Annotated in this window: 95 protein-coding genes and 1 tRNA gene (2 of these 96 only partly in view); 54 read left to right on the top strand and 42 right to left on the bottom strand. The window is 58.6% G+C overall.

The genetic code is table 11. The features are described from left to right. The 3 genes in view from AC5JQH_RS10000 to AC5JQH_RS09990 are tightly spaced (at most 50 nt apart) and all read left to right on the top strand, a layout consistent with a single transcriptional unit that may run on beyond the window. On the top strand, nucleotides 1-290 hold the 3' end of the coding sequence (locus tag AC5JQH_RS10000; protein WP_491713054.1) for a GTPase/DUF3482 domain-containing protein. The gene continues 1,141 nt to the left of window position 1, outside the view; only the last 290 of its 1,431 coding nucleotides appear in the window; its start codon lies off the left edge, out of view; the stop codon is at nucleotides 288-290. A gap of 50 nt (nucleotides 291-340) precedes the next feature. Further along, nucleotides 341-736 carry an ectoine synthase gene (locus AC5JQH_RS09995; protein WP_008176749.1) on the top strand — a complete coding sequence of 132 codons (396 nt, stop codon included), beginning with the start codon at nucleotides 341-343 and terminating at the stop codon, nucleotides 734-736. A 12-nt stretch (nucleotides 737-748) separates the two neighbouring features. Beyond that, nucleotides 749-1,951 carry an MFS transporter gene (locus AC5JQH_RS09990; RefSeq protein WP_273155837.1) on the top strand — a complete coding sequence of 401 codons (1,203 nt, stop codon included), beginning with the start codon at nucleotides 749-751 and terminating at the stop codon, nucleotides 1,949-1,951. A 167-nt stretch (nucleotides 1,952-2,118) separates the two neighbouring features. Here the strand turns inward: AC5JQH_RS09990 and AC5JQH_RS09985 are convergent, their stop codons facing one another. Beyond that, on the bottom strand, nucleotides 2,119-3,294 hold the full coding sequence (locus AC5JQH_RS09985) for a type III PLP-dependent enzyme (protein WP_014578914.1): 1,176 nt from the start codon (nucleotides 3,292-3,294) through the stop codon (nucleotides 2,119-2,121). A gap of 178 nt (nucleotides 3,295-3,472) precedes the next feature. Next, nucleotides 3,473-4,291, bottom strand: a complete 819-nt coding sequence (locus AC5JQH_RS09980) for an ATP-grasp domain-containing protein (protein ID WP_459419848.1) — start codon at nucleotides 4,289-4,291, stop codon at nucleotides 3,473-3,475. Between the two features lie 141 nt (nucleotides 4,292-4,432). On the opposite strand from AC5JQH_RS09980, the gene AC5JQH_RS09975 reads away from it, so the two are divergent. Then, nucleotides 4,433-5,287 carry an eIF2B alpha/beta/delta subunit family protein gene (locus AC5JQH_RS09975; RefSeq protein WP_092032218.1) on the top strand — a complete coding sequence of 285 codons (855 nt, stop codon included), beginning with the start codon at nucleotides 4,433-4,435 and terminating at the stop codon, nucleotides 5,285-5,287. Here AC5JQH_RS09975 and hrpB read toward each other — a convergent pair. The 6 genes from hrpB to AC5JQH_RS09945 form a co-directional block, all read right to left on the bottom strand. Further along, a complete protein-coding gene (hrpB, locus tag AC5JQH_RS09970) occupies nucleotides 5,241-7,721 on the bottom strand; it encodes an ATP-dependent helicase HrpB (RefSeq protein ID WP_491713053.1) in 2,481 nt (826 codons plus the stop codon). The genes AC5JQH_RS09975 and hrpB overlap by 47 nt on opposite strands. 22 nt (nucleotides 7,722-7,743) lie before the next feature. Further along, nucleotides 7,744-8,415, bottom strand: a complete 672-nt coding sequence (locus AC5JQH_RS09965) for an SCO family protein (protein WP_008176736.1) — start codon at nucleotides 8,413-8,415, stop codon at nucleotides 7,744-7,746. A 148-nt stretch (nucleotides 8,416-8,563) separates the two neighbouring features. Beyond that, on the bottom strand, nucleotides 8,564-9,484 hold the full coding sequence (gene cyoE / locus AC5JQH_RS09960) for a heme o synthase (protein ID WP_014578909.1): 921 nt from the start codon (nucleotides 9,482-9,484) through the stop codon (nucleotides 8,564-8,566). Beyond that, nucleotides 9,481-10,542 carry a COX15/CtaA family protein gene (locus tag AC5JQH_RS09955; RefSeq protein ID WP_104270385.1) on the bottom strand — a complete coding sequence of 354 codons (1,062 nt, stop codon included), beginning with the start codon at nucleotides 10,540-10,542 and terminating at the stop codon, nucleotides 9,481-9,483. The genes cyoE and AC5JQH_RS09955 overlap by 4 nt, the downstream gene beginning before the upstream one ends. A gap of 64 nt (nucleotides 10,543-10,606) precedes the next feature. After that, nucleotides 10,607-11,245 carry a redox-active disulfide-containing membrane protein gene (locus AC5JQH_RS09950; RefSeq protein WP_053113474.1) on the bottom strand — a complete coding sequence of 213 codons (639 nt, stop codon included), beginning with the start codon at nucleotides 11,243-11,245 and terminating at the stop codon, nucleotides 10,607-10,609. Continuing rightward, nucleotides 11,238-11,975 (bottom strand): SURF1 family protein, encoded by a 738-nt coding sequence (locus AC5JQH_RS09945; RefSeq protein WP_273155843.1) that lies wholly within the window; start codon nucleotides 11,973-11,975, stop codon nucleotides 11,238-11,240. The genes AC5JQH_RS09950 and AC5JQH_RS09945 overlap by 8 nt, the downstream gene beginning before the upstream one ends. A gap of 80 nt (nucleotides 11,976-12,055) precedes the next feature. On the opposite strand from AC5JQH_RS09945, the gene AC5JQH_RS09940 reads away from it, so the two are divergent. Beyond that, on the top strand, nucleotides 12,056-12,259 hold the full coding sequence (locus AC5JQH_RS09940; RefSeq protein ID WP_008176725.1) for a twin transmembrane helix small protein: 204 nt from the start codon (nucleotides 12,056-12,058) through the stop codon (nucleotides 12,257-12,259). A 9-nt stretch (nucleotides 12,260-12,268) separates the two neighbouring features. On the opposite strand, the gene AC5JQH_RS09935 is transcribed toward AC5JQH_RS09940, so the two are convergent. From AC5JQH_RS09935 to coxB, 4 genes are read right to left on the bottom strand one after another with little or no spacing between them, the layout of a single operon-like run. Further along, complete coding sequence (locus AC5JQH_RS09935; protein ID WP_273155846.1) at nucleotides 12,269-13,156, bottom strand: cytochrome c oxidase subunit 3; 888 nt, start codon at nucleotides 13,154-13,156, stop codon at nucleotides 12,269-12,271. A gap of 16 nt (nucleotides 13,157-13,172) precedes the next feature. Beyond that, complete coding sequence (locus AC5JQH_RS09930) at nucleotides 13,173-13,775, bottom strand: cytochrome c oxidase assembly protein (RefSeq protein ID WP_008176722.1); 603 nt, start codon at nucleotides 13,773-13,775, stop codon at nucleotides 13,173-13,175. Between the two features lie 12 nt (nucleotides 13,776-13,787). Next, nucleotides 13,788-15,371 carry a cytochrome c oxidase subunit I gene (ctaD, locus tag AC5JQH_RS09925; RefSeq protein WP_008176720.1) on the bottom strand — a complete coding sequence of 528 codons (1,584 nt, stop codon included), beginning with the start codon at nucleotides 15,369-15,371 and terminating at the stop codon, nucleotides 13,788-13,790. Between the two features lie 57 nt (nucleotides 15,372-15,428). Further along, entirely contained in the window at nucleotides 15,429-16,553 is a 1,125-nt protein-coding gene (gene coxB / locus AC5JQH_RS09920) for a cytochrome c oxidase subunit II (RefSeq protein WP_008176717.1), read from the bottom strand. A gap of 200 nt (nucleotides 16,554-16,753) precedes the next feature. Between coxB and AC5JQH_RS09915 the strand changes: the two genes are divergently transcribed. The 7 genes from AC5JQH_RS09915 (at nucleotide 16,754) to AC5JQH_RS09885 (ending at nucleotide 23,702) form a co-directional block, all read left to right on the top strand. Next, nucleotides 16,754-18,082 carry an MATE family efflux transporter gene (locus tag AC5JQH_RS09915; protein ID WP_008176715.1) on the top strand — a complete coding sequence of 443 codons (1,329 nt, stop codon included), beginning with the start codon at nucleotides 16,754-16,756 and terminating at the stop codon, nucleotides 18,080-18,082. Between the two features lie 206 nt (nucleotides 18,083-18,288). Further along, nucleotides 18,289-18,939 carry a hypothetical protein gene (locus tag AC5JQH_RS09910; RefSeq protein WP_008176713.1) on the top strand — a complete coding sequence of 217 codons (651 nt, stop codon included), beginning with the start codon at nucleotides 18,289-18,291 and terminating at the stop codon, nucleotides 18,937-18,939. A gap of 16 nt (nucleotides 18,940-18,955) precedes the next feature. Beyond that, nucleotides 18,956-19,621: a methylamine utilization protein gene (locus AC5JQH_RS09905; RefSeq protein WP_008176712.1), complete on the top strand. Its 666-nt coding sequence runs from the start codon at nucleotides 18,956-18,958 to the stop codon at nucleotides 19,619-19,621. Then, the gene (locus tag AC5JQH_RS09900; RefSeq protein ID WP_493805538.1) at nucleotides 19,621-21,975 is read left to right on the top strand and encodes a putative bifunctional diguanylate cyclase/phosphodiesterase; all 2,355 of its coding nucleotides are present in this window, start codon (nucleotides 19,621-19,623) and stop codon (nucleotides 21,973-21,975) included. The genes AC5JQH_RS09905 and AC5JQH_RS09900 overlap by 1 nt, the downstream gene beginning before the upstream one ends. Then, nucleotides 21,972-22,847: a DUF3034 family protein gene (locus AC5JQH_RS09895; RefSeq protein WP_273017635.1), complete on the top strand. Its 876-nt coding sequence runs from the start codon at nucleotides 21,972-21,974 to the stop codon at nucleotides 22,845-22,847. Before AC5JQH_RS09900 ends, AC5JQH_RS09895 begins: the two co-directional genes overlap by 4 nt. 2 nt (nucleotides 22,848-22,849) lie before the next feature. Then, entirely contained in the window at nucleotides 22,850-23,299 is a 450-nt protein-coding gene (locus AC5JQH_RS09890; RefSeq protein WP_108018207.1) for a group I truncated hemoglobin, read from the top strand. Nucleotides 23,300-23,315: 16 nt separating this feature from the next. Next, nucleotides 23,316-23,702 carry a DoxX family protein gene (locus tag AC5JQH_RS09885; protein ID WP_062783591.1) on the top strand — a complete coding sequence of 129 codons (387 nt, stop codon included), beginning with the start codon at nucleotides 23,316-23,318 and terminating at the stop codon, nucleotides 23,700-23,702. Nucleotides 23,703-23,716: 14 nt separating this feature from the next. On the opposite strand, the gene AC5JQH_RS09880 is transcribed toward AC5JQH_RS09885, so the two are convergent. Continuing rightward, a complete protein-coding gene (locus AC5JQH_RS09880; RefSeq protein ID WP_493805537.1) occupies nucleotides 23,717-25,513 on the bottom strand; it encodes a sensor domain-containing diguanylate cyclase in 1,797 nt (598 codons plus the stop codon). Between the two features lie 159 nt (nucleotides 25,514-25,672). On the opposite strand from AC5JQH_RS09880, the gene AC5JQH_RS09875 reads away from it, so the two are divergent. After that, a complete protein-coding gene (locus AC5JQH_RS09875) occupies nucleotides 25,673-25,903 on the top strand; it encodes a DUF1653 domain-containing protein (protein ID WP_008176702.1) in 231 nt (76 codons plus the stop codon). A gap of 116 nt (nucleotides 25,904-26,019) precedes the next feature. Then, nucleotides 26,020-27,342, top strand: coding sequence for a Na+/H+ antiporter family protein (locus AC5JQH_RS09870; protein WP_008176701.1), 1,323 nt, complete (start codon nucleotides 26,020-26,022; stop codon nucleotides 27,340-27,342). Between the two features lie 319 nt (nucleotides 27,343-27,661). Here the strand turns inward: AC5JQH_RS09870 and AC5JQH_RS09865 are convergent, their stop codons facing one another. Continuing rightward, entirely contained in the window at nucleotides 27,662-27,919 is a 258-nt protein-coding gene (locus AC5JQH_RS09865) for a YheV family putative zinc ribbon protein (protein WP_008176700.1), read from the bottom strand. A gap of 57 nt (nucleotides 27,920-27,976) precedes the next feature. Next, the gene (gene prlC / locus AC5JQH_RS09860; protein ID WP_493805536.1) at nucleotides 27,977-30,022 is read right to left on the bottom strand and encodes an oligopeptidase A; all 2,046 of its coding nucleotides are present in this window, start codon (nucleotides 30,020-30,022) and stop codon (nucleotides 27,977-27,979) included. Between the two features lie 293 nt (nucleotides 30,023-30,315). Between prlC and AC5JQH_RS09855 the strand changes: the two genes are divergently transcribed. From AC5JQH_RS09855 to AC5JQH_RS09835, 5 genes are all read left to right on the top strand, one after another. Continuing rightward, a complete protein-coding gene (locus tag AC5JQH_RS09855) occupies nucleotides 30,316-30,852 on the top strand; it encodes a gamma carbonic anhydrase family protein (protein ID WP_008176696.1) in 537 nt (178 codons plus the stop codon). A gap of 66 nt (nucleotides 30,853-30,918) precedes the next feature. Next, on the top strand, nucleotides 30,919-31,164 hold the full coding sequence (locus tag AC5JQH_RS09850) for a hypothetical protein (protein ID WP_008176693.1): 246 nt from the start codon (nucleotides 30,919-30,921) through the stop codon (nucleotides 31,162-31,164). After that, nucleotides 31,157-33,061: a glucans biosynthesis glucosyltransferase MdoH gene (gene mdoH / locus AC5JQH_RS09845; RefSeq protein WP_493805535.1), complete on the top strand. Its 1,905-nt coding sequence runs from the start codon at nucleotides 31,157-31,159 to the stop codon at nucleotides 33,059-33,061. The genes AC5JQH_RS09850 and mdoH overlap by 8 nt, the downstream gene beginning before the upstream one ends. A gap of 178 nt (nucleotides 33,062-33,239) precedes the next feature. After that, on the top strand, nucleotides 33,240-34,808 hold the full coding sequence (locus tag AC5JQH_RS09840) for an alkaline phosphatase family protein (RefSeq protein ID WP_493805534.1): 1,569 nt from the start codon (nucleotides 33,240-33,242) through the stop codon (nucleotides 34,806-34,808). A 189-nt stretch (nucleotides 34,809-34,997) separates the two neighbouring features. Then, entirely contained in the window at nucleotides 34,998-35,453 is a 456-nt protein-coding gene (locus AC5JQH_RS09835) for an Hsp20/alpha crystallin family protein (RefSeq protein WP_008176686.1), read from the top strand. A gap of 41 nt (nucleotides 35,454-35,494) precedes the next feature. On the opposite strand, the gene AC5JQH_RS09830 is transcribed toward AC5JQH_RS09835, so the two are convergent. The 8 genes from AC5JQH_RS09830 to AC5JQH_RS09795 form a co-directional block, all read right to left on the bottom strand. Then, on the bottom strand, nucleotides 35,495-35,812 hold the full coding sequence (locus AC5JQH_RS09830; protein ID WP_008176684.1) for a PA4642 family protein: 318 nt from the start codon (nucleotides 35,810-35,812) through the stop codon (nucleotides 35,495-35,497). A gap of 113 nt (nucleotides 35,813-35,925) precedes the next feature. Next, complete coding sequence (locus AC5JQH_RS09825) at nucleotides 35,926-36,759, bottom strand: flagellar motor protein MotB (RefSeq protein ID WP_008176682.1); 834 nt, start codon at nucleotides 36,757-36,759, stop codon at nucleotides 35,926-35,928. Between the two features lie 4 nt (nucleotides 36,760-36,763). Then, the gene (locus AC5JQH_RS09820; protein WP_104270371.1) at nucleotides 36,764-37,537 is read right to left on the bottom strand and encodes a motility protein A; all 774 of its coding nucleotides are present in this window, start codon (nucleotides 37,535-37,537) and stop codon (nucleotides 36,764-36,766) included. 55 nt (nucleotides 37,538-37,592) lie between these two features. After that, entirely contained in the window at nucleotides 37,593-38,420 is an 828-nt protein-coding gene (gene aroE / locus AC5JQH_RS09815) for a shikimate dehydrogenase (protein WP_008176678.1), read from the bottom strand. Further along, the gene (gene hemF, locus AC5JQH_RS09810) at nucleotides 38,413-39,339 is read right to left on the bottom strand and encodes an oxygen-dependent coproporphyrinogen oxidase (protein WP_273155867.1); all 927 of its coding nucleotides are present in this window, start codon (nucleotides 39,337-39,339) and stop codon (nucleotides 38,413-38,415) included. Before hemF ends, aroE begins: the two co-directional genes overlap by 8 nt. 8 nt (nucleotides 39,340-39,347) lie before the next feature. Then, nucleotides 39,348-39,920 (bottom strand): L-threonylcarbamoyladenylate synthase type 1 TsaC, encoded by a 573-nt coding sequence (gene tsaC / locus AC5JQH_RS09805; RefSeq protein ID WP_493805533.1) that lies wholly within the window; start codon nucleotides 39,918-39,920, stop codon nucleotides 39,348-39,350. 45 nt (nucleotides 39,921-39,965) lie between these two features. Then, nucleotides 39,966-41,108 (bottom strand): DNA-processing protein DprA, encoded by a 1,143-nt coding sequence (gene dprA / locus AC5JQH_RS09800; protein ID WP_493805532.1) that lies wholly within the window; start codon nucleotides 41,106-41,108, stop codon nucleotides 39,966-39,968. 71 nt (nucleotides 41,109-41,179) lie between these two features. After that, nucleotides 41,180-42,196 carry a LysM peptidoglycan-binding domain-containing protein gene (locus tag AC5JQH_RS09795; protein ID WP_008176670.1) on the bottom strand — a complete coding sequence of 339 codons (1,017 nt, stop codon included), beginning with the start codon at nucleotides 42,194-42,196 and terminating at the stop codon, nucleotides 41,180-41,182. Nucleotides 42,197-42,614: 418 nt separating this feature from the next. Between AC5JQH_RS09795 and def the strand changes: the two genes are divergently transcribed. The 8 genes from def (at nucleotide 42,615) to AC5JQH_RS09755 (ending at nucleotide 50,762) form a co-directional block, all read left to right on the top strand. Next, nucleotides 42,615-43,118, top strand: a complete 504-nt coding sequence (gene def / locus AC5JQH_RS09790) for a peptide deformylase (protein WP_008176668.1) — start codon at nucleotides 42,615-42,617, stop codon at nucleotides 43,116-43,118. Between the two features lie 92 nt (nucleotides 43,119-43,210). Beyond that, on the top strand, nucleotides 43,211-44,146 hold the full coding sequence (fmt, locus tag AC5JQH_RS09785) for a methionyl-tRNA formyltransferase (protein ID WP_273069643.1): 936 nt from the start codon (nucleotides 43,211-43,213) through the stop codon (nucleotides 44,144-44,146). A 1-nt stretch (nucleotide 44,147) separates the two neighbouring features. Further along, complete coding sequence (rsmB, locus tag AC5JQH_RS09780; RefSeq protein WP_273155874.1) at nucleotides 44,148-45,449, top strand: 16S rRNA (cytosine(967)-C(5))-methyltransferase RsmB; 1,302 nt, start codon at nucleotides 44,148-44,150, stop codon at nucleotides 45,447-45,449. Then, nucleotides 45,446-46,849 (top strand): Trk system potassium transporter TrkA, encoded by a 1,404-nt coding sequence (gene trkA / locus AC5JQH_RS09775; RefSeq protein WP_008176663.1) that lies wholly within the window; start codon nucleotides 45,446-45,448, stop codon nucleotides 46,847-46,849. The genes rsmB and trkA overlap by 4 nt, the downstream gene beginning before the upstream one ends. A gap of 105 nt (nucleotides 46,850-46,954) precedes the next feature. Beyond that, a complete protein-coding gene (gene glyQ / locus AC5JQH_RS09770; RefSeq protein WP_041645858.1) occupies nucleotides 46,955-47,980 on the top strand; it encodes a glycine--tRNA ligase subunit alpha in 1,026 nt (341 codons plus the stop codon). A gap of 2 nt (nucleotides 47,981-47,982) precedes the next feature. Continuing rightward, nucleotides 47,983-50,064, top strand: a complete 2,082-nt coding sequence (gene glyS, locus AC5JQH_RS09765; protein WP_092032176.1) for a glycine--tRNA ligase subunit beta — start codon at nucleotides 47,983-47,985, stop codon at nucleotides 50,062-50,064. A gap of 28 nt (nucleotides 50,065-50,092) precedes the next feature. Further along, a complete protein-coding gene (gene gmhB / locus AC5JQH_RS09760; protein ID WP_014578870.1) occupies nucleotides 50,093-50,650 on the top strand; it encodes a D-glycero-beta-D-manno-heptose 1,7-bisphosphate 7-phosphatase in 558 nt (185 codons plus the stop codon). A gap of 35 nt (nucleotides 50,651-50,685) precedes the next feature. Then, nucleotides 50,686-50,762, top strand: a tRNA-Pro gene (locus tag AC5JQH_RS09755). Between the two features lie 26 nt (nucleotides 50,763-50,788). On the opposite strand, the gene AC5JQH_RS09750 is transcribed toward AC5JQH_RS09755, so the two are convergent. After that, the gene (locus AC5JQH_RS09750; protein WP_493805531.1) at nucleotides 50,789-52,084 is read right to left on the bottom strand and encodes an OmpP1/FadL family transporter; all 1,296 of its coding nucleotides are present in this window, start codon (nucleotides 52,082-52,084) and stop codon (nucleotides 50,789-50,791) included. 696 nt (nucleotides 52,085-52,780) lie between these two features. Between AC5JQH_RS09750 and AC5JQH_RS09745 the strand changes: the two genes are divergently transcribed. Beyond that, nucleotides 52,781-54,733: a 7TM diverse intracellular signaling domain-containing protein gene (locus tag AC5JQH_RS09745; protein ID WP_493805530.1), complete on the top strand. Its 1,953-nt coding sequence runs from the start codon at nucleotides 52,781-52,783 to the stop codon at nucleotides 54,731-54,733. A 20-nt stretch (nucleotides 54,734-54,753) separates the two neighbouring features. Here the strand turns inward: AC5JQH_RS09745 and AC5JQH_RS09740 are convergent, their stop codons facing one another. Continuing rightward, entirely contained in the window at nucleotides 54,754-56,310 is a 1,557-nt protein-coding gene (locus AC5JQH_RS09740; RefSeq protein WP_338355645.1) for a phospholipase D family protein, read from the bottom strand. 242 nt (nucleotides 56,311-56,552) lie between these two features. Between AC5JQH_RS09740 and AC5JQH_RS09735 the strand changes: the two genes are divergently transcribed. Both AC5JQH_RS09735 and AC5JQH_RS09730 read left to right on the top strand, forming a co-directional pair. Then, nucleotides 56,553-57,179 (top strand): peroxiredoxin, encoded by a 627-nt coding sequence (locus tag AC5JQH_RS09735; RefSeq protein WP_014578868.1) that lies wholly within the window; start codon nucleotides 56,553-56,555, stop codon nucleotides 57,177-57,179. A gap of 66 nt (nucleotides 57,180-57,245) precedes the next feature. Beyond that, on the top strand, nucleotides 57,246-57,791 hold the full coding sequence (locus tag AC5JQH_RS09730) for a rhodanese-like domain-containing protein (protein ID WP_493805529.1): 546 nt from the start codon (nucleotides 57,246-57,248) through the stop codon (nucleotides 57,789-57,791). Nucleotides 57,792-57,836: 45 nt separating this feature from the next. Here the strand turns inward: AC5JQH_RS09730 and AC5JQH_RS09725 are convergent, their stop codons facing one another. Next, nucleotides 57,837-58,280, bottom strand: coding sequence for a DsrE family protein (locus tag AC5JQH_RS09725; RefSeq protein ID WP_288365714.1), 444 nt, complete (start codon nucleotides 58,278-58,280; stop codon nucleotides 57,837-57,839). A gap of 222 nt (nucleotides 58,281-58,502) precedes the next feature. On the opposite strand from AC5JQH_RS09725, the gene AC5JQH_RS09720 reads away from it, so the two are divergent. From AC5JQH_RS09720 to AC5JQH_RS09695, 6 genes are all read left to right on the top strand, one after another. Then, nucleotides 58,503-59,759 (top strand): NAD(P)/FAD-dependent oxidoreductase, encoded by a 1,257-nt coding sequence (locus tag AC5JQH_RS09720; RefSeq protein ID WP_405417747.1) that lies wholly within the window; start codon nucleotides 58,503-58,505, stop codon nucleotides 59,757-59,759. Nucleotides 59,760-59,963: 204 nt separating this feature from the next. Continuing rightward, nucleotides 59,964-60,887: a PAS domain-containing protein gene (locus tag AC5JQH_RS09715; RefSeq protein ID WP_493805528.1), complete on the top strand. Its 924-nt coding sequence runs from the start codon at nucleotides 59,964-59,966 to the stop codon at nucleotides 60,885-60,887. Nucleotides 60,888-60,911: 24 nt separating this feature from the next. Then, nucleotides 60,912-61,517 (top strand): methyl-accepting chemotaxis protein, encoded by a 606-nt coding sequence (locus AC5JQH_RS09710; RefSeq protein WP_493805527.1) that lies wholly within the window; start codon nucleotides 60,912-60,914, stop codon nucleotides 61,515-61,517. A 69-nt stretch (nucleotides 61,518-61,586) separates the two neighbouring features. After that, entirely contained in the window at nucleotides 61,587-63,953 is a 2,367-nt protein-coding gene (locus tag AC5JQH_RS09705; RefSeq protein WP_222465760.1) for a sensor domain-containing phosphodiesterase, read from the top strand. A gap of 33 nt (nucleotides 63,954-63,986) precedes the next feature. Next, nucleotides 63,987-65,276, top strand: a complete 1,290-nt coding sequence (locus AC5JQH_RS09700; protein ID WP_288365716.1) for a sensor domain-containing diguanylate cyclase — start codon at nucleotides 63,987-63,989, stop codon at nucleotides 65,274-65,276. Nucleotides 65,277-65,331: 55 nt separating this feature from the next. Beyond that, complete coding sequence (locus AC5JQH_RS09695) at nucleotides 65,332-65,703, top strand: VOC family protein (protein WP_104270983.1); 372 nt, start codon at nucleotides 65,332-65,334, stop codon at nucleotides 65,701-65,703. 41 nt (nucleotides 65,704-65,744) lie between these two features. On the opposite strand, the gene AC5JQH_RS09690 is transcribed toward AC5JQH_RS09695, so the two are convergent. The 3 genes from AC5JQH_RS09690 to ptsP are packed head-to-tail and all read right to left on the bottom strand — an operon-like array spanning nucleotide 65,745 to nucleotide 71,301. After that, complete coding sequence (locus AC5JQH_RS09690) at nucleotides 65,745-67,508, bottom strand: PTS fructose-like transporter subunit IIB (protein WP_493805526.1); 1,764 nt, start codon at nucleotides 67,506-67,508, stop codon at nucleotides 65,745-65,747. Beyond that, the gene (gene pfkB / locus AC5JQH_RS09685; protein ID WP_273157784.1) at nucleotides 67,505-68,470 is read right to left on the bottom strand and encodes a 1-phosphofructokinase; all 966 of its coding nucleotides are present in this window, start codon (nucleotides 68,468-68,470) and stop codon (nucleotides 67,505-67,507) included. Before pfkB ends, AC5JQH_RS09690 begins: the two co-directional genes overlap by 4 nt. Beyond that, complete coding sequence (gene ptsP / locus AC5JQH_RS09680; RefSeq protein WP_493805525.1) at nucleotides 68,470-71,301, bottom strand: phosphoenolpyruvate--protein phosphotransferase; 2,832 nt, start codon at nucleotides 71,299-71,301, stop codon at nucleotides 68,470-68,472. Before ptsP ends, pfkB begins: the two co-directional genes overlap by 1 nt. 132 nt (nucleotides 71,302-71,433) lie before the next feature. Here ptsP and cra point away from each other — a divergent pair, with 132 nt between their 5' ends. After that, on the top strand, nucleotides 71,434-72,468 hold the full coding sequence (gene cra, locus AC5JQH_RS09675) for a catabolite repressor/activator (protein ID WP_476158292.1): 1,035 nt from the start codon (nucleotides 71,434-71,436) through the stop codon (nucleotides 72,466-72,468). Here the strand turns inward: cra and AC5JQH_RS09670 are convergent. Together AC5JQH_RS09670 and AC5JQH_RS09665 are read right to left on the bottom strand one after the other, a co-directional pair. After that, nucleotides 72,389-74,686 carry an ATP-dependent DNA helicase gene (locus AC5JQH_RS09670; RefSeq protein ID WP_273157786.1) on the bottom strand — a complete coding sequence of 766 codons (2,298 nt, stop codon included), beginning with the start codon at nucleotides 74,684-74,686 and terminating at the stop codon, nucleotides 72,389-72,391. The two genes, cra and AC5JQH_RS09670, sit on opposite strands and share 80 nt — an antisense overlap. Next, nucleotides 74,683-76,392: a VRR-NUC domain-containing protein gene (locus AC5JQH_RS09665; RefSeq protein ID WP_493805524.1), complete on the bottom strand. Its 1,710-nt coding sequence runs from the start codon at nucleotides 76,390-76,392 to the stop codon at nucleotides 74,683-74,685. Before AC5JQH_RS09665 ends, AC5JQH_RS09670 begins: the two co-directional genes overlap by 4 nt. 105 nt (nucleotides 76,393-76,497) lie before the next feature. On the opposite strand from AC5JQH_RS09665, the gene folM reads away from it, so the two are divergent. Next, on the top strand, nucleotides 76,498-77,205 hold the full coding sequence (gene folM / locus AC5JQH_RS09660) for a dihydromonapterin reductase (protein ID WP_053113411.1): 708 nt from the start codon (nucleotides 76,498-76,500) through the stop codon (nucleotides 77,203-77,205). 5 nt (nucleotides 77,206-77,210) lie between these two features. Here folM and AC5JQH_RS09655 read toward each other — a convergent pair whose 3' ends face one another. Further along, entirely contained in the window at nucleotides 77,211-77,651 is a 441-nt protein-coding gene (locus tag AC5JQH_RS09655) for a DUF4864 domain-containing protein (protein ID WP_092030643.1), read from the bottom strand. Nucleotides 77,652-77,663: 12 nt separating this feature from the next. Next, nucleotides 77,664-78,005 (bottom strand): hypothetical protein, encoded by a 342-nt coding sequence (locus tag AC5JQH_RS09650; RefSeq protein ID WP_288365720.1) that lies wholly within the window; start codon nucleotides 78,003-78,005, stop codon nucleotides 77,664-77,666. 77 nt (nucleotides 78,006-78,082) lie between these two features. Here AC5JQH_RS09650 and AC5JQH_RS09645 point away from each other — a divergent pair, with 77 nt between their 5' ends. Beyond that, complete coding sequence (locus AC5JQH_RS09645) at nucleotides 78,083-78,373, top strand: DUF6482 family protein (RefSeq protein WP_014578848.1); 291 nt, start codon at nucleotides 78,083-78,085, stop codon at nucleotides 78,371-78,373. An 18-nt stretch (nucleotides 78,374-78,391) separates the two neighbouring features. Here the strand turns inward: AC5JQH_RS09645 and AC5JQH_RS09640 are convergent, their stop codons facing one another. Continuing rightward, nucleotides 78,392-79,177, bottom strand: coding sequence for an SDR family NAD(P)-dependent oxidoreductase (locus tag AC5JQH_RS09640; RefSeq protein ID WP_053113407.1), 786 nt, complete (start codon nucleotides 79,175-79,177; stop codon nucleotides 78,392-78,394). A 155-nt stretch (nucleotides 79,178-79,332) separates the two neighbouring features. Between AC5JQH_RS09640 and recC the strand changes: the two genes are divergently transcribed. From recC to AC5JQH_RS09620, 4 genes are all read left to right on the top strand, one after another. Then, complete coding sequence (recC, locus tag AC5JQH_RS09635) at nucleotides 79,333-82,959, top strand: exodeoxyribonuclease V subunit gamma (RefSeq protein ID WP_493805523.1); 3,627 nt, start codon at nucleotides 79,333-79,335, stop codon at nucleotides 82,957-82,959. Then, nucleotides 82,956-86,678 carry an exodeoxyribonuclease V subunit beta gene (recB, locus tag AC5JQH_RS09630; RefSeq protein ID WP_493805522.1) on the top strand — a complete coding sequence of 1,241 codons (3,723 nt, stop codon included), beginning with the start codon at nucleotides 82,956-82,958 and terminating at the stop codon, nucleotides 86,676-86,678. Before recC ends, recB begins: the two co-directional genes overlap by 4 nt. Next, nucleotides 86,675-88,948 carry an exodeoxyribonuclease V subunit alpha gene (gene recD, locus AC5JQH_RS09625; RefSeq protein ID WP_493805521.1) on the top strand — a complete coding sequence of 758 codons (2,274 nt, stop codon included), beginning with the start codon at nucleotides 86,675-86,677 and terminating at the stop codon, nucleotides 88,946-88,948. Before recB ends, recD begins: the two co-directional genes overlap by 4 nt. A gap of 67 nt (nucleotides 88,949-89,015) precedes the next feature. After that, nucleotides 89,016-90,365, top strand: coding sequence for a sensor domain-containing diguanylate cyclase (locus tag AC5JQH_RS09620; protein WP_104270975.1), 1,350 nt, complete (start codon nucleotides 89,016-89,018; stop codon nucleotides 90,363-90,365). Here AC5JQH_RS09620 and AC5JQH_RS09615 read toward each other — a convergent pair. Further along, nucleotides 90,350-92,167 carry an ABCB family ABC transporter ATP-binding protein/permease gene (locus AC5JQH_RS09615; protein WP_476158298.1) on the bottom strand — a complete coding sequence of 606 codons (1,818 nt, stop codon included), beginning with the start codon at nucleotides 92,165-92,167 and terminating at the stop codon, nucleotides 90,350-90,352. The two genes, AC5JQH_RS09620 and AC5JQH_RS09615, sit on opposite strands and share 16 nt — an antisense overlap. 252 nt (nucleotides 92,168-92,419) lie before the next feature. Here AC5JQH_RS09615 and AC5JQH_RS09610 point away from each other — a divergent pair, with 252 nt between their 5' ends. From AC5JQH_RS09610 to AC5JQH_RS09600, 3 genes are all read left to right on the top strand, one after another. Further along, the gene (locus tag AC5JQH_RS09610) at nucleotides 92,420-94,150 is read left to right on the top strand and encodes an ABC transporter transmembrane domain-containing protein (RefSeq protein WP_491713158.1); all 1,731 of its coding nucleotides are present in this window, start codon (nucleotides 92,420-92,422) and stop codon (nucleotides 94,148-94,150) included. 89 nt (nucleotides 94,151-94,239) lie between these two features. Then, on the top strand, nucleotides 94,240-95,517 hold the full coding sequence (gene gabT / locus AC5JQH_RS09605) for a 4-aminobutyrate--2-oxoglutarate transaminase (RefSeq protein WP_014578841.1): 1,278 nt from the start codon (nucleotides 94,240-94,242) through the stop codon (nucleotides 95,515-95,517). A 205-nt stretch (nucleotides 95,518-95,722) separates the two neighbouring features. Beyond that, nucleotides 95,723-96,487 (top strand): VC0807 family protein, encoded by a 765-nt coding sequence (locus tag AC5JQH_RS09600; RefSeq protein WP_008176596.1) that lies wholly within the window; start codon nucleotides 95,723-95,725, stop codon nucleotides 96,485-96,487. A gap of 100 nt (nucleotides 96,488-96,587) precedes the next feature. On the opposite strand, the gene gyrB is transcribed toward AC5JQH_RS09600, so the two are convergent. From gyrB to dnaA, 5 genes are all read right to left on the bottom strand, one after another. Beyond that, the gene (gene gyrB, locus AC5JQH_RS09595; RefSeq protein ID WP_288365725.1) at nucleotides 96,588-99,002 is read right to left on the bottom strand and encodes a DNA topoisomerase (ATP-hydrolyzing) subunit B; all 2,415 of its coding nucleotides are present in this window, start codon (nucleotides 99,000-99,002) and stop codon (nucleotides 96,588-96,590) included. Nucleotides 99,003-99,057: 55 nt separating this feature from the next. Beyond that, nucleotides 99,058-100,185, bottom strand: coding sequence for a DNA replication/repair protein RecF (recF, locus tag AC5JQH_RS09590; RefSeq protein ID WP_493805520.1), 1,128 nt, complete (start codon nucleotides 100,183-100,185; stop codon nucleotides 99,058-99,060). Nucleotides 100,186-100,313: 128 nt separating this feature from the next. Continuing rightward, entirely contained in the window at nucleotides 100,314-101,585 is a 1,272-nt protein-coding gene (locus tag AC5JQH_RS09585; RefSeq protein ID WP_421866669.1) for an ABC1 kinase family protein, read from the bottom strand. 15 nt (nucleotides 101,586-101,600) lie between these two features. Next, complete coding sequence (gene dnaN / locus AC5JQH_RS09580; RefSeq protein WP_288365727.1) at nucleotides 101,601-102,704, bottom strand: DNA polymerase III subunit beta; 1,104 nt, start codon at nucleotides 102,702-102,704, stop codon at nucleotides 101,601-101,603. Nucleotides 102,705-102,759: 55 nt separating this feature from the next. Further along, nucleotides 102,760-104,214, bottom strand: a complete 1,455-nt coding sequence (gene dnaA, locus AC5JQH_RS09575; protein ID WP_062783705.1) for a chromosomal replication initiator protein DnaA — start codon at nucleotides 104,212-104,214, stop codon at nucleotides 102,760-102,762. A 645-nt stretch (nucleotides 104,215-104,859) separates the two neighbouring features. On the opposite strand from dnaA, the gene rpmH reads away from it, so the two are divergent. From rpmH to mnmE, 5 genes are all read left to right on the top strand, one after another. Beyond that, nucleotides 104,860-104,994 carry a 50S ribosomal protein L34 gene (gene rpmH, locus AC5JQH_RS09570; protein WP_008172542.1) on the top strand — a complete coding sequence of 45 codons (135 nt, stop codon included), beginning with the start codon at nucleotides 104,860-104,862 and terminating at the stop codon, nucleotides 104,992-104,994. A 14-nt stretch (nucleotides 104,995-105,008) separates the two neighbouring features. Next, nucleotides 105,009-105,416, top strand: a complete 408-nt coding sequence (gene rnpA / locus AC5JQH_RS09565) for a ribonuclease P protein component (RefSeq protein WP_273157803.1) — start codon at nucleotides 105,009-105,011, stop codon at nucleotides 105,414-105,416. After that, nucleotides 105,416-105,709 carry a membrane protein insertion efficiency factor YidD gene (gene yidD, locus AC5JQH_RS09560; protein WP_008172546.1) on the top strand — a complete coding sequence of 98 codons (294 nt, stop codon included), beginning with the start codon at nucleotides 105,416-105,418 and terminating at the stop codon, nucleotides 105,707-105,709. Before rnpA ends, yidD begins: the two co-directional genes overlap by 1 nt. A 4-nt stretch (nucleotides 105,710-105,713) precedes the next feature. Next, on the top strand, nucleotides 105,714-107,429 hold the full coding sequence (gene yidC / locus AC5JQH_RS09555; protein ID WP_493805519.1) for a membrane protein insertase YidC: 1,716 nt from the start codon (nucleotides 105,714-105,716) through the stop codon (nucleotides 107,427-107,429). Nucleotides 107,430-107,499: 70 nt separating this feature from the next. Further along, nucleotides 107,500-108,870, top strand: a complete 1,371-nt coding sequence (gene mnmE / locus AC5JQH_RS09550; RefSeq protein ID WP_104270991.1) for a tRNA uridine-5-carboxymethylaminomethyl(34) synthesis GTPase MnmE — start codon at nucleotides 107,500-107,502, stop codon at nucleotides 108,868-108,870. A gap of 2 nt (nucleotides 108,871-108,872) precedes the next feature. On the opposite strand, the gene thpD is transcribed toward mnmE, so the two are convergent. Together thpD and AC5JQH_RS09540 are read right to left on the bottom strand one after the other, a co-directional pair. Next, nucleotides 108,873-109,808 carry an ectoine hydroxylase gene (gene thpD, locus AC5JQH_RS09545; RefSeq protein ID WP_493805518.1) on the bottom strand — a complete coding sequence of 312 codons (936 nt, stop codon included), beginning with the start codon at nucleotides 109,806-109,808 and terminating at the stop codon, nucleotides 108,873-108,875. Between the two features lie 165 nt (nucleotides 109,809-109,973). Beyond that, complete coding sequence (locus AC5JQH_RS09540; RefSeq protein ID WP_493805974.1) at nucleotides 109,974-111,794, bottom strand: acyl-CoA dehydrogenase C-terminal domain-containing protein; 1,821 nt, start codon at nucleotides 111,792-111,794, stop codon at nucleotides 109,974-109,976. Nucleotides 111,795-112,041: 247 nt separating this feature from the next. Here AC5JQH_RS09540 and AC5JQH_RS09535 point away from each other — a divergent pair, with 247 nt between their 5' ends. The 3 genes in view from AC5JQH_RS09535 to AC5JQH_RS09525 are tightly spaced (at most 38 nt apart) and all read left to right on the top strand, a layout consistent with a single transcriptional unit that may run on beyond the window. Then, nucleotides 112,042-112,602, top strand: a complete 561-nt coding sequence (locus AC5JQH_RS09535) for a DUF3833 domain-containing protein (RefSeq protein WP_008172557.1) — start codon at nucleotides 112,042-112,044, stop codon at nucleotides 112,600-112,602. A 38-nt stretch (nucleotides 112,603-112,640) separates the two neighbouring features. Then, nucleotides 112,641-113,735, top strand: a complete 1,095-nt coding sequence (locus AC5JQH_RS09530; protein WP_273157808.1) for an efflux RND transporter periplasmic adaptor subunit — start codon at nucleotides 112,641-112,643, stop codon at nucleotides 113,733-113,735. 3 nt (nucleotides 113,736-113,738) lie between these two features. Further along, on the top strand, nucleotides 113,739-115,343 hold the 5' portion of the coding sequence (locus tag AC5JQH_RS09525; protein WP_493805517.1) for an efflux RND transporter permease subunit. 1,542 nt of this gene lie beyond the right edge of the window; 1,605 of the gene's 3,147 nt are visible here — the first part of the coding sequence; it begins with the start codon at nucleotides 113,739-113,741; its stop codon lies off the right edge, out of view.

The following is a 115,343-nucleotide window of genomic DNA, read 5'->3' as shown; positions in this document are numbered from 1 at the left end:
TCGGTCCTGTACAGGACAGCCAGTTCGGCTATGTTGTATTGGGAAGGGCCGTGGATCACTGGTGGCATATCTCACATCGGAATCACGCTGGTCGCGACCTGCTGGACCTTGAGCCAGCAGACCATCACTGGCTCGAGCGACTTGAAAAATCGAGCCGACAGGAAATTCAGAAAGCCTTCGACAAGTGCCGGAAACGGCGCCCCCTGGATGAACGCCAGCGGGAAAGATTCGCCACCTCGCTCGAACAGGCCATGGCCGTTTACGACGATTGGCGGTTGAACCGCACCTGAAAGGGATGTTTATACTAAAAGGCTATTCCATCACAAAATGAGGAATGCTCATGAAAATCGTACGAGTGCAAGACATTATCGGTACCGAGCGGGAAGTCACCGGCCCAGGGTGGACAAGCCGCCGCATGCTTCTCAAAAAAGACGGCATGGGCTTTTCCTTCCACGAGACCATCATCCCTGCCGGGGCCGAGTTGAACCTCTGGTACAAGCATCACCTCGAAGCGGTCTACTGTGTTGCCGGCAACGGCAAGATCCTGGACAAAGCCACTGGTGAAACCCATGAGATCACTGACGGAACCCTGTACGCACTCGACAAGCATGACCAGCACACCCTGTACGGTGGCACGGAAGACATGCGACTGATCTGTGCCTTCAATCCACCGGTTACCGGCCGTGAAGTCCACGACGAAGACGGTGCCTATCTGCCGGACACCAGCGAAGACTGAATCGTCTTGCCCGTGGCTGAACACCAGGCCGCGACCACACCGCCACCGCCAGCGAGGCTGCTGCCGGTGGCGGTGTTGCTTTGGCTGGCCGGCGTTTACCTGCGGATACCGGTACTGGTCGCGCCGCCCCTGGCGCCGTTCATCAGCGACGAACTGGCACTCACCCAGGCACTCACCGGCGCCCTGACCACCCTGCCCATCCTGATGCTGGCCATCGGCTCCATGCCCGGCTCACTGGCCATTGCCCGGATTGGCCCCCGCAATACCCTGGCTCTGGCCATGGTGATCATGGTGATCGGCTCCGCCGGGCGCGGCCTGGTACCCGACACCCTCACACTGATGCTGGCCAGTGCCGTCATGGGACTGGGTGTCGCCATGATGCAGCCCGCTCTGCCGGCATTGCTGCCACGATGGCTCGAGCCCCACCACCTGGCCCTCGGCTCCGCCATCTACATGAACGGCATGCTGATGGGTGAGTTCATCGGCGCCGGTGTTACCCTGCCAGTACTCATGCCCCTGCTGGACAACAGCTGGCGGGCCACCCTCCTAGCCTGGTCTCTGCCAGCACTGCTGGTTGCCGCCTCACTTTATCTGCCCAGACGCGACCGGGCAAAACCCGTGGGCAAGGTCTCCTGGCTGCCGGACTGGAGCAACCCCCTGACCCTCAAAATCGGCCTGCTCCTGGGACTCTCCGGCTCCATGTTCTTCGGCCTCAACGCCTACATGGGCAACCTTCTGGAACAGCAGGGACTGTTCGACAAACTCTCCGATGCCCTGTTCTGGTACAACATCGCCCAGGTCTTCGCCTCCCTGACCATGCTGAAAATGGCCCGTTACTGGGTCGGCCGCCGCTCCGTCATCATCGTTACCGCCGGCATCAGCATCCTCGGCACCCTGGGGGCCATCACCTTCACCGGCTGGTGGTCCATCGCCAGTGCCACCCTCATGAGTCTCACTGCCGGCATCCTCTTGATCCTCCTGGTCGCCGTACCGCCCCTGGTTACCACCTCCAGAGAAACCGGGCGCCTGTCAGCCGGCACCTTCCTCGTCGGCTACACCATGGCCTTTTCCATCCCCATGGCCGGTGGCTTCATCGCCGACTGGACCGGCGACGCCCGACACGCCATCCTCACCATCATCGCCTACAGCATCCTGGTAATCCCCCTGGCCTTCACCCTCGACCTGAAACGAAAAAAGGACCAGCCCGAAAGCTGATCCTTTTCTGGATGCCGATTTCCCTCGCGGACTCCCCGTACCCAGCCGGAACGGCCGTGGGGCGAGGATGCTTTTCCGCCGGGAAAAAGATGTCTGAGCGAAGCGAGTTGTTTTTCCCAGAGGAAAAGCATCCTCGCCCCGCGGCCAGACTCCAAGCTAAAACAGGGTCAGATGTAATAGTCCTTCAACGGAGGAAATCCGTTAAACTCAATGGCGCTATAAGTCGTGGTATAAGCACCCGTAGACAGCCAGTACATCCGATCCCCAATCGCCAGATTCAAAGGCAGCGGATACTTGTGATGCTCGTACATGATATCGGCACTGTCACAAGTCGGCCCGGCAATCACACAGTCCTCGCCTTCGCCTACTTTCTCCGTCCAGATCGGAAACTTGATCGCCTCATCCAGTGTCTCGATCAGGCCCGAAAACTTGCCCACATCGGTGAACACCCAGCGGTGCAGGGCGGTGCGGGATTTACGGGAAATCAGCACCACCTCGCTCACCAGAACACCGGCGTTGGAAATCAGCGATCGGCCCGGCTCGATGATGATCTCCGGCAGCTCCGCACCAAAGTCCTCGTGCAGGAAGCGGGCAATCTCCTCGGCGTACACCTTCAGCTCATTGGTGCGAGTGATGTAGTTGGCCGGGAAACCACCGCCCATGTTGATCATCTTAAGCTCGATACCGTCTTCTTCCTTCAGACGCTCGAAAATCACCTTCACCTTGTTCAGGGCCGCATCCCAGGCGCCAATCTCGCGCTGCTGGGAACCGACGTGAAACGACACGCCGTAGGGCACCAGACCCAGGTCACGGGCAAGGATCAGCAGGTCCATGGCCATGTCGGTCTGGCAGCCGAACTTGCGGGACAGCGGCCAGTCTGCCGTCAGGGTACCTTCGGTCAGGATACGCACATACACTTTCGAGCCCGGGGCCGCCTTGGCGATGTTGCGAAGGTCTGCCTCCGAGTCGGTGGCAAACATACGAACGCCTTTCTCGTAGAAGGTGCGAATGTCCTTCGCCTTCTTGATGGTATTGCCATAGCTGATCCGCTCACCGGTAACACCCAGGGCCATCACCTTGTCCAGCTCGTACACCGACGCGATATCGAAAGAGGCACCCTTGTCGCGCAGCATGGTCAGGATCTGCGGGGCCGGGTTGGCTTTCACCGCATAGTAAACCTTGGCGTAGGGGAAACCCTCGACCAGCTCGTCGTACTGACGGTCAATCGTTGCGGTATCGATCACCACAAACGGAGTTTCCTTGCCGTCGGCAAAGTCCTTGATGCGCTTGAACGTGTCGGCTTCGTAGTAATCGGCGATATTGGCGTTAGCGGCTTCGGTCATGGGTGGTGTTTCCCTCCACAGGGCAAACAGGCATAAAAAAAGGCACTACAGCAACGCTGCAGCACCCGTTAGATAGCGCGATCATCGGGCTTTTTTGAGGGCCCGGATATGAGCAAATCTACCCATAAGTAATGGGCAATACTGGCAACGCCACTGGCATGAATTCTGGCGGGAATTCCTAGACCGCCACCGGCCATATTGGCGGTGGTTCGGTAGGCCCGTCCGGGTCTTCCGGTTCAGTCTGTTCCCGTAGATAGCCGAGAATCGCTTCCTGGAGCTCCGTGCCCGGGCCCAATCCCTTGTTTCCGAACAACCGGTTGAATTCCAGTACGTAAGGATGGCCATCCACCAGCGCAATATCAAAGCCGGCGTGATCAACACCCAGATCCCGGGCCAGCCGCAATGCCAGCGCCGTCATCGCCGGGGGAACCGGGCTGTTGTCGATGCGGCCACCTTGGGCCACATTGTTGTAGAAGCCCTGATCGGCCTGGGTTCGCCAGTATGCCGTCAGCACCTGATCGCCAACCACAACAACTCGTGCATCCCGGTCCAGAGGCAGGTATTCCTGGGCGTAGAGCACGTCAGTGCGCTCGCAGTAGCGGCGCCAGTCCTCACGGGATTCAATCAGCCAGACGCCTTCGCCCATGCTGGCCTTGGGGAGCTTTGCAACGAACGGATGCACCATGGCATCCCAGATCATGTCACGTTCCACCGGGCCGTTGGCCTCAATCATGGTCCAGGGCGTGTGCTCCGGGGCCACTGCCTGGAATGCACGGGTCATCTCCACCTTGTCGTGGCCGATGCGGTAGCTGGCTTCGCTGGGAAACACCCGGCACTTGAGACCGTGAACCAGGGCATTCAGCTGCCAGTATTCTGGGAACAGGACCCAATCCGCTTCCCGCAACAGTTCTTTATGGCGCAGAAACTGCTCCGGCTTGAGGACGGTGGTGTCGGGAAAACCGAGGGTTCGGAAAATATCGAAGGAAACAAGGTGCATGGATACTGCGCACTCGGGGTTGAATTGCGCGTATTTTATACAGGGCTGACATTCAGGCAAGTGCTATTTTCACGTCCGGACATCAGGAAAAGACCGTACAGGTGCTACCCTTGAAGCAGCACAGAAGCACGGGAGGGCGGAATGCAGGAACTTGATGCGAGGGCAGAGTCTATTCTGGCCGCACTGAAAGCGGACTCCCGGTCAGGCGCTACACAGCTGGCACTGAACACCCTCGATCAACTGCTATCTTACCTGGACGAGGTCGAGCCAGAGGGCGAGACATTTCTGAGGCTACTGGCAGAACTCCGGGCGGCACGCCCTAGCATGATCGCGATTGGCAATGCACTGGCCATGATCGAGCAGCGTCTATCCAGTGATGTTCAGGTCGCACGGCAGGCCGTCATGGACATCAAAGACCAGCTGGAAAATGCCACCGGAACCATTGTCCGGCACGCCCTCGATCTTCTGCCAGGGTCGCCGGTGATACTGACCCATAGCGCCAGCTCCGCAGTGCTGGCGCTGTTTCGTAACATGGCGGAACAGCGCCAGGCCTTCTCTGTCATCTGCACCCAGAGCAGCCCGGGCTTCGAGGGCCACTCCCTGGCACGGGCGCTGAACGAGCTAGCCATACCCGTCACCCTAATCACCGATGCGCAGATGGGACTGTTTGTGCCCCAGGCTGACCTGGTGATCACCGGGTGCGATACCTGGCTTTCCAATGGGCATTTTATCAACAAAAGCGGTACACACTTGTTGGCTCTGGCGGCCCATGCGGCCGGGAAGCCCCTCTGGGTTCTTGCCGACAGCTTCCGGAACAGCGACGCCGACCCCGGGTCGGTTGAACTCGAGGAAATGCCCGCGGAAGAACTCAACGCACCGCCGGGAGACTGGATAACGCCACGGAATATCTACTTTGAGCGGGTGCCACACGCGCTGGTCAGCAAACGCATCAGCGAGTTGGGCGTTTTTTCGTGCCCTGCTGAGCCTCGGCGGTAAACGGATCTTCCGGCCAGGGATGCTTGGGATACCGCCCACGCATATCCTTGCGCACCTCGGGGTAGGCGTTATGCCAGAAACTGGCCAGATCGGCGGTGACCGCCAGAGGCCGTTGCGCGGGGGACAACAGATGAAGCACCACCGGTACCCGCCCACCGGCAACGGCAGGGGTTTCTTTCCAGCCAAACAGCGCCTGGAGCTTGGCCGCCAACACCGGGCCATTGTCGGCGGTGTAATCCAGACTCACCCGCTGGCCGGTCGGTATGGTCAGATGTGTTGGCGCCAGACTCTGAAGCTGCTGCTGGGACGGGTAATCAATCAGGCTGTTAAGGGCCGCCAGCAAGTCGATCCGGGCCAGATCGGACCATCGGGTCATGCCGACCAGAAACGGGCCCAGCCAAACCTCGAGACTATCCAGTAACGCCGCGTCATCGGTGTCCGGCCAGCCGGAATCCGGGAAGGTTCTGGCGAGCAACCTCATTCGGGCACGCCACTGGCGACTGCCATCACTCCAGGGCAGGCTTTCCAGGCCCTTCTTCCGAATCGCGCTGAGCAGCCCCTGCCGGACCAGTTCCGGATCCACCCGGCCGAGCGGCTTTTCCTGAAGCACGAGTTCACCCAGTTTTCGCGCACGCCGCGCCAGAATTTTACCCTGGCTGTCGTCCCACAGTGCCTCTTCGATCTCCTGTATGTGGTCAGCCAGGTCGAGCTCCAGGTCCGGAATGTCCACCGGCGCGGCCAGGTAAATCGTGGCTTCGCGGGCCTGGCCATCCAGCTCGGCCGCCACCAGCCACTCGTGCCGTGCCAGGGGATCATCCTCTCTCAGTACCGCACCTTTGCCATTACTGAGCTGATACCTCGCCGCCTTATCCGATCGCCGCCTGGCAATACGGTCCGGATAGGCCAGGGCAAGCAATCGGCCGATTTCGGTCTCCGAGGGCGGTGTTGCCTCAGTCGTCCCGGGCCCGGAAAGACGCCGGGCCGACTGGCGTACAGCCTTCAGGCGAGCGACATCCAGCGTGCGATCCCGCCGTTCCCCGAAGAACACCCGAACCCGCTCGTGCATGTCCGCACCAGTTCCGGGGCCCAGGAGATCACGCTCTTCCAGCAAGGCGGCCACGGCCGCAGCCGCGCCTCCGAGCCCTATAGAACGGCCTTTCAGCACCATATGCGCCAGTCGCGGGTGTATACCCAGCTCCCGGGCCGCTTTGCCGTGGTCCGTAATAGCTCCGTCTGAATCGAGCAGATCGAGCCACCGCAGGAGGGCCACAGCCTGCCTCCAATGGGCGGCAGGGGGCTTATCAATCCAGGCGACGGCATCGGCTTCCCGCGCGCCCCACTGGGCTAATTCCAGCACCAAGGGTGCCAGATCGGCCTCCAGAATTTCGGGCGGCGTGTAATCGGCCAATCCGAACTGTTCCGATTCGCTCCACAATCGATAACAGACCCCGGGCTCCATCCGGCCGGCCCGGCCTTTACGCTGTTCCGCAGAAGCCCTGGATACCCGGCCAGTGACCAGGCGGGTCATGCCACTGTTGGGATCAAAAACGGCCCGACGCTGCTGACCGCAATCGATAACAACCCGAACCCCTTCAATGGTCAGACTGGTTTCGGCAATAGCCGTAGCCAACACCACCTTGCGCTGGCCTTCGGGAGCCGGCGAGATTGCCTGGTCCTGCTGCTCCGATTTCAGATTGCCGTATAGTGGAGCAAGTATCACCCGGTCCGGCAGGTTTGCACGGAGCTGTTGCTCAACCCGACGTATCTCACCCACACCGGGCAGAAACACCAGCAGTGAGCCGCTTTGATCAGCCAATGCCTCCCGAACCACAGCGGTAACCTGATCCACCATGCGGCCACTGCGCGGCAACGGCCGGTAATGAACATCGACCGGAAACGCCCGTCCTTCACTGGTTATTACGGGAACGTCTCCAAGCACTTGCGCAATCGGCCCGGTATCCAGGGTTGCGGACATCACCAGCAACCGCAGATCCTCCCGCAACGCCTGCTGCGATTCCCGCACCAGGGCCAGGCCCAGATCCGCCTGCAAAGAGCGCTCATGGAACTCATCAAAGATGACCGCCGCGTACTCCTCCAGCATCGGATCCGCCTGGATCAGCCGGGTCAGGATGCCTTCGGTCACGACTTCGATCCGGGTGGCCGCAGACACACGGGTATCCAGCCTTGTGCGATAGCCTACCGTCTGTCCGGGCTGTTCATTGAGTTGCCGGGCCATGAACCGGGCGGCAGAGCGAGCTGCAAGCCGACGGGGCTCCAGCATCAGGATCTTGCCGTCACCGCGCCAGGGCGCATCCAGAAGGGCGGCAGGCACACGGGTGGTTTTACCGGCACCGGGCGGAGCCTGCAGAAGTACGGTAGTCGTGCGTTCCAGGGCCGCTTTCAGGTCTGGAAGAATGGCATCAATAGGGAGCATCGGATTCCGGGTTTCTGAAGCGTCAGGAGCTCACCCGTTCACGATTGGCCTTTGCCCACTGGTAAATCCGCTCAAAGGCCTCGGCCAGGTTGTGCGGATTATGGGGCGGCTGGATCACAGCAGCAAGTTCGCCGTCGGGGTTCAGCAGCGCAAAATGGCCGCTGTGATCCACCAGCAGCTCGCCATCCACCTCACGATGGACAAACACCGCGTTCAGGCTTTTGGCCAGTTCCCGCAAGGTGTCCAGATCTCCGGTCAGACCATGGAAATGTTCACCGAAGAAGTCCGTGTAGGCTTTGAGTTTCTCCGGCGTATCGTGCTCCGGGTCAGCGCTGACCAGCAGATAGTCAGGCTGGGGCAATTCCTTGGACAGCAGCTTGTCGGTCTGGCGCAAATTGGCCATGGCTGCCGGGCAGATATCCGGGCAATTGGTGTAGCCCACGAATGCAATGGTCCAGCGACCCCTCAGACTCTCCCGCGTGACCGTTTCACCGTTCTCATCCGTCAGCGTGAACTCTGCCAATTGACGAGGCTGATCATAGACATACGTATTGAACTCCGTCAGCTCCGGCGCCGGAATCGGTTCCTGGTTACCCACCAGAAATACCTGCCGTCCAACAACCAGTCCAAAGATCAGAACAACGATTAGCAGAAGGCAGAACAGGGTAAGGCGAATAGAGCTGGAGCTTTTCATGGGTGGTCCACTTCGTTGATCAGATAAGCAGACGGGGATGGCTTTCCGAAACCGTGCGGAGCCATGGATGGCGTAGCCGGGCGTACACGGACGTATTTACAGCGTGTTTCGGAAAGCCATCCCCGCCTGCGTCAGCACAATGTCTGACTCAGAAGAATACAAAATGATCCACAAGCAATACCACAAACAGGGCCATGAGGTAAGTGATGGAATACTTGAAGGTATTCAGGGCCACCCGCCGATCGTCACCCTTCAACAGCCTTACCGCATACTGCAGAAAGCGCAGGCCAAGGGCCAGGGCGCCCACCAGGTAGATACCGCCGGACATGCCTGTGACAAAAGGTAGCAGACTGACCGCCAGCAACATCAGGGTGTAGAGCAGGATGTGCAGCTCGGTGAACTTGTTGCCATGAGTGACCGGCAGCATGGGAATGCCCGCCTTGGCGTACTCTTCCTTGCGATGGATAGCCAGAGCCCAGAAATGCGGCGGGGTCCAGGCAAAAATGATCAGCACCAGCAGCAGAGCGTGGCCCTCAACCTGGCCGGTCACAGCGGTCCACCCCAACAGCGGTGGCATGGCTCCGGCAAGACCACCGATGGTGATGTTCTGGGGCGTAGCACGCTTGAGGAACAGGGTATAGACACCGGCGTAACCCACCAGGGAGGCGAGGGTCAGCCAGGCAGTGAGGTGATTCACCTGCCACATAAGCACGGCCATACCAACACACGCGAGTATCGTTGCGAACAGGATCGCATCCACAGGCGAGATCTTGCCTGTGGCCACCGGGCGCTTGCGGGTGCGAGCCATGACGGTGTCAATTTTCTGGTCTACCACATGGTTGACCACTGCAGCCGCGCCGGCCAGCAGGGCGATACCCAGATTGCCCCAGACCAAGACGCCCCAACCGGGCACGCCTGGCGCCGCCAGCAGCATCCCGATAACCGATGTGAGGATCATCAGCGCGACAACCCTGGGCTTGGTCAGCTCCAGGTAGTCACGCCAGGAAATGGTTGTTCTGGAGTCGCTCGCAATTGCCTGGGCCGGCAGTGCTTCCACTTGCTCGCTCATGCCGTAACCTCCTGGTTCATTGTTGTTGTGTGTGTTGCCGGGATGCTATGTGGTTCGAGTAACAGCTGATGCCGCCAGATCAGGTGAATGACTGACAACAGCAGACCTGCGCCCATGGCGTTGTGGGCCACGGCGATGGACAGGGGAATATGGAAAATCACGTTGGCCAGACCCAACAGGATCTGAACACCCAGCAGGACCGCCACCAGCCGGATGGCGTTATCCAGGCCGGAATCACCACGTCGACGCCACATCAACGCCAGTAATGCGGCGAAATAGACCAGCACCAGCATGGCACCGAGTCTGTGAGTGACATGAATGGCCACCCGGCCATCCGCCGTCAGCTGGCCACCCAGGTAGTTCGGGCCCACATGCTGGGTCACGTCAAAGCCGTGCCGGAAATCCATGCCCTCAGGCCACCACTGGCCCTGACAGGTGGGCAGATCGGTACAGGCAACGGCCGCGTAGTTGGCCGCTGTCCAGGCCCCCAGGGCAATCTGCATCACCACTAACAGCAGCCCGCCATAGAGCCAGGGCCGGAAACCGGACAGGGCATTGGATGGCGGGGGCTCCCGATCACCTGTCCGCCTCGCCTGACGTCGCAACCGGAGGGCCAGCAGCGTCAGGAGACTCAGTGTGGTAAAGCCGCCAAGCAGGTGCAGCGCCACCACCTGGGGCCACAGTTTCAGGGTCACCGTCCACATGCCGAAAGCGCCCTGAAGAATGATGAAACCGGCGATAAACAAAGGCAGCTTTACCGGAACACCCTGGCGCCGGTTACGAACCGCGTAGGCCGCCAGGCCGAACACCACCAGCCCCAGGGTGCCTGCGGCGTAGCGGTGGATCATCTCGGGCCAACCTTTTTGCACATCCACCGGCGTATCGGGAAAACGGGCATTCGCTATGGCAATGTTCGATTCGCTCTGGGGCACCGTGAGAAAACCGTAGCACCCGGGCCAGTCAGGACACCCCAGCCCTGCGTGCACCAGGCGGGTCCAGGCACCCAGCATGATCACGACAATCGCCAGCAAAACGGCAAAGGTTGCCCACTTTGCCATCTTGTGGGCTGCCGTAGTTGGGGAAACAGATGACTGATTCAAGGCTGACTCTCCGCTCTGGCCATTAACCGATCTGCGACAGTTTGAGCAGGTGTTTCAGGTCCTCCAGCATATCCTTACCAGTATGCTCGGAACCGTAATGCATCATCACATTACCGAACGGATCAACCAGCAGGATGCGCGGCTCCGCTTCCGGATTGATACCGGCTGGCCAGTCCGGCCGGGCACCCGCCGCAGGCACAAGGCGCTCCATGGAGCTGTATTCGGAGGACCAACGCGCCTGCAGATCGGAGGGCACACTACCCAGTGCGGCAGCCCGGGAGACCCGGTTGGCGTTCTTGCCAAGGGCGATATTCACCTGCCTGGCCAGATAGAGTAGCTCTTCGCACTGACTGCCACATTGGCCGGCAGCCACAATCATGAGCCAGTCCGGATCGATTTTTTCCGGGCCAAAGCGTTCTGCCAGCGGAGTACCGGAAGCCGTTTCGAGATTGAGCGTTGAAACCGGGGCCACTGGCTGGAGCAAAACGCCGTTATTGGTGTGGCCGGCCGGGTTCAGCCAGCCGGTATAAAACATGATGGTTGCAACAATCATCGGGCCAAAACCCAGCGCAAACAGGAGGAATGCCGTGCGACGGCCGCGACGCACCTGTTCCGGGGTTGGCCCTTCGTTGTGTTCCTGGTCGGATATCCGGTTAGCCATTGTCATTGTCATTATTGGCTCCTGTCTTTCGGTAACTCGCCACTATAGTCAATATAGTCAGCGCCACGGCCAGCGCAAACCATTGCGTGGCATATCCGTAATGGGTTTGTGGCCCCATCAGGTCCGGTTCCCAATCCGCCCGGTAAGCGCCCGGCTGGCGATTGCCGGAAAGCCTTACTATTTTGTCGGGAAGATCCGGAATCTCCTTTCGTGCGGCCTCTCCGGACAGACTCTGTACCCGCCAGGGCCACGGACCGCCTGCCTCTGGCTGATCCACCAGCACCGGCGGCACCGGATAGTCACTGAGTCGACCTTCCAGGGTAAAAATCCCTTCCGGCGTTTCCAGCTGCGGGAGCTGATCCCGGGTTCGCGGCGCCTGGACCCAACCGCGATTAACCACAACCGGCGGCCCTTCCAGAGGACGAAACTCTGTCAGGACTTCATAACCCGGGATGCCATCACGGGTCCGGTTATCCAGCAGCCAGTTTCGGCTTCCGTACATCCCGGTCAGTGTCAGAGGCCGACCACGGGTCAGATCACCGGACTCCATGTCCTGCCAGGCCCGGTTTTCCGCTTCCTGCTGCCACTGGTTCAGCAGAAGCTGCTTTTCTTCCGCCCGATTCAGCTGCCAGACACCGAGGCCAATAAGTATCGGCAGTAAGACCCCACTGAACACCAGCAGCCGCCAGTCAAACTGCCATCGGCGGTGTTTGCCCTGCGAATCAGACATGCTCTGCTATAGTGACCTCAGCGAGTCCGGAACCGTTTGCGAACCGTACATCCATCAAACCAATAAAAACAGGAAGTCCCATGCTCAAAGCAGTTATTGTTTTCCTGATGCTTTCTGTGGTTGTAAGCCTTTTCAGTGGCCTGTTTTTTCTCATTAAAGACGGCGGCAAGACCAATCGGGTTGTTAACTCTCTGGCCGTCCGGGTGACGCTTAGCATACTGCTCCTGGCTGTGGTACTGATTGCTCTGTGGAACGGGAGCCTGACTCTTAATCCGACTCCCTGACTACGCAGATCAAATGATGTAAACGAACACGAACAATCCCAGCCAGACCACGTCGACAAAATGCCAATACCATGCGGTTGCCTCGAAACCAAAATGGTTTTCCGCAGTGAAGTGGCCCTTGTTGATTCGCACCAGCATAATGGCCAGCATCAATGTGCCAAGCATCACATGGGCACCGTGGAAGCCAGTCAGCATAAAGAACGTACTGCCGTAGATGCCGGATTGCAGGGTCAGGTCGAGGTCACGGTAGGCATGGAGGTATTCATAGCCCTGAACAAACATGAAGACCACGGCCAGAGCGATGGTTGCAGCCAGCCAAAGTTTGGTCTTCGCCCGATTACCTGCCTTCAATGCATGGTGCGCCACGGTTACCGTAAATGAAGACGTCACCAGCAAGATCGTGTTCATCAAAGGCAGGCCCCAGGCGCTGATAACCTCCTTGGGGCCGGGATAAGCTTCCGGGCTGGGATTGTTGATAAGAGGCCAGGTCGACTGAAAGCCCTCCCACAACATGTTCGAGGAACCTCGGTCACCCTCGCCACCAAGCCAGGGCACCGCAAACACCCTGATGTAGAACAACGCACCGAAAAACGCGGCGAAAAACATCACCTCTGAGAAAATGAACCAACTCATCCCCCAGCGGAACGAGCGGTCCATCTGATCACTGTAGAGTCCCGCCCGACTCTCTTTGATGACGGCTCCAAACCACCCGAACAGCATGTAGGCCATAATCAGAGCGCCGATCCAGAACATTATCCAGGCACCGGTTGTGCTGTCCCCCTGTTTGCCATTCACCATGATTGAGGCCACCCCGTAAAGAGTTACCCCAAGGCCAATCGTGGCGACGATCGGCCACTTGCTCTGTTCCGGAACGTAATAGGTCTGGTTATCCGCCATGACAGTCTCCGATGGCTTATCCGTTGTCGTTTGTTGTTGTTTCTTTCCGGGAGTTTTGTGCTGCCGACACCTGTTTACCCTGATCGTAGAGCGTGTAAGACAGAGTTAGTTTGGTGATATGCGCCGGCAAGTCCTTGTCGACGATAAAGATCAGAGGCATTTCGGTACTTTCACCCGCTTCAAGAGGCTGTTGGTTAAAGCAGAAGCACTCGGTCTTATGAAAATACAGCGTCCCCTCTGAAGGCGCGAGGCTAGGGACCGCCTGGCCTACCATTGGCTCACTTGTCGGGTTTTCGGCATAGAAATTCACAGTAGTCGGCTCACCGGGGTGAACATCCACCGACCGCACAACCGGGCGGAATTTCCAGGTCATCCCCGGTCCGTTGGAGGCGAGAAACTGAACCTTGACCGTTCGGGTCACGTCTGCTTCTGCCACCTCGGTGGATTCGTACCGCCCCCCGGTCTTTCCGTTAATCCCGGTAATTTCGCAGAACACGTCGTACAGAGGCACCATGGCAAATCCAAAGGCAAACATGCCGACCACGCTGACCATGCACCAGCCCACCACTCGAGCATTGCCCTTGGGGGCTCCGGCGCTATTTGCCTGTTGTTCTGCCATAGCCAGTGCCCCCTACTTCACTACCGGCGGCGTTGCGAAGGTGTGGTATGGCGCCGGTGAGGGCACAGTCCATTCGAGACCTTCAGCACCATCCCAGGGCTTGGCCGGAGCCTCTTTGCCACCCCTGATGCACTTGACCACGATAAACAGGAACAACAGCTGTGTGGCACCGAACATGAATGCACCGACACTGGAAACCATGTTGAAATCGGCGAACTGCAGCGCGTAATCCGGAATCCGTCGTGGCATGCCTGCCAGTCCCAGGAAGTGCATCGGGAAGAACGCCAGGTTCATGCCAACAAAAGACAGCCAGAAATGGGTCTTGGCCAGGGTTTCGTCATACATGTGCCCGGTCCACTTGGGCAGCCAGAAGTAGGCGGAGGCAAAGATACCGAAGATCGCACCCGGTACCAGCACGTAGTGGAAGTGGGCGACTACGAAGTAGGTGTCGTGGTACTGAAAATCTGCCGGCGCAATAGCCAGCATAAGGCCGGAGAAACCGCCGATGGTAAACAGGATGACGAAGGCAACTGAGAACAGCATCGGCGCCTCAAAGGTCAATGAGCCCCTGAACATCGTGGCCACCCAGTTGAAAACCTTCACCCCGGTGGGCACTGCGATGAGCATGGTGGCGTACATGAAGAACAGCTGGCCGACGATGGGAATACCCACCGTAAACATGTGGTGCGCCCAGACCACAAACGAGAGCAGAGCAATGGCACCGACTGCGTAGACCATGGAGGCATAGCCAAACAGCGGTTTGCGGGAGAACGCCGGAATGATGTGTGAGACCGCCCCGAAGGCCGGCAGGATCATGATGTAAACCTCGGGATGCCCGAAGAACCAGAACACGTGCTGGAACAGCACCGGATCACCGCCGCCGGAAGCATCGAAGAAGCTGGTGCCAAAGTTGATGTCCATCAACATCATGGTGACGACGCCGGCCAGTACCGGCATGACTGCAATCAGCAGGAACGCGGTAATCAACCAGGTCCAGACAAACAGGGGCATTTTCATCAGGGTCATGCCCGGTGCCCGCATATTCAGGATCGTGGCGATCACGTTAATCGCACCCATGATCGACGAGACACCCATTATGTGAACCGCAAAGATAAAGAAGGTGGTGCTCGGCGGCCCGTAGGTCGTCGACAGGGGGGCGTAGAAGGTCCAGCCGAAGTTGGGCGCACCCCCTTCCATGAACAGGGTGGAAACCAGGATCAGGAAGGCGCACGGAAGCAGCCAGAAACTCCAGTTATTCATCCGTGGCAATGCCATATCCGGCGCCCCGATCATCAGCGGCAGCATCCAGTTGGCGAGCCCGACAAACGCCGGCATGACCGCACCAAACACCATAATCAGGCCGTGCATGGTGGTCATCTGGTTAAAGAATTCCGGCTGCACAATCTGCAGCCCCGGCTGGAAAAGCTCCGCCCGGATGACCATTGCCATGGCCCCGCCGAGCAGGAACATGGTGAAACTGAATATCAGGTACATGGACCCGATATCCTTGTGGTTTGTGGTCAACAGCCAACGGCTTATGCCTTTGGCCGGGCCGTGATGATGATCCTGGGCGTGGGTATCTGCAACCGCACTCATGAAAACCCCCGTTACCGCCATTTTTTGTGGCTGGTGATATCTGTTATCTGGCGATGATTACTGTTGGTTCTTGTAATCAAATATTTCTTTCGGAGTGACCATTTCGCCGGTGTTGTTACCCCAGGCATTACGCTCGTAGGTAATCACGGCTGCAAGGTCCACTTCACTCAGCTGATTGCCGAAGGCCTGCATGGCGCTTCCCGAGACACCATTCACAACGATGTCGATATGGGCTGCCATGTCTTCAGTAACGACCTGGGTTCCGACCAGAGACGGGAAGGCTGGTGGCGCGCCCTGACCGTTCGGCTGGTGACAGGCGGCGCAGGCGGTCTGATAGGCTTTCTCGCCGCGCTCCATCAACTCTGCCATGGTCCAGTCTTTCTGGGTCAGCTGGCGTTCTCGCTCGGCGGCCTCTTTCTTTTCAGCGACCCAGGCGTTGTATTCCTCCTCGGGCACCGCCTCGACAACCACCGGCATGAAGCCGTGATCCTTCCCGCAGAGCTCAGTACACTGGCCGCGATAGATGCCGGGCTTGTCGACCCGGGTCCAGGTCTCGTTGATAAAGCCCGGGATGGCGTCTTTCTTGACGCCAAAATCCGGAACCCACCAGGAATGGATGACATCGTTGGCCGTTAACAAAAAGCGAACCTTTTTCCCGACAGGAATTACCAGCGGGTTATCCACTTCGAGGAGGTAGTTCTCTCCCTTGGCCTGGCGATTCTCGATCTGATCCCGGGGCGTGGACAAATTCGAGAAGTAACCGAAATCTTCATTAATGTATTCGTATTGCCACTTCCACTGATAGCCGGTGACCTTGATGTCCACTTCCGATTCCGAAGTGTCATACATGTCCACCAGAGTTGCAGTGGCAGGAATCGCCATAACAACCAGTATCGCAAAAGGTATGATGGTCCAGAGAATCTCGACCAGAGTGTTTTCGTGGAAGTTCGCCGGTTTGGCGCCCTGGGATTTACGGTGGGCAAAAATAGACCAGAACATGACACCGAAAACCACGACGCCAATGACGACGCAGATCCAGAGTATGGTCATGTGAAGGCTGAAAATGTCATTACTGGTGCCGGTCACCCCGGGGGTCATGTTCAGTGTCCAGTCCGCCATGGACCAGGCGGGGAACATCAGACCGCCTAAAAGGGCACCTGCCCGCTGAGCGTGCACGCGCATACTGTGTCTCCACAGAGTGTTATTCTTGTCGGATTTTGCGTTATCCCGCTGGCATTTTCGGCGTCGCATACACCGCAAAACCAGAGTGGAAGCCTGCTTTCGGATACTCAGCTTGGAGTATAGACACAGATCAAAAAAAGACTAAAAAATCGGCTAAACCCAAAAAAGCTAAACAGAATTTTTTAAGAATTAAAACGCATATGCCTTTTAACTTGCCGGCAACCGACCGACGTCTCTGGGCCCTGGCCTGGCCATTGATGCTCACCAACCTCACCGTCCCTCTCCTGGGACTGGTGGATACGGCCGTGCTCGGCCACCTGGAAAGCCCGGAGTATCTTGGCGCCGTCGCCGTTGGTGCCAATCTGTTCAGCATCCTGTACTGGACCTTTGGCTTCATGCGCATGGGCACGACCGGCCTGGCCGCTCAGGCATGGGGCAAGCGGGACAACTTCAGTCAGGTGGCATTGCTGCTGCGCTCGATCCTGTTGGCAACCGGGATCGGCCTTCTTCTCATTCTGTTTCACCAGCCTCTGATACAGACCGGCCTGAGCCTGATGAATCCCAGTGACAACGTGACCGAACTGGCGGCCGAGTACGCCGGAATCCGGATCTGGAGCGCGCCGGCCGTTCTCTGCCAGTACACGCTGGTTGGCTGGCTCATCGGCACCCAGTTTCCACGGGGCCCGATGATCATGCTGATTGCAGCAAACGGCCTGAACATCGTGTTGGATATTCTTTTTGTTACCGTGCTTGGCTGGAACAGCCGTGGCGTGGCCATTGCCACTGTGATCGCCGAATACGGTGCCGCCGCCATCGGTTTCCTGATCGTATTACGGCGAATGCCTGAGGGGCAGGGGCTGACGAAGGCTCTGTTCGGCAAACTCGAGGATTACCTGAGGATTCTCCAGGTTAACCGCTACATCATGGTCCGAACCATCGCGCTGTTATTGGTGCTGGCATTTTTTACCGCCCAGGGCGCCCGTCAGGGAGACACCATCCTCGCTGCCAATGCCGTTCTGATCACCTTTCTTCTGTTGATCTCCAACGCCCTGGACGGTTTTGCCAATGCTGCCGAGGCGCTGATTGGCGAGGCTATCGGCAAAGGCAGCCGGCGGCGCTTCCGGGTGGTCTTTCGAAGTGCCCTGCGATGGTCACTCTGGGGCGCCCTCTTGCTCACCATTGTTTTTGTGGCCGGCGGGCATTGGCTCATTGCACTGCTAACCGGTATCGAGGAAGTGAGAGCCACCGCCTGGCGCTACCTGCCCTGGCTTTGGCTGCTACCTTTTGCCGCAGTCTGGGGCTTTCTTCTTGATGGGATTTTTATCGGCGCAACCCGAACCCGGGACATGCAGAACACCATGCTGTTTTCGGCCCTGGCCGTGTTTGCACCGGTCTGGTGGCTGACCACGGGCTGGGGCAATCACGGGCTCTGGTTCGCGCTGATCTCTCTGATGGTAGCGCGGGCCCTGAGCATGGGATGGCTGTGCTGGTCCCATACCAGGAACGACCGTTGGTTCCAGAGCCAGTGACGCAGATTCAATCCGTAACATTACAGCCGGGTATTTTCATCACAGCGGAAAAGCAGTCGCAAAAATCTCGGCTACACTTGTCTGAAAAGGCAGGCACGATGTGGTAGCCAGCCCTCCTCTCCTGCCCGGGAACTCGTTGCTATCAGTTGCTAACAACGGGAGGCGCCTTGCGACCTCAATTCGTTCAGACATCGGCTTCTCCTGAAATGACACCACAGGTAGTCCTTGAGATTATTGACCAGGCGCGGCGCAAGGAAGCCCGCTCCGGGACCTTCCTCCGACAGCTTCACGAAAAGGTTGCCGCGCTCCCGTCTGCGGTCACTATTGAGGGGTATCAGCCCGCCACCTGCCTGTTCCAGTTCGTGGTTGAGTACATCGAAATGGCACCAAGGCTCATCGAATGCGTTGAAGCCTGTGCCCGGGAAGCCGGAAAAGCCGATCTGTTTGAGCCCTTTGTGAATGCCGCCATCCGGTATTTTACTCAGCCATCAGCGCTCCTGGTTCGCTACGACGGTCTCGATGGCCTACTGATCCGCGCCTACCTTTGTCATCGGTTGATGGAAGAAATGTACGAAAACAACCGGTGTACCCGGGCCAGCGAAATCGTGGATATGGAAGCAACTCGTGCTAATCTTCTGGCTCATCAGCTTATCGGCGAGCCCTTTGCCAACGAGCTGGACGACTCCATCACCGTAACCGTGTTGCAGATAGCAGGCACGCCGGACTACTACGAACTCAACCTCGACCCGTTTGTCGAGCAGGTGAACAACGCCGCCTGGGACTGGATGCGGCATTACTGGGAAAATCTGCTGGTAAGGAACCACATTCGATTTTCTCTCGGGTCCGGCCTGGCCTGACAGGTTCAGAGGTTTAATGAAAGTATCAGCGATTGCAGTGCTGGCGGGACTGTTGATTTCTGCCATGGTATCGACAGCCAACGCGTACGAGCTGTCCGTAACCGTCACCCTGGAAGGCAACACCGAACCCGTGGCCAATGCCGTGGTTTCCGTAGACAGTGCCCGTCCGGCAACACCGGTTTCTGCCGAAATCTATCAGAAGGATCGCGCCTTCCATCCCCATGTACTGGTGGTGCCAGTCGGCTCCAGCGTGGATTTCCCGAATCGCGACAATACCCAGCATCACGTGTATTCCTTCTCGCCGGCAAAAACCTTCAACATCGAGCTTTACGCCGACCGCCCGGCGGCTCCCATTGTTTTCGACAAGCCAGGCATCGTTGAACTGGGCTGCAACATTCACGACCACATGCAGGGCTTTGTGGTGGTCACCGACACCGCTGACACCGGCCGGACAGATACCTCCGGCAAGGTCACCCTGTCGCTCGATACACTGCCCAGCGAGGGCAGCCAGGGCACGGTGACACTTGAGATCTGGCACCCACGGCTGCCGGATAATACCCGCCCGGTCACCCGTGAAATCGAACGTGATAGCGAGTCCGCAATCGTCACCCTCAATCTTGAGCCCGAGCCTGCCGCAGAAGGCTCGCTGGACCGTCTCCAGCAGCGCTTTCGGGAGCTTTGATGGGTCTGGTATCTCGTCTCGGATTCCGGGGCCGGCTTATTGCGGCGATGATCTCACTGGTGGCGCTGGTCAGCCTGGTGATCATCGCCCTGCTGATGGTGTACCTGTTCGAGGATGAAAAAAGCCGTGCACTGGAACAGCTGGCCATCGGAGAGCGGCTGACCAACGAGGTCATTGATCGCCGGACCGATCTGGAACTGTCCCGGCTCAGTGTTGTGGTGCAGGATTTCGGCTTTCGCTCGGCCATTGCCAGCCGCGACCCGGCAACCATCGACAGTGCCCTGGAAAACCACAGCGGCAGGGTGGGTGCCGACTTCGCGCTCTTGCTGGACAGTCAGGGAGAGCCCCTGGCCTCGACCCTGCAAAACCCTTTTCCTGCCGTCAGCCAGGAACAGCTGACAAGCACCCGTCGTAATGGGTTTACCCGGTCACTGCGGGCCATTGATGGCAGGGGCTACGAGATTCTCATCATCCCGATAGAGGCCCCGGGGCTTCGGGCCTCGCTGGTCAGCGGCTTTGCCATGGACCAGTCCCTGGCAGAGGTCATCGCCAGGCTCAGTGGCACCTCGGTGATCTTCCGGGCGCGATCGAACCAGAACGACAACCTGAACAGTTTTGCCGCCACCAGCAGCATCGATGCCAAGCTGGAACAGGAGCTTGCAGGCGCATCCGCCAACGCCAATTTTATTGAAAGTGCCGGTTATTTCACCCGGATCATCAACCTGGGCGAATCAGACCCCGCCGCCGTCCAGGCCGTGCTCCTGATCAGCCGTGATGCCACGCTCCAGAATTACTACCGGCGAGCGGTGGAAATTGCCCTGCTGGTGACCGCCATCCTGATTTTCGCCATTCTGCTGGCGCTGGTCATTGCCCGGAACCTCGGGCGCCCGGTTTTGCAGCTGGCAAGCTACGCGCGGGCTATCGGTGAGGGCACCACACCCGAGGCACCGGCCATCCGGGCCGGCGGCGAACTGACCCAGCTCCGCAACGCCCTGCGGGATATGCTGTCTGGCCTTCGGGAGCGGGAAGCCCAGATCCGCTATGCGGCAACCCACGATGACGTCACCGGACTGAAAAACCGCAACGCCCTGATGCAGGAGGCCGCCGAGCTGTTTGAGAACCGTGGCACGGGTTCACTGGTGGGGATCCGGCTCAACGATCTCTCCGATATCAACGACACCCTGGGGCTGGAATTCGGCGACAAGGTCCTGATCGGTATTGCCAAGCGCCTGCAGCAGGAACTCCCGGACGCCCATATCCTCGCCCGCACCGGTGGCGGCGAATTCCTGGCCCTGATCCCTTCACTGCCCCCGGAGCAAGGCAGTGACAGAATCCGGCAACTGCACGCGCTCATCGAATCTCCCTTGCAGGTAGACCAGACGCCCTTCTCCCTCAGGGTCACCATCGTCACCATGGAACTGCCGGAAGATGCCTCGGATACCGACGCCCTGCGTCGCCGGCTCAATCTCACCTTCGAGCAGGCGGAGGCCCACCCCGAAGCCTTCACGCGCTACAAGCCCGGACAGGATGAAAGTCATCTCCGGGAACTGAAACTGGTTACCGATCTGCACACCGCCATCCTGAACAACGGGTTGCACATGAACTATCAGCCAAAACTGAACAGCCAGACCGGTGAGCTGGTTCAGGTGGAAGCCCTGGTACGCTGGATTCACCCGGAGTTGGGCTTTATTTCCCCGGAAGAGTTTATCTTTCTTGCCGAACAGTCGGGACAGATCCACGATCTGACAGCCCATATCCTGCAACGGGTCGCCAGCGATGCCCGGCGTTGGCACGAACAGGGTGTTGATGCGGGCGTCGCCATCAACCTGTCCGCCATGGACCTGACGTGGCCCGCCCTTATCCAACACATTGGCGACACCTTCGAGGGCTGGCACCACAATCTGGAGCGGGTGACTCTGGAAGTCACCGAAAGCGCCCTGATGGAAGACCCGGAAGAGGCGATGGCAACACTGAACCGGCTCCGGGAACTGGGCGTGACCCTGTCGGTAGACGACTTCGGTACCGGTTATTCCTCGCTGTCCCAGTTGCGCAAGCTCCCGGTACAGGAGCTGAAAATCGACAAGTCGTTCGTGCTCAGGCTGGATACCGAGCCCCAGGACCAGCTGATTGTGCGTTCCACCATTGATATGGCCCATGGCCTCGGGCTGAAGGTCGTGGCCGAAGGCATCGAGAACCTGGAGGCATGGCGCCTTCTGCAACATTGGGGCTGCAACCTGGCTCAGGGCTTCTACCTGAGCCGCCCAGTCGCACCGGAGGACCTGCCTGAGACAGCCCGCGCCCTGGCTGACCGCCGGGAGGAATTGACCCATACCAACCCGGAGTATTCAGAATGACAGCAAGATGCCTGGTAACAATGGCCGTGGCGCTCCTGTTCGCACCGGTGGCCGGCGCCGACATTGGCAGCCGGATCTGGGCGACCGGAGGCGTTACCACCATCGAGGGCAGTGCCGGCGGCGGCCTGGTGCCCTGGGCACTGCTTGGAAGCTACGCCAGCGATGAGGAGTGGGGCGGCACCCTTGCACTCAGCCGGGCCGAAGTCGACGATTACTCGCTCTCGGTCACCGGTGCCGGGCTGAACTGGAACAACCGGCTGGAACTCACCGTGGCCCGGCAGACCCTGGATCTGGACAGCCTGGTGTTTACCCTTAAAGACGGCTTCGGCCTGGAACAGGACGAACTGAACCAGGATATTTTCGGCGCCAAGGTCCGGCTCGTCGGCGATGTGCTGTACAGTCCCTGGGGCCAGTGGTCTGCCGGTCTGCAGTACAAGCGCCAGCGGGATTTCACCGTGCCGTCGGCGATTGGCGCCCGGGACGACAGTGGCACCGATGTGTATGTCAGCGGCAGCAAGCTGTTCTTTGCCGCCGTGATGGAGCGCAACCTGCTGGTAAACCTGTCCGCGCGGGCAACCCGGGCCAACCAGGGCGGGCTTTTGGGATTTGGCGGTGACCGTAACAACAGTCACGAACTGATGATGGAGGGCAGCGTCGGGCTTTTCCTGAATCGTCAGTGGCTGATAGGTGCCGAATACCGGCAGAAGCCGGACAACCTGAGCTTTGCCACCGAAGACGACTGGTGGGATCTGTTTGTCGCCTGGGTTCCGGACCGTCGCCTGGCGATTACAGGCGCTCTGGTCAACCTGGGTGACGTTGCCACACTGGAAGACCAGCAAGGTCTGTATCTGTCGCTGCAGGGGAGTTTCTGAACATGGGCCTTACCAATCGCTACGCCACGCTTTCCGCCCTGTTGATGATGCTGGCACTGCTACTCGGTGGCTGCCAGAGCCTGAATACCGAACCCGAAAACAGTCTGTATCAGCAGCTGGGTGAGCGGGAAGGCATCGCAAACGTGGTGGAAGACCTGCTTTACCTGATCGTCGAGGATGAGCGCATCAACCAGCAGTTCAAAGGCATGGACGTCGCCCAGTTCCACCGCAACCTCACGGATCAGCTGTGCGAGCTCAGTGGCGGGCCCTGTGCCTACACCGGTCGGGAGATGCGCGAGCTGCATTCCGACATGGCCATCACCGACACCCAGTTCAATGCCCTAGCGGAAAACCTGATCCTGGCCATGGAGAAGAACGATATTCCCACCGGCGCCCAGAACCGGCTGATCAAACAGCTTGTGCCGCTGTATCCTGACATTCGCAACCTATAGAACGGAGACCCGTACCTTGCTCGAAAACGCTGATCTGGGAAAACTGATTATCCGCCTGACCCTGGGCGGGCTGATGCTGTTCCACGGCATTGCCAAACTGCTTAACGGTGTTGGTTTTATCGAAGGCGAACTGGCCAGCCACGGCCTGCCTACCTTTCTTGCCTACGGCGTATTTGTCGGCGAAATCATTGCACCGCTGATGGTGGTTCTGGGCTATCAGACCCGGATCGGAGCCCTGCTGATCATCTTCAACATGCTGTTTGCCATTATCCTGGTACATGGCAACGAACTCCTGAGCCTTGGACGCGGTGGCGGCTGGGCACTGGAGCTGCAGGGCTTCTTCCTGTTTACCGCCGTGGCAGTGATTTTCCTCGGGCCGGGCCGTTACAAGCTGAAGAACTGAAGCTCAGAGACACCTCAGGCACCGGGTACGGTCGCCGCCCTGAAATCACGGGCCACCATGACCCGGTTTCGGCCGGACTCCTTGGCCGAGTACAGGGCTTCGTCGGCCTGACGGATCAGTTCCTGGGGCTCCATATCTGGCCCTGGCACCAGGCACGCCACGCCCACACTGATGGTAAGACTGACCGGAGCCACCCGTTCCCCGGAATGCACCGGGGAACGGGCCACCGCCTGACGCACTCGCTCGGCCACCCGAACCGCTCCCTCCTCAGGCGTGGCTGGTAGCAGGATGCTGAATTCCTCGCCGCCATAGCGGGCCAACAGATCCCCGGAACGCTGCACTTCTGCGACGCACAAGGCGGCCACCGCGGTCAGGCAATCGTCGCCAACCAGGTGTCCCAGCTCGTCGTTTACCCGCTTGAAGTGATCAATATCCAGCATCAACAGGCTCAACGGGTGACCGTGTCTCTGGGCCCGTCGCCACTCATCGTTGAGTTTTTCATCGAACCGACGCCGGTTGGCCACATGGGTCAGACCGTCGGTGAGGCTGATCGCCTTGAGCTGCTCATTGGCCCGTTCCAGTTCGTCGGTGCGCGCCTGAACCCGCATCTCCAGGGTCAGGTTGGCCTGCTGCTGGATCGCCAGCGCCTGCTCCTGGGCCTCATGGCGCTTGCGACGTTCCAGGTTGATCCGGTAGGCAAGCGCAAAGGAAAGCAGAACCACCTCCAGGGCCACGCCGATCTGAGGCATGAACTCGGTCAGGAAACTGCGGGGCATGATGCCAAGCTTGCTGACCGCGAGAATCAGATGGCCGATCAGCAATGGCGTCCAGGCCAGAACGTAGAAACCGCCCAATACCTGACCTTTCCGCCAGACCAGGAAACCGATGAACCAGACCGCGGGAGTGACCACTGCCGCAATCGCGCTGACCAGGACAATCCCCGTCTGGTAACTGCCAAAAAGAGTAAAGACGAAGCTGGCAGAAATGGCGGCCAGAATCCACTGCAGGAAGCGGTAACTTCTGAGGCTGTAGGACCGGATATTGAGAAAACGGATGGCGAAGATAATGGCGGAGAACAGAGCGAAACAGATAACCGGAATGGTGAAATACCGGTTGATACCCGGGGCATTCGGCCACAGCCACTGGAAGAGCACACCATTGAAGTTGAGCTGAACCAGCCCGGTAAACACAACAGTCAGCACGTACCAGAAGTAGGTGGAATGGCGCACGATGACAAACAGAAACAGATTGTAGAGCGCCATCGCAGCGATGATACCCAGAAACATCGTCTGCCAGCCGTAAGACAGCTGCTCATTGGCCAGGAATTCGGCCGAAGGCGTGACTGCCACGGGAATCTGTACCGACCCGAGCGTTTGCACGCGCACAAAGGCGGTCGCCGTATCGGTATTCGACGGTACCAGGAAGACGAAATTGCGGTGATAAATCGGGCGACTGCTGAACGGGAGGGTATCGCCCGTATGGTGGGTCTGGATCAGCTCGCCATCAACCACCCAGTGCACGGACACCTCGTCCAGCAACGGATAGCCGATTTCCAGAACCCGGTTCACCGGCTCTGGCGGAATCTCGACTCTCAGCCAGAAACTGCCATCGCTGAACCCGCGATTAAAAACCTCATTTGAGCCAAACCTCTGCCAGGCGCCCGGGGGCAGGGCGCGAACGTCTTCGAGTGCCAGCTCATCGGCGGGCGCTTCCAGCCAGTCAAAGGCGACGGGAGCGGCCTGAACAGGCGCGCTGGCCAGGCATGCCAGCGACAGAAAAATCAGAAGGATGCAGGATAACTGCCGCATCATAGCGGTTTCCGGTTTCCGGGCCCTTCCTGGTGTTCTACACTTTCAGGCCCTGACTGAGTCTTTTTGCATCCTTGCAGTTGCTTCCATTTTAGACGGTTGCGCGTGCTGCGTCCTCTATAACTGCAAGGCCAGCATAGCCTGAAACCATCGAGGCCTAGAATGACCGAACGCAAGAACGACATACGCCCTGGCCGTTACCGGCACTATAAGGGCAAGGATTACGAAGTACTCGGGATCGCCCGGCACAGTGAAACTGAAGAACAGATGGTGGTTTATCGCTGCCTGTACGGTGATTACAGCCTCTGGGTACGCCCGCTGACCATGTTCCGGGAAACCGTGGAAATGGCCGGCGAACAGGTCCCCCGCTTTGCCCGCCTTGACGAAGTCTGACCGTTACACAACCGCTTTGACTACCGCGATCATTTCCTGCACATTACCGCGCTTTTCATGATGCCGGTCCCCACAAGGGGCCGGACAAACCATTAATTCCTACCCGGAGTTTTGCCATGAATGCCGTCGTTGCCGCGGTCGCGATTATGCTCGTGCTGAGTTTGTGCCGCATCCACGTTGTTGTTGCCCTGATTATCGGTGCCGTATCCGGCGGCCTGATTGCAGGAATGTCCCTGGAAGCCACCATCGAAGCCTTCAATAGCGGCCTGGGCGGCGGTGCCACCGTGGCACTGTCCTATGCCACCCTCGGTGCTTTCGCCGTTGCCATCGGCAAGTCCGGCCTGGCCCACGCCCTGGCCGACAAGGCCCTGGCCCTGGTCGGTCGCCAGGAAGAAGGCGCCGCCGTTAACGGCATCCGCTTCCTGATCATTGGCCTGCTGCTGGCCATTGCCATCTCGTCCCAGAATATCCTGCCGATCCACATTGCCTTCATACCTTTGGTAGTACCGCCGCTGCTGTACGTAATGGCAAAACTGAACATGGACCGGCGCCTGGTAGCCTGCGTGCTGACCTTCGGCCTGATTACACCCTACATGTTCCTGCCCGTCGGCTTTGGCGGCATCTACCTGAACGAGATCCTGATCGCCAAGATCAACGCCAACGGCGTCGATGCCTCCGGCCTGAGCGTCATGAAAGCCATGGCCCTGCCAGCGTTGGGCATGCTCTGTGGTTTGCTGATCGCGGTCTTTTTCAGCTACCGAAACGGCCGCACCTATAACCTGGAAACCATCACCAAAGCGGAACGGGTAGACACCAGCTACAGCCCGCGCACCCTGGTGATGGCCTTGGTCGCCATCGTCACTGCCTTCGTGGTGCAACTCTGGCTTGGCTCGATGATCCTGGGCGCCCTGGCCGGGTTCGTGCTTTTCAACCTGTCTGGTGTGGTGCGCTGGAAAGAAGCCGATGACCTGTTCACCGAGGGCATGAAGATGCTGGCCATGATCGGCTTCATCATGATCGCCGCGTCTGGTTTTGCCGAAGTGATGCGGGAAACCGGTGAAATTGCCGCCCTGGTGGACAGCTCCGTGGCGACTATCGGCGAGAACAAGGCCATGGCGGCGCTGCTGATGCTGGTGGTGGGTCTGCTGATTACCATGGGTATCGGTTCGTCCTTCTCGACCATCCCCATTATCGCGGCCCTGTACGTGCCCCTGGCCCTGCAGTTGGGTTTCAGCCCCCTGGCCATCGTGGCCCTGGTCGGCACCGCCGGCGCCCTGGGGGATGCCGGTTCCCCGGCCTCCGACTCCACCCTCGGCCCCACCGCCGGCCTGAACGCCGACGGCCAGCACAACCACATCTGGGATACCGTGGTGCCGACGTTCCTGCACTACAATTTGCCGCTGCTTGGCTTTGGGTGGTTGGCGGCTATGGTTCTTTGAGCTGGGAGGTTTTTCTGTAGCCTGCTTGTTGAGGGGAGTTGCGAGGGGGCCGGGATATTTTTCCCTTGGAAATGGCAACTCGCTGCGCTCAGACATCAATTTCCGGCGGGAAAAATATCCCGGCCCCCTCACATAGAAACCATCAGATATCGCTGAAAAGAATTTGCCTTAAAGAGATATCTTTTGAGTCAGATCGAGAGGGTGTGGGTGTGCTTTTCTGCCGGGAAAAAGATGTCTGAGCGAAGCGAGTTGTTTTTCCCAGAAGAAAAGCATTCCCATGGCCTCTCCGCCCCTCAACCAGAAGGCCAGGAGATAAGAATTAATCCTCGTCGTCAGCAGCAGACTTGAAAAACACAACCTGCTTGACGGTGTGATCGTCCTCGTTCTTGCGCTTGTTCACCCGGGTCTCGAGCTCGGGGTTGGACGGTTGTTCGGCGTCAGACACCGCATCGGTGAAGCCGCAGGCCACGCACTCGCGTACCTGGTCATCGTCGTCGGTGGTGAACATCATGATCTTGTCCATCTCCGCGCAGCGAGGACAGACGGCGCCGGCGATAAAACGTTTTGGACTCGCCATATAAATACTCCCGTTTGGAACAACCGGCAGCCTTTACGACTGCCGGCTCAAATTGGGTCAGGCCGCTTCGTCCGTGATGCCGGTTTGTTTCAGTAGCGCATCCACCTGCGGTTCGCGACCCCGGAAGGCCTTGAACAATTCCATCGGCTCCTGTGAGCCGCCTTTCTCCAGAATATTATGGAGGAAGGCCTTGCCGGTTTCCGGGTCGAAGATACCTTTTTCCTCGAACAGGGAGAAGGCATCGGCCGCCAGCACTTCCGCCCACTTGTAGCTGTAGTAGCCAGCCGCATAGCCACCGGCAAAGATGTGCGAGAAGGAGTTGGGGAAGCGGTTGAATTCCGGGGCTTCCACCACGGCAATCTCGCTTCGCACCTTGCGATGCATATCCAGCGGGTTGGTGGGCGCTTCGTCGGTGAATTCCGCGTGCAGGCGGAAGTCGAACAGTGAAAATTCGAGCTGGCGCACCATGCCCATGCCGGACTGGAAGTTCTTGGCCGCCAGCAGTTTCTGCAGCAGATCTTCCGGCAGCGGCTCACCGGTTTCGTGGTGCGAGGCGATCAGGCCCAGGGATTCCGGATTCCAGCACCAGTTTTCCAGGAACTGGCTGGGCAGCTCGACGGCGTCCCAGGCGACACCGTTGATGCCGGACACATCCAGCACGTCCACCTGGGTCAGCATGTGATGCAGGCCGTGGCCGAATTCGTGGAACAGGGTGGTGACCTCATCGTGGGTCAGCAGTGACGGCTTGCCGCTGACCGGCGGTGTGAAGTTGCAGGTCAGGAAGGCTACCGGCAACTGGAGCTGGCCACGCAGGTTGCGCCAGCGCACCCGGCAATCGGCCATCCAGGCACCGCCACGTTTGCCTTGGCGGGCATAGAGGTCGAGATAGAACCAGGCCAGGGGCTCACCGTTGCGACTGATACAGTAGGCAGTCGCATCCTCGTGCCAGGTTTCCACTTCCGGCTTCGCTTCAATCTGGACATCGAACAGCTTTTCAGCGACACGGAACAGTCCGGGCACCACCTTGTTCACCGGGAACCAGGGACGCAGGGTTTCCGGAGAGATGTCGTAGCGCTTCTGGCGAAGCTTTTCGCTGTAATAGCCGATATCCCAGGCCTGCAGTTCCTCGGCGCCGTACTCGTCTTTCGCGAACGCCCTGAGTTCGGCAAATTCTTTTTCGGCCTGGGGCTTGGACTTGGCCGCCAGCTGGTTCAGGAAGTCCAGCACTTCGTCGCTGCTGCGGGCCATCTTGGTGGCCAGAGAGCGCTCGGCGTAATTGTCAAAGCCCAGCAGCTTGGCCTGGGCGTGGCGGCGCTTGAGGATCTCCGCCATCACCGGGGTGTTGTCCCACTGGCCGGCATCCGGGCCCTGGTCGGAGGCGCGGGTCACAAAGGCTTCATAGACTTCCCGGCGCAGATCCCGGTTGTCGCAGTAGGTCATAACCGGGAAGAAGCTGGGGAAATCCAGGGTGATCACATAGCCTTCCAGCTCTTTCTGGCGGGCGGCCTGCTTGGCGCTCTCAATAGCCGTCTCCGGGACGCCGGCGAGCTCATCCACGTCTGTGATGTGCTTGAACCAATGCTGGGTTGCGTCCAGCACGTTATCGCTGAACTTGTTGGACAGCTCGGACAGCTCCCGGGACAACTCGGCATACTGCTTTTTCTTGTCTTCCGGCAGGTCGACACCACCCAGATGAAAATCCCGGAGGGTGTTTTCCACAGACTTGCGCTGGGCTTCGCTCAGGTTCTTGAAATCGTCTCGCTCGGCCAGCTTCTTGTAGGCGTCGCAGAGGGCCGCGTTCTGGCTCACTTCGGTGCTGTACTCGGTGAGCTTCTCCAGGCAGTTCTTGTAAACCTTGCGCAGCTCGTCGTTGTTCATCACGCCGTTCAGGTGCGAAATCACCGACCAGGCATTGCTCAGCTTGTCGTCCAGCGCCTGCATCGGCTGCGCCAGGTTCTCCCAGGTGGGATCCTCCTGCTCCGCGAGCTGGCTGATCTTCATCCGGTTTTCACTGAGAATCTGGTCAATTGCCGTTTCCATGTGCTCGGTGCGAACATGGTCAAACTTCGGCAACAGGTCGTCAGTCAGTAACGGGTTATTCATAGGTCCCCTTCTCAGCTAGTCGAATCTTGGGTAGTTTGGTTTCTTCAAGTTATGAGGCTGGCACCTGTGGGAGAGGCCCTTCCAAAACACGCTCCTTGCGGCACCCCTCCGGGGTCCGGCCTGCAATCATAGATTGCAGTCGTTCGGCTGAAGCATGAAGCTTTGCTTCATAAACGCTCAGCCTCACCCATGTGACGCTTGACTGTCGCCATCCATGGCGACAGACAGTTTTGGAAGGGCCTCTCCCACAGGCACCCCGGGCCTTCGGGTAATTCATCAATGAGTACTATGTAATGACGAATATACGTTCACACAAGGGTATCACGCCAGATTTTGGGGAACGGGCGTGGGTAGATCCAAGTGCAGTGGTGATTGGCGATGTTGAAACCGGCGATGACGTTTCCATCTGGCCGATGACCGTGGTGCGTGGCGATATGCACAAAATCCGTATCGGGCATCGGTGCAGCATCCAGGATGGGTCGGTTCTGCATATCACTCACGCCAGTGACTACAACCCCGGTGGTTATCCGCTCACACTGGGGGACGACGTGACTGTGGGCCACAAGGCGCTGCTGCACGGCTGCACCATTGGCAGCCGCGTTCTGGTGGGCATGGGCTGCATCATTATGGATGGCGCCGTGGTGGAGGACGAGGTGATTGTTGCCGCGGGCTGTCTGGTGCCACCTGGCAAAACCCTGGAATCCGGGCACCTTTATGTGGGATCGCCCTGCAAAAAAGCCCGGGCGCTGACCGAGAAGGAGCGGGGGTTCTTCAAATACACCGCCGCCAACTACGTCCGCCTGAAGGATGAGTACCTTAACGATCAGTAAGCCAGTGGTCTGAACTCAGGGCCGTAGCCGTATGTTTCGGGGTAACCCAGCATCCCGAAGACCATTGTGGATTCATCGGACGAACCGTTTGATCGAGCATTGCTGTACCTGCGTGCTGCAGGCCACGATACCGGCCCGGAAACCCGAGCGCGGGTACACAGCATGTTGCAGGCGCGCGAGGCTGAGAGCCCGGCCTTGAGTACCGGGCAATTACTGGAACAAATGTCCCAGTGGTTTGTCCTGCCCGCGCTTCATCAGGGTCGTCATCTGCCACCCATAGCCCGGGCCAGTATCAGGTATCCCCGTGATTAATGCCGGCTCCTGGCGCCCGGTTGCCTTCCGGCGCCGCTTCCTGCTTGTCTTCCTCGTTGCCGCTCAGACGCTGGCCGGCGTGGTTCTGTTTGCCCAGACTATCCCGGATCAGGCCAGTTCCGGAATGATCGCCTTATTGCTGTTGGTATTCGGGGTGCTGTTTGCCTGGATTGGCGTGGGTTTCTGGACGGCCGTTTTCGGATTCGTTGCCCTCCGTTTCGGTGGCGACCCCTGGAGCCTTTCCAGCCGTGCAGGGCCGAGTGGGCCCTCGGAGTCGCTCTCTGCCCCAACCGCGGTCGTGATGCCCATCTGCCATGAACCTGTGCAGCATTCCCTCGGTGGTTTGAAAGCGATCATCCAGGATCTTGAGCAACAGGGGCAGGCCGGGCCCGTGGATTTCTATGTGCTCTCGGACAGTCGGGACCCGGACATCTGGCTGGAGGAACAGGCGACCTGCGAGCAGATACGCCGGGAGCTGGGCCCAGGCCAGCACCTATTCTACCGGCGGCGCAACATCAACCTGAACTACAAGAGCGGCAATATCGCCGATTTCCTGCGTCGATGGGGTCGCCGCTACCGCTATATGGTTGTGCTGGATGCCGACAGTCTGCTCAGTGCCCACTGCATTACCCGGCTGATACGGCTCATGGAAGCCCGGCCCGAGGCGGGGATCATCCAGACCACACCCCGCCTGGCCCGGGCAGAAACCCGGTTTGCCCGTCTGCAACAGTTTTCCAACCGCTGTTATGGCAGGCTCTACAGTGCCGGACTGGCAGCCATCCAACTGGGGGAAGCCACTTACTGGGGCCACAACGCGATCATCAGGGTAGCCCCGTTCATGGCTCACTGTGGTCTTCGCAAGCTTCGGGGGCCCGGTCTGTTCCGGGGGCCCGTTCTCAGCCATGACTTCATCGAGGCTGCACTGATGGGCCGGGCAGGCTACGAAGTATGGCTGGAACCGGCCATCGCCGGCAGTTTCGAGGAATCACCGCCGACACTCGAAGACGACCTGATCCGCGACCGGCGCTGGTGTCGGGGCAATCTCCAGCACCTGTGGCTACTGGTAACCATGGGCAAGATCCGAATGGCCCACCGGATGGCCCTGTTGACCGGAATTTTCTCGTACCTGGCCTCTCCGCTCTGGCTGGTTTTCCTGGGCTTGTCAGGCTATGTGGCGCTGGCCGATTCGACGCCGGCTTTGCCGGGCGTGATGGCTACCACGGACACAGGCTCTGGTCCGGGCTTTCTGCTGGTCCTGGTGACTTCGGTGCTGCTGTTCGGCCCCCGGCTGCTTGCAATAGCGGACCACTCGTTGGCAAAGCGCACTACCCGGTTTGGCGGGCTGCTCAGGCTCTCGGGGAACACGCTGATGGAGACGCTCGCAGCACTGGCGCTGGCCCCCATCCGGATGTTGATTCACACCTTCCATGTTGGGGGCGCGCTGTCGAATCTCAGAGTTGGCTGGCAGGGACAGAACCGGTCCGGCGCTGCCAAGCCGGGACTCAGCCTTCGGCACTTTGCCCTCCTGCTGGCTTCCGCCGTTGCGGCGCTCAGCCTGATCCAATGGCACGCGCCGTCGCTGACACCCTGGGCCCTACCGGTAATGGCACCGGTATTACTGGCGCCGGCTCTGGCCTTCTTGCTGGCCCAAAAGCCCGGCACAGGTACCTGGCTGAAAGTGCCCGAGGATGGTCATATCGCGAGAGTGATTGAGCTGGCCAGCGCCATACCCCCACTTCGCCATAACCCCGACCGGTTAAGCTGGTTCGAGCAGATGGTTCTGTCGCCGGTCTTTGCCAGGGTTTCCCGATATGACGCTCAGCCGGCCCCGGTAAAAAAGCACGGGCACTGGAACGGCTGGTCAATCTTTGCGCCACGGAGGGTAAAGAGGCCCTGAATGACCGGCAGCTTAGCCTGATCTGCAACCATCCGGTGGCCCTGGAAGCCCTGCATTGGCGAGCCTGGAATGCCTCACCAGAATCACCATGGCGTGACGTGCTGGCTCGTATGGCGCAGTCCGTTGAAGGGGCCCCTCCGGCAGCAGTGTCCTTGCCCCGTCGGCGAGACGAACTGGCATGGGTAGAGGCGGCCTCGTGATACTGGCCTGGCTGCTCATCCTGAACGGGTTATTCCTGCTGCCCGCTCTGGCACTGCCCGGTGACAATCCCTGGTTTTCCCCGGAAGCCCTGGTCGTCTGGGCCGTCATCTGCGGGCTCAGAGTGCCGCAACAGCGGTATCGCGTCGCCCAGGTGTTGGCCGTTCTGTATGGGCTGCTGGTGCTTCTTGTTCTGGTAGATGCCCTGGTTCGGGAAAGTCTTGGCCGAGGACTGAATCTTTATCTGGAGTTTGGTCTGCTGGACGCCGCCTGGAACCTGCTGGATACCAACCTGGGGGGCGTTCTGGCGGTGCTGGCTCTCGGTGCTCTGGCAGCCGTGCTTGTCGGGATAGGCTGGCTGTTTCACTATGGACTGGACCGACTGGGCCATCATTCCCCGGCCCATCTGGGCAAACCCCTCTGGCTGATGTCCGGGCTTTTCCTGGCCGGGGCCGTAACCCCGTGGATTGGTAGCCCGGCACTGGCGTTCGTTGCCAATCAGGCTTCCCTGATCACCCACACCCACCAGACAACCCGGAACTTTGCCGCCGAGCTGAACACCCGGCCCGGACGACAGAGCCAGCCCACTCCGTTGCCAAAGCTGGCGCAAACGGATGTAATTCTGGGTTTTATCGAATCCTACGGCGTGTCGACAATCACCGACGAGCGCTACCGTTCGACGGTCAGCCGAGGCCTTGAAGCCATGGGCCGGTCACTTGACGCGGCCGGGCTGACGGTCGCCACCGGCCGGCTGCAATCACCCATCCAGGGTGGCCAGTCCTGGCTTGGTCATCTATCCGTGTTGAGTGGCCAGTGGATCCACAACCAGCTTGCCTACGAAACCCTCCTCAGCTCCGGCTACGCCACTCTAATCGATGACTTCCGCAGTACAGGGCACAGCACTGTCGCCGTGATGCCGGCAATCACCCAGGCTTGGCCCGAGGGCCGGCTGTTCCGCTACGACCGGATTTACGATCACGATGATCTGGGTTACCAGGGGCCGCCATTCAACTGGGTCACCATGCCCGACCAGTACACCTGGCACCGGTTTCAGGACATTCGCGATGCGAATGAGGGGCCGCTCTTTGCCGAGCTGGCGCTGATCAGCAGCCACGCCCCCTGGGTGCCGATCCTGCCGGTGCTCGATGACTGGCAAAGCATCGGCAACGGTGAAGTGTTCCGGCGCTGGGAGGGTGCCGGCGAGGCGCCGGTTTCGCTGTGGCGCGATCCGGACCGGGTCCGGGAACATTACGGTCAGGCGATTGCCTATGCTCTGGAAGTTGCCGGAGGCTTCGCCGCCCAATACCTGCGCCAGGACGCCCTGATGATCATTCTGGGTGACCATCAGCCGGCGCCATTGATCACCGGCGAGGATGCCAGCCGGGATGTGCTCGTTCATGTCATCAGTGCCAACCCATCGCTGGTGGAACCTTTCCTGTCCGGCGAGCTCCCGGGATTCCAACCCGGTATCCGGCCCGATCCGGAGACGGCAGGCGCCACCATGAGCCGATTCCGTCCGTTTTTACACCGGCATTTCGGGGAACTCTGAAGCCAATTTGACCCTGATCAAAATTCGACCAACCCCACCCTTGAAAACATTTTTGCTGCACCTACATTCGGAATTAGCAGAGGTTCACGGATAGCCATCCGGCAGGCGCTACCGGCATGGAGCTGTTCCGCGATCGAAGCTGATATTCAATTATTCAGATTCGTTTCGTTTGAAAAGGAGGGATGCTTTATGAGCAATCTTACCCGTTGGAATCCGGTCAATGAGTTCGAAGACCTGATGAACCGCTATAACCGCATGTTCGGCCTGACCCGCTCAGGCGGCGAGCGCGAAAGCAAAGACGTGTTCAGCCGCAGCGACTGGGCTCCGGCCGTGGACATCAAGGAAACTCCGGAGGCCTTCACCATCGAGGCGGAGTTGCCGGGCATGTCCAAGGAAGACGTAAAAGTAACGGTACACGAGGGCGTTCTGAGCATTCAGGGTGAACGCAAGAGTGAAAACGAGACCGACGACAAGAAGCACCACCGGATAGAGCGTTTTTATGGCAGCTTCCTGCGCCGCTTCACGCTGCCGGACAATGTCGATGAGAACAGCGTGAAGGCCAACTTCAAGGACGGCATGCTGACCCTGACGCTCCAGAAAGCCGAGCCGAAGGAGCCCAAGGCCATTGAAGTCGACGTGCAGTAAACGCCGACAACCTCAGGCAATAACGCACGGCCGCAGCGGGATCAGTTCCCGGCTGCAGCCGTTTTTTTGGCACCGGCCTTTTCCAGCGCGCGGGCATAATCCACACTGCGGCGATGCCGGGAAATCAGGTCCAGAATGGTTTCCCCGTCCGGGCCGGTGGCATTCAGATCCCGTCCTTCGGCAACGAGAAATCCGATAAAGCGTTCGAAATCTTCCGCTCGCATGGCCTGGTAGGCTTTCAACAGAGCGTTATAGTCGGCATTCTCCGCAGCATCCCAGGGGCGGATATCCAGAAAACTCCTGACCCGCTCATCGCTCCATTCCTCGCCAATCACTTTCGGCTTATCCGGTCCACTCATGGTTGCTCTCTCGCTTCGCTGTGCCAGTGAATTATCGGGCGCACAGTATAAAGCCCTGAAAGCTGGACAGTTATATGGATTGCGAATGAGAAGCTACGCCTCAGATATAAGGCTCAGGGCCTGATTTCGACGGGCAGATCGCCGGTGGGCACCTCGTCGTTGCATTCGGGATTGCGAATGGCGATTTCCACCCGGCGATTCAGGGCCCGGTTCTCCGGTGTGTCGTTCGGCGCAAGCGGGTTGGTCTCGGCACGCCCGGCCGCCACCACCCGTTCGGCCGGCACCTGCCGATTCATCACCAACTCGTGCACCACGGACACGGCACGGGCCGCGGAAAGATCCCAGTTAGAGCGGTAGCGGTCACTGGAAATGGGCCGGTTATCGGTGTAGCCGGACACCAACACATCACCGGTACACGCCGACAGCACGTTCACCACCCGTTCGATAATCGGGATCATCTCGGGCTTGATGGCGGCCTCGCCGGATCGGAAGGTAGCCTCCTCGGAGAAGCGGATCACCACCTGGTTCTGGTCGTAATTGACACTCAGGGCTTCCGAAGCCACCTCCGATTCCAGTTCCCGGATCATCCGGCTGGCCAGATCGATCACACCACCCGGAATCTGGGTGGGCGCGGCACCCTCCGCGCGCTCATCAATGAACTCGGGCTCCCGTGCCTGGGATTCTGTGGGCTCGGGAAGGGAGACCGTGTCCGATTCAATCATGGTCAACGGGGAGCCACCAATATCCTCCGCCAGGACGTTGCTGGAGCCAAAGGCCACGGCCATGGAGTTGGCCATGGCCCGGTACTTCTCAACGTCCATTTCGGCAAACGACAGCAGCAGTATGAAAAAGGTCAGCAGCAGGGTGGCCAGATCGGCAAACGTGACGATCCAGGCCGGCGTCTGGTTCTGCAGACGCTTCCTGTTTTTCTTCTGGACCAGTTCCAAACCCTCAGGCCTCCCGCTCCGGCGCCAGGCCGGTGCGCTGCTCAGGAGTAACAAACGAGGACAGCAGTTCGGTCATCACCCGGGGGTTCTCGCCGCGCATGATGTTCTTTATGGACGTGATGATCAGCATCTGGTTCCGGGACTCGTCCTCGGCTTTCAGCTGCAGCTTGTCGGCCAGGGGCAGGGCAATCAGCTGGGCAATAAACGCACCGTACAAGGTGGTGAGCAGGGCGATCGCCATGGCCGGGCCAATGGAAGACGGGTCATCCAGGGTATTAAGCATCTGTACCAGACCCACCAGGGTGCCCAGCATGCCAATGGCCGGGGCCGATTCGCCAATACCCCGGAACACCCGCTCGGCCACTTCGTATCGCTCGGCGGTCTGCTGGGTTTCCTGGGCCAGCGCCTCTTCCACCAGTTCCGGCGGGTGGCCGTCGACGCACAGATTGATCGCCTTCTGCAGGAACTCATTATCCGTCTGGTGGTTTTCCAGGCCGAGAATGCCCTCTTTGCGCACCACCATGGCCAGCGCGCCCACTTCCCGGATCAGCTCCGCCGGCCGCGCCATACGGTCGGTAAACGCGGCAGACATGGCCAGGCGGAACGCGCTCATCACCGACGCCATGCGGAACTTGATCAGGGTTACGGCAAAAGTTCCGCCCAGCACAATGGCGAGGCCCGGAAGATTCAGGAACGTCAGGAAGGAGGCGTTGGCCAGCATCGCCAGCACGACGATCAGGACACCAGCCACAAGCCCCACAAGGGTAAGAATATCCATCGAAAATCCCTACGGAATGTTGACCCTGAGCATAGCCCAATCCGGGGGCCGCGACTCAGTCGTTACGCAATTCCTCAATGACAGGACGTGTGGCGGGGCTGATGCCGCGCCAGATCCGGAACGATTCAGCCGCCTGCTCCACCAGCATACCAAGCCCGTCATGGACGATCTGTGCGCCCTGTTCAAGTGCCCACTGATTGAAGGTGGTGGTCTGCAGAGAATACATCATGTCGTAGACCACCGTTTGCTCTCCGAGTACCTCCGGTGACAGCGGTGGCAGATCGCCCTGGAGGCTGGCACTGGTACCGTTGATGATCACGTCAAAAGGCTCCCGGGGCTGTTCGAATCCGCAGGCAGAAAGCGCGGTCTCGCCCGCCACGGGTTTAAACAGCTTAACCAGCGCGTCAGCCTTGGCAACCGTCCGGTTGGCAATGGTAATGGCGGCAGGATGCTCCGCCAGGATCGGCCCCAGAACACCACGAACCGCGCCACCGGCCCCCAGCACCAGGATGCGTGCCTGCCCAAGGACAACACCGTGGTTCACAACCAGGTCTCGCACAATACCGCACCCGTCAGTGTTGTCAGCGGTGAGCCGGCCCTCGTCATCGAGATACAGGGTATTGGCGGCCCCGGCATTCTCGGCCCGCTCGGTACGACGGTCCGCCAGCTTCCAGGCGTCCTCCTTGAAGGGCACGGTTACGTTCAGGCCCTTGCCACCCCGTTCAAAGAATTGCCTCACCGTGCCGGCAAAATCATCCAGTGGCGCCTGGATGGCCGTGTACTCAACCGGCTCACCGGTCTCGCTGGCAAACAGGCTGTGGATCCTCGGCGATTTGCTGTGGCTGATGGGGTTGCCAACTACCGCGTAGAGATCGTTAGTCATGTTGGGTCTCCAGCCAGTTCCGCCCGGTCAGGAAATAGTCTGTCAGCCGGGCTTCTTCCGAATCGGGCTCCGCGGTCCGGTTGTAGTCCCAGCGCACCAGCGGCGGCAGCGACATCAGTATGGATTCGGTGCGACCGCCGGATTGCAGGCCAAACAGGGTGCCGCGGTCATAGACCAGGTTGAATTCCACGTAGCGCCCCCGGCGGTAGAGCTGGAAATCCCGCTCACGGTCACCAAACGGATGATCCATTCGGCGCCGGACGATCGGCTCGTAGGCGTCTATGTAGCTATCGCCCACCGCTTTCATCAGGCCGAAATCCTGCTCGAAGTCGCCGGTGTTGTGGTCATCAAAAAACAGACCACCAACACCCCGGGGTTCATCCCGGTGTTTCAGATAAAAGTAATCATCGCACCAGTCCTTGAAGCGCTTGTAGGTGCCCTCTCCAAATGGCTCACAGGCGTCGCGGGCTGTCCGGTGCCAGTGCACACAGTCTTCCTCAAAACCGTAGTAAGGCGTCAGATCGTAGCCGCCGCCAAACCAGTAAACCGGCTCGCTGTTCTTCGGCGTGGCAATAAAAAACCGCACGTTGGCGTGGGAGGTCGGCACATAGGGGTTGTTGGGATGGATCACCAGGGACACACCCATGGCCTGCCAGGGTGCACCAGCCAGATGGGGACGATGGGCGGTGGCCGAAGCTGGCATGGTATCGCCCATAACGTGAGAGAAATTAACACCACCTTTCTCGAACACCCGGCCTTCGGTGATCACCCGGCTGACGCCACCACCACCTTCGGGCCGGTCCCAGGCATCCTTGATGAACGATGCGCCATCATCGAGGGCCTCCAGACGGTTGCAGATGGACTCCTGCAGGCCCAGCAGATACTGCTTGACCGCCTGGCTATCGGGTTGCTGTGCCATAAACGCTCCTAACGAAGTTGCTGACCGCTGACAATATCAATAATACGGCTGGGTTTGCGATTACCGCCCAGTGCTCCCGGAACGATCCAGTCCAACTGATCGCCAAAATACCCGCGCACCTGCCAGATATGGCGGGCAGGCGGTCGCCCGGCCGGATTACAGGACGTGGAGACCAGGGGCATGCCCGTCGCTTCACAGAGCGCCCGCACCACCGGGTGCTCGCTGACCCGAACCGCGATGGAACTGTGCTTTCCGCGCACCCATTCCGGCACCTGTCGCTCCGGGTCTGGCAGCAGACAGGTCACGGGGCCGGGCCAGTGCCGCTCGGCCTCGGCCCGGAGCAGAGGGGGAAGGGGATCCAGCAGGAAGCGGACCTGGTCAAGGGAAGAAGCCACCAGAATCACGCCTTTCTCGACCGGGCGCCGCTTCAGCTCCAGAACCTTCTCCACCGCTTCCTGGTCCCAGGGATCACAACCCAGCCCCCAGACAGCCTCGGTGGGATAGGCAATAACGCCGCCTCCGAGAACCGTGCGGCGAGCGCAGTGCAATTGCCAGTCAGATAGAGGGTGGGAATGGGCCATACTGCTTGTGTCAGACGTTGATCCGGTTAGATGATCACACGGGGTTCAGGCGATTTTCTGAAAGCCTCCCGGTGCCGAGCTGACCAGCCCCTGCAACTCCAGAAGCAACAGGGACTGCATAAGCTGATCGGCAGGAAGGCCGGTTGCTGAACTCAGTGCGTCGGTTGACTGTGGATCATACCCTAAAGCCTCAAACACCGCGATTTCACGGCCGTCGAGGCCAGCCAGGGGGCCCTTGCCTCCAGGCTTCGGTTCCGGGGTGCCAGCCGCCTCGGTTACCAGCGGCGGGGACCACCAGGCACCAAGCTCCTCCAGGATATCCTCCACCGTTTCCACCAGGCGGGCCCCCTGTTTGATCAGGTGATGACACCCCCGGGCAACAGGGCTGTGCACCGAGCCGGGAATGGCGAATACTTCCCGCCCCTGCTCCAGCGCCATCCTCGCGGTAATCAGGGAGCCGCTGCGCAGTCCCGCCTCGACCACCAGCACCCCACGGCTCAGGCCACTGATAATCCGGTTACGTTGGGGAAAGTGCGCGGCTCTTGCCGGTGTACCGGGGGGATACTCGGAGATCACCAGCCCCTGGGCAATCACCCGCTCACCCAGTCGCCTGTGTTGGTGCGGGTAGATACGATCCAGACCGCAGCCAATCACCGCGACGGTGGGATACCCCGCATCCAGTGCCCCCGCATGGGCAGCGCCATCGACCCCGAGCGCCAGACCGCTGGTCACCATCAGATCGCGGGCGCTCAGTTCGGCGGCAAAACGCCGGGCATGATCCAGGCCGGCGGGCGTAGCCTTGCGACTACCGATGATACCGATCTGGTCCCGTGCCAGGAGCTCCGTATCACCTCGGGTGAAGAGCACCAGGGGCGCGTCGTGAATGTGCCGGAGCTGCTCGGGGTAGTGGGTATCTCCCCAGGTCAGAATACCGACGGCATGCTTCTGGCAATCGTGCATTATGGTCCGCACCTCACGAACCGCCGGATGCGCATCATCCTGCTTTTGCCAGGCCTGGATTGCGGCCATGGCGTCTGCAGTCATGCCCACGGCCCGCAGGGTTGCAGCATTCATGGAAAGCATTTGGGGCAAATCAGGAAATTCAGTCAGCAGTTCACGCCGACGGGTACGGCCGAGGCCGGGCAGGCAAGTCAGGAACAGCCATTGGGCTGTGGCAGAGGAAAACACGGCATCATCCTTGAAAACAGCGAGGCCGGACCTTCCTGGTCCGGCCGTTGCGTCTATCGGTAGTCAGTCAATCAGGGGTTGGTCACCTTGTCGCCCACCGTCAACACGCGGTTGGCCTGCAGCACCAGACCGTAGCTCATTTTTTCATAAGCCTGGAACACCATCAGCAACCCGGCACGCTCGGAGGGCAGCTCGATGGTTTCTCCGGTCACCGGATCGCGAACCAGGTTGCCGCTTTTCAGCACGGCCATCACGTTGCCAGCTTCCAGACCTTCCCGAGTGCCGCGGTTTATGGCAACCACATCAAACTGACCGATCTGGCTTACACCGCCATCAACCGAGATCATCTGCCCTTCAATATCCTGGTCGGGAGCACTGGGCACAAAGCTGGTGGTCAGACGGCGGTCTTCACTCACCATCAGTCGGTCACCAATGCGAACTTCTTCGCTGGAGCTGGTCAGGTTTACGGTCAACACATCGCCGTTTTCCCGGGCGACATCACCACGGGCAATACTGCGCGCCTCAAGACCGAGGAACTCGCCAGTATCCGGATCCCGGAATTCCTTGCTGCGACGGAATACACCCACCTTGTCTGCAGGCTTTTCTCCGCGAGCATAGAGCTTGTCGCCGGCACCGGTGATAATCCGGCCGTCTTCACCTTCGAGAACATACGGAGCACCGTTGATCTCTTCCGGGCTGACAATACGGGTGTCCGTCAGGAAACTGCCAATGGCATCAAGCGGGATCGCCGGGATGGGCGTATCGATGGGCTCGGAACGTACCTTGGGCGACAGCTTTACGACATCGTTGCTGGCAACCTTCGTAATACGGGGCTTGCCATCAATATAAACCAGGGCAAGGCGATCACCGGGATAAATCAGGTGAGGGTTGGCGACCTGCGGGTTTACATGCCATATTTCCGGCCAGTACCAGGGGTTGTTCAGAAAACGGGCCGAAATGTCCCAGAGGGTGTCACCCTTAACTACGGTGTAACGCTCGGGATGATCGGACCGCAGCTCCGGTGCAGCATGAGCCCAGGAGGTTATAAGCAGCGTAGTTGCTGCCAGAGCGTACAGCAGTTTCCTCATTGTGTAAGTCCTTGATCGCGTGCCTTGATTCTTTGCATTCTGTTGGGATGCAGTCAGTTACCTGCAGCTTATTACGTTGTTATTCCAGTTACTATAGAAGAAGTCTCGCAAATTGTGATGTTATCTTTTGTTCTTCCAGTAAATTCTATCCCGTCGTTGAAAGATTTTAACTATTAACTGATCAGTTTGTACTCAATCGACGAATTGTTGGATAATAGTCTTATAAAGCTTGAGAACCCCTCCAGCCGTTGAAAGCTGGGGCCTTGCCCCGATAATAGTAGAGGCAAGGTGAAAATTTGCGCAGTACGCTGTCGCATTTCGGAGATCAGTTTCACACTGTTACAAAGAGCAGCAAAGTCAAAAGGCATGCCGGCACAATACCGCGGGCATCCCGACATACAGGCTAAAAGACCGACCTATGATACTAGAGATTCTCGAATACCCGGATCCCCGTCTACGCACCATTGCCAAACCGGTAGAAGAGGTGACAGACGCCGACCGCAAGCTGATCGACGACATGTTCGAGACCATGTACGATGCGCCCGGCATTGGCCTTGCGGCCACCCAGGTGAATGTGCACAAACAGATCATCGTTATGGATCTGTCCGAGGACAAGAGCGAGCCGCGGGTGTTCATCAATCCCGAGGTGGAAGTGCTGGACGGCGAACGAGAAGCCATGCAGGAAGGTTGCCTGTCTGTGCCCGGTTTCTACGAAGACGTTGAGCGGATCGAACACTGCATGATCCGTGCAATGGACCGGGACGGCAAACCGTTTGAACTGGAAGCGAAAGGCCTGTTGGCTGTCTGTATCCAGCATGAGATGGATCACCTGAACGGCAGATTGTTCGTTGACTACCTGAGCTCTCTCAAGCGCAACCGCATTCGCAAAAAGCTGGAGAAGCAGCACAAGAAAAGTGCCTGATCAGGCTTTGGCCTAGCCCAAAACCAGACACTATTCCGGACCGGGTCATGACCCGGTCTTTTCGTATACAACGGAACAGAGATCACTACACCGTGCGACTTGTTTTTGCTGGTACACCGGATTTTGCGGCAACCGCGCTCCGCGCCCTGATTGCAGCCGGCCACACCATTGTTGGCGTTTACTCCCAGCCGGATCGTCCCGCCGGCCGTGGCCGGAAGCTGCAGCCCAGCCCGGTCAAGCAGGTGGCGCTGGACCACGGGATCCCGGTCTTCCAGCCCGAAACACTGAAAACGCCCGACGCCCAGAAACAATTGGCCGATCTGAATCCGGACGTGATGATTGTCGCGGCCTACGGTCTGATCCTGCCGAAGGCGGTCCTGGACATTCCAACCCACGGCTGCCTGAACATCCACGCCTCGCTGCTGCCGCGCTGGCGCGGCGCCGCACCTATTCAGCGGGCCATAGCGGCAGGCGATGCGGAAACCGGCATCACCATCATGCAGATGGACGAGGGCCTGGATACCGGCGCCATGCTGTTGAAATCCCTGACCACCATCGAGGACAACGACACCGGCGGCAGTCTCCATGACCGCCTGGCTGAACTCGGAGGCCAGGCCATCATCAAGGCCCTGGAGCTTCTTCAGAAGGGCGAACTCACCGGGGAATTCCAGAACGACCAGCTGGCCTGCTACGCCAGCAAACTGAGCAAGACTGAAGGCCATATTGACTGGGCCGCAGATGCCATAGCGATTGAACGGCTGGTTCGCGCCTTTAACCCCTGGCCCGGAACCTACACCGATCTGGGTGACCAACGCATCCGGATTCACGAAGCCCAGGCCCTGGTTACCGCCAGCGACGCTTTCCCCGGCACCGTAGTACAACGGGACCGGGACGGGATCGACATTGCCTGCGGCAACGGCACCCTGCGCATCACCCGTCTCCAGCTGCCGGGCTCCCGCGCCCAAAGCGTGAACGACCTGATCAATGGCGGCAAGGAGCTGCTCATGCCCGGCCAGGAGCTGCGCTGAGATGGGCGACCGACAACACCCCATGCGCGCCATCGCCGCGGGTGTGATGCTTTCCGTGGAGAATGGCCAGTCCCTGTCCCAGTGCCTGCCGCCCGCACTGAACCGCCTGCCCGCCAATGAACGTCCGGTTCTCCAGGCGCTCTGTTACGGCACCTGCCGCTGGTTTTACCGCCTGGACGGCGAGCTCAACAGCCGGCTGAAAAAACCTCTGCGCAAGCCCGACCGCATCATCCATCACCTGATGCTGGTTGCCCTGTTCCAGTTGCGCTTCAGCCAACAGGCCAATTACGCCGTTCTCAATGAAACCGTTGAAGCCTGTCGCGCCCTGGACAAACCCCATCTGACCGGGCTGGTGAATGGTGTCCTCAGGGCCGCGGAGCGGGAAGGCGCACAAGAACCGGCAGACGATGCCGGCAGGTTCAGCCACCCGGTGTGGATGGTGGAAAAGCTCCGCCACAACTGGCCGGAAGACTGGCAGCACATTCTCGACGCCAACAATGCCCAGGCCCCCATGACCCTGCGGGTAAATGCCCTCCGTTTTGCCCGGGATGAGTATCTTGGCCTGCTGGCTGAGGCCGGCATCGAAGCAAAGGCAACGCGCTTCGCACCCCACGGCATTCAACTGGCCACTCCGGTTCCTGTCGATCGGCTGCCCTGGTTCGCCGATGGCGCTGTCAGCGTGCAGGATGAGGCCGCACAATTGTGTACCACCCTGATGGACCTGGCGCCTGGCCAGAGGGTCCTGGATGCCTGTGCCGCTCCCGGCGGCAAAACCTGCGCGATTCTGGAGGGCTGTGGCAAGTTGGCAGAAGTGGTCGCCATCGACGAATCCGCTGATCGCCTGCCCAGGGTTCAGGAGAATCTGGATCGACTTGACCTCAACGCCACCCTGAAACAGGCGGATGCGGCTGCGACCGAACAATGGTGGGACGGCGAGGCATTCGATCGCATTCTTCTGGACGTGCCCTGCAGCGCCAGCGGCGTGATTCGCCGCCACCCTGATATCAAGTTATTGCGCCGTGAATCGGACATTACCCCCCTGGCGGCCATACAGCTCGGGTTGCTGGACGCAATGTGGGCTATCCTGAAACCCGGAGGCCGGCTGGTGTATGCCACCTGCTCGGTGTTCCCGCAGGAAAACCACCGTATAATTCAGCGGTTTTGCAAGCAGCAGACCGATGCCATTCTCGTTGAGCCGGAAGCTCAATGGGGACGCGATATGGGTGCGGGGCGGCAACTGCTCCCGGATCCGGATAGCCATGACGGCTTCTTCTACGCCGTGCTGGAGAAACCCGAACCATGAAAATCCTGATTCTCGGTGCCGGCCAGGTCGGCGGTACCCTTGCCGAAAACCTAGCCAACGAAGCCAACGACATCACCATTATCGACAGCGATGGTGCCCGATTGCGCGAATTGCAGGACCGGCTCGACATCCGCACCGTTCAGGGCGCGGCGTCCTATCCCACGGCACTGCGACAGGCCGGGGCCGAAGACGCCGACATGCTGATTGCCGTCACCAACAGTGACGAGACAAATATGGTCGCCTGCCAGGTGGCCAAACTGCTGTACAAGACCCCGACCACCATATGCCGGGTACGAGCCAACGCCTATCTGGCGAAATCCGAACTTTTCTACCAGCGCGACCAGACCAAGGACCTCGACAGCCTGCGGGGTTTTCCCATTGATGTTCTGATCAGCCCCGAACACCTGGTGACCAAACACATCACCCGGTTGATCGAGAACCCCGGCGCCCTCCAGGTACTGGAGTTTTCCAAGGGCCTGACCCGCCTTGTGGCCATCCGTGCCACCAAGGGTGGCCCGCTGGTGGGCCATGAGCTGTCTTACCTGCGCACCCACATGCCCAAGATCGATACCCGGGTGGCGGCCATCTTCCGCAAAGACCGGGCGATCATGCCCGAGGGCAACACGGTGATTGAAGACGGGGACGAGGTGTTCTTCATTGCCGCCGGTGACCACATCAAGTCGGTGATGAGCGAACTCCAACCCCTGGTCAAACCCTACAAGCGCATCTTCATCTGCGGGGGCGGCAATATCGGTCAGCGGCTTGCCCATACCCTCGAGAACCGGTACCAGGTCAAACTGCTGGAGCGGGACCACGAGCGCTGTGTCATGCTCTCGGAGAACCTGCGCAAGACCGTGGTGCTGGAGGGCAACGCCGCCAACAAGGATATCCTGCTGGAAGAGAACATCGAGAGTACCGATGTGTTCTGCGCAGTGACCAACGACGATGAAGCCAACATCATGGCTTCGCTTCTGGCCAAGCGCCTGGGCGCTCGCAAGGTCCTGACCCTGATAAACAATCCGGACTACGTGGACCTGATTCAGGGCGGCGACATCGATGTGGCCATCTCGCCCCAACAGACCACCATTGGCAGCCTTCTGACCCACGTTCGCCGGGGCGATGTTGTGAACGTTCACTCACTGCGCAGGGGCGCGGCAGAGGCAATCGAAGCCATTGCCCATGGGGATCACCGGTCTTCAAAAGTGGTCGGTAAACGGCTTGATGAAATCAACCTGCCAGAAGGCACCACCATCGGCGCCATCGTGCGCCGCAATGAAGTTCTGATCGCCCACGATCATCTCCGGATCCAACCGGACGACCACGTAATCCTGTTCCTGGTGGACAAAACCCGCATCCGGGATGTGGAAAAACTGTTCCAGGTGGGTCTTACCTTCTTCTGACTTAGAAATACACAGCCAGCACGCGTATAATGCGCCTTTCTTTTTTCGGAGCGCCCCGAAGGACAACCGGGGCGCCACACACAGACTGATCAGCAGGCAACCGTCGTGACAGACAAGGCAACGAAACAGACAACTCCGGATATCGGGACCTTCCAGGGCCTTATCCTGGCTCTGCAGAATTTCTGGGCGCAGCATGGCTGCGTGGTCCTCCAGCCACTGGACATGGAAGTGGGTGCCGGCACGTTCCACCCGGCCACCTTCCTGCGTGCCATCGGGCCGGAAACCTGGAACGCCGCCTACGTTCAGCCCAGCCGCCGTCCTACCGACGGCCGTTACGGTGAGAACCCGAACCGCCTGCAGCATTACTACCAGTTCCAGGTGGTTCTGAAGCCATCACCGGACAACATCCAGGAACTGTACCTGGATTCCCTGCGGGCGCTGGGGCTGGACCCGCTGGTTCACGACATCCGGTTTGTGGAAGACAACTGGGAGTCCCCGACGCTGGGCGCCTGGGGTCTGGGCTGGGAAATCTGGCTGAACGGCATGGAAGTGACCCAGTTCACCTACTTCCAGCAGGTTGGCGGCCTGGAATGCTTCCCGGTGACCGGCGAGCTCACCTACGGGCTTGAGCGGATCGCCATGTACCTGCAGGGCGTCGACAGCGTGTACGACCTGGTCTGGACCGAGGGACCGGACGGTGTGGTCACCTACGGTGACGTGTTTCACCAACAGGAAGTGGAGATGTCCACCTACAACTTCGAGCACGCTGACACCGAGTTCCTGTTTCATAGCTTTGATGTTCACGAGCGGGAGAGCGCACGGCTGATCGAAGCCGGCCTGGCCCTGCCAGCCTATGAACAGGTTCTCAAGGCCTCCCATACTTTTAACCTGCTGGACGCCCGCCACGCCATCTCGGTTACCGAGCGTCAGCGCTTCATCCTGAGGGTTCGCACCCTGGCCCGTGCCGTCGCCCAGGCGTACTTCGACAGCCGTCGCTCGCTTGGCTTCCCGCTCGCCCCCGAGGCGTTGCGCAAGGAAGTCCTTGCCGCCGCTGAGGCCGCCGACGACAAGGCGAAAAGCAAGAAGGGCAAGAAAGCGAAGAAGGCACAGCAGGAACAGGGGAACGCATAACCATGGCAACACAGGATTTTCTGGTCGAACTGGGCACCGAAGAGCTGCCCCCCAAGGCCCTCAAGCCGCTGTCTGACGCCTTCACCCAGGGCATTGCCCGGGGCCTGGAAGAAGCGGGCATCGAATTCGGCAAGGTTGAAGCCTTTGCCGCTCCGCGCCGCCTGGCCGTGCGGATCCGGGATCTGGCTGACTCCCAGCCGGACAAGTCGGTTGAAAAACGTGGCCCTGCCGTCAAGGCGGCATTCGACGACGCTGGCAATCCGACCCGCGCGCTGACCGGCTTTGCCACCTCTCTGGGCGTAACCCCGGACCAGCTCGACACCCTGGAAACCGACAAGGGTGCCTGGGTGGTCTACCGCACGGTCGAGCAGGGCAAGCCCACCGTAGAGCTGATGCCAGAATTGGTGGAGCAATCCCTGGCCGGCCTGCCGATTCCCAAGCGCATGCGCTGGGGTGGCCACCGTACCGAGTTCGTGCGTCCGGTCCACTGGGTAGTAATGTTGTTCGGCAACAAGGTGATCGAGGCGCCCATCATGGGCCTGACTCCGGGCAACAAGACCCGCGGTCACCGCTTCCATTGCCCGAAATCCCTGATCGTACCTACGCCGGGTGATTACGAAGTCGTCCTCAAGCAGGAAGGCTATGTGATTGCCGATTTCGCCGAGCGCCGGGAACAGATTCGCGCCGGCGTCACCGAGCTGGCCGAGAAGGAAGCCGGTGGCAAGGCCGTCATCGATGAGGACCTGCTGGACGAAGTCACCGCGCTCAACGAGTGGCCAGTGCCGTTGATGGGCCGATTCGAGGAACGGTTCCTTGAGGTTCCAGCGGAGGCCCTGATTTCCTCTATGAAGGAACACCAGAAGTACTTCCACGTGGTGGCCGCCGACGGGGAAATGCTGCCGCTGTTCATCACCGTGGCAAACATCGAAAGCAAGGACCCGTCACAGGTTGTTTCCGGTAACGAGAAAGTGATCCGGCCCCGGCTCTCCGATGCCGCGTTCTTCTACGAGACCGACCGGAAGACCAAACTCGAGGATCGCATCGACGCCCTCAAGCCCATCGTGTTCCAGGAAAAACTGGGCAGTATCTACGACAAGTCTGTGCGCGTTGCCGCACTGGCCAAGAAAATCGCCGACGCCATCGGCAGTGATCCGGCCCTCGCCGAGCGCGCCGCCATGCTGGCGAAGACCGACCTGGTCACCGAAATGGTCCTGGAGTTCACCGACCTGCAGGGCATCATGGGCCAATACTACGCCGCCAATGACGGCGAACCGGAAGACGTGGCCAAGGCACTGAACGAACAGTACATGCCCCGTTTCGCTGGCGACGATTTGCCAACAACCCTGACCGGCTGTGCCATCGCCATCGCGGACCGTCTGGACTCCCTGGTGGGCCTGTTCGGCATCAACCAGCCGCCATCCGGCACACGGGACCCGTTCGCCCTGCGCCGGGCCTCCCTCGGGGTGCTGCGCATTATCATCGAGCGCGAACTGCCGCTGGACCTGCAAACCTGCTGCGAGTGGGCCGAAGAGAACTTCACCGTGCTGACCGAGCAGAACACCGCCAGCACCGTGGTGGACTATATGCTGGAGCGCTTCCGTGCCCACTACGACGAGCAGGGCATTGGCGCCGAGGTCTACCTGGCCGTTCACGCCCGCCGTCCGACCCGCCCGCTGGATTTCGACCGCCGGGTAAAAGCGGTGGAAGCCTTCCGGCAGCTGCCCGAAGCGCAGGCCCTGGCCGGCGCCAATAAGCGGGTTTCTAACATCCTGACCAAACAGGGTGGCGACAGCATCGGCGAAACGGTCGACGCCAGCCTGCTGCAGGACAGCGCCGAAAAGGCCCTCGCCGAGCAGGTCGACCAACAGGCCGCGAAAGTTCTGCCGCTGTTCGAGAACGGCGACTACGCCAGTGCCCTGAGCTCACTGGCCAGCCTGCGTGCACCGGTGGACAACTTCTTTGATGAAGTGATGGTCATGGCCGACGACGAGGCGGTAAGGAACAACCGGCTGGCGTTGCTGAACCGCCTGCGCAACCTGTTCCTGCGCGTTGCGGATATCTCCCTGCTGCCCACAGCAGGCTGAGACCGGACCAAGGGGCACGCGCACAGCGATGTTGATCATTCTCGACCGGGACGGGGTCATCAACGAGTACGATGGCAACTACATCTGCTCGGCGGATGAATGGCACCCCATTCCCGGCAGCGTTGAGGCGGTGGCCCGGCTCTGTATTGCCGGCCATCGCATTGCCATCGCCACTAACCAGTCAGGCATCGGCCGCGGCTACTACGACACCGATGAGCTGGATGCCATGCACGAGAAGCTCGAGCAGCTGGTGGAAGCCCAGGGTGGCTGCATCGACTTCATTGCCTACTGCCCCCACCACCCCGACGACCAGTGCTGCTGCCGCAAGCCACTCACCGGCCTGCTGGAGCAGATCCGCGAGCATTTTCATCTCGCCAGCCTTGAAGGGGTCATCATGGTGGGAGACAGCCGCAAGGACCTGGAAGCCGGCCACGCTGAAGGGTGCCGTCCGGTGCTTGTGCGAACCGGTAATGGACTGGACACCGAACGCCATCTGGACGCCCGACCCATACCCGGCGCCGATGTCAGTATCTACGATAATCTCAGCAAATTTACGGATGCCCTTTTATCCGCCGAGGGCTGGTAAAACCGAAGCGAATCCGTATAATACCCGCCGTTGATCGGCGTGTGGCGCAGCTTGGTAGCGCACTTCGTTCGGGACGAAGGGGTCGCAGGTTCGAATCCTGCCACGCCGACCACTTTCCCGTTTTGATTCCTTCCTGTGTTAAAACTCCCGGCCTAACTGCAAGCCAGCTGTCCACGGCACCACGTCATACTCACTTTTAAATGAAGTCTGCCCCTGCAGAGGATCCGTCGTCTTATAGTCGATGGAAATATCGCCCTCATAAAAGACTCGTGCAACGAACATGTCTACCGTCCAGTCGCCTGCCAGATCGCGAATCTGTGCACCCAGAGAAACCTGGTGATAATCATCAAACGGCGTCAGTGGTGAACGCGTCTTGATGGTAAGAGGCGATTCATCAAACAAGTAGCCAGCCTTTAGTGACCATGTCGGTGCCACCTGCCAGACTGCGCCAACCCGCCACTGCCAGGTGTCTTTCCAACTCTGAACCTGCTCCTCGGATGGCTGCTCGCCGGGAAAAGCAACTGGCAACGTCTCTCGGGACACTACGGACAGGGCAGAGGCATCACTCCATTTCGCCCAGGTTGCGCCTGCAAGCAGTTTAAGCGTGGCATTCCATTGGTGAGCAAGACCGACACTCAGGCTTTGAGGAATCGTGATCGGGACTTCTATCTGCTCAGAGACAGTGGTTTGAGTCAGCCCACTGGCTGACAAAGTGGGAAACTGGTTGATCGTGCCGGTACCCTTCAGTTTGAATTCGGTGCCCGTACGGGCCGCGAGTCCAAGTGACGTTTCGGGAGTCGCCTGCCAGAGAACGCCGACGGTGAACTCCAATGCAACATCATCTCCCTCCAATGTCGCGTAGCCATCGTTCAGGGTGCCGCGAGGAAGTGAAAAACGTGATTCAATTCCACTGAAGTCAACTGGATTACGCTGCTCGGCATCGGCATAGAGTACATTGATGCTGCCACCCAGCGAGAATCCCTCGCCACTGTTCACCGAAAAGGAAGGATTCACGCCGTAGGACACCAGTTCAATTTCATCACCAATATACCGCCCTGCAAAAGCGTCGCCGTAATCGAAGCCCAGGCCGTAGGGAACGTACACTCCCAGTCCGACGTCCAGCCAGTCGTTCACTTCATGGGTAAGGTAGGCATTGGGTACTGCAAAGGTTTTAACGTGATCACCACCACCATCACCGACCACCAGGTCCCCGTTAGCACGGGTGGCTGATGTTTGCGAATCCCGACCGACGGCGTCGATCTCGAACAGGATTGCTCCGAAAGACAGATTGGTCCCGGAAAGTCCGCTCATTCCGGCAGGGTTGAAAAAGATCGTAGAAGCATTTTCCGGGTTGGCGACACTGCCTGCGTTGCTGACTGCGGAAGTACTGGCACTTTGATCACCATTGGACAGACCGCCCGCAGAAGCGACCAATGGAGTAAATACAGATACGAGGAGAACTGAACGAAATTCCTTTACAAAACATGACCTTGAACTATACATACAGCATCCTTTTGAGTAGGCTCCAAAGTATAGTTTTCGGCGACATACCTATCAAATGAAAGTAGACAGCGGGCCTGACTATTTAACAAACGATAGAATGAATAGTGCTCCAAAAACATAAATCCTTTCGAGGGTTCACTGGCAAAACCTCTGGGTGTTTTGTGGGCGTTTAGATCAAGGAACTTTGAATGGCGAATGTTGATCGGAGATGGACCTCTCTTCGTAGTGATCCTTTCTTCACTTTCACTGTTACCTTTTTGCGCAGGGGCGGCAGAGCAGCAGGGATACGTGAGAGATCTGGCCCAGACGATGGAGGTATTCGAGGGCACCTGGGATCAGGAAACGCCGCCGCCAGAAGAACACGCCGCCTGGTCTCCAATCGATCATGATGTTTTTACCAGCGAGCCTCGTGAACCATTTGTATGGATCAGGGGTAAGCTTGATTCAGCAGAAACAATGGAGCAGCGCTGGCTTCTATTAAGTCCTCTTGCTTCAAGTGTCCAAGTATTCCTAGATGGTTCGCCGATTTCCCGGAATCCCGTGTCCGCGCTCGACCAGCCGCTTCAAAAGGACATTCCATTTCATCATCCTGTCTTGGAATTACCCAAAACAGAATCAGCCTCGGATATGCTTATCCGCTTCGAGGCCAACTTCCCGATAAGTACGCCCGTTAAGGTTGTGGATCAGACTGCATTGGTCCATGAGGCGGTTTTACACACTGGGCTCAGTGTAAGTCTGGCGTCCGTTATTTTTGCGCTGACGGTCTATAACCTTTTCCTCTATTTCAGTATCAGAGATCGAATCTATCTGCTCTACGTAGCAGTGGCGGTTGGCGTGTTACTTTACTCGTTGACTCTTACCAACCTGCAATCCTACCTGGGAATGAGCGAAGAACAGTTTAACTGGCTGGGCAAAACCCTTTTAATCTTGATGCCTCTGCTAAGCATTCAATTTTTTTCCAGAATCCTTCAACTCAAAACGCTGTTTCCACGGGTAGACCGGATATACAAATTCATATCAGCAATTTACCTGTGCATTTTGGTTGCAACGCCGTTTTTCACCTTCAAGACCGTAGCTTTCCTTGCGGCCTCCGTCGGGATAGTGGTTTACCTCTCGTTTGTTCCTTTTGCCGTCATCCAGGCAAAGAACAAATACAAACCTGCTTTGTATTTTCTGATTGGATGGATTCCCCTGATCATCGCTCAAAATATAACTTCACTGGAGTCACTGAATATCCTCAAAGGCAGCCAATGGGTGATGTACTACATCCCCGGAGCCATGTCCTGGGAAATGGCCCTGTTCTCACTAGCCCTGGCATCACGCATAAAAATCCTCCGCGACGAACGCGACACCCTGCAGGCCCAGCAGATCGAAGTCAGCGAAAAAGCCCGTGAGGCTTTAGAACGCAGTAACCGTATCAAGGATGACTTCCTGAATGCGGTCAGCCATGAACTGCGCACGCCCCTGCACACCATCCAGGGCCAGCTGGATATGCTTCGGGAGGCACCGCTGAACCGGGAGCAGAACGATGCGTTCCGTCTCATCGAGTACGCCAACCTGCGGATGACCCGACAGGTCGGCGGCATTCTGGATTTCGTTGATGCCCAGGACGAGAACCTGCTCAGCTCGCCCCAGGTGTTCGAGCCTCAGTCCCTGTTCGACCTGCTCGAATACGAGTTCCGGGAAGCCGCAAGGGCCAAACCGGTTTCCCTCGCCTTCGACATGGAAGACTCAGTACCTGGAAAGGTCTTCATGGATGGTTTGATGCTTGAAAAGGTCCTGTATCAGCTCATCGATAATGCCGTGAAGTTCACACCTGCAGGGGGCGAGGTGCTGGTTCAAGGGAGCAGACTGACAGACGATTCCGTTTTGCGGATTCTGGTATCAGACACGGGGCCAGGCATCCCGGATGCACAGAGGGAGAGAGTATTCCAGGCCTTCAGCCAGGGAGAAGCAGGCCTCACTCGGCGTTACGGCGGTGTGGGCCTGGGGTTACCGCTTGCCAGTTCTCTGGCAAATGCCCTTGGCGGCCAGATGAAAGTTCTTGAAACATCGGATCTCGGCACAACGCTGGAAGTCACAGTACCCTACGGCGATGTTCACCAGTCAGAGCACCACGATCCAGACCAGCTGAGCCTTAGCGACGTGATTCAGGTGCCCAGGGTTCTTGTAGTGGAAGACGACGCCGGTAACCGGATGATTCTTCGTAAACAGCTCGAGAAAATAGGGGTGATTTCAGAGGGGGTCCAAAACGGCCTGGAAGCTGTACAAGCCGCCATGAACGAACCGTGGGATATGATTATCATGGATTGCCAGATGCCAGTCATGGACGGCATTGAGGCCACGCGTGAGATCCGACTGAAAGCCGCCGCCAACCTGGAGACACCCATTATCGCGGTTACCGCCAACGCCAGTGAAAGCTATCGACTCCAGTGTCTTGAGGCTGGCATGGATGACTACTGCACCAAGCCGCTGCGAATGGAAAAGCTGCAACGACTTGTTACTCACTATGCAGAACACCGTGTCGTCACAAGAGTACGTGAGCAACGAGGACTCAAGGATTCGCTGATAGATTCATGAGAGTAATCGGGCATGCCGGATTACAGCAACGGCTCCACAGGCAACAGAGAGAACAGATACACCAATGCCCGTTTGAAAACGCCAGTATTCGGCTCATGGCGGTGCTCAATCGTTTCTGCACCGGTGAACTCCAGCCACCGGAGATCGCCGTCTTCATCCAGCACAACCTCATAAGCCGCAAGTCTGACTTTCTCGGGAAAGGCGGATTCAAGTGCGGTCGCCAGCTCCGGGCTCTTGATCAGAAAACCCAGCTCGGTGTTCAGATTCGCTGAACGGGGGTCGAAATTGAAGGAACCAACGAAAAGCGACTGACCATCTACGGCGAAGGTTTTGGCGTGAAGGCTGGCGGCCGAGCTTCCGGCAATGCCGCCAGGGCTCGACTTGGTGTCTTTATCTTCCGATCTAAATTTGCGCAGCTCGAACAACTCCACACCCGCCTTTAATAAGGCCTCCCGATATTTCGCATAGCCTGAATGCACCAGGGCGACGTCGTTGGCTTCCAGGGAGTTGGTGAGAATCCGTACCTGCACACCGGCGCTTTCAAGCTCGCGAAACAGCTCGACGCCACGATTACCGGGGACGAAGTAGGGCGAAACCAGGGTCACTGTCTTTTCAGGTTCACCCAACGCCAGAGCCAACTGTTGGCTCAATAGACCCTGCTCTCCTTCGAGCCCCTGGGCCTTGGCAGGATCATCGCTCACCATCTCTACCGGCGCCCAGACAAAAGAGACCTCCCGGTCCAGCAATTCCCTGAGAAACTCTGAATTCTGCAAAGCAGCCACGAAGCGCCGGGCTTCAGCATCCTGTTGAACGGAAGCAAGATCGGCTGCCATAGCATCCAGATCCTCCTCATCGGCCCCTGATAGCAACCGATCCGCCGGATACGCGGACTGACTCGCCCAGTAGCGATCAAAATCCCTGGAAACACGATCCACGACAGGCCCGATCGCCAGAACGTCCAGATCCGCGAAAAGGGCACCGTCACCTACACCGAAATACTCATCGGCAATGTTGCGGCCGCCAATGATGGTGGCCTGGTTGTCAGCCGTGAATGACTTGTTGTGCATCCGGCGGTTCAGGCGACCAAAGTCCGTCAGAAACCCCAAAGTCCGGGAACTACGGATCACAAACGGATTGAACAGCCGAACCTCGACGTTGTCGTGATGATTTAACGCCGCCAGGAGATCGTCCAGGCCGGCGATGCCGTTGTCATCCAGGAGCAACCGAACCCGAACGCCACGTTCGGCCGCGCGATATAGCGAGTAAAGAAGCAGCTTGCCGGTAATATCGTCCCGCCAGATGTAGTACTGGACATCCAGGGATCTCTCGCTGGCCTCTGCGAGCAAAGCGCGGGCAACGAAAGCGTCCAGTGGATGCTCCAGCGTTGTAATACCACTGAGATCGGGGTGGGTTTCAATCTCTCTGCCAACTGCGCTGCCAAGGCGCGTATCTGCCGTCTGCGCCTGAACGAATGCAACAGACTGTGAGCGGTCTTTCAGGGATGGCAACGCACAACCTGCCAGCAGACCTGTGAGCAGTAGGAGTGCGAGAGGGGCGAAAGTTCGGCTTTCGATCATTTTCAAAGGGGCCTGCGACTATGGGCACAATCTGAAGCATGCCACAGAGTAATCGCTTTATCAGGACAGAGAAGAAACGTCACGGTAGAGCGATCTACTGAGAAAGGCCCGTCCTCAATTCGTTAAGCCTATTTGTTCTATAGATATAACTTTATTGGCTAAGAGCCTCCTGACGGGTTATTGTTATTCCGACATCAAGAGGCGACCCGCCTCCACCAGCAAAACCCGACAGGAGATTCATCATGAGTTTATTGCTTGGCTCTACCGCCCCGAACTTCACCATCGACAGCACCGCCGGCCAGATCAACTTCCACGACTGGGCAGGTGATTCCTGGGTATTCTTCTTCAGCCACCCGGCCGACTTCACGCCGGTGTGCACCACTGAAATGGGCCGCACCGCGCAGCTGGCGAAAGAATTCGAGGCCCGCAACGTGAAGCCCCTGGGTCTTTCCACCGATACCGTGGAAGAGCACGTAAAGTGGATTGAAGACGTCAACGACACCCAGAACTGCGACCTTCAGTTCCCGATCGTTGCCGACGCTGACCACAAAGTGGCCGAGCTGTACGAAATGATCCACGCCGGTGAGAGCGAAACCGCAGCCGTGCGCAGCGTGTTCATCATCGACCCGAACAAGAAGATTCGTCTGACCATGACCTACCCGATGGCGGTCGGCCGTAACTTCGACGAGATCCTCCGGGTTATCGATGCCCTGCAAACCGGTGATGCCAATAAAGTTGCCCTGCCGGCAGACTGGCGCAAAGGAGACGACGTGATCATTCCGCCCTCCATTTCCAACGAGGAAGCCAAGGGTCTGTTCCCGCAGGGCTGGAATGAAATCCGTCCGTATCTCCGCACCACCAAGCTTTAATCCGACTCGCGGATAGATAAGGGGCCCGTCGTTCGGCGGGCCTCCTCAATGCAGGAGGAAACCATCATGAAGCATATACTGACAGCCCTGCTCGCCACTATCGCCATTGCCTTCAGCGCCCAGGCGGAAGAGGCACTTTCCCTCACCCCACAGCAAACCTATGACATGGTTCAGGAGCAGGGAGACCAACTCCTGTTTGTGGATGTCCGGGATCCGGTTGAAATCATGTTTATCGGCTTCACCGATGTGGTCGACAAGAATATCCCGTTCAAACTCGCCGATCGCTCGACTTTCCTTGATGACAAGGGTCGGTTTGCCATGAACACCAATCCGGAGTTCGCTTCACAGGTAGAGGAAGCCCTGAAAGAAAAAGGCCTGACCAAGGATGATCTGGTCATTACCATGTGCCGCTCCGGGTCCAGCCGTGGCAAGCCAAGCGCGGAATACCTGCTAGAGCGCGGCTTCACCAATGTGAAGTACATTGACCACGGTTTCCAGGGAAGTGGCGCCCAAGAAGGCAAGAAGAAAGGCATGAGAATTGTAAATGGCTGGCAGAATGACGGCCTGCCATGGTCCATGACGCTGAACGCCGACAAGATCTATCGTCCCTGAGTCAGATGTAAACGCCCGGGGTCACTGGACACCGGGCTTGCAAACTCAGAAAGTGAACGTACGCATCTTCGGGTTGAGCATCTGGCCGGCCATTTCCGGCGGCATGGCAACGCCCACGCCGTCAATCAGATCGTCCTCGCCGTAGTCGCTGTTCGGAAGATACAGCGCACAGACCTTCGCCTCACCACCGTTTTTCAACAGACCGCGCAGCATCTGCCCCGGAGTCACATCTTTGGGTTTGAGCGCGGGCGCTTCGTAGGACTTAAGTGCCAGGTCACCGGCTTTGTCGCACAGCAGCACGTTTACCTTGGCGCCCTGCTGGGCCATGGTGTTCGAAAGCACCATCGCCATGCCCTGTGTCTGCAGCGAATCGCTGGACAGGATCACCAGCACTTCTTCAACACCCCCTTTATGACTGTCGGCATAAGCGCTGAAAGGTACGGCTGCAATAACCGCAGCCGCGGCGATGGCTTTGATTGACTTGATCATGGGAAAAGCTCCTTTTTGGGTTGATCGAAAAACTTTGAAACCAATGTACCTGGGCAAAATCGAGCCTTCAGTGACAAAGTCACTTTCGACGCTATGCCTGTGACGAAGCTGGCCAACCTTGTATATTTCCATTTATGCTAACGATAGAACATTAAGTTTGGTAGGCTTTAATATATCTCAAGCTCACTCGCGCACAGCAAACAAAGACAAGAGGTTCGAGGCATGACCAGCAACACAACCACCACCGGCAGCGTCAAAACCCATACCGTCGTAATCGTGGGCGGCGGAGCGGCCGGTATATCGGTGGCATCAAGCATCCACAAACGGGATGGCAATATCGACATCGCCCTTATCGAGCCGGCTACCCGGCACCACTACCAGCCCGGCTGGACCATGGTGGGTGGTGGGGTTTTCCGGCCGGAAGTCACCTCCAAGCCTATGGCAGAAGTCATGCCCGCTTTTGTTTCCTGGTACCAGCAACCGGTAAGCGCCATCGACCAGGACAACAACCGGGTTACTCTGGGTGACGGTTCTTCCATGGAATACAAAGCCCTGGTGCTCGCTCCAGGGCTGGAGCTGAACTGGGGCGGCATCGAAGGCCTGGAGGAGGCGTTGGGCTCCAATGGGGTCACGTCCAATTACCGCGAGGGCATGGCCAGCTACACCTGGGACCTCGTCCAGAATCTCAAGAACGGCCGAGCGCTTTTCAGTCAGCCTCCCATGCCGATCAAATGTGCAGGCGCGCCCCAGAAAGCCATGTACCTGTTTGCCGATTACTGGCTCAAACACGGCGTGCTGAACAATCTGGATATCCAGTTCCATAACGCCGGCGCCGTTCTGTTCGGTGTGGCCGATTACGTCCCGGCCCTGGAAGCCTATATCGAAAAATACGGCATCAACCTGAATTTCCAGAGCACACTGGTTGCCGTAAACGGGCCCGCACAGACAGCGGTATTCCGCTCAACCGACAGCGAGGGCAACAGCCAGGAGCGCGAGATCAGCTTTGACATGCTGCACGCCGTCCCACCCCAGCGGGCACCAAAGCTGATTCGTGAATCTGCCCTGGCCAACGAAGGCGGCTGGCTGGATCTTGAGGACGATACCCTACGCCATAAAACCTACACCAATGTCTTTGGGCTTGGGGACGTTAGCGGAACCGGCAACGCCAAAACCGCCGCTGCAGTGCGTAAACAGGCGCCAGTGGTGGCTGAGAACCTGGTGGCCACGCTCCGAAACCAGCCGCTTGAGGCCGCGTATCTGGGCTACGGCTCCTGCCCGCTGACGGTGGAAAACGGCAAAATTGTACTGGCGGAGTTCGGATATGGCGGAGTACTGCAGCCCAGCTTCCCGAAATGGATCAACGATGGCACCAAAGCGACCCGAGCCGCCTGGTGGTTGAAGGCCAGGCAGCTGCCAACGCTGTATTGGCACGGGATGTTGAAGGGGCATGAGTGGCTGGCCCGGCCCGCAAAGCGTTAACCCCTGGGAGAGGCTTACCAATGGAGGCTGCCCCACGAACAAACGGCCCGCCAGCGCCATGTGTCGCGTTGGCGGGTAGCGCCTCGGGCGTTGTCATTAGGGAAATTCCTGAGGCCCTTCACCGTTCCCACCGATAGAGTTATTGCAATATTTGTCCTACCCTGACTTAGTAATAAGTCTTTTACGCTAATGTCAGGGTTGATAATGCGCAGAAACCTACCGGTTACGGACAACGAAAAAACCTTCTCACCCAATCAGAAACTTATTTCCTCCACAGATCTCAAAGGTAAGATTAGGCACTGTAATTCGGCCTTTGTGGAGATAAGTGGTTTCAGCCGGGACGAGCTGATTGGCCAGCCTCACAACATTGTCCGGCATCCCGATATGCCACCCGCCGCCTATGAGAACATGTGGGCACACCTTAAGGCCGGACAGCCCTGGATGGGCCTGGTAAAGAACCGTTGCAAGAACGGCGATTTCTACTGGGTCAGTGCCTACGTTACCCCGGTCACCGAAAACGGCAAGGTAGTCGGCTACGAGTCCGTGAGATCCTGTCCCGACAGGAAGGACGTCGAGCGCGCAGAAAAGCTATACGCAGCCCTGAGGGCGGGCAGAACAGGAACCCCTTTCTGGCGCCGCGTCCAACCCCCCACCATCTTTTTGGCGCTTGTTTTCATTGTCACAGGGGCACTGTTTCTTGCCGATCAGAAAATGTTGTCCGAGCTTGTGCTGGCTGGGGGCGTGATTGCCTATGCCGGCTGGATGCATCTGGCCCGAAAACAGCTGATGGGCTCGGTCACCAGGCTACTGGCACACAGCTTCACAGATGATCTGGCCGCAAGAAGCTACACTGATGACGATTTGCCACTTGGGCGTATCAAGGTTGCAGTAAAGGCCCAACAAGCTCACCTTGATGCGGTACTCACCCGGCTTGAAGACTCCGCCGATGAGATGCGACTGTATTCTGTGAAAGGTCGCGAAGTCAGCTTCGAAGCTCAGGAGGCACTCAAACAGCAGCAGGCCGAAACCGAACAGGTTGCGGCAGCCGTACACGAGATGTCCCATACCATTGCGGAGGTCTCCTCGAACGTCCAGTCCACGGCAGAGCGGGCGGATGGCGCAAAATAGTTTGCCAATGAGGGGCGTTCCGTTGTGCGCGGGACCCGGGAAGCCATTGAATCTCTCAAAGGTTCCGTTCATGGCATTAGCGCTTCCGTTGGCGAGTTGGCTCAGCAGACTCAGCAGATAGCCTCAGCCGCAAAAATTATCGAAGAGATTGCAGAGCAGACCAACCTGCTGGCCCTGAATGCCGCCATTGAAGCGGCGAGGGCCGGCGAGCATGGACGCGGATTCGCCGTTGTGGCCGAAGAGGTAAGGGGCCTGGCATCCCGGACCCGCAATTCAACGAGTGAAATCCATGGCATTGTCAGCGAACTGATTGCCCGCTCCGAGGAGGCCAACCAGAAAGCCGACGAGGGCAAGCTTTCGGCAGACGAGGGCATGAAAAAAATGCTTTCGGCCGAGAGCACCCTTAATGACATTGCTGAATCCGTCTCCAACATTGCCGAAATGGCAATGCAGATGGCAGCTGCCGTGGAGGAGCAGGCCCAGGTGTCGGATCAGATCAACGAGCAAGTGGAGAAAATCTCGGATCTGGCATCCAACAACCTGTCCAAAGGTGAAGAGTCCACCGAGTGCGTTAAAAACATTGAGCAGATTGCGAACGATTTGCACGAGCTGGTCGTACGTTTCAAGTGACAGGAGGATGGACGCCGCCGAACTTTGTTCAAAAAATAACCACCTGGCCTAGCAAAGTGAGTCACGACCATGGATAGCAGTACCCTGGAAAAACGACGGCTCACCGCCCTTGAGCGTTTGGGCATTCTCGATACGCCCCCGGAAGACCGTTTTGAAAGGCTTACCCGGATTGCCCGCCAGTACTATGGTGTAAAAACGGCGCTTTTTTCGGTGCTTGATGCCAACCGTCAATGGTTCAAGTCGCGTCAGGGCCTTGATGTCAGCGAGACCCCCCGCCCTGTTGCTTTCTGTGATTATGCCATTCAGCAGGACAAGGCGTTTATCGTCTGCGACGCTACAAAGGACCCTCGCTTTTCACAGAACCCACTGGTTACCGGACATCCCAACATCCGCTTCTATGCCGGCATGCCAGTACGTGAGCCGACCGGTTTCAAAATTGGCACCATTTGCATCATCGACGATCAGCCCCGTGATTTCGGGGAACTGGATCTGGACATCCTCCGAAACCTTGCCACGATGATCGAGGACGAGCTCGAGCGAACGTACCTGTCGATCGAGAACCATGAATTCGTGGAAGTGTCTCACCTGAACCGATCGATCCAGCGAGCTTTGAATGTCTTTCTGACCAGTGACAACCAGAATGCGGCCTTCGAGCAGATGCTCAACGATCTCCTGTCGCTCACCGGCAGCCAGTTCGGGTTTATTGGCGAAACCCTATCAAAAGAGAATGGCGCCCCTTATCTGAAAATCGGAGCGATCACCAATATTGCCTGGAACCCCAAAACCCAGGCGTTGTATCAACAGGTCGAACGACGGGGGCTTGTGTTCGATCGCCTGGACACCCTGATTGCACTTCCCATGACCTCGGGGGAGGTGGTCATTTCCAGCGATGTCGCGACCGACCCTCGCCGCGGCGGGCTCCCTCAGGGGCACCCAGATATTGATGCCTATATCGGTATTCCGGTGTTTTCCGGAGATCAACAAGTTGGACTGGTGGGGCTGGCGAACCGTCTCGGCGGATACAAAGTAAAACTGGCCGAAGAGCTCGAGCCTTTGCTGCAAACCCTCGGCAACCTGATCGAGCGCAAAAGGTTGCACCATGAGAAGCAGCAACACCAGAAACGCCTTGAAAAAGCGGCGAACTACGATGCCCTCACCGATTTGCCCAACCGCCGGAAACTCACTGAGATTTTCACCCAGGAGCTGCACGAGGCGAACCTGCGAGAAGGCACAGTTGCCCTCTGTTTTATCGATCTGGATGGCTTCAAAGGCATCAACGACCAACATGGCCACGCAGTTGGTGATGCAGTCCTGAAAATCATCTCCGAACGCCTGAAAGCAACTGTGAGGCAACATGACGCCATCGGTCGTCTCGGGGGAGACGAATTTGTCGCCATACTCCGGGATGTGGAGGATTCGACGGTCTACAACCGCATTCTGGAAGTTGTACGCCGCCCGATCAGTTACCAGAATTCTGTCATGAAACTGTCGGCCAGCATGGGTGTGACCGTTTATCCTGACGACGCCGAGGATCCGGATACACTGCTCCGGCATGCCGACCAAGCGATGTATGCGGCAAAAGATGCGGGCAAAGACAGCTACAGCCTGTTTGACCTCGCCTCCCACTATACCCGGAAAGAGCGTGTCCGCGTTCTCGAGCAGGTTGACGAGGCACTGGCGAAAAAGCAGTTCGAGCTCTACTACCAACCCAAGATCAACTACCGCACCGGATCGGTAGAGGGTTTTGAGGCACTGATCCGTTGGAACCACCCGGAGGAGGGGCTTCTGTCGCCGGCCCGATTCCTGGAGCACCTTGAATTCACCGAATACGCCAGACAGGTTGGCCTGTTCGTGATGGAAAGCGCAGTCGGCGTGATCTGCGAATTCATGAACCTGGGGTTGCCGTATACCGTCAGCATCAACCTGAGCCCCTCCCACTTCCTGAGCGAACACTTCCCGGATGACATCACCGGCACCATGAACGAATGCCCTCACGAGGTGCGGGACCGGCTGATCATAGAAATCCTTGAAACCACTGCCCTGGACGACACCACCACGGTCATGAAAAACCTCAGTGTTTGCCGCAATGCCGGACTGGGCATTTCCCTGGACGATTTCGGCACCGGTTACTCATCATTGAACTATTTCCGGACCTTGCCGGCCCAGGAAGTGAAAATAGATCGAACCTTCGTGGGAGATCTGATCGGGAACCAGGATAACTCGATGATCGTAGAAGCGATTTTGCGCCTGTCCCAGAGTTTTCAGAGGCGTACTGTGGCAGAAGGGGTAGAAACGGCCGAACAGGAGGAGCGTCTACTGTCTCTTGGCTGCGATGTTGGCCAGGGTTATCGTTACAGCCCACCGCTTCCACTTGCAGAAGCGCTCGAATGGGCCAACACTTTCACTTGGGCCCGTTATCGTTCGGGCCAGAACTAGCCGCGAAATCGCGGCCTTCGTGTGAGGGATCACATGCATCTGTCTGCAGAAACAAGGCTCAATGCCATTCTCGATGGTACTGGCGCGGGTACCTGGGAATACAATCTGGACACCGGCGAAATTATCTTCAACGAACGCTGGGCCAGTATGCTCGGCTATACCCTGGAAGAGCTTGAACCTCTATCCTTCGAGACGTGGGAGCGCCTCAGTCATCCCAGCGATGTCGAATCAGCGCACGAGGCTCTCAATGCTTACCTTAACCGGGAGGCCACCAAGTTCGAGTGCGTGGTTCGCATGCTTCACAAGGACGGTGACTGGCGTTACATCCACACCCGCGGAACCCTGTTCAACAATGACCAGACGGCAGAAAGCCGTTGGCTGATGGGTACGCATCTTGATGTCACGGAAGAGAAAGTTTCCCAGCACCAGCTGCAGCAGCTTGCCGAATCTCTCCCCGGGGTCATATATACCTTTACTCTCAATAAAGATGGCAGTTTTCACTTCCCCTATATGAGCCGCAAGGCCAAGGATTTCTATGGCGTAACGGCCGCGGAAACCCAGACCAACCCGGAACGGATGTTCGAAACCATTCACCCAGAGGATGTCGCAAAAGTTCACGAGACTATCGAACTCTCCCGCAAGACGCTAAGCGAATGGGTTTGTGAATACCGCATCATCAAAGATGGCCAGACCCAATGGTTGCGAGGGGTTTCCCAGCCAGAGCGAAATCCCGACGGTAGTACTACCTGGCATGGCGTTATTACGGATATCGACGACCAGAAGCGCCTGGAATTCCAGCTGGAGGCCCTCACGATTACCGATGAACTGACAGGGCTCTATAACCGGAGATACCTGCTCAGAAAACTCGAGGAACTGGCTGACCAATCCGCCCGCTATAACCATCCGTTCTCATTGCTTTCCCTGGACATCGATTTCTTCAAAAGCGTCAACGATTCCTGGGGCCATCTCACCGGCGATAAGGTATTGCGCACGGTGGCCAATCTGATCGAAACGCGGACTCGCAAAACCGACATTGTTGCGCGCACGGGAGGCGAAGAGTTTATCGTTCTGATGCCTCACACCACCTTAGGTGATGCTCGCCAAGTTGCCGAGTCCCTGCGTATCGGTATGGAGACAGAGAGTTTTCTCAGTGAAGATGACACTCCCTTCAACGTTACCTTGAGTGCCGGGGTCGTATGCTGGGACCAAAGCATAAACGGTGTGCGGGATCTGCTGTCCGCATGCGACCAGTTGCTTTACCAGGCAAAACGGGCAGGCAGAAATCAGGTCGTCGTCAGCGAAATCGGCGCTGAAAAGAGCTGACAGCCAAAAAACAGCGTATTCTGGCGTTCGACAACAACCCGAATGGAGAAAAAGCATGATCGGATACGTCACCCTTGGCGTCAGTGATATGGAAAGAGCAAAGGCATTCTATGCCGAATTGTTGAGCGACCAGGGGGCCAAGCTGCTTCTGGACATGGGCCGTATCGCCTTTATCGGCAAGCGCATGAGCGAGCCCATGATCGCCGTTTGCGTTCCCTTCAACGAAGAGCCCAACCATCCCGGCAACGGCAATATGGTCGCCCTTCCTGCGGGTTCCAAAGAGGGTGTGGATGCCATGTACAAGAAAGCGATCGAACTTGGTGCCACCTGCGACGGCGAGCCCGGGCAGCGAATTCCGGACCAGTTCTACGGCGCCTATGTGAAAGACCCGGACGGTAACAAGCTGGCGTTCTTTGTATTCGGTTGATTAATTGCGGCCCTCAGACGAGGGCCGCAATTTTTACATTTTCAGCTTACCGCTGTCGCCACTTCCGCCTTGCCGGTTTTCAGCAACGCGTAACCGAAACCGATCACCAGTGATCCCACGGTAATCGCAATCAGATAGGGCAATACGGTACTAACCGCATTCGGAATGGCAAGCACAAACAGCCCGCCGTGGGGTGCCATCAGCTTGACGGTGAACAGCATCGACAGGGCACCGGTAATTGCGCCACCGATCATACACACCGGGATAACCCGCAACGGATCCTTTGCCATAAACGGTATTGCACCTTCCGAGATGAAGCACAATCCCAAGACAAATGATGCCCGTCCGGCCTGGCGTTCCGCCTCTGCAAACTTACGCCGGGCGATGAACGACGCCACACCCATGCCGATGGCCGGTACCATTCCTGCCGCCATGATGGCCGCCATGGGTGCCGAGCCGCCGCTGCCCTCAGACAGCAGACCCACGCCGAAGGTATAGGCCGCCTTGTTGACAGGCCCTCCCAGGTCAAAGCACATCATGGCGCCCAGAATGCCACCAAGCAGGATCGCATTGGTCGTTCCCATACTCTCGAGGAAACCGGTCAGGGCGCCCATGATGGCGGTCATGGGCTCTCCGATCACATAGATCATCCCCAGGCCCGTCACCAGACTGGCCAGCAAGGGAATTATGAGGATTGGCTTCAGCGATTCGATGCTCTCCGGCATCGGCAGTTTCTGGCTGATAAAGCGCGCGACATAGCCGGCCAGGAAACCCGCCACAATACCGCCGAGGAACCCAGCTCCTAACTCACCCGCCAGAAACCCACCGATCATGCCCGGGGCCAGACCGGGACGGTCGGCAATCGACCAGGCGATGTAACCAGCCAGTAATGGAATCATCAGCTTGAACGCCGTGCCGCCACCAATCTGCATCAGGGCAGCGGCCAGCGTGCCTTCCTCCTGAAACGCTTCAATCCCGAACACGAAGGACAGTGCGATCAGCAAACCGCCAGCAACCACCATGGGCAACATGAAGGACACGCCGGTGAGCAGGTGCTTGTAGGGCCCTCGCTTTTCGCCGCCTCCGGCACCACTGGTAGCTTTCTGCTGGCCGCCTTCAAAAACCACGGCCTCGGCCAGTGCATCACGGACGGTATCGGCTGATTTTTTCAGGGCCGCACCGGTCGAGGTCCGCCATACCCGCTTGCCGGCAAAGCGTCCTGGGTCCACCTCGATGTCACAGGCCAGGATCACCACGTCGGCAGCAGCAATTTCTTCGGCAGTTAGAGGATCCTGCGCGCCAACTGAGCCCTGGGTTTCCACCCGGATCTTGTGGCCCGCGGATTCCGCGGCAGCGGTCAGTGCCTCCGCCGCCATAAAGGTATGGGCGACGCCAGTGGGACAGGCAGTAACGGCAACGATCCGCTTACCGGCAGAGCCACTGCCGACACCGGGACTGGTTGCGATAGATTCCTGACTGGCCATTGCCGGGTCCCAGGGTGTGGCCTCCGCCTGCGCCCGGGTGAGGATGGCGTCCGGGTCTGGCAGGGCCGCGGTGACCGGAATCTGCAGCAGCCGCTTGCCTGCATAGGCGTCCAGATCTACCGGGACACCGACCGCGGCAATAACAAGATCGGCCTGTCGGATAGCCTCTTCGCTGGGCTTGTTGTCGGCTTTACCATCCGGGCCTCGAGTATCAGTGGTAACAGACCAGCCGCGCCGGTTCGCCGCACGCTCAAGGGCCCGGGCAGCCAGAAAACGAGTCGCCACGCCCTGGGGGCAGGCAGTCACAATGATCAGATTCATAACCGTATCTCTCCGGTGTTGTTTTCCGCGGGCCACGGCTGCACCCGGGTTTGTTGGAGAAGGGAGGGAAAGTCCGGGGCCTCGGGGTCTCCTACGCCAATGTGTTGCACGCATTCGGCAGACAAAGCGGTGGCAAACTTCAATATTGCCTCGTCGGGCTGGCCCAGAAGCACACCGTGAAGCATGCCCGCCAGCAGCGTATCGCCGGCGCACACGGTGCTGACCACCGAGACCGGAGGTACCTGCGATCTCAAGGTGCCGGCCGTTGACGACCAGAACACGCCATCCGCGCCCATGGATACCACCACGTGGGACACGCCGCCGGCACGGATGCCGTCAACCGTAGCTGCCACTGAGGCCAAATCCTTCAGGGGTGTGCCGGCCCAGTCAGACAGCTCATCCGTGTTGGGTTTGATGGCAAAGGGGCCAGCTTTGATGCCGGCCTTGAGACCCTCGCCACTGGTATCCAGCCATACCGGTTTGTCTGCTTGGGAAGCTTGCTCGACAAGGTTTGCCAATCCAGAAGGCGGAAAGCCATCTGGCAAACTGCCTCCGATGACCACCGCGTCGCATTCCGGCAGCAGGGATTTAAGGCGGAGTTGAAGGCGCTGAACTGCGTCTTCCGGGACCCGGAAACCGGGGCCATTCAGATCGGTTACCCGGCCGCCAGCCTCAGCAATCTTGATGTTGATTCGGTTCTGGCCGGGAACGCGTACAAAACTGTCCTGCAGGCCCTCTGCCTCAAACAGACGTTCAAAGGGCGCGGCATTGGCGTCGCCCAACAGGCCTGCAACGGTGACCGAATGGCCCAGACGCGCAAGCACCCGAGCCACATTGATGCCTTTTCCGGCCGGCTCCATCAGGGTATGACCTGTTCGATTTACCTCTCCGAGAGTGAGGGGCGCCGTCTCAACACTCAGATCTAGAGCAGGATTCAGGGTGATTGTCAGGATACGGGCCATCACCAGGCCTCCAGGGCATCACGTACCTCGGACGCCGTTGCCAGAGACAGCGCCTTTTCAGCCTGTTGTCGGGCGTTTTCAAGGTTCAGACCGCGAATACAGGCCTTAACCAGGGGCACCCGACGACTGGTCACAGACAGTTCGTCGACATCCAGCCCGACCAGAACCGGAATCGCCTGGGGATCTGAGGCCAGCTCCCCACACACCCCGACCCAACGGTCGTGGGCATGGGCCGCCTCAACTGTCATTCGGATCAGCCGCAATACTGACGGGTGCAGACCATCTGATTCAGCCGAAAGCTGCCCGTGGCCACGGTCGATGGCCAGGGTGTACTGGGTCAGGTCATTGGTGCCAACCGAGAAGAAGTCCACCTGGGGCGCCAGGGTCGAAGCCAGCAACGCGCAGGAGGGCACTTCTATCATCACGCCAACCTGAACATCACTGGCGGCCACCTCCGCCTGCACCTGAGAGACAATTGCCCTGGCAGCCCGGAACTCTTCCACATCCTTGACCATGGGGAACATGATGCGCAGGGGCCGGTCGCCGGCGGCAGTCAGCAGCGCCCGCACCTGGGTTTCCAGGATGTCCGGGCGGGTCAGTGACAGCCGGATACCACGCATGCCCAGAAACGGGTTGTCTTCCTGGGGCAACGGCCAGTAATCCAGGGGCTTGTCGCCGCCCACGTCCAGAGTACGAGCCACCAGGGGCAGGCCGTTCAGGGCATCGAACGCGTGTTGGTATTCACTGACCTGGGTGGCCAGATCCGGCGCTTCCGGATGGGCCATGAAAATGAACTCGGTACGAAGCAGGCCAACACCGTCGGCGCCCCTTTCCACGGCATCCGGGGTGTGGGCGGTGTTGCCGAGATTGGCGCACACTTCGATGGTATGGCCATCTTCGGTAGTAGCAGGCTGATTGCGGTTTTCATGGGCTTCGGCCTGCAACGCTTCCAGTTGTTGCAGACGGCGACGGATCTTCTCGCATCGCTCGGCCCCGGGGTTCGGCACCAGGCAACCCCGTTCGCCATCCACCACCAGATCGGAGCCATTCAGGATTGTCAGTATTCGCTCACCGGCACCCACGACCGCAGGCAGCCCCAGGGCTCGGGCCAAAATCGCACTGTGGGACGTCGCTCCCCCGCGGGCTGTGACGAGGCCACGCACCCTGGTGGTATCCAGCCGAGCCACATCCGATGGCCCGAGATCGTCAGCCACCAGGATATAAGGAGTGTCCGGCGGCGTCGGCATGGCCACGCCACAGAGGTTGGACAGGACCCGGCGCCCGACATCCCGCAGATCCGCGGCACGTTCGGCCAGCAAACGGTCCGCCAGCGCTTCCTGGGCCCTGGCCGCGGTATCTATGGCTTTCCACCAGCCTGCCTCGGCGGACGCCCCTTCGTTGATCGCTTCCAACGTAGCCTGGTAGAGATCTTCGTCCTGAAGCATTTCCACGTGAACCGAGAGAATAGGCGCGGCTTCGCCGCCTTCCGCCTGACGGATCAGGGTTCGAAGCTGACCGTCAGCACTATCGACGGCCTGGTTGAGGCGCTGGATCTGTTGTTCGCTATCTTCTGCGAATTGCGGATATTCAAGGGTCGGCTGTCGCATGACGAAAGCCGGTGCCAGGGCCAGTCCGGGAGATGCGGCAACCGCTTTAACCGGCTGATCATCCGTCAGTGCGGGAGCCTGTTCGGCTTCAGGCACCTTGGTTTGCGGATCCGCAGACCGCAATGGAGAAACTTTTTCACCCAGGCCGCCTTCAATGGCGCTGGTCAGAGACTGAATGGCCTGGCTTGCGTCATCCCCAGTCGCCGAAAGCAGCAACGTCTGACCCCTGCGGGCGCCCAGGCCGATCACCCGAGTCAGGCTGGTAGCGGATACTGCGGCACCTTCGCCTTCCAACAGGCGCAACCGAATACTGGCATTGTGGCGACGCGCCTCCTGGACGAGTTGCTTGGCGGGTCGCGCGTGTAGGCCATGGGTATTCAACAGGGTGACTTTCGCCGTCACTGCATCGGCCGCCTCGCCGGAAAGCCTTGCCAACAAGGCCTCAGCACTCAGGCCCTGAATAGGTTCATCACCAGCCAGGAAAGTATCGATGCGCTCCAGCAGGTCATGGCACTCATCACCGGGTCCGGCCAGACAGAACACCCCACGCAGCTCCGCAGTTGCACGCTTTGGTGTTGCCAATGAAAGGGTCGGGCGCCTGGCGCCAACAGTGTGGTGGGTCAGCCAGAAGCCCTGACCAAGGTCCACCGGCGGTTGGCCGACAATGCTGGCCAGAAAATCCGTGTCGACGCACCGCAAACTCTGCAGACGTGCAGCTGCAATCAAGGCCAGTTCGTTCGGTGTGGAGGCATCTATTCCCAGACAGAGCGTCTCGCTGTCGCATTTGGCAACGGCCGGAGCTTTGGAAAGCAAGGCAACCAGTTCCGCGGCATCCGTAGCATGGCCAAGCTTCTCAGCCAGTCCTGGCTTATCCAGTACCCGGGTCAAATGTCGGAGAATATCCAGGTGCTCGTCGGACTGTGCAGCGATGGCCACCAGTACATTTACCCGCGCACCATCGTGCCAGGTGACCCCCTCGGGGAATTGAAGAATGCGAACACCGGTTTCAAGGACGGCATCCCGGCTTTCCGGTGTACCGTGGGGAATGGCGATGCCGTTGCCCAATACCGTGGAAGACTGTTGTTCACGGGCGTTCATTCCAGCCAGGTATTCCGGGCAAGTCCGGCCAGCGCGCTCAAGGTCTCGAGCAGCCTGTTGCAGTGCGTCCTGCCAGTCAGAGGCAGTGGCACCCAATCGAACGTCATTGGCAGTTAGCGTCAGCATGAGGTTGCCTCGCTTTTTGTTTTGATACTGCGTATCAGTTTTTGTTTGCTGAATCGTGTCAGCATGCTTAAAATCGATGGTGAAACAGATATGATCAGAAATCAAGCAATCTTTTAATCGGAGCTGTCGTCCATGACCCTTGTAGAACTTGCCCGGCTTGCCGGCGTTTCAAGAACCACGGCCAGCTATGTCATTAATGGTCAGGGGGCTGCACGGCGCATCAAACAGGACACCATCGAAAAAGTGCTTACGGTGGCTCATAAGCACAACTTTCAGGTAGATACCCAGGCGGCAGCGCTACGGGGTGGGGCCAGCCGGACCCTCGGATTTATTCTGCCAGATCTCGAGAACACCAGTTATGCCCGCCTGGCCAAATTGCTTGAACAGGGCGCGAGGGCGAGAGGCTATCAGCTCCTGATTGCCGGCTCTGATGACGACCCCGAGACCGAAAAATCCCTGGCCCGAGCACTGAAAGCAAGGCGCTGCGACGCCCTGATTGTTGCCAGTGCTCTGTCCCTGGACGACCCCTTTTATCCCCAACTGCAAAAAGAAGGTCTACCGGTGATTGCTGTTGATCGCGCCCAGTCTCCGGATCAGATTCGATGTGTAGTCAGCGACAACCGCTCAGCAGCCGAGATCCTGACCCGTTCTGTGCTGGAAGGAGAAACCGGCAGTATCGCCTGGCTGGATGCCGTGCCGGAGATCGCCATGACCCGGGAGCGCCGGGAAGGTTTTATGGCGGCCGCAAATGAGGCCGGCATTGCCCCGCTGGTAGAAAGTGGCCTCCACTACGATCGCGCCTCCGGTGCCGCAATGATGCGTCGGATCCTGACTGACCATGGCTTGCCGGATGCCTTGGTTACAGCCTCTTTCACACTGCTTCAAGGGGTTCTGGATGTTCTGCTCGATCAGCCGGACCCGCTTCCGAAGGCTCTGAAAATAGCGACCTTCGGCGATGACCGGCTGCTGGACTTTCTTCCACTGGCGGTCAACTCTCTGCCCCAGGATCATGAGGCCATCGCCAATGCGACACTTGAGCAGGCACTGTCGGCTATTGCACAGGAAGGCCCTGTAGACACCATAGTGATTAACCGGTCTCTGAAGACTCGGGCCGCGGATCGGCAGAGTCGCCCTGTGCAAACCACCAGCGCGGAAAAAACCTGCTGATGGCCGGCTGCAGAAACCGGTCATCAATGAGCCAGATCACCCCCCGGTCTTCCGGGGTGCGAATCACCCGCCCCGCCGCCTGGGCCACTTTCTGCAGCCCCGGAATCAGATAGGTGTAGTCATAGCCGGCGCCGAAGCGTTTTTCGAGGCGACCCTTCAGGATTTCATGCCAGGCATCGAACGGCGGCAAGCCCAGGGTGGCCACAAAGGCACCGATCAACTGATCGCCGGGCAGATCAATGCCTTCACTGAACACCCCGCCCAACACCGCAAACGCCACACTGCCCTCCGGGTTCCGGAAACCGGCCAGAAAGTCTGCTCGATGCTGAGGCGACATGCCCGGTTGCTGAGCTCGCTGGGGTATATCCGGCGCATGCTCCGCCAACGCGTCGCTGGCCTGCTTCGCGTATTTGAAGCTGCTGAAAAACGCCAGGTAATGCCCGGGCCGCTCACGGAACTGGCGGGCGATCAGGTCGGCAATCGGTTTGAGTGATGCCTCCCTGTGAGCCTGGCGGGTGCTGATACCAGGCGTGAACTGCACCTGCAGCTGGTCGGCGCTGAACGGGCTGGGCAAGGAGGTAAAACGGGAATCCTCGGGCAACCCCAGCAAATCCCGGAAGTAAACACCGGGGCTCAGGGTGGCGGAAAACAGCAGAACCGAATGCGCCGCCTCGAACCTTTCCCTCAGGAAATCCGCCGGAATGAGGTTCTGGATGGTCAGGCTGGCCCGCCCCCGACCGGCGCGCTGGAACTCACACAGGGAATGATCACCAAAGGAGTCCGCCAGCTTCATGAAGGCGACGCATTCAAACAACAGCTCCTGCAGGGCCAGATCCGGGGGATTATCGGCCAGGTAATCGGTCAGATTCGAGACCATGGCCTGCAGGGCACCCAGCAATTGCGTCGGCAGTGTCTCCAGAAACTCCGGGCTTTCTGTATCAGCCTGGTAATCCCGGATCAGGCTCTGCCAGGCGCGGGCGGTGCGATCGATGGCGGATTTCAGCGGCTTCGGTGCGGTTTTTTTGATCCTCAGTAAGCGCTGCTGATCCAGCCGAACCGAATACATACCCCGGCCACGGTCCACCAGGTTATGGGCCTCATCCACCAGCACGCTGGCCTTCCAGCTGTTCTGGCGAATCAAACCGTGGAGCAGGGCGGATTGATCGAACAGCCGGTTCACATCCCCGATCACCACATCGCTCCACCGGGCCATTTCCTGGGCCAGAAAGTAGGGGCAAATATCGTGACCGGCGGCGATCTTCGCCAGAGTGTGCTGATCCAGCGTGCCTTCGCTCTGGGCGGCTTCCGCCCGGGCGTCAGGAAGCCGGTCGAAAAACCCTTTAGCCAGGGGGCAGGAATCGCCATGACAGGCCTTGTCCGGGTGCTCGCAGGCATCGTCTTTCGAGACCAGTTCCAATGTTCGCAGTGGCCAATGCTGGGCAGCTTGAGCCGAACGCAGGCGGGCTACCGCATCCATGGCCAGCTGACGGGCGGTATTGCGACAGGTGAGGTAGAACAGGCGGTCCTGGCCGGCTGCTGGCATCGCCATCAACGCCGGGAACAGGGTGCCGAGGGTCTTGCCCAGGCCTGTGGGGGCTTCCAGCAAAAGGGTGCCGGACTTTACCGAGTTTTTGTACACCGTCTCCGCCAGCTGGCGCTGCCGGGGGCGAAATGCGGGGAAGGGGAATCTAAGGCCTGAAAGCAGGACATTGCGCTGCTCGCGGTGATGTTCTTCCTGCTCAGCCCAGGCCTTGTAATGACTACACAGGGTTTCCAGTTCCTGCCAGAGCTCTTTGGCACTGGCGGTCTCCACCACTGGCGTTTCCTTGTCTCTTCCAGTGTCGTAATAGATCAGTGCCAGCTCCAGGGTTTTCCGGTTTTCCTGCCGGCACAACAGCGCGCCGTAGGCTCTCAGCTGAGCGCGATGGAGTGCCCGCTGATGCTCACGGATTCGGGACAGGTCGCCCCGATGGGTTTTGATCTCTTCCAGCCGGCCTCGGTGGGGGTTATAGATATCGGCGCGGCCGGAAAGCAATAACCCCATACATTCACCGGTCAGTAAATGCTCGCTTTTATAGCCGTAGCCGCGCCGGGACTGGATTGCCTGATGGCCAGCAATGCCCTCCTCGGCACTGGGTGCCGGGGTATAGCGGAAGTCCAGGTCGCCCTTACGCGCGGCAAACTCGCACAGAGTCCGGACGGCAACTGTCACCGTCATTCCATCGCCTCGCTCGCCTGCCATCGCACGTAACAAACACTGGCGGGGATGCCTTCAACCGCAAAGAACTCGAGCCAACGGATCTGGTGGTCCTGCAAACGGTCACCCGGCCCCTTCACTTCGATCATTTCATAACGCTTGTCAGGCTCAGCCGCATTGGGGAGAAACCGGATCAGATCAGGAAAGCCGCTACGATGCTCCCGGATATTCAACAGCAGGCGACGGAACAGGCGTTCCAGATCCGCCGGTGGCAGACAGTCCAGCGCCAGGCTCAGCAGTTCCTCGGTGATGACCGGCCAGATGACGAACGGATTGGTGGTGCCCTGTTTGGCCCGGTAATTCGCCAGTATCCGCTCCCGATAACTGCCATCCGCCAGCCGCGCAAAGCATTGCTCGAACGATCCCTTCCGACGGCTGACGAAATCTTCCCGGGTCAGGTCCGCCGGGCCCACATGGAAGGGATGGAAAAAGGCCCCCGGCACCGGCTCGAAAATGGTTTGCCAGCAGAGCAGGCCAAACAGGCCGTTGATCAGGGTATTCTCCACATAAAGCACGGGCGCCTCGTCCCGATACAGGTAGTCCCGAACGGCGTATTCGACCGACCCGACCTCTGGCTTCGGCAGGGTGAAGGTGATCTCCCGGATGAGCGGCTGCTCTGGGGGCGGTGGCGGTATCTCGCCAAGCCGGCTCGCAAGCCGCTTGAGAATCCGCGCCAGGCCCTGGGCTTCAGCATCGCTCAGTTCCTGGTTCTGCCACTCGGAGGCAATGGCCCAGGCTTCCTGGTGACGCTTCATCCGCTCCAGCAACCGGAGCTGTTTCAGCCGCGCTTCCCGATGGCCGCTGCTGGCGAAAGCCTCCAACGCCAGCTTCCGTTCCCCCTGGCGCTCTGCCTGCCGGCCCAATTCCAGCAACAGCCGGTCCCGGCGGCTGGTCAGCCAGGCGTTATCCGAGGGTGCCGGAACCGCCTGCCAAACCTCGTGGGCGGGTACGCCCTGGTCCAGCCATTCCCGGCACTGGTGCATGGCAAGATACAGGTCGACCTCTGAACGATACTGGAACGCCCGGGAATCAGGCGTGAAGGTCACCGGCTCATACTGCTGATGGCCCAGTTCCACCAGCACAAAATCCGACCAGCTCTGGCGAAGATTGCCAAAAAACATCAGGCGCACCCGGTCAAACAACGCCATGGTTTTGAGCCTGATAACCGGTCTGGCGTGCTGACCGAGCCAGTCGGCGACGATCAGAGGGTCGGGAAATCGCAGAAGCAGGGCGTCGCGCATCCGGCCTTTGGGCAGGTTGGCGGGCTCTCCGGCCGCCTTTAAAAGCGGTTCCATGGCCGGACGCAGTTCTCCAAGCGTGAACAATCTGAACAGTTCATCCAGGCTGAGCAGGGGATCGGTATCCAACCAGCCTGCCTCCATGATTTCGTCGAGGGCACGGGCCTCTGGTACGCCGAGCTCCGGATACTTGAGCTTGTCCGACCGGAAGAGATCGCCCGTGCGCATCACCATTCGGGTCAGCAATGCCCGGGCCGGCATTGAAAGGGTATGGAAACTGGCCAGTCGATCCAGCTCTTCTGCTGTCAGCAAGTCACCGTGATGGCTCTGAACCCAGCCAAGGACGGTTTCCATGTTCTCGAGGTAATAGAGCGGATTATCGAGATCCGCAGTGGCCAGTTGTGTGCTCTGTCGCTTCGCCGGTGACATGGCCAGGTTGATCTTCCTTCAAGATGGTTCGGGAAAGTGACGCTACCACGTTGAGCCGTCGGCATGACATTAACGTAGGTAAGACACTGATTACAGGAGAACACCATGACCGCACCCATCCTGATTACCGGCGCCGGCCAACGCATCGGCCTGGCCTTTGCCAGAGCCTGCCTTGACCGCGGCCAGCCCATCATCGTCACCTACCGCTCCTATCGACCGGCCATCGACGCGCTGCAGAAGGCGGGAGCAGTGTGTCTCCATGCGGATTTTGCCACGAATGCGGGCATTGATGACTTCATCCAGGCCCTGAAATCCCGGACGGACACGCTACGTGCCATTATCCACAATGCCTCGGACTGGATACCAGAGAGCGAAGACTCCGACCCGGCAGACGTGATGAACGCCATGATGCAGATTCACGTGATGACACCTTACCGGATAAACCTCGCGTGCCGGTCGATGCTGGAGCAGGAGGGTTCGACAACCGACATTATCCACATGACCGACTACGTGGTGGAGAAGGGCAGCGCGAAGCATATCGCCTATGCCGCCAGCAAGGCAGCCCTGACTAACCTGACCCTGTCGTTCGCCCGTCTACTGGCGCCCAGGGTCAAGGTGAACGCCGTGGCGCCGTCCCTGATCATGTTCAACCAGGGCGATAGCCAGGCGTATCGGGAGAAAACCCTGAAGAAGTCGCTTATGGGAATAGAACCGGGGGCTGAGGTCGCTGTCGCCACGCTTCAGTTTCTGCTGGACAACCCCTATATCACGGGCCGCACCCTGCCCCTGGATGGTGGGCGCCATCTGGTTTGATACCGTTAAATGCCCAGCTCGGCCGGCTGGAGTCTCACGCCGGCCACCTTCCAGACCCCTTCAGTGAGCACCATCCGGTAATAGGCGTCCCATCGCTTGCCCTCCGGCCCCTGCAAACGCACCACCTGGATTTCAAAGGCGCCGTGGGGCACGCGCTGGGTAAACTCGATTGCCGTGGCGTTGTGCACCGCCGGGTAGGCTTCACGAACCATATCGACAAACACCTGTGACGACCCGAATCGACGCTTGATACCCTCGGAGGCGTGGGCCCAGGCCTGCTCCTCGTCGTTGTTCGCAAACGCTTCGATCTGGCGCAGGATGGTGTCGCGGATTTCTGCGTCTTTGTCACTGGCCACAGACTGTGGGGACCCGAGAACCGCGAAGCCAATGAAAGCCAGAAGCACGGGAATCAGCCACTTTCCGGAAACGATGTGTTGGTGACCCATGATGGCACCTCTCTATTGTTCATCTTTTAAACAATACGGTCGGATCAGGGCTCCGGATTCGCGTTCCGCCAGCCAGCTTGCTCTCACCGACGCCCCTTCTCCGGCCAGATGATCTTCATCAGGCCGCCAGTGATCGCCAAAGGCGTTCCGGAACAGGGCCCGGGTGGCAATGGCACGCCATTCGTCGCGATACCCGGTATCGAGCCTTTCCGGATACACGTACAGGTCTTTGATTTCCTGATCAATTTTTACTTCCACGTGGTCCGGGGGAAACAGCATCCGCATGGCCAGCAGGTCGTAGCTGTCATTCAACTGCTCGTCCACGGCGGCTTTGACCAAATCAATCCTGCTCATAATTGCTCGTTTTATGACCTGTAACGGAAAGCGTTTCGTACTGTTCCTTACGACAACAAACCTGCGGGAGACTTCCCATGCACATGGACACTGGCGAACTGAAAAAACACAAGCACGACACGATTTCTCTGTTGGAGATTGTCTCGATGGAAGGGCGCTATTATATGGCGCGGTTCTATCTGGATGGTCAGGGCTACGTTCTGACGGACCCCTACGACAAGCCAGTCATGTTCACCGGCGCCTGCGCGGTGCGAGAACATTTCCACGAATACGAGGTCGAGCGCACCGAGGTGATTCCGCCGACTGGAACCGATGAAATGATTGGTATGCCTGACAGCGGCTCCGAAACCATGCGGGTCCCTCTCTAGGGCCCGCTTGACGTTCCCCTAGCTTCCAGCGAATGAGAGCGAATCCACCAGATCGGCGCCGTTGAAAACGGCCCCGTGAAAATCGCTCTCCGGTATCTGATTGAGCGTAAACACGATGGCACTGGCGGCCTGTTCGGCACTCAGGCAATCCCCCGACGTCAGACGATTGGCCAGCCACTCCGCGTGGGGCAGATCTAACTTGCCCGCCTTGTCGATATGGCTTCGAATACCCGGCGTATCCACCAGCCCCGGCTGAAAGAGGCTGACAACCGGCCCGTCCGACATGGTGTCGAACTCAACGGACATCTGACGCACCAGCCGACGCAGCGCCATCTTGCTGATCCCGTAGCTGCCCGTTCCGGGTTGCGCATGCTTGTCCATACCCGCACCAATCATCACGATTCGCGACGAGGGTTCACCCCCTTTGAGTATCGGTAACAACGATTGGGTGAGCAGCATGGGCGCGGACACGTTCACGGCCAGGGCTTCCTGGAAATCGATGAGCCCAAGGCTGGCAAAATCCGCAGCCGGCTCACCCACGCCAGCGCAATACACGAACGCTGAGAGATGATCGACGGCATCACTTAGCTGTTGAGCCAGATTGCGGGTGCTTTCGGGATCCGCAAGGTCCACTTCCAGCGTCATCACTTCACGGTCGGGCGCCTCCACGCGGAGCTTTGTCGCGACCTCCTCCAGCTTCGACACGGTGCGACCTGCAAGGATCAGGTCGTGGCCTTGAGCAGCAAGTTCCAGGGCCAGGGCCCGCCCAATGCCCGACCCCGCGCCAGTGATCAGTGTCCACATAGTGCTTCTCCCTTTTGCCGATAATTCACGACACCGTTTGTCGCGACGGGCCGTTATGATTTTTGGAGATCAGACGTTTCAGACAGTCCGCATCTGTGGTCACATACGGTAACCTGTAGCAACAGGATTGAACTGCACACCAGACAAGGAAATTCATGGCCGCACTCTCCACCGAGCCCACCGAGCTACGCGCCAGGATCGAACCCGGGTTTCACGCAATCCACGCCAACCATCTGGAAGACTTGCGCCGGGCCGTTGTCTACATCTGTCGGCACAACCCCATGCCGCCACTGGAGAGCGAGACCTTCCTGGTGCAGAGCAACGGTATTGCCCAGTGGCTGAAGCTGGCGCTGGCGGAGAAGCGCACCGAAGATGGCCTTGAGGGCGGCCTCGGGATCGCTGCCGGTATGGATTTCCTGTTCCCGGCCCGGTTTATCTGGCAAGCCTACCGGGCCGTGCTTCCGGACGGTGAGGTACCGGAACAGTCGCCCTTCGACAAACGGCGGCTGGTGTGGCGGCTGTACCGGTTATTGCCACGTCTGGTGGGGCAGGACGAGGCCTTTACACCGCTGGCCCGGTTTCTGGAAGGTAACGATCCGGACCTGCGCAATTTCCAGCTGGCGGAAAAGGTGGCCGATCTGTTTGATCAGTACCAGGTGTTCCGGGCCGACTGGCTGGCTGCGTGGGAGCAGGGCAAGGACGTGATTATCACGGCCCGGGCCGAGGAAAAGCCTCTGGATGCGGAAACCCGCTGGCAGCCCCTGCTCTGGCGCCGGCTGGTTGAGGATGTGGGCGCAGACGCTCATACCAGCCGCTCGCAGATCCATACCCGGTTCATGGAACAGGGCCAGCGACTTCAGGCGCCGGCCAACCCGTTCCGGCTGCCGACCCGCATTGTCGTCTTTGGCGTCTCCTCATTGCCCCGGCAAGCGCTGGAAGCCCTGTACGTCCTGAGCCGGTTCAGTCAGGTGGTGCTGTGTGTTCACAACCCCTGCCAGTTCTACTGGGCCGACATCATCAGCGACCGGGAGCTGCTCACCGCCGAACGCAAACGTGGCAGGACCCATCCGGCACTTTCCGCCATTGAGGATCCGGACCAGCTGCACCAGCACGCCAATCCGCTGCTGGCCGCCTGGGGCAAGCAGGGCCGGGACTACATCCGGCTGCTGGACGAGTTCGACAACCCGGACCAGTACCGTGGCAGCTTCCAGACTCCGGACCAGAAAATCGATATTTTTTCGGACCATGGCAACGAGGACGCACCGCGCCTGCTGCATCAGCTGCAGAACGATATCCACAACCTGACGCCCCTCCAGGAAATCCGCCAGCAACAACGACAACTGGATATTCAGCGGGATCATTCCCTGGCGTTCCACGAGGCCCACAGCCCGCAGCGGGAAGTGGAAATTCTGCACGATCAGCTTCTCGCCGCCTTCAACGTCGATCCCACGCTGCGGCCCCGGGACGTCATCGTGATGGTGCCCGATATCAACGTGTACGCGCCCCACATCCAGGCCGTATTCGGCCGCTACCAGCCGGGCCGGAAGCGCCACATTCCCTTCACCATTTCCGACCAGGGCCAGCGCCACCACGAGCCGGTTCTGATTGCCCTGGAAACCCTGATGTCACTGCCCCGCAGCCGTTTTTCGGTGAGTGAGATCATCAGCCTGCTGGAAGTACCTGGCATACGGGACCGTTTCGGAATCAATGAAGACGAGATCCCCCTGGCTCGTCGCTGGGTCGAGGGCGCCAATATCCGCTGGGGTCTGCACGGCCAGCACCGGGAAAGCCTGGACCTGCCCTCCGAGCTGGAGCGCAACACCTGGCAATCCGGGCTGCGCTCAATGCTGCTGGGCTATGGTATGGGCGACGATGAGCCCTGGGCCGGTGTGGAACCCTTCGGGGAAATCGGGGGCCTGCAGGCCAGCCTTGCCGGCCGCCTGAACGACTTTGTGCATCAGCTGGAAACCCTCTGGCAGGCGCTGCAGACCCATCGCACACCGGACGAATGGGAGGGCCTGTTCTCAGAGATGCTCGGGCAGTTCTTCCATAAGGTCGAAGGCAGCGACCTGTTGCTGCTGAACCGTTTCCGCCGCCAGTTGGCGCAGTGGCTGGAAGACGCCCTGGCAGCGGGCCTTGAGGAACAGACCCTGCCCCTGAACATCGTCAAGGATGTGCTGCTGGAGGGGCTGGATGAAGGCGGCCTGAACCAGCGTTTCCTGGCCGGCAAGGTCAATTTCGCCACCCTGATGCCCATGCGTGCCATACCCTTCCGGAAAGTGTGCCTGCTGGGCATGAACGACGGCGACTATCCCCGCTCCCGGCCGCCGGTGGATTTCGATCTCATGGCCCAGGATTACCGCCCGGGGGACCGATCCCGCCGGGAAGACGATCGCTACCTGTTCCTGGAAGCCCTGTTGTCTGCCCGGGAGCAGCTTTACATCAGCTGGGTCGGCCGCAGCATCAAGGACGATTCGGAACGGCCGCCGTCGGTTCTGGTGGGGCAGCTTCAGGATCATCTGGACAGTCTCTGGTCTGTGTCAGGGCAACCCGAAACCAGGGTCATCGAGGCACTGACGACCCAACACCCGTTGCAGCCGTTCAGCCGGAGCTATTTCCCGAAAGCCAACGGGCTGGAGGAGGGTGGAAAGGGGGAAAACAGTTCGCCCCGTCCCCTGGCCGAGGTGTTGGAGGCACGCCGGTTATTCACCTACGAGCGGGAATGGCGCAGTGCCCATGGTGGTGAGGCTGCCGCGCAGACACAGTCGGCACTACCTTACCAGGCGCCCGAAGAGCCCATCAGTCTGAACGATCTGGCGGCTTTCCTGAAAAAGCCCATCGATACCTTTTACCAGCGCCGGCTGCAGGTGCGCTTCGAGGATGTCGAAGACGACGACACCGACAACGAGAATTTCGAGCTGGACGGCCTCGACCGCTGGCGCCTGGACAACGAGCTGATCCAGGACGGGCTATTGAAAGCCAGCAGCGAAGAGGAACTGCACGACCGGTTGCAGGCAACTCTGGACCGCATGGCCCGACGCGGGGACCTGGGTATGGGCGTGACCGAACACCGCCTGCGTTCCGAGCTGGCCGGGCGTTTGCCCGATCTGTTCGAGCGTTACCAGAACGCACTGGCTGACTGGCCGGAAGCAATCGTTGAACCGCTATCCTTTGACTACCGGTTTGAAAACGCCCTGGGTTCGGTGGAAATCGCGGATCTGATCGACAACCTGCGCTGCAATGCCCAGGGGGAACTGTGCCGGCTGGTGGTGGCGAGTTCCAGCCTGCTGACCGGTTCAGGATCCAGCAAGAAAGTACGCTATGCCAATCTGATGCGGGACTGGCTGATCCATCTGGCAGGCCAGCTCGGCGGTCAACCTTTTGAGACCCTGGTTCTGGGCAAGGAGGAGGGACGGAAATTCCGCTTTGCTCCATTGCATCCAGAGCGGGCCAGACCGTTGTTCGAAACGGTGCTCAGCGGATGGATGGACGCCACCACCCGGGCGCTGCCCATTCACTGCGAGGCCGGCTTTGCCTGGATCACCAGTTTCTACGGCAGCAAAAAGTACGTCGGTGACCATGAACGAGCCATATCAGAGGCGCAGCAGGCATATACCATTGCTCTGGAGCGGGATACGGGTTACCTGAGAGGAGCCTTTGAAACACCGGAGCTGCTGATGGCCAGCGGTGAATTCGAAGCCCTGCTGCATCAGCTCTACGTGCCGGTTTGGGAAGCCGAGCAGGACAAATCGGCTGCAGATCAGATCGGAGGCCTGGAATGACCGAGCAGATGACCAACCGGAATCCGAACCTGGATCCCCTGGCACTGGCCCTCAACGGCAGTGCTCTGATCGAGGCCAGTGCCGGCACCGGCAAAACCTTTACCATTGCTATTCTGTACGTACGCCTGGTGCTTGGCCACGGCCAGTCGCCCGACAGCCCTCTGCAGAACCTGCTGCCTCCCAACCTGCTGGTGGTCACTTTTACCGAGGCCGCCACCAAGGAACTGCGTGACCGTATCCGCACCCGGCTCACCCAGGCCGCCGAGGTGTTTTCTGACGCGCCCGACGAGCCCAATCCACCCGCGGAGACGGCACTGATCTACCAGCTACGGGATGAAAGCTACCCGGATCCGGCCAGCTGGCCGGAATGCCGAAAGAAGCTGCTATTGGCCGCCGAATGGATGGACGAGGCGGCGGTATCGACCATCCACAGTTTCTGCAACCGCATGCTCAGCGAGCACGCCTTCGACAGCGGCAGCCTGTTCAAACTCACCCTCGAAACCGACCAGAGCGAATTGCTGGACGAGGTCGCCCGGGATTACTGGCGCACCTTTGTCTATCCTCTGCCACCGGCGCTGATGGACGAGGCCCTGAGCCACTGGAAAACCCCCGGGGACCTGCGCCAGGGTGTTCGCAATCTGATTGACGATCCCCTGAGCCTGGGCACACCCCCGGACAGCGTTCATCAGGCCATTGATCAAGTGGTTCAGCAGCGTCTGGAACAGTCACAGTCTCTGAAAGCCCACCCCTGGAGCCAGTGGCGCGATGACGTCATCGAGCTGCTGAACGATCTGAACAAGAGCAAGCGACTCCATGGCGCCAGCAAGAATGCCATGATCAAGGTCTGGGACTTGCTGGTTGCCTGGGCGGAATCGGACGACCTTTTGCCGGAAAAGATCGATAGCGCCGCGGGCTTCAAGAATCAGACGCCCGAAGGGCTCGACAAGATTCTCAAGGGCGATGATTCTGCCCCTCATCACCCGGCCTTTGATGCCATCGGAGCGCTGCTGGATTTCAGCCAGAACCAGCCCAACGCCAAATCCGACATTCTGCGCCACGCCAGCCACTGGATTGCCGGGCGGCTGGAGTCAGAAAAGCAGAAACGCTCGGAAATGGGCTTTGACGATCTGCTCACCCGGCTGGACGATGCGCTGCACGGCTCCCGGGGCGACCAGCTGGCCGCGACGATCCGTCGCCAGTTTCCCGTTGCTCTGATTGACGAATTCCAGGACACCGACCCGGTGCAGTACCGTATCTTCGACCGCATCTACAACGTGGCGGGCAGTGATCACGGTACCTGCCTGCTGATGATCGGGGATCCCAAGCAGGCCATTTACGGCTTTCGGGGGGCCGACATCTACACCTACCTGCAGGCCCGGCAGGGCGTGAAAGAGCGCACCTACACACTGGGTAAGAACTTCCGCTCCGCCAAGTCCATGGTGGCGGCGGTTAACCGGGTCTTTGAACACAGTGACCAGAACAGCCGGGACGGCGCCTTCCTGTTCGGCAAGGGCGACACCTCACCGCTGCCGTTCCAGGGAGTGGACGCCAACGGCACCAAACGAAGCTGGTCGATTAACGGAGAAGTGCAGCCCAGCCTGGTGTTCTGGACCCACGAATCCGGGGAAGAGGACAGGGACGGCAATCCGAAAGGTATGGCCAAGGGCACTGCCACGGCCGATGTGGCGGAAACCTGCGCCAGTGAGATCGCCCAATTGCTGACCCTGGGCCAGGCCGGGCAGGCGGGTTTTGCTTTGCACGATAATTCAGAGAATCTGGAGCCGGTTGCCCCCAAAGACATCGCGATACTGGTCAACAACCGCAACGAGGCCAGCGCAGTGCGGGAGGCCCTGGGCCAGCGGCGTATCAAGAGTGTGTACCTGTCAGACCGCGATTCGGTGCTGACCTCACGGGAATCACAGGAAATGCTCTGCTGGCTTCGGGCATTTGCCGAGCCCCGGCAGCTGGCCTATATCCGTGCGGCCCTGGCTACACCCACCCTCGGTCAGTCCTGGCATGCCATGAATCAGCTGCTGACCGACGAGCTCGTGCTGGAACGGGAAATCGAGCGCTTTATTGGTTACCAGCAGCAATGGCAGAAGCAGGGTGTACTGCCCATGCTGCGAACCTTCCTGATGGATTTCGAGGTGCCAGGCCGGTTACTGCAACGCCCTGACGGCGAACGGCGGTTGACCGACATTCTGCACATTGCCGAGTTGCTGCAGCAGGACAGCCTGCAACTGGACGGCGAGCATGCCCTGGTGCACCACTACACCCAGATTCTGCGTGCAGCCGACGAGGAAGATGAACACCGTACCCTGCGGCTGGAAAGTGATGCCGGCCTGGTGAAGGTCATCACCGTGCACAAGTCCAAGGGTCTGGAATACCCGCTGGTGTTTCTGCCCTTTGGCACGGCCTTTCGCGCCCAGAGTGAAAAGCAGGCCTTCGTGCGCTATCACAATGACCAGGGCAGGCTGGTCACGGTATTCGACCCGTCGCCGGACGACGTGGCCAGGGCTGACCGTGAGCGCCTCGGCGAGGATATCCGCAAGTTCTACGTAGCCCTGACCCGGGCCCGCTTCGCCACCTGGGTCGGCACGGCGGCCCTGGACAACTGGCAGCAAAGCGGACTGGGCTACCTGATTGCCGGCGAAGGGCAAAGCCGTATCAGCGATTGCCTGGGGAAACTGGCAGAGGGCAGAGCAGAGATCCGGATAACCCCGTTACCGGATCCGGACGATACGCACTACCACGAACCGGCGCCCGAAGCGCTTGGCCCGGCCATGGTCTCTTCCCGTGAGGCCAGAGAGGACTGGTGGATTGCCAGCTACTCCTCCATCGAATACACCGGCATGACCGGCACCGGGATCGCGTTTACCGGTGAGGTGGAAGATGCCCAGACCCAGAACCTGCTGGAAGAAAGTACCCTGGACGAAGAGGAAAACCCGGCTCAAATGGCCAACCAGCGCAACCAGCATAACTTTCCGAAAGGCGCCGGACCCGGCACCTTCCTGCACGAATTGCTGGAATGGTGCACACAGCAGGGGTTTCAGCGGGTTGTGGATAACCCGCCGCTACTTCATGAGCAGCTGACCCGGCGCTGCGGCACTCGTGGCTGGAACGAATGGGTGGAGCCGCTGGAGCGCTGGTTGCTGGCATTGATCAGCAAACCATTGAGCCTCGACCGGGCCGGTGCAGAAACCGTCTGCCTGGCGGACCTGATCACCCTGCGCCCGGAACTGGAGTTCTGGTTTGAAAGCCGCAACGTCAGTATCCGCAAACTCGACGAGCTGGTAACCGTGCACACCCTGAATCGCGCGGACCGTCCCCGAGTCGAGGAGACCCGATTCAACGGGATGCTCAAGGGGTTTATCGATCTGGTGTTCGAACACAACGGGCGCTATTACGTGCTGGACTACAAATCCAATACCCTGGGCGAAGACAACAGCGCCTATACCGATCAGGCAATGGGCAACGCCATCCTGGATAAACGCTACGATCTGCAATACGTGCTCTACCTGCTGGCCCTGCACCGGCTGCTTAAAGCCCGTTTGCCGGATTACGACTACGACCGACACATTGGCGGCGCGGTGTATCTGTTCCTGCGAGGCATTGATTCCAGCACAGGTGGCGCCTTCACCGACAAACCGCCCAGAGCCCTGATTGAACAACTGGATGCCCTGTTTGATGGCGAGTCGGTTGCGGAGGTGGCCGCATGAGCCGTTCCCGCTCCCAAACCGGAAAGTCCGACCACCAGATTGATCTGTTCGCGGAGGACATCGCTGCGGAAACGCCGACCGTACCCGCTGCCGGTGATACCACCTTCGATATCAACGATCTGCTCTCGAGTCCGGATAGAACCGAGACCCTGCTGCTGCACTGGCAGCAGGCGGAGTGGATCCGCGCGCTGGATGTGGGGTTTGCCCGGCTGATCCGGGAGCTCTCGGAAGAGCAGGGCGAACGCCCGGACCCACTGCTCCTGCTGCTGGCGGCACTGGTCTCCCATCAGGTGGGGCGTGGCCATGTCTGCGTCGATCTGGGCAATCTCCTGGCCGATGCCGGGCATACCCTGTCACTGCCGCCAGAGGAGTCGGTCCAGGAGCCGCTCACCGATTCCGGCACCAGCGAGCCGGACCGGCCCAAGCCCGCCGACGTGCTTGCACTTGTAACGCTGCCGGAATGCTTGATCATACTGGAAGGCGCCTGCGCCGTAAGTGATGGCTCACATACAACACCCCTGGTGCTGAACGGAACCCGGCTCTATCTGCGCAGATTCTGGCGCTACGAACAACGCATTGCGGCGGGTATCCGGCACCGCCTGGCTTTGCCATCACCCCTGGCAGATCCGGAATCCGGTCCGGCCCGCACCCTGTCTCTCGCTCTGGATACGCTGTTCCGGTCGTCAGAACCGGTGGATTACCAGAAACTGGCCTGTGCCCTGGCGGCCCGCAACCATTTCGCCGTGATCACCGGCGGGCCGGGCTCCGGCAAGACCACCACCGTGGTCAACCTGCTGGCGGCCCTGCAGGCCGTCGCCGGGGAATCCCCCGAACGGGCCGGTCGGAAATACCGGATCCGCCTGGCAGCCCCGACCGGCAAGGCGGCAGCCCGACTGAACGAATCCATCGGTGGTGCGGTGAGCCGGTTACCCCTTGCCGAACTGCCGGGCAACGTGGACCTGAATGATATCCCCACCAGGGTCACTACCCTGCACCGGTTACTGGGCAGCCGGCCGGATACCCGCAAATTCCGCCATAACCGGGACAACCCTTTGCTGGTGGATATCCTGGTGATCGACGAGGCCTCGATGGTGGACGTGGATCTTATGGCGTCGGTGTTTGATGCCCTGCCCGCCAACGCCCAGCTGATCCTGTTGGGCGACAAGGACCAGCTGGCCTCGGTGGACGCCGGTGCGGTACTGGGGGAGCTGTGCCAGCGGGCGTTGCTGGCGCATTACACTCCGGAAACTGCCCGGTGGCTGGCCGCCTTGGCCGGAGGCGAGATACCGGAGTCACTGGTGGACGAAACCGGCCAACCCATGGATCAGGCCGTGGCCATGCTGCGCAAGAGCTACCGGTTCCGGGAGGACAGCGGTATCCGCGCGTTTGCCGAAGCTGTGAATACCAATGCGCTTGATAACGCCATGTTGCGCCAGATCCGGCAAGCAGAATTCGACGACGTAATTTTGCTTAACAGCCGGTCGAAAAGTGGGGATACGGAAGACACCCTGGACCTGGTGTGTCGACATGCCATCACCGGCTCACCCGAGGCATTCCGAAATGCCGGGCAGGGCCGGCAAGTGAATGGCCAAAGCCTGCCACCACCCGTTGGTTACCGCCATTACCTCGAACGCTTGCAGAATCATGGCCTGAACGAAAGCAGCCCCCGCGAAGACTGGGATGCGATGGCGGTGCAGCTCCTTGAAGCCTTCAGTGACTTCCAGGTGCTCTGTGCCCTGCGCAAGGGCCCCTGGGGCGTGGAAGGCCTGAACGACCGGATCGCAAGGCAGTTACTGGCTGAAAAACTGATTTCGCGGGCCGAGGGCTGGTATGAGGGCCGGCCTGTGCTGATTACCGGCAACGACTACAACCTGGGCCTGATGAACGGCGACATTGGCATTGCCGTCAACGTGCCCTGGGATCGGACCGACACCGGTGAGCCCCGCTATACCCTGCGGGTGGCGTTTCCGGATAGCGACACCGCTGGCGGTATTCGCTGGATCTCGCCCAGTCGTCTACAGCAGCTGGAAACCGTGTACGCCATGACGGTGCACAAATCCCAGGGTTCGGAGTTCAACCACACCTGCCTGGTCTTGCCGGACCGTTTGAGCCCGGTCCTGACAAAAGAGCTGGTCTATACCGGCATCACCCGCGCCAGAAACTGGTTCAGCCTGATTGTTGGGGACATTCCGGTGCTCAGGGAGGCCGTCTCGCAGCAGGTCTCCAGGGCCTCAGGTTTGGCGCTCGCACTTGTGGAATCTACTGACTAATGGGTATCGCCTCCAGCTACATGTTCTTATATGATCGCCGGGAACTCTCTGACATGCAGTACGTGGAATGCCCTCTCATTCTTTTTATCTTCAGCAAGACGAAGCCTCACGTCTAAAAACCATTCTGGAAGGGACCGGCGCCGGAACCTGGGAATGGAACGTCCAGACGGGGGAGACGATTTTTAATGAGCGCTGGGCGGAAATCATCGGGTATTCGCTGGAAGAACTTCAACCGGTGTCCATTGACACCTGGATGAAGCACGCCCATCCGGACGATCTGGCTCTCTCAGAGCAGAAGTTAACGGCTCATTTCCGCGGCGACTCCGAGTATTACGAGTGTGAAGCCCGCATGCGTCATCGCGACGGCTATTGGGTTTGGGTCCGAGATTATGGTCGCCTCGTCAGTCGGACACTTGAAGGTGAGCCCGAGTGGATTTCCGGAACGCACATAGAGATCTCCAGCAGCAAGCAGTACGAACAGAGGCTGGAGCAAATCAAGGCTGAGCAACAGCAAACGATCCAGCGTTTTGAAAAAATGGCGTCGCTCTTGCCGGGTGTGGTGTTCCAGTTCGAGATCAAACCGGACGGAACCATGACGTTTCCCTATGCCAGTGCCGGCATTGAACGGGTCTATGGCGTGACGCCTGAGCAGGCGCTCGCCGATGGGACTATTGTATTCCAGGCCATTCATCCAGAAGACCGCGGCTTTGTTGAACAGACCATTAACCACTCGAAGAAAAGCGGCGAAAACTGGATCTGTGAATATCGGGTTATAAACGAGGGCGTGGTCAGCTGGGTTCTGGGCCGTTCCAAACCGGAATTCAAGCCGGACGGTACGGTCATCTGGCACGGCGCGATCCTGGATATCACCTCCCAGAAAACGCTTGAAGAAGAGCTCCGACAGACATCAACCACTGACGATCTCACAGGTGCAGCCAATCGGCGTCGCTTCACCGAGGTGCTGTCCTGGGAGTTTGAGAGGCTGAAACGGAACGGCGCCGGCTATGCGGTCGTACTCTTCGATTTTGACTGGTTCAAGAGAGTGAATGATCATTACGGGCACCACGTTGGTGACCTTGTCCTGAGGGAGACTGCCCACCGCATCAAAAATGAACTGCGTACGGGCGACACGCTGGGGCGAATCGGTGGCGAGGAGTTTGCCGTGCTCTTGCCTCAGTGCGACGAGAACAGTGCCAGGCAATTTGCAGAACGCCTTCGCCGATCCGTTGAACAATTGCGGTTCATTGGCTTTGATGAACTGCGGGGCACCATAACCTGCGGCGTTGCCATTTCCGACCGGACTGACGAAAAACCCAGCCAGATTCTGGTACGTGCGGACCAGGCGATGTACCGGGGCAAGGCTCAAGGCCGCAATCAAGTGGTCGTGTTTGACTACAACGATCAGGATTCCGGCTGAATTTCGGTATCCCCGCCATCAGACTGGTGTTGCTGGAACCACAGCCGGGCGTAGTGCCCGTTCCGGGCCAACAAATCCTGATGGTGTCCGCTCTCCACGATTTTTCCGCCCTCCATCACAAGGATGCTGTCCGCATCCATAACAGTCGACAGCCTGTGGGCAATCACCAGTGTTGTGCGCCTCTGGCTGACTTCCTTGAGCGCCGTAAGGATGGCCTGCTCCGAAAGTGAATCGAGGGAGGACGTGGCCTCATCCAGGATCAGCAACGGCGGGTTCTTCAGGATCACCCGGGCAATGGCCACCCGTTGTTTTTCACCACCGGAGAGCTTGAGGCCCCGTTCGCCGACTTTGGTTTCATAACCCTCCGGCAAGCTGTGGATAAAGTCTTCCAGGTGAGCCATTCGAGCTGCCCGGTACACCTCTTCTTCCGTGGCTTCCGGCCGGCCATAGGCCAGGTTCTGGTAAAGGGTATCGTTGAACAGCACCGTATCCTGAGGCACCACACCAATCGCCGAGCGCAGGCTGTCCTGGGTCACCTGCCGAATGTCCTGGCCGTCGATCCTTATGGCGCCCTGATCGACGTCGTAAAAGCGGAACAGCAGGCGGGCGAGGGTGGACTTGCCGGCGCCACTGGCTCCCACCACGGCAATCTTGTGGCCGGACGGGATGGAAAAATTCACATCCTTCAGAATCGGGCGGTCCGGTCGGTAAGCAAAGTGGATGTGGTCAAACTGCACTTCGCCCCTATTCACGGCCAGCTCGGTAGCATCCGGAGCATCTTCAATCGCCGGTTTGTCCGCCAGCAGTTTGAACAGGCGCTCGACATTCACCAGTGCCTGCCGGATTTCGCGATAGACAAACCCCAGGGCGTTCAGGGGAATGAACAACTGGAGCAGGTAGGCGTTGATCATGGTGAAGTCACCGAGGGTGATCTCACCACTGGCCACTTCCCGGACCGCCATGGCCATGATCACGATCATCGCCAAACCGATAATCAATGCCTGACCGGAGTTAAGCGCGGCCAGGGACAGGCGGTTTTTCAGACGGGCCTGTTCCCAGTCGTCCAGATCCCGATCATAAACCTCGGCCTCGTACCGCTCGTTATTGAAATATTTGACGGTTTCATAGTTCAACAGGCTGTCTATGGCCCGCGAGTTGGACTGGTTATCCCGGGCATTGGCTTCGCGCACGAATTTCGTCCGCCATTCGGTGATCTTGATGGAAAAGACCACATACACCACCACGGCCACCAGGATCGCCAGCACATAACCCACGTTGAACACCACGAAAAGAATGCCGGCGACCATCAGGATCTCCAGCAGGGTGGGCACAATGTTGAACAGGGTAAAGCGGAGCAGAAAGCTGATGCCGTTGGTACCCCGCTCGATATCCCGCGCCAGGCCACCGGTCTTTCGATCCAGGTGGAAGGCCAGTTCCCGCTGGTGCAGGTGCTCGAACACTCGCAGGGACACCCGGCGCATGGCCCGTTCAGCTACCCGGGCAAATACCGCATCCCGAAGCTCATTGAACAGGGTGGCGCCAAAGCGCAGTGTGCCGTAAGCCACCACCAGGATCACCGGGATCCAAAGCAGCATGTCCGCGCCGCGGTTCTGGACGAGGTAGTCGACGATGTATTTCAGGGCAATGGGCGTGGCAACGGTCGCCAGCTTGGCCAACACCAGCAAAACCAGGGACAGGACTACCCGGCCGCGGAATTCGGCGAGATAGGGCCAGAGGCCTGAAATGATTTTCCAGTCCGGTTTATGATCTGCCGGGTAATCGTTGTCGGCGTAGGCTCTCAATTCATGTTCCTTCCGCTTCGGAGTAGTCGAGCGCGCGGGTGGAGCAGCTTGCCAGGACACGCTGTAAATACGTCCCTGTACGCTCGGCGAAAGCCATCCCTGGCTTTCGACGGTCCTGGCAAGCTGCTCCACCCGCACGCTCTTGCGTAGCTGTATGATAGGTCTTGTATGGAGTACAAACCGTATTGTTAGCGGAGTCTACAGCACCCCGTATCCAGGAGGCACATCATTAACACTCGTCACCGCAAAGCCCTGAAACTGGTCATCGACTTTATCAGCCCCTATCGCCGGGCTGTCGCCGGTGCCCTGGTGGCGCTGATTTTTACGGCCGGAATTACGCTCGGGTTAGGACAGGGTTTACGTATTCTCGTGGATCAGGGATTAGCCACCGAGTCGCCGGAGAACCTGGCCAGGGCCATCGGTCTGTTTTTCATCCTGGTATTGGGGCTCGCATTTGGCTCGTTTGCCCGGTTCTATCTGGTGTCCTGGATCGGCGAACGGGTGGTGGCGGATATCCGCAAAAAAGTCTTCAACCACCTGATTGATCTTCATCCGGGCTTTTTCGAGCAGAACCGGGCCCTGGAAATCCAGTCCCGGTTTACCGCTGATACCACGGTTCTGCAATCGGTGATTGGCTCCACGGTTTCCATTGCGCTGCGCAATGCCCTGATGCTGGTCGGGGGGTTGCTGCTGCTGTTCATCACCAACGCCAAACTGGCGAGCATTATTCTGCTGGGTTTCCCCCTGGTGATTGCGCCTATTCTGTTCTATGGCCGGCGGGTGCGGGCTCTTTCCCGTTTAAGCCAGGACCGGGTTGCCGATGTCGGCAGCTACGTGGGCGAGAACCTTACCCAGATCAAAACCGTCCAGGCCTTCAACCATCAGCCCCATGACCGCAAATATTTTTCCGAAGTGTCTGAACGGGCGTTCGAGATTGCCCGCCAGCGTATCCGTCAGCGCGCCTGGCTGACCACGCTGGCCATTTCCCTGGTGATGGGCGCTGTGGGCATCGTTATCTGGATAGGGGGCCTGGACGTTATTCACGGCCGGATCAGCCCGGGTGAGCTGGCGGCCTTTGTCTTCTACAGTCTGCTGGTGGGTGTTGCTGCCGGCGCCATCAGCGAGGTCATCGGCGAGTTGCAGAGGGCTGCAGGCTCGGCGGCGCGGCTGTTTGAACTGTTACTGACTGAGCCGGCGTTTGAACGCAAAGCGTCGACACTGACACTCCCTGAACACGTTCAGGGGGCAATGCGGATTGAGCGGCTGAGCTTCAGTTACCCGGGGCGGCTGGAACAGCCCGCGCTGACAGATCTTTCGCTGGAGATCAGAGCCGGCGAGACACTGGCCCTGGTGGGGCCGTCCGGAGCCGGAAAATCCACGCTGTTCGATTTACTGCTGCACTTCTATCAACCGACAGAGGGCCGAATTCTGCTCGATGGCGTCGACACTGCCGATCTGTCTCTCGATGCCCTGCGCCGGTGTTTTTCCCTGGTGCCCCAGAATCCAGCCCTGTTCCATGGCACGGTGGCCGACAACATCCGTTACGCCCGGCCTGATGCCAGCCAGCAGGATGTCGAGCAGGCTGCGAAGGTCGCCCATGCCCATGATTTCATCCAGAGCCTCCCAAAGGGCTACGGCACGCTGCTCGGAGATGCCGGCCTGGGGCTGTCCGGTGGCCAGAAGCAGCGTCTTGCCATCGCCCGGGCGCTGCTGGCCGACGCGCCAGTGCTGTTGCTGGATGAGGCCACCAGCGCACTGGACGCGGAGAGCGAGAACCTGATCCAGCAAGCGATGCCAGCTCTCACTGCCGGGCGTACCACCCTGGTGATTGCCCATCGCCTGGCCACGGTCCGGGACGCGGACCGGATTGCCGTTATGGACCAGGGACGCCTGCTGGCGGTGGGCACCCATGATGAACTGATGCGCCATAACGCCCTCTATCAACGCCTGGCAAAACTGCAATTCCGGGACAATGCGGCCTGAGGGCGACAATAGTCGGTTTGTTTCCTGTGACCGTACTACTTACACTGTTAGGTGAAACTTTCGAACCTGAACCCAGGGAGAATGGCAAAGTGAGCAATAAAGAATTGCAGGCACTCAAAGAACGCTACGTTGCGGCGGGCGCGGCAAGTCCCAATGAACAGTTTGCCGACCATGCAACGAATGCAGAGCTGTGGGATGCAGACGGCAAGCGCATGATCGATTTCGCCGGCGGCATCGGCGTACTGAATATCGGCCATCGCCACCCGAAGGTGGTGGAAGCGGTCAAGGCACAGCTGGACAAGCTGATGCATACCTGCCAGACGGTTATGCCCTATGAGGGCTACGTGAAACTGGCGGAGAAGCTCAGCGGTGTGGTTCCTGTGCGTGGCCACGCCAAGGTAATGCTGGCCAACTCCGGTGCCGAGGCCCTGGAAAACGCCATGAAGATCGCCCGTGCGGCGACTGGCAAGACCAACGTCATCTGCTTCGACGGTGGTTATCACGGCCGGACTTTCTACACCATGGCCATGAACGGTAAGGCAGCGCCGTACCAGACGGATTTCGGCCCCATGCCCGGCACCGTTTATCGTGCGCCTTATCCGGTTCCGTACCACGGTGTCAGTGAAGATGAAGCACTGCGTGGCCTGAAAATGGCCATGAAAGCCGATTCCCCGGCCCACAACACCGCAGCGATCGTCATCGAGCCGGTACTGGGTGAGGGCGGCTTCTACGCGGCTCCGACCAGTTTCCTCAAGGAAATCCGCAAGATCTGCGACGAGAACGATATCCTGATGATCGCAGACGAAGTGCAGAGCGGCTTTGGCCGGACCGGCAAGATGTTTGCCATCGAGCACAGTGGCGTTGAGCCGGATCTGATGACCATGGCCAAGAGTATGGCTGATGGCATGCCGATTTCCGCCATCGTCGGTACCGACAAGTATATGGACGCGTCCGGTCCGAACTCTCTGGGCGGCACCTACACGGGCAGCCCGACCGCCTGTGCAGCAGCCCTGGCCGTATTCGACGTGTTCAAGGAAGAGGACATTCTCGGCAAGTCCCAGGCGCTGGGCGAAAAACTGAAGCAGCGCTTCAGCCAGTGGCAGGAACAGTTTGCCCACGTCGACAATGTGCGCAACCTCGGTCCCATGGCTGCGTTTGAGCTGGTGGAAAGCAAGGAAAGCCGTACGCCCAAGCCGGAACTGGCAGCGGCGGTAACCAAGAAGGCGAAGGAGAAGGGTCTGATTCTCCTGAGCTGTGGTATGTACGGCAACACCTTGCGGTTCCTGATGCCGGTCACCATCGAAGACGAGGTGCTGGAAGAAGGGCTGGCGATTGTGGAAGAAAGCCTCAAGGAAGTGGGTGCCTGATCGGCGCTGACGTTCAAGAAGAAACAGAAAAGCCGGGCATAAGCCCGGTTTTTTTATGCCCGTTTGGAAAGCGTCTATTCAGTCAACCCGCCGCTTCTGTGTGCGGTGACGGCGGTTACGTCCACACTTGGATTCATCGTATACTGCCCAGACTACTCCGGCAGTGCCTTCCGGCCTGCTCCAGTTTCACCAATCAGGCTAGAACATGACGTCTCCGAGCTCCGCCAACGTTCCGGACCACAAGCCAAGGCCCTGGGTCGACTTGCTGGTCAGTATTATCATTCCATCCGTTATCCTGATGAAGTTCAGTGGCGAAGAACATCTGGGCAGCGTGAACGCACTGGTCATCGGCCTGGCGTTTCCACTGGGTTGGGGGTTGTTCGAACTGATCAAGTACCGTAAGAAAAACTTCATTGCGGTACTCGGTTTGGTCAGTGTCGGGCTGACAGGCGGCATTGGCCTGCTTGAGCTGGATGCGGGTTGGTTAGCCATCAAGGAAGCCGCGATTCCCGCGATTATAGGTCTGGCGGTACTGGCTTCCACACGAACCAAGTACCCTCTGGTACGCACCCTTCTTTATAACCCAAGTGTTCTGGATGTCGATAAGATCCATAAGACCCTTGAAGAACACAATCGGGTTGAGGAATTCGAGGCGCGCCTGCTCAAGGCGAGTTACTTCTTTGCGGGCACCTTCCTGTTTTCATCCATCATGAACTACGTGATTGCTAAATGGATCGTGGTCAGCCCGTCTGGTACCGAGGCGTTCAATGAGGAGCTTGGTCGGATGACCCTGGTGAGCTATCCCATGATCGCCATTCCTTCCATGATTATGATGATGCTGATCTTTTATTATCTCTGGCGCACCATCCGCCGGCTGACCGGGTACACGCTGGAAGAGGTGATGGCACCGCATCTGGCCGAGAAAGAGAGGGAGAGAAACGAATCGTCGGAATCGAGCACCGGTAAATAAAACCTCCGGGGGGGCGCGTTACCGCACGGGATCGAAAACAAAAAAGCGGCGAAGGTTTGAAGCCTTCGCCGCTTTTTTTGTGCCTTTTGGACGATTGTGATCAGACGTCCAGGTTGGTCACTTCCAGGGCATTGGTCTGAATGAAGTTGCGACGCGGTTCGACATCGTCGCCCATCAGGGTTGTGAAGATCTGGTCTGCCGCAATGGCGTCTTCGATCGTCACTTTCATCATGCGGCGGGTCTCCGGATCCATGGTGGTTTCCCACAACTGCTCCGGATTCATCTCGCCAAGACCCTTATAGCGCTGGATATTCAGACCGCGCTGGGCCTCTTTCATCAACCAGTCCAGGGCACCTTCGAACGACAGCACCGGCTGCTTACGCTCGCCACGTTGGATATAGGCGCCGTCTTCAATGAGGCCATCCAGGGTTTCACCCATGCGGGCGATCGCTGCGTACGAGGATGATTCAAAGAACTCATGGCTGAATACATGCTCGTAGGGAATGCCATGCACGTAGATGGTTACCTTCGGCAGGTACAGCGCCCGCTCGGTATCCTTGGTGACCGAGAAGGTGTATTTGGTACCGGTGCGGGTATCCAGGTCCAGGCCATCGCCGAGACGCGCAACCCAGCGAGCCACGGAAGCTTCTTCCTTCAGATGCTCAGGCTTGAGCGTGACGTTCTGGAGCATCTGCTCCAGCACCTTGGCCGGGTAGGCCCGGGACAGTCGCCCAATCATGTTCATGACCGCCTGGTAGTCCTTGACCATGGTTTCCAGAGCGGAATCCTTGATCGCCGGGGCTTCCGGGTTCACATAGAGCTGGGCACCTTCCAGAGCGGTCTGGGTGAGGTAAGCTTCCTTGGCCTTCTCGTCCTTCAGGTACTGCTCCTGCTTACCACGCTTGACCTTGTAAAGCGGCGGCATGGCGATAAAGACATGGCCACGCTCGATGATTTCGCGCATCTGACGGAACAGGAAGGTCAGCAGCAGTGTCCGGATGTGAGAACCGTCCACGTCCGCGTCGGTCATGATGATAATGGAGTGGTAACGCAGTTTATCGGGATTGAATTCTTCCCGGCCGATACCACAGCCCAGAGCCGTGATCAGAGTGCCCACTTCTGCAGAGGACAGCATCTTGTCAAATCGGGCTTTTTCCACGTTCAGGATCTTACCTTTCAGCGGAAGGATTGCCTGAGTCTTGCGATCACGGCCCTGTTTGGCGCTACCACCGGCCGAGTCACCCTCCACAATGTAAAGTTCGGAAAGGGCGGGGTCCTTCTCCTGGCAGTCGGCCAGTTTGCCGGGCAGGCCGGCAATATCCAGGGCGCCTTTGCGGCGGGTCATATCCCGTGCCTTGCGAGCGGCTTCACGGGCCCGTGCCGCCTCGATCATCTTATTGACGATGAGCTTGGCTTCATTCGGCTGCTCCTGCAGGTACTCCGCAAAACTCTGGTACAGCTCCTGCTCGACCGCAGTTTTTACCTCGGAGGAGACCAGCTTGTCCTTGGTCTGGGAGGAGAACTTCGGGTCCGGAACTTTCACGCTGATGATGGCAGTCAGGCCTTCTCGGGCATCATCACCGGAAGTCGCAACTTTTGCCTTCTTACCCAGACCTTCCTGATCAATGTAGTTGTTCAGTGAACGGGTCAGGGCCGCCCGGAAACCAGCCAGATGGGTACCACCATCCCGCTGGGGGATGTTGTTGGTGAAGCAGTAAAGGTTTTCCTGGAAAGCGTCATTCCATTGCATGGACACTTCTACAGCAATACCGTCTTCCCGCTCACGGTTGAAGTGGAATACCCGGTTAATCGGGGTTTTGTTAGCGTTCAGATGCTCAACAAATGCCCGCAGACCACCCTCATATTCGAAAACTTCTTCCTTGCCAGAACGCTCGTCGGTCAGACGTATGCGCACGCCACTGTTCAGGAACGCAAGCTCACGTAGACGCTTGGCGAGAATGTCGTAATGAAATTCAATGTGGGTAAAGGTTTCCGGCGAAGGAATGAAATGCACCTTGGTACCCGATGCGTCGGTCTCGCCGACAGCTGCCAGAGGCGCATTTGGAACACCGTGGGTATAGGTCTGCTCGTAAACCTTGTTGTCTCTACGAATGGTCAGGGTGAGGGTAGAGGACAATGCGTTGACTACCGAGACGCCCACACCATGAAGACCGCCGGACACCTTGTAGGAATTATCGTCGAACTTACCGCCGGCGTGCAGCACGGTCATGATAACTTCCGCGGCAGAAACGCCTTCCTCTTCGTGGAGGTCCACCGGGATGCCACGGCCGTTGTCTTTCACGGTTACCGATTCGTCCGGGTGGATAATCACACCAATTTCTGAGCAGTAGCCCGCAAGCGCTTCGTCGATGGAGTTATCCACCAATTCAAAGACCATGTGGTGCAGGCCAGTGCCATCATCGGTATCCCCGATGTACATGCCTGGCCGCTTTCGCACCGCATCCAGTCCTTTCAAGACTTTGATACTGGAGGAATTATAGTTCGATTCACTCATTCGGAAACTCCTGAAGCGTGATAGGCCGGGGCATTCTTTGCTCTTCGCACCGGTCTTATTCTTCCGTCAATTTGCCATGTTCCACGTGGAACAATCTGTAATCCGGTGCATTACCCTCGGGCCAGAGCTGATCCACCATGGGACGCTCAATCGACGTGATAAACACCTGACAACGTAATGCCTGTAACCTGATCGCCAGCATGGCGCGATGGCCCTCATCCAACTCGGCGTTAATATCGTCGAGCAAAAAGGTCACCTGCTTGCCCATGTCACTCAACACCATGCCTTGGGCAATCTTCATCAAAATCACCAGGGTTTTCTGCTGGCCCCGGGAGAACGTTTCGGCAACAGGCCTGCCCTGAAACTTCAACCGGATGTCTGCGCGATTCGGACCATACAATGTGTGCCCGACTTTTCGCTCCTGATCCCGATGGTCTACCAGTAATTCTGCCAGCGGCCGACTGACATCCCAGCCCGGGTAATACTCGAGCTTCAGCCCTTCGGTCCAGGGTACGTCTACTTCCCGAACCAGCTTTTCAAAAGCTAACTTGAACCGGCCAAAGGTGCCGGCACGAGCCTCAGTAATGCGCTCACTCAGGGTAGCGTACTGATGATCCCAGACACGCATTAAAGCTTCGTCTAGTCTACCATTTCTCAGCGTTTGATTCCGCTGTGATGTCACTCTCTGGCATTGTTGCCAGAGAGATCCAAAGGAAGGTTCCACGTGGAACACTAACCAGTCCAGAAACTGACGCCGCTTGCCGGGTCCACCTGCCACCACATCAAAAACACCAGGATCGATCACAGATACCGGCAGATGCATGGCAAGGGCAGAAAGACTCCTGACCGCCTCACCATCCACCCGTAACATCGTTTCCTTCTGACCCACATCCCGGGATATTCCGAGGCGATGAACCAGATCGGTCTCGCTGCCATGCCCGCGTGGGTCCAACCCATGATCGAGACCACCAAACACCGTCAGCCGTTGTTCGCCATGACTCACCACTGCCTGATGCCTGTTCACCCGAAAGGAACGGCCCAATCCCAGATAACCGATGGCTTCCAGCACGCTTGTTTTACCGCTTCCATTTTCTCCGTAAAGCAGATTAAACGAGGATGAAAAGCTAACCGGCGCCGACGACAGGTTGCGGAAGTTCTCAGTCTGGAATTTTACAAGCGCCATAGAAAAGCAGACTCGAAGGGGACGAGGGCAGGAAACAACACAAAACCCTTTAACGAAAAAGGCAGCGTTACCTTCCCGTCGGTAACGCTGCCCTAGTGTACAAAAGCCAATCGCTCAAGGCGACAGCCTCAGTGGAGCATGTTCAACCGTTCGTCCATGAACACATCCATTTCTGGTGCCAGGATGTGAACATAGCGATCGAAATACAGGAACTGTTTCAGTAGCAAAGCGAATTCCCTTGGAAAATGCAGGCCATGGCTTTCGCCGATCTTAACCATATCCATCAGGATATGGTTAACGTCGTCTTCTGCCTGCTCCGCCTCATAGGGAACCTCGTCGGGCACCATTCGGTCCATCTGCTGGTAGAGCCGTCTCAAATCGCTGGCCAGATCATCTACCCGAACCGTCTGGCGGGTAATACCGATGCGGATCATCGCGTCGGCCATTCCCTCGAAATTCCCAACCATAACGGCTGAAATAAAATCGCTCACCGCCTGCCAGGTATCCGGCTTGATACGACCAACAATTCCGAAGTCGATAAAGCCCACCCGACCGTCCTTGAGAACCATCAGGTTGCCGGCATGCACATCCGCGTGGAAAAACTCACATTGCGTCAGACTGGAAAACCAGGTGTTCATGGCCGTGATCAGGGTACGCTCCGGATCACGGGCGTAACCGCGGATACTTTCCAGATCGGTCAGGGACACACCGTGGAACCGCTCCATGGTCAGGATCCGCCGGGTGCTGCAGTGTTCGAACACCCTCGGTACTGCCGCATCTTCATTATGGGTATCGTGCAGAAACTCCCGGAACACCTTCAGGTTGTTCGCTTCCTTGATGAAATCGCATTCTTCCATCATGGTCCGCTGGATTTCCTCGACGATACCGGACATCGACGTCCAGGACAGTTTTGGCGCCAGAGTTTCCAGAATACGGGCAGACAGGTACAGGAAGTTCAGATCGGTTAAGAGAATGTTTTCCACACCCGGCTTCTGAACCTTGATCACCACTTCTTCACCGGAGACCAGACGCGCGGCGTGAACCTGGGCAATCGATGCCGACGCCAGGGCCACCGGATCGATTTCTGAATAGACTTCCTCGAGCGGCCGGCCAAGCTCTTCGCGGATAATTCTCTTGATCACACCAAAGGGCAGGTTGGGTGTTCTATCCAGGCAGTGCTGGAACTCCTCCACATACTCCTTAGGGAAAAACGTCGGGGAGCTGGCAATGAACTGTCCCAGTTTGATGTAGGTTGCACCGAGGGATTCAAACGTCTGCCTCAGCAAGCGCGGCGTTGGAGGGCGATCCCCCCGAAGCCAGTTGATCCCGGTGCGCCCGAGTACCGACACAGTCTGGCCAATCCTGAAGGCGCCTTTGATTCCATTCGTTACGGTACTCATCAATCTCATCTCCTCCTACAGCCTCATGGGCATGACAACATAGAGGCAACGGTTATCGTTTTGCGCCTCTATCAACGCACTGCTGTTCGGATTCGACAGGGTTATTTTTACCTGGTCCTCATCCAGCGCATTCATAACATCCACCAGATAGCCTACATTAAAACCGATTTGCAGGGATTCGCCCTGATAGTCCACCGGCAGCGCGTCTTCGGCCTGTTCCTGATCCGGGTTGTTGGCAAATACCTGGAGTTCATTGGATGCCAGGTTCAGGCGCACGCCGCGGATGTTTTCGTGGGACAGGATGCCCGCCCGTTGCAGGGTGTTCTTCAAGGTGGCCCGGTCCGCCAGGACGATCTTGTCGCCCCCGCGCGGAATCACGCGATTGTAGTCGGGGAATTTGCCTTCAATCAGTTTCGAGGTGAAGGTATAAGACCCCACCGTCGCTCGCAGGTGGTTATCGCCAATAACCAGGGTCACCGGTGTTTCCACATCATCCAGCAACCGGGCCAGTTCCAGTACCCCTTTGCGCGGAACAATAACCTGACGCAGCTCCGGGCAGTTGGTGGCCAGTTCCAGATGTGCCATGGCCAATCGATGGCCGTCGGTAGCTACCGTCCGCACATGGTCCTTGTCCACTTCCAGCAACAGTCCGTTCAGGTAATAGCGAACGTCCTGCTGAGCCATGGCGAACGCCGTGGCATCGAGCATCCGGCCGAGTTCTTTCTGGGGCAATTCCAGACGGAAGCTCTCGTCTTCGTCTTCCACGTTCGGAAAGTGCTCCGCCGGCAGGGTCGACAAGGTAAAGTGGCTGGCGCCACAACGCAGGTGCAACCGATCGCCTTCAAGCGACAACTCTATCGGCGCCTCGTCACCCAGGGCCCGGGAGATATCCGACAGCTTGCGGGCCGGGACGGTAATCCGGCCGGGCTGATCTACATGCACCGGTGTTACCCGCGCCACCAGTTCCACTTCCATATTGGTACCGGTCAGGGTCAGGGTATTGTCCTCGGCCACCAGCAACACGTTGGAGAGCACGGGCATGGTCTGTTTCTTTTCCACCACGCCAGCAATGCTTTGCAGCGGGGTAAGCAGGGATTCACGGCTGATCGTCAGTTTCATGGCACTCAGCTTTCTTTATGTTGGAAGGGTGAATGTTGTTCGCCAACGCCCGGCATCAGGTGGTCAGCAGTCTCATAAAATTCTGATAATCCTCGCGGATGCCCGGATCAGTCTCCTGCAACTCCACGATTTTCTTGCACGCATGCAATACGGTGGTGTGGTCACGCCCGCCAAAGGCATCACCAATCTCCGGCAAGCTGTGATTGGTCAGCTCCTTCGACAACGCCATGGCGACCTGCCTTGGCCGGGTCACCGTTCGAGTCCGGCGCTTGGATAGCAGATCGGCCACCTTGATCTTGTAATATTCCGCCACCGTGCGCTGAATGTTGTCGATGCTCACCTGTTTCTCGTGCAGCGCCAACAGGTCCTTCAGGCTCTCCCGGATAAACGGCGGAGTGATTTCAGAGCCGGTGAAGTGAGCATTGGCTATCACCAGACGAAGCGCGCCTTCAAGCTCCCGAACGTTTGAACGAATCTTCTGGGCAATAAAAAAGGCCGCTTCGCTGCTGAGCTTAACGTTGGCCTGATCGGCCTTTTTCATCAAAATGGCAACCCGCGTTTCCAGTTCGGGCGGCTCTACCATCACCGTCAGGCCCCAGCCAAACCGCGATTTGAGTCGCTCTTCCATATCCACAATTTCTTTCGGAAACCGATCGCAGGTAACGATTACCTGCTGCCCGCCTTCCAACAACGCATTAAAGGTATGGAAGAACTCTTCCTGAGAACGCTCCTTGCGGGCGAAGAACTGGATATCATCAATCAACAGCGCGTCCACTGAACGGTAATAGCGCTTGAACTCGTTGATGGCGTTAAGCTGCAATGCCTTCACCATATCGGCAACAAAACGCTCCGAACGGAGATAGGCCACCTTCGCCTTGGGGTTACGACGGACAATTTCGTTGCCGATCGCATGCATCAGGTGTGTTTTACCAAGACCAACCCCGCCGTACAAAAACAGAGGGTTGTAGGCTCCACCCGGATTCTCGGCCACCTGCATGGATGCGGCACGGGCGAGCTGGTTGGATTTGCCTTCCACAAAGGTTTCGAAGGTGAACCCCTCGTTGAGGAAGCTCTGGTGTTTGATGTCACCTTCAACCTGAACCGGACGCCGCTGGGTGTCACTCTTCGGGCGCACGGATGGTGTGGATGCAACGGTGGCGGCCACGCCTTTTTCTTCTTCGGTTACCCGGCTGCCGGCCTCTTCCTGAACCTGACCGTTAACGCGGGCAGGTACTTCCGACCGTTTGACCGGTTCGCCTTCACGGGGTGCAGAACCCACTTTCATATTGACCCGGGGCGCCTGCCCACCGTTCAGATCCTTGAGCACCTCTTCAATACGTCGCAGGTACTTTTCGTTTACCCAATCCATGACAAAACGGTTTGGGGCGAACAGCATCAGCTGCCCCTCCCGGTGATCGGACTGCAGGGGCCTGAGCCAGGTATTGAACTGTTGTGCGGGAAACTCGTCCCGGAGTACTTCAAGACATTGATGCCACATACTGTTTGGCACGACAGCCTGCTCCCGATAACCCTGAAATGTCTCTGAACGGACAAGGGACTTCCTGTCCTGTGAGATGACCCCGAATTCTAACCCGACCGGCCCTCCAGTGAAAGGGCTAAAGCCAGTTCATGAACAGCCTGTGGAAATTTATTTCTTTGTATTTCAATTTTTTACGAACTTACCTACAACCTTGTGTACAGAAAATTCCTGCAATGAAAGTTACCCACAGCCCTGTGTGTACAGCCCGGGTTTAACCCTGTTAGGAACCACAGGATGCAACCGGGGATAACTTTGAACCTCGCTTCGAAAACGACTTACCCACATTTCACCCTGCCACCGTCCACAGATCTCAGGGTGCCTTATCAATACCCTTATAAACCGCCCAACAAACTGTTTTTCTGATATTTTCTTCGCTTATCCACAGAAACCTACGGTACTAATAACAGTAATAATTAATCCTTAAAAGAATTCTAAAAAGACTTACTGAATTTATTAGCTGACCTGACCGATTCCGAATTTCGGGCATGCGCACAACCCCCTAGCAATAAGCATTGAATTCCCACCGGTATTTGCATAGAATGCCGCTCCTGTTTTGGCTGTTCATTTTCCAGCCAGTTACTGAATTTCCAACTTACGAATTGTGAGATCATCACCATGAAAAGAACGTTTCAACCAAGCGTCCTGAAGCGTAAGCGCGTTCACGGTTTCCGTGCCCGTATGGCCACTGCCAACGGCCGCAAGGTTATTTCCCGTCGTCGTGCCAAGGGCCGCGCACGTCTGTCCGCGTAAGCTCTGATTGCCTCATGAAGGCTTTGAGTTTCCCGAAATCACATCGTCTCTTGCGACCTGCTGATTACGGCAAAGTCTTCAACGACGTGCAGCTGAAAGTTCCACACCGGAATTTTCTGATCCTGGCGACACCGAATAATCTCGGGCACGCCAGGATCGGTTTGATCTTCTCGAAGAAAAACCTGAAGCTTGCAGTCCAGAGAAACCGGATAAAGCGCCAGGTCAGGGAAAGTTTCCGTCACCAGACGGACCTGCCCGGCCTGGATCTTGTGGTTCTGGGACGCCAGGGGCTGGTTTCCCTGGACAACCACTCGGTTCGGTCATCCATGGATGACCTCTGGCGACGTCTCAGGAAAAAGTACGCTCAATCTCAGCCATCCCGGGCAGCACCATCGGAATCTGCCAATCGAGGAACGGGTTAATGCGCAAGCTTCTGCTTCTGCCCATCCGCTTCTACCAGTATGCAATCAGTCCGCTGATGGCCAGTCACTGCCGCCACTACCCCACCTGCTCACAATACGCCGTTGAAGCCATTAACCACCATGGCGCGCTTAAAGGATTATTTCTCGCAATCCGGCGTCTGTTAAGGTGTCATCCCTGGGCGGAAGGCGGTTATGATCCTGTACCGGGAACGGCAGAACCCCGGGCTCCGGAAACCGCAACAGCCTGCGTACACGCTGATCACTCCCATACAACAACCCAGACCAGACAGTAACTCTATGGATATTCAACGCATCGTATTATTTGCCGGCCTGGCTATTGTCAGTTATCTGATGGTGCTTGCCTGGAATGAGGACTACCATCAGCCTCCCGAGACGGCTCAGGTCGCTGAATCCCAGCCTTCGCAAACCGCTGGCAACATGGGCAATTCCGACAATATGGTGCTTCCGGAGGACAGCTCCGCTCAGGCTGATGGTGATGGCGAGTTCACCACTCCGGAGACTGGTCAGGCTGTCATCAGCTCAACCGAAACCACCACCACGGTCAGCGATCAGTTCATCACAGTTCGCACCGATGTTTACGATCTGCAGATCGATCGGGTCAGCGGTAACCTGGTAAAAGCACAGCTGCTTGATTACGACGATACCCTGAACAGCGAAAAGCCGTTGACGCTCCTGAACAACACGCAGAATCGCCTGTACGTTCTGGAAAGTGGGTTGATTGGTCGTGATGGCCCGGATAGTCGCAAAAACGGTTCGGCTCCGGTCTACAGTACTGACGCTGCAAGCTATGAACTGGCGGAAGGCGACAACCAGCTTCAGGTAGATCTGACTTACACAACTGATAATGGCGTCCAGATCACCAAGCGTTATGAATTTGAACGCAACAGCTACGAAATTGGCGTCAAATATCTGGTTGAAAACCAGTCGAGTGAAGAATGGCAGGCCAATTTCACCGGCAAGATCGTCCGGGATCAGTCCCCGGACCCGACCTCCCAGACCAGCATGGGTATCCAGGCCTTCCTGGGTCTGGTCATCAGCTCCCCGGAAGACCCCTACGAGAAGTTTGATTTCGGAGATCTCCAGGAAAACCAGATCAATCAGTCTGTTACCAACGGCTGGCTGGCCTTCCTGCAGCACTACTTCCTGTCGGCATGGGTACCGGAGCGCGATATTCCCGCCCAGTACCAGACCACGCGCCGTGGCCCGAACTATGTAATGGGCTTTGTTTATCCGGCTACCAATGTGGCGCCGGGCGAAACCGCAGAGATCGGTGCCCGGGCCTACGTTGGGCCGAAGATCATTGAGCGCCTTGAAGGCATGGCTCCGAACCTCGACCGTACCGTTGATTTCGGCTGGTTGTTCTTCATTTCGCTGCCGCTGTTCATCATTCTGGACTGGTTCCATAGCCTGGTTGGCAACTGGGGTGTGTCCATCATCCTGCTGACGGTTCTGGTCAAGGCGGTGTTTTTCCATCTGTCCGCTACCAGCTACAAGTCCATGGCCAAGATGCGGGCCGTTGCGCCTCAGCTGACCCGGCTGAAAGAACTGTACGGAGACGACCGGCAGCGCATGTCCCAGGAAATGATGGCGTTGTACAAGCGGGAGAAGATCAATCCGCTGGGTGGCTGTCTGCCCATACTGGTGCAGATGCCGGTGTTCATCTCCCTGTACTGGGTTCTGTTCGAGAGTGTTCAGCTTCGCCACGCGCCATTCATGCTGTGGATTCAGGATCTGTCGGTCATGGACCCGTACTTCATCCTGCCGATTCTGATGGGCGCCAGCATGTTCCTGCAGATGAGTCTGAACCCGACTCCGCCGGATCCGATGCAGGCCAAGATCATGAAGATGATGCCGTTGATCTTTACGGTCTTCTTCCTGTGGTTCCCGGCAGGTCTGGTTCTGTACTGGCTGGTGAACAATATTCTGTCCATTGCCCAGCAGTGGTACATTACCCGCAAGATCGAAGCAGAAATGGCCGGCAAGAAGCACTGACCGGTGCCCGAACCGACCCGGCAAAGGCTCCTGTATGGAGCCTTTGTTGTTTTCAGCCTGTGGAAAAAGCATGAGCCAGAGTTCTGACACCATCGCAGCCATCGCCACCGCACCGGGACAGGCCGGAGTTGGCATTGTTCGTATCTCTGGGCCCAAGGCCCTCGCCATTGCAAAAAAGATGCTGGGGTTTGAGCCGAAACCGCGATATGCCCATTACGGCCCCTTCCATGACAGCCATGGCGAGTTAATAGACGAGGGCATCGGCCTGTTTTTCCCCAACCCCCACTCGTTCACCGGCGAAGATGTGTTCGAGCTTCAGGGGCACGGTGGTACGGTGATTCTCGATCTTCTGCTCCGTGAGGTGTGCAGCCAGGGTGCAAGGCTCGCCCGGCCCGGCGAGTTTTCCGAGCGGGCGTTTCTGAACGACAAACTGGACCTGGCCCAGGCGGAAGCGATTGCTGACCTGATTGAAAGCAGTTCGGAACAGGCGGCCCGCTGCGCGGTTCGTTCGATGCAGGGTGTGTTCTCCAGGCAGATCGAGGATCTGGTGGAGGCGGTCACTCATCTACGGATCTACGTGGAGGCGGCGATCGATTTTCCAGAGGAGGAGATCGACTTCCTCGCCGACGGCAAGGTAGCCAGTGACCTTCAAAACCTCCTGGAGCGGCTCGGGAAAATCCTGGCCGAAGCCCAGCAGGGGACCATTCTGCGGGACGGCATGAAAGTGGTCATTGGCGGCAGGCCAAATGCCGGGAAATCCAGTCTGCTCAATGCCCTGGCTGGTCGCGAAGCGGCCATTGTTACGGCGATTGAGGGCACAACCCGTGATGTCCTGCGGGAGCATATCCACATCGATGGGATGCCCCTGCACATTATCGATACCGCCGGCCTGCGGGACAGCCCGGACGAAGTGGAACAGATCGGTATTGCCCGGGCCTGGGAGGAAATCCGTCAGGCCGATCGCATTCTTCTGATGGTGGATGCGACTACCACCGAGAAAACCAGTCCCCATGAAATCTGGCCGGATTTCATCGACCAGCTACCGGCCAACGCCCCGGTGACGGTGATACGGAATAAGGTGGACCTCTCTGGTGAAACGGTCGGTATCAGTGCCGAAGATCACCAGAGCGCGCCGGTGATCCGTTTGGCAGCAAAGTCTGCCGAGGGCCTGGAGATACTCCGGGACCATCTCAAACAATGCATGGGGTTTGCCAGCACCACAGAAGGTGGTTTCCTCGCCCGGCGCCGCCATCTTGATGCCCTGGAGCGCGCCCAGGCCCTGCTGATCCAGGGCCAGAGCCAGCTGGAGGGTTTCGGTGCCGGCGAGCTTCTGGCTGAAGACCTGCGTGCCGCCCAGGATAGCCTGGGCGAGATCACCGGACATCTGACGCCTGATGAGTTACTGGGCAAGATCTTCAGCAGCTTCTGTATCGGTAAATAGCGCTAACCGGTCTTCCGGCGTTCCTCGGAGGTGACTGGCACCAATGCCTCAGTGCTGTTGCGGTTGCCCAGGAAATCCGGGCGCGGTTTGTTGCCGCAGAATGGGGCCTGGAGCTGGTTTTCCACACTGTTATAGACGAAAAACAGGTTGCTGCGCGGCCAGGGCGACATATTGGCATTGGAGGCGTGGAGCGTGTTGCACTCGAAGATGATCAGCGAGCCGGCAGGGCCGGTTGGCGCTTTGATACCGTAGTCATCCGCCATGGCTGCCAGGTCCCGTTTGTTGGGAACACCCAGTTCCTGTTTTTTCAGCGACGACTGATAATTGTCCTCCGGTGTGCGGCCAACGCAGGGCACAAAGGTCTTGTGGGAACCGGGAATGAGCATCAGGGGGCCGTTGAAAGGCGTGTTGTCGGTGAGGGCGATGGAGAAGCTGACTGCCCGCATCCTTGGCATGCCGTCCTCGGCGTGCCAGGTTTCAAAATCCGAGTGCCAGTCAAAACCCTTGCCGTGGAAACCGGGTTTGAAGTTGATCCGGGACTGGTGGATGTAGGCTTCACTGCCCAGAAGCTGACGTACCATGGCCAGAATCCTGGGATCCCGGGTCAGCCGGTCGAATCGGTCCGACAGTTCGTGAATGCCAAAAATCGAGCGGATTTCCTGCTTGCCGGGTTCAGTAATGGTGCCTTCCGAGCGCAGAATACTTTCATCGTCCTCATAGCCCCGCAAATCCTCCCGGAACTGGCGCACCGTGGCCTGGTCGAGAAAACTGTCGAAGACCAGAAAACCGTCGCGCTCATACTGTGCCAGCTCAGTCTCACTTAGTGGTCCGTCGGAACGGTCCGAGCCGCTGCTGTGCACCACGGGATCCTGACGTTCAAAGCTTTTGGTGGGGCGTTCCAGGCGGGTGGGATAAAAGTCGTCAGTACGAGTCTCCATATTCGAACCTCCTTACTTTTATTCGAGACATCAGAACATTTTCATTTAATTCAGTGAGTTAATAACTCCAATTCGGAAATGCACCTGTAAAATGGGTTCAGGCGGACGTATTTCAAGGGCAAAAAAACCCGGGCCGAGGCCCGGGGATCAGGTGTACCGGATACCCTACCCGGTGAAGGCCAGATCTTCGGCGTCGAGCTGCATCAGGTTTTTGCTGGGGCTGAGCATGCTGGTGGCGTGGCTCTGGGCCCGGGGCAGCAAACGTTCAAAATAGAACTCGGTGGTGGCGAGCTTGGCCTGGTAAAAGCCGGTGGATTCCTCACCACCGTTATCGAGTTTATCCACAGCCACCGCAGCCTGACGCAGCCAGATATAGGCCATGGTGACGTAGCCGCTATACATCAGGAAATCGTAGGATGCGGAACTCACCACATCGCGATCCTTGCGCGCCGCGAGCATGATACGGACGGTCAGCAGGTTCCATTGCCCGGTCAGCTTGAGCAGTTCCAGAGCCCAGGGCCGTAGCCGTTTATCGGTGAGATGCTTACGGGCAAAATTGGCAATGTTCAGGGTGAACTCGCGCACCGCGCCGCCCTGGGTCATCAGCAATACTTTTCGTCCCAGAAGGTCCAGCGCCTGGATACCGGTAGTGCCCTCGTACAGGGTGGCGATGCGGGTATCCCTGACAATCTGCTCCATGCCGTGTTCCCGGATGTAACCATGGCCGCCAAAGACCTGTACCCCCAGGTTGGCGGCTTCGCAACCGAGTTCGGTGAGAAAGCCCTTCAGTATCGGTGTAAGGAAGCCGAGCTTGTCGTCGTATTTGTCGGCCTTTTTCTGGTCGCCTTCGGTGAATCCTTCCACCATGTGGTCGGCCAGGCGGGCAGCGTAATACAGCATGGCCCGACCGCCTTCGGCGATGGCCTTCTGGGTCAGTAACATCCGGCGTACATCAGCATGATGGATCAGGCTGTCGGCGACCTGCTCCGGCTCTTTCTTGCCTGAGAGTGCCCGCATGGAGCGCCGATCTTTTGCATAGGCCAACGCCCACTGATAGGACAGCTCCGCCGGCCCGACGCCCTGAATGGCGGTGCCGATGCGGGCGGTGTTCATGAAAGTGAACATGCAATTGAGGCCTTCATTCTCGGGGCCAATGAGAAAACCGGTGGCGCCATCGAAATTCAGCACGCAGGTGGCCGAGGCCTTGATGCCCATTTTCTTTTCCAGGCTGCCGCAGACGACACCGTTGCGCTCACCGACATCGCCGTTACTGTCGGGCAGGAACTTGGGTACGATAAAAAGGCTGATACCCCGGGTGCCCTTGGGGGCGTCGGGCAGACGGGCCAGTACAATGTGGACAATGTTCTCGGTCAGGTCGTGGTCGCCAGAGGAGATGAAGATCTTGGTTCCGGTAAGCCGGTAGCTGCCGTCGGCCTGGGGTTCGGCTTTGGTCTTTACCTGGCCCAGATCGGTGCCACACTGGGGTTCGGTCAGGCACATGGTGCCGGCCCAGCGGCCCTCCGTCAGTGGCGCAAGGTAGGTCTGTTTCTGGTCTTCCGTACCATGAAGGAAAATCGTGTTCATGGCCCCCAGGGACAGCCCCGGATACATGGAGAAAGGCCAGTTGGCGGTACCCATCATTTCCTGTTTCAGCAGTCCCATGGACGCAGGAAGGCCCTGGCCGCCGTATTCCTCGGGCGCTGAGAGTCCCTGCCAGCCCCCCATGGCGTACTGCTGGTAGGCGTCCCGGTAACCGGCGGGTGTGGTGACTTCACCGTTGTCCAGTTTGCAGCCTTCTTCGTCGCCAGAGAGGTAAAGTGGGCTCAGCACCTCTTCACAAAACTTTCCGCATTCGCCGAGTATCGCGTCCACGATATCGGGCGTGGCGTTTTCACCGCTGGTCAGGGTGGCGTAATGACCCGGGTAATCGAACACCTCGTTCAGCAGGAATTTCATGTCGCGCAGGGGTGCTTTGTAAACCGGCATAGCGGAATCCTCTGTGTCTTTCTCAACAATCTTGGGTGGGCAACCACCGTTCGTTGCCTTGTGTTTTACGCCAATACCCGGGCACTGCCATTGACGAAAAGCACCGGGCAGACTGTCAGAATGGACAATTGGCCGAGATGACGTAGCAGAGATCGTGGATTCCGGGTAATGATCGCTAAAGAGGCTTTCGGCGTATTTCCTTGCGCCGAGGACCCCCACATATTCCTGTTCAGAGAGTGTAAAAGTCATGCAAAGCCTGTTTACTGAGATATCGAAACGCCTGTCGACACCTATACTCTGGGTATTGTTTTCGGCACTGCTGCTCAGTGGCTGTGCCAGTCCCTCGCTCGAGGACTACGCCGACCGCACGCCAGAACTGGTCCCTGAAGAGTTCTTTACCGGCGAACTTTCCGCCCGGGGGGTGGTCAAGAATTTTTCCGGTGAGGTGATTCGCACCTTTGATGCGGATATCAGCGCATCATGGGATGACGAGGGCGTGGGCACCCTGGATGAGGTGTTCCGTTTCGATGATGGGGAAGTGCAGACCCGCGTCTGGACCCTGACTCCCGCGGAAGACGGCTACCATGCTGACGCCGGTGACGTGGTTGAACCGGGAACCATGCGTTGGAGTGGCAATGCAATTCACATGAATTATGTGCTCCAGGTGGCCTATGGCGACGGTACCCTGGACGTACGCATGGATGACTGGATGTACCTGATTACGCCCGACACGTTGATCAATCAGACCACCATGAGCAAGTGGGGAATCGACGTGGGCGAGGTGGTTCTGGTCATCCAGAAAAAGTAACAGACGACTAACCTGACCCCGAAATACCTGGAAATCCTATGTGGAAACAGTGGTTGATTGCGTTGGTACTGGTGGCTGTCGCTATCGGCGGCGCCTTTGTGTATCAGAACTTCGATGATGGGACCGCCGCCCAGAGCGGCCGAGAACGCCCCGCCAGCGCCGTTAACACCATGCTTCCGCAGATGGAGGCAGTACGGGATGTGGTCAATGCCGTTGGCAGTCTCAAAGCCCTGAACGCGGTGGAACTGACCACGGAGGTCAGTGGCCGGGTGGTGGAATCGAATCTGGAAACCGGCCGCCGGGTGGGGCAGGGCGACGTCCTGTTGCGGCTTGATGATCGCCAGGCCCGGGCAGACCTGCAGGTGATCGAGGCGCAACTGGCGGATGCCCGCCGACAGCTTGAAAGGGCAGAGCGGTTGCGTTCGAACAACAGCATTTCCCAGTCCCAGGTGGATCAACTGAGAACGTCAGTCGATGTCGCCGAGGCTCAGCGCCAGTCAGCTCAAGTTCGTCTGGAAAACCACCGGATCGAGGCGCCGTTCGCCGGTGTGGTCGGGCTGAGTGACATCAGCGTCGGCGCCTATATTACTGCCGGGACCTCGGTGACTACTCTGGATACCACCGACCGTATGGAACTGGGCTTTTCGATCCCGGAGCGTTTCCTGGGGCAGGTGAGTCTCGGGCAAGAGGTAAGGGGCGCATCGCCGGCCTATCCGGACCAGACCTTTTCCGGTCAGCTGGTGGAGTTGGGTTCCAGGGTCAGTGAGTTGAGCCGTTCGCTGCCTGTCCGGGCACTGATCGATAACCCGGATGGTTTGCTCCGGCCGGGACAGTTCATGTCTGCGACGCTTACACTCCGGCAACGGCAGGCGCTGGTAATCCCCGAGCAGGCGGTGATGATCCGGGGTGATGAACAATATGTGTTTGTGGCTGAAGACGGTGTGGCCCGGCGTGTTTCGGTGAGCCTGGGCTCGCGCATGCCCGGTTTTGTGGAAGTTTCGAACGGTTTGAGCCAGGAAGACCCGGTGATCGTGACCGGTCAGGACCGGCTCAGCAGTGGGGACCGGGTTCGGGTATTGGAAGACGACAAAGCCATTCCCGAGAATCGTTTTATTACGGCCAGGGAGTCGTAACCGGTGGTCCTCTCCGACGTCTCCATCAAGCGGCCGGTGTTCGCTACGGTCCTCAGTCTTCTGATCGTTGTGTTCGGTCTGGCAGCCCTGATGGGCCTGCCGGTGCGCGAGTACCCGGATATTGACCCACCCGTTGTTTCCATCTCCACCGACTACACCGGCGCGGCGGCCGAGGTGGTAGACACCCAGATTACCCAGGTGATCGAGGGTGCCATCAGTGGCATTGAGGGTATTCGGTCGATCGAATCATCCACCGAGCAGGGCGAGTCCCGAACCAGTATTGAATTTACCACGGCGCGCGATGTGGATATTGCCGCCAATGATGTCCGCGATGCGGTGTCCCGGGTGGCGAACCAGCTGCCAGACGAAGCCGATCCACCGGTGGTGCGCAAGGCGGATTCCGATGCACGCCCGATGATGTGGGTGACCCTGCGCAGTGATGTCTGGGACAGTGCCGAATTGAGTGACTTTGCCGACCGGGTCCTGGCGGACAGGTTGTCGGTACTCGATGGTGTTGCCGACGTGCGTATTGGCGGCGAACGGCGCTATGCCATCCGGGTCTGGCTGGACCGCGAACGTCTTGCGGCCCGGGATATCACCGTGGCGGAAGTCGAACGGGCCCTGCGTGCCAACAACGTGGAGCTGCCGGCAGGATCGGTGGATTCGTCCACCCGGAATTTCACCGTGCGGGCCGAGGGCCGGCTGTCGAACGTGGAACAGTTCCGGGAGCTTGTGGTTCGCCGGGATGGTAATGATCTGTTGCGCCTGGGTGAGGTGGCCAATGTCCAGATGGGTGTGGAGTCGGATGTGAGCCGCCTGCGCGCCAATGGCCAGACCGCCATCGGCATGGGGATTATCCGCCAGTCCAAGGCCAACACCGTTGCGGTTTCCGATGCCGTCCGCGCCGAGCTGGAGAAGATCCGGGAGACACTGCCACCGGAAGTCACCATCGCGGAAAGCTACGACGAATCCATTTTCATCCGGGCTTCCATCAAGGAAGTGGTCACCACGCTCGCCATTGCGGTGTCCCTGGTTATCCTGGTTATCTTCCTGTTCCTGCGCTCCTGGCGGGCGACCCTCATTCCCGCGGTGACCATTCCGGTTGCGGTGATTGGTGCCTTTATCGGTCTCGGCTTCCTGGGTTTTTCCATCAACGTACTGACCCTGCTGGCGGTGATTCTTGCCATCGGCCTGGTGGTGGACGATGCCATCGTGATGCTGGAAAACATCCAGCGCCGGATTGACGAGGGTGAGCCCCCGTTGCTTGCCGCCTACCGGGGCGCGAAGCAGGTTGCCTTCGCCGTGATTGCGACCACTCTGACCCTGGTGGCGGTGTTCGTTCCCATCTCCTTCATGGGCGGCAACATTGGCCGGTTGTTTGCCGAATTCGGCTTTACCCTGGCGGCGGCAGTGGTGTTTTCCAGCCTCGTGGCCCTGACCCTGGCGCCGATGCTGTGTTCCAAGTGGCTCAGGCACAGCCCAGAATCGGCAGAAGGTCATCGTCTCTGGGCCGCCAGTGAAAAGGTCCTGAATGGCCTGACCAATGGTTACCGCAGGCTGTTGGAGTTTTCCCTGAGGCAGCCGGGCTTGTTACTGGGACTTGGACTT

Source organism: Marinobacter sp. H13 (assembly GCF_059072335.1).
The sequence above is the reverse complement of the archived record's forward strand: the minus strand, read 5'-3'. Positions and strand labels throughout refer to the sequence as shown.

Bases quoted from the DNA above. Each gene is read 5' to 3' on its own strand.
- AC5JQH_RS09690 (WP_493805526.1), bottom strand. From the start codon at position 67,508: ATGAATCTGATCATTGTGACTGCCTGCCCCCAGGGCGTGGCGACTCGT.
- mnmE (WP_104270991.1), top strand. From the start codon at position 107,500: ATGAGCCAGAGTTCTGACACCATCGCAGCCATCGCCACCGCACCGGGA.
- AC5JQH_RS09645 (WP_014578848.1), top strand. From the start codon at position 78,083: ATGCACATGGACACTGGCGAACTGAAAAAACACAAGCACGACACGATT.
- AC5JQH_RS09890 (WP_108018207.1), top strand. From the start codon at position 22,850: ATGGGCCTTACCAATCGCTACGCCACGCTTTCCGCCCTGTTGATGATG.
- AC5JQH_RS09900 (WP_493805538.1), top strand. From the start codon at position 19,621: ATGGGTCTGGTATCTCGTCTCGGATTCCGGGGCCGGCTTATTGCGGCG.
- rpmH (WP_008172542.1), top strand. From the start codon at position 104,860: ATGAAAAGAACGTTTCAACCAAGCGTCCTGAAGCGTAAGCGCGTTCAC.
- cra (WP_476158292.1), top strand. From the start codon at position 71,434: ATGACCCTTGTAGAACTTGCCCGGCTTGCCGGCGTTTCAAGAACCACG.
- AC5JQH_RS09620 (WP_104270975.1), top strand. From the start codon at position 89,016: ATGCCCTCTCATTCTTTTTATCTTCAGCAAGACGAAGCCTCACGTCTA.
- AC5JQH_RS09745 (WP_493805530.1), top strand. From the start codon at position 52,781: ATGCTTATCCGCTTCGAGGCCAACTTCCCGATAAGTACGCCCGTTAAG.
- AC5JQH_RS09985 (WP_014578914.1), bottom strand. From the start codon at position 3,294: ATGACCGAAGCCGCTAACGCCAATATCGCCGATTACTACGAAGCCGAC.
- AC5JQH_RS09865 (WP_008176700.1), bottom strand. From the start codon at position 27,919: ATGGCGAGTCCAAAACGTTTTATCGCCGGCGCCGTCTGTCCTCGCTGC.
- AC5JQH_RS09600 (WP_008176596.1), top strand. From the start codon at position 95,723: ATGACGTCTCCGAGCTCCGCCAACGTTCCGGACCACAAGCCAAGGCCC.
- recB (WP_493805522.1), top strand. From the start codon at position 82,956: ATGACCGAGCAGATGACCAACCGGAATCCGAACCTGGATCCCCTGGCA.
- AC5JQH_RS09715 (WP_493805528.1), top strand. From the start codon at position 59,964: ATGCGCAGAAACCTACCGGTTACGGACAACGAAAAAACCTTCTCACCC.
- AC5JQH_RS09940 (WP_008176725.1), top strand. From the start codon at position 12,056: ATGCTCAAAGCAGTTATTGTTTTCCTGATGCTTTCTGTGGTTGTAAGC.
- AC5JQH_RS09530 (WP_273157808.1), top strand. From the start codon at position 112,641: ATGTGGAAACAGTGGTTGATTGCGTTGGTACTGGTGGCTGTCGCTATC.
- AC5JQH_RS09945 (WP_273155843.1), bottom strand. From the start codon at position 11,975: ATGTCTGATTCGCAGGGCAAACACCGCCGATGGCAGTTTGACTGGCGG.
- AC5JQH_RS09935 (WP_273155846.1), bottom strand. From the start codon at position 13,156: ATGGCGGATAACCAGACCTATTACGTTCCGGAACAGAGCAAGTGGCCG.
- yidD (WP_008172546.1), top strand. From the start codon at position 105,416: ATGCGCAAGCTTCTGCTTCTGCCCATCCGCTTCTACCAGTATGCAATC.
- dnaN (WP_288365727.1), bottom strand. From the start codon at position 102,704: ATGAAACTGACGATCAGCCGTGAATCCCTGCTTACCCCGCTGCAAAGC.
- ptsP (WP_493805525.1), bottom strand. From the start codon at position 71,301: ATGCTGACGCTAACTGCCAATGACGTTCGATTGGGTGCCACTGCCTCT.
- AC5JQH_RS09650 (WP_288365720.1), bottom strand. From the start codon at position 78,005: ATGAGCAGGATTGATTTGGTCAAAGCCGCCGTGGACGAGCAGTTGAAT.
- prlC (WP_493805536.1), bottom strand. From the start codon at position 30,022: ATGAATAACCCGTTACTGACTGACGACCTGTTGCCGAAGTTTGACCAT.
- AC5JQH_RS09540 (WP_493805974.1), bottom strand. From the start codon at position 111,794: ATGCCGGTTTACAAAGCACCCCTGCGCGACATGAAATTCCTGCTGAAC.
- AC5JQH_RS09725 (WP_288365714.1), bottom strand. From the start codon at position 58,280: ATGATCAAGTCAATCAAAGCCATCGCCGCGGCTGCGGTTATTGCAGCC.
- AC5JQH_RS09740 (WP_338355645.1), bottom strand. From the start codon at position 56,310: ATGATCGAAAGCCGAACTTTCGCCCCTCTCGCACTCCTACTGCTCACA.
- aroE (WP_008176678.1), bottom strand. From the start codon at position 38,420: ATGACTAACGATCTCTACGCGGTAGTTGGCAACCCCATCAGCCACAGC.
- AC5JQH_RS09585 (WP_421866669.1), bottom strand. From the start codon at position 101,585: ATGAGTACCGTAACGAATGGAATCAAAGGCGCCTTCAGGATTGGCCAG.
- AC5JQH_RS09910 (WP_008176713.1), top strand. From the start codon at position 18,289: ATGACACCACAGGTAGTCCTTGAGATTATTGACCAGGCGCGGCGCAAG.
- AC5JQH_RS09905 (WP_008176712.1), top strand. From the start codon at position 18,956: ATGAAAGTATCAGCGATTGCAGTGCTGGCGGGACTGTTGATTTCTGCC.
- AC5JQH_RS09665 (WP_493805524.1), bottom strand. From the start codon at position 76,392: ATGTCACCGGCGAAGCGACAGAGCACACAACTGGCCACTGCGGATCTC.
- AC5JQH_RS09880 (WP_493805537.1), bottom strand. From the start codon at position 25,513: ATGATGCGGCAGTTATCCTGCATCCTTCTGATTTTTCTGTCGCTGGCA.
- AC5JQH_RS09955 (WP_104270385.1), bottom strand. From the start codon at position 10,542: ATGGCAAAGTGGGCAACCTTTGCCGTTTTGCTGGCGATTGTCGTGATC.
- hrpB (WP_491713053.1), bottom strand. From the start codon at position 7,721: ATGCTCCCTATTGATGCCATTCTTCCAGACCTGAAAGCGGCCCTGGAA.
- AC5JQH_RS09655 (WP_092030643.1), bottom strand. From the start codon at position 77,651: ATGGGTCACCAACACATCGTTTCCGGAAAGTGGCTGATTCCCGTGCTT.
- yidC (WP_493805519.1), top strand. From the start codon at position 105,714: ATGGATATTCAACGCATCGTATTATTTGCCGGCCTGGCTATTGTCAGT.
- hemF (WP_273155867.1), bottom strand. From the start codon at position 39,339: ATGGCACAGCAACCCGATAGCCAGGCGGTCAAGCAGTATCTGCTGGGC.
- cyoE (WP_014578909.1), bottom strand. From the start codon at position 9,484: ATGAGCGAGCAAGTGGAAGCACTGCCGGCCCAGGCAATTGCGAGCGAC.
- AC5JQH_RS09875 (WP_008176702.1), top strand. From the start codon at position 25,673: ATGACCGAACGCAAGAACGACATACGCCCTGGCCGTTACCGGCACTAT.
- AC5JQH_RS09795 (WP_008176670.1), bottom strand. From the start codon at position 42,196: ATGAGGAAACTGCTGTACGCTCTGGCAGCAACTACGCTGCTTATAACC.
- AC5JQH_RS09730 (WP_493805529.1), top strand. From the start codon at position 57,246: ATGAAGCATATACTGACAGCCCTGCTCGCCACTATCGCCATTGCCTTC.
- AC5JQH_RS09835 (WP_008176686.1), top strand. From the start codon at position 34,998: ATGAGCAATCTTACCCGTTGGAATCCGGTCAATGAGTTCGAAGACCTG.
- gmhB (WP_014578870.1), top strand. From the start codon at position 50,093: ATGTTGATCATTCTCGACCGGGACGGGGTCATCAACGAGTACGATGGC.
- AC5JQH_RS09840 (WP_493805534.1), top strand. From the start codon at position 33,240: ATGGGTAGAGGCGGCCTCGTGATACTGGCCTGGCTGCTCATCCTGAAC.
- AC5JQH_RS09975 (WP_092032218.1), top strand. From the start codon at position 4,433: ATGCAGGAACTTGATGCGAGGGCAGAGTCTATTCTGGCCGCACTGAAA.
- AC5JQH_RS09930 (WP_008176722.1), bottom strand. From the start codon at position 13,775: ATGGCAGAACAACAGGCAAATAGCGCCGGAGCCCCCAAGGGCAATGCT.
- AC5JQH_RS09700 (WP_288365716.1), top strand. From the start codon at position 63,987: ATGCATCTGTCTGCAGAAACAAGGCTCAATGCCATTCTCGATGGTACT.
- def (WP_008176668.1), top strand. From the start codon at position 42,615: ATGATACTAGAGATTCTCGAATACCCGGATCCCCGTCTACGCACCATT.
- coxB (WP_008176717.1), bottom strand. From the start codon at position 16,553: ATGCGCGTGCACGCTCAGCGGGCAGGTGCCCTTTTAGGCGGTCTGATG.
- AC5JQH_RS09640 (WP_053113407.1), bottom strand. From the start codon at position 79,177: ATGTGGACACTGATCACTGGCGCGGGGTCGGGCATTGGGCGGGCCCTG.
- AC5JQH_RS09830 (WP_008176684.1), bottom strand. From the start codon at position 35,812: ATGAGTGGACCGGATAAGCCGAAAGTGATTGGCGAGGAATGGAGCGAT.
- glyS (WP_092032176.1), top strand. From the start codon at position 47,983: ATGGCAACACAGGATTTTCTGGTCGAACTGGGCACCGAAGAGCTGCCC.
- AC5JQH_RS09870 (WP_008176701.1), top strand. From the start codon at position 26,020: ATGAATGCCGTCGTTGCCGCGGTCGCGATTATGCTCGTGCTGAGTTTG.
- AC5JQH_RS09820 (WP_104270371.1), bottom strand. From the start codon at position 37,537: ATGGATATTCTTACCCTTGTGGGGCTTGTGGCTGGTGTCCTGATCGTC.
- AC5JQH_RS09705 (WP_222465760.1), top strand. From the start codon at position 61,587: ATGGATAGCAGTACCCTGGAAAAACGACGGCTCACCGCCCTTGAGCGT.
- thpD (WP_493805518.1), bottom strand. From the start codon at position 109,808: ATGGAGACTCGTACTGACGACTTTTATCCCACCCGCCTGGAACGCCCC.
- AC5JQH_RS09535 (WP_008172557.1), top strand. From the start codon at position 112,042: ATGCAAAGCCTGTTTACTGAGATATCGAAACGCCTGTCGACACCTATA.
- gyrB (WP_288365725.1), bottom strand. From the start codon at position 99,002: ATGAGTGAATCGAACTATAATTCCTCCAGTATCAAAGTCTTGAAAGGA.
- AC5JQH_RS09965 (WP_008176736.1), bottom strand. From the start codon at position 8,415: ATGAAAAGCTCCAGCTCTATTCGCCTTACCCTGTTCTGCCTTCTGCTA.
- recC (WP_493805523.1), top strand. From the start codon at position 79,333: ATGGCCGCACTCTCCACCGAGCCCACCGAGCTACGCGCCAGGATCGAA.
- pfkB (WP_273157784.1), bottom strand. From the start codon at position 68,470: ATGGCCCGTATCCTGACAATCACCCTGAATCCTGCTCTAGATCTGAGT.
- recF (WP_493805520.1), bottom strand. From the start codon at position 100,185: ATGGCGCTTGTAAAATTCCAGACTGAGAACTTCCGCAACCTGTCGTCG.
- AC5JQH_RS09895 (WP_273017635.1), top strand. From the start codon at position 21,972: ATGACAGCAAGATGCCTGGTAACAATGGCCGTGGCGCTCCTGTTCGCA.
- recD (WP_493805521.1), top strand. From the start codon at position 86,675: ATGAGCCGTTCCCGCTCCCAAACCGGAAAGTCCGACCACCAGATTGAT.
- AC5JQH_RS09735 (WP_014578868.1), top strand. From the start codon at position 56,553: ATGAGTTTATTGCTTGGCTCTACCGCCCCGAACTTCACCATCGACAGC.
- rnpA (WP_273157803.1), top strand. From the start codon at position 105,009: ATGAAGGCTTTGAGTTTCCCGAAATCACATCGTCTCTTGCGACCTGCT.
- AC5JQH_RS09670 (WP_273157786.1), bottom strand. From the start codon at position 74,686: ATGACGGTGACAGTTGCCGTCCGGACTCTGTGCGAGTTTGCCGCGCGT.
- folM (WP_053113411.1), top strand. From the start codon at position 76,498: ATGACCGCACCCATCCTGATTACCGGCGCCGGCCAACGCATCGGCCTG.
- ctaD (WP_008176720.1), bottom strand. From the start codon at position 15,371: ATGAGTGCGGTTGCAGATACCCACGCCCAGGATCATCATCACGGCCCG.
- AC5JQH_RS09915 (WP_008176715.1), top strand. From the start codon at position 16,754: ATGCCTTTTAACTTGCCGGCAACCGACCGACGTCTCTGGGCCCTGGCC.
- AC5JQH_RS09855 (WP_008176696.1), top strand. From the start codon at position 30,316: ATGACGAATATACGTTCACACAAGGGTATCACGCCAGATTTTGGGGAA.
- rsmB (WP_273155874.1), top strand. From the start codon at position 44,148: ATGGGCGACCGACAACACCCCATGCGCGCCATCGCCGCGGGTGTGATG.
- AC5JQH_RS09950 (WP_053113474.1), bottom strand. From the start codon at position 11,245: ATGGCTAACCGGATATCCGACCAGGAACACAACGAAGGGCCAACCCCG.
- AC5JQH_RS09980 (WP_459419848.1), bottom strand. From the start codon at position 4,291: ATGCACCTTGTTTCCTTCGATATTTTCCGAACCCTCGGTTTTCCCGAC.
- tsaC (WP_493805533.1), bottom strand. From the start codon at position 39,920: ATGGCCCATTCCCACCCTCTATCTGACTGGCAATTGCACTGCGCTCGC.
- AC5JQH_RS09695 (WP_104270983.1), top strand. From the start codon at position 65,332: ATGATCGGATACGTCACCCTTGGCGTCAGTGATATGGAAAGAGCAAAG.
- trkA (WP_008176663.1), top strand. From the start codon at position 45,446: ATGAAAATCCTGATTCTCGGTGCCGGCCAGGTCGGCGGTACCCTTGCC.
- AC5JQH_RS09995 (WP_008176749.1), top strand. From the start codon at position 341: ATGAAAATCGTACGAGTGCAAGACATTATCGGTACCGAGCGGGAAGTC.
- AC5JQH_RS09720 (WP_405417747.1), top strand. From the start codon at position 58,503: ATGACCAGCAACACAACCACCACCGGCAGCGTCAAAACCCATACCGTC.